The 115,343-nt window shown below is 53.0% G+C and carries 102 protein-coding genes and 2 pseudogenes (1 of these 104 running past the window's edge); 59 read left to right on the top strand and 45 right to left on the bottom strand.

What is annotated here, in order from left to right:
- A protein-coding gene (gene malI, locus AC1DUO_RS00520) for a Mal regulon transcriptional regulator MalI (protein WP_119261629.1) crosses the window boundary here: on the top strand, nt 1-366 show its final stretch. Its footprint begins 666 nt before the window's first position; only the last 366 of its 1,032 coding nucleotides appear in the window; its start codon lies off the left edge, out of view; its stop codon occupies nt 364-366.
- 196 nt (nt 367-562) lie between these two features.
- Here the strand turns inward: malI and AC1DUO_RS00515 are convergent, their stop codons facing one another.
- Nucleotides 563-934 (bottom strand): YebF family protein, encoded by a 372-nt coding sequence (locus AC1DUO_RS00515; protein ID WP_037034006.1) that lies wholly within the window; start codon nt 932-934, stop codon nt 563-565.
- Between the two features lie 221 nt (nt 935-1,155).
- Between AC1DUO_RS00515 and AC1DUO_RS00510 the strand changes: the two genes are divergently transcribed.
- Nucleotides 1,156-2,037, top strand: coding sequence for an NAD(P)-dependent oxidoreductase (locus AC1DUO_RS00510; RefSeq protein WP_119261630.1), 882 nt, complete (start codon nt 1,156-1,158; stop codon nt 2,035-2,037).
- Nucleotides 2,038-2,195: 158 nt separating this feature from the next.
- A complete protein-coding gene (locus tag AC1DUO_RS00505) occupies nt 2,196-3,224 on the top strand; it encodes an isopenicillin N synthase family dioxygenase (RefSeq protein ID WP_477986162.1) in 1,029 nt (342 codons plus the stop codon).
- Here the strand turns inward: AC1DUO_RS00505 and AC1DUO_RS00500 are convergent.
- Together AC1DUO_RS00500 and AC1DUO_RS00495 are read right to left on the bottom strand one after the other, a co-directional pair.
- Nucleotides 3,208-3,384 (bottom strand): annotated as a pseudogene (locus AC1DUO_RS00500) (hypothetical protein); the annotation flags it as partial. The gene AC1DUO_RS00505 and the pseudogene AC1DUO_RS00500 sit on opposite strands and share 17 nt — an antisense overlap.
- 112 nt (nt 3,385-3,496) lie before the next feature.
- On the bottom strand, nt 3,497-3,955 hold the full coding sequence (locus AC1DUO_RS00495; protein WP_119261631.1) for a MarR family winged helix-turn-helix transcriptional regulator: 459 nt from the start codon (nt 3,953-3,955) through the stop codon (nt 3,497-3,499).
- A gap of 201 nt (nt 3,956-4,156) precedes the next feature.
- On the opposite strand from AC1DUO_RS00495, the gene AC1DUO_RS00490 reads away from it, so the two are divergent.
- Nucleotides 4,157-4,570: a VOC family protein gene (locus AC1DUO_RS00490; protein ID WP_112152252.1), complete on the top strand. Its 414-nt coding sequence runs from the start codon at nt 4,157-4,159 to the stop codon at nt 4,568-4,570.
- Between the two features lie 138 nt (nt 4,571-4,708).
- Here the strand turns inward: AC1DUO_RS00490 and gap are convergent, their stop codons facing one another.
- The gene (gap, locus tag AC1DUO_RS00485) at nt 4,709-5,719 is read right to left on the bottom strand and encodes a type I glyceraldehyde-3-phosphate dehydrogenase (RefSeq protein WP_013575505.1); all 1,011 of its coding nucleotides are present in this window, start codon (nt 5,717-5,719) and stop codon (nt 4,709-4,711) included.
- Between the two features lie 78 nt (nt 5,720-5,797).
- Entirely contained in the window at nt 5,798-6,787 is a 990-nt protein-coding gene (locus AC1DUO_RS00480) for a GlxA family transcriptional regulator (protein WP_037034011.1), read from the bottom strand.
- A 218-nt stretch (nt 6,788-7,005) separates the two neighbouring features.
- On the opposite strand from AC1DUO_RS00480, the gene AC1DUO_RS00475 reads away from it, so the two are divergent.
- From AC1DUO_RS00475 to yqfB, 4 genes are all read left to right on the top strand, one after another.
- Nucleotides 7,006-7,611 (top strand): transglycosylase SLT domain-containing protein, encoded by a 606-nt coding sequence (locus tag AC1DUO_RS00475; protein ID WP_013575507.1) that lies wholly within the window; start codon nt 7,006-7,008, stop codon nt 7,609-7,611.
- A 123-nt stretch (nt 7,612-7,734) separates the two neighbouring features.
- Entirely contained in the window at nt 7,735-8,097 is a 363-nt protein-coding gene (locus AC1DUO_RS00470) for a cupin domain-containing protein (RefSeq protein ID WP_119261632.1), read from the top strand.
- 134 nt (nt 8,098-8,231) lie between these two features.
- Nucleotides 8,232-8,969 carry a metallophosphoesterase gene (locus tag AC1DUO_RS00465; RefSeq protein WP_119261633.1) on the top strand — a complete coding sequence of 246 codons (738 nt, stop codon included), beginning with the start codon at nt 8,232-8,234 and terminating at the stop codon, nt 8,967-8,969.
- 69 nt (nt 8,970-9,038) lie between these two features.
- Entirely contained in the window at nt 9,039-9,344 is a 306-nt protein-coding gene (gene yqfB / locus AC1DUO_RS00460; RefSeq protein ID WP_013575510.1) for a N(4)-acetylcytidine aminohydrolase, read from the top strand.
- Nucleotides 9,345-9,393: 49 nt separating this feature from the next.
- On the opposite strand, the gene AC1DUO_RS00455 is transcribed toward yqfB, so the two are convergent.
- On the bottom strand, nt 9,394-10,035 hold the full coding sequence (locus AC1DUO_RS00455) for an HD domain-containing protein (protein ID WP_013575511.1): 642 nt from the start codon (nt 10,033-10,035) through the stop codon (nt 9,394-9,396).
- Between the two features lie 116 nt (nt 10,036-10,151).
- Here AC1DUO_RS00455 and AC1DUO_RS00450 point away from each other — a divergent pair, with 116 nt between their 5' ends.
- Nucleotides 10,152-11,114, top strand: a complete 963-nt coding sequence (locus AC1DUO_RS00450) for a GlxA family transcriptional regulator (RefSeq protein WP_119261634.1) — start codon at nt 10,152-10,154, stop codon at nt 11,112-11,114.
- A 16-nt stretch (nt 11,115-11,130) separates the two neighbouring features.
- Here AC1DUO_RS00450 and AC1DUO_RS00445 read toward each other — a convergent pair whose 3' ends face one another.
- A complete protein-coding gene (locus tag AC1DUO_RS00445) occupies nt 11,131-11,697 on the bottom strand; it encodes a DNA-3-methyladenine glycosylase I (protein ID WP_013575513.1) in 567 nt (188 codons plus the stop codon).
- Nucleotides 11,698-12,159: 462 nt separating this feature from the next.
- On the opposite strand from AC1DUO_RS00445, the gene AC1DUO_RS00440 reads away from it, so the two are divergent.
- Nucleotides 12,160-12,534, top strand: coding sequence for a hypothetical protein (locus AC1DUO_RS00440; RefSeq protein WP_240433044.1), 375 nt, complete (start codon nt 12,160-12,162; stop codon nt 12,532-12,534).
- A 163-nt stretch (nt 12,535-12,697) separates the two neighbouring features.
- Entirely contained in the window at nt 12,698-13,633 is a 936-nt protein-coding gene (tus, locus tag AC1DUO_RS00435) for a DNA replication terminus site-binding protein (protein ID WP_112152259.1), read from the top strand.
- A gap of 64 nt (nt 13,634-13,697) precedes the next feature.
- On the opposite strand, the gene fumC is transcribed toward tus, so the two are convergent.
- Nucleotides 13,698-15,095 (bottom strand): class II fumarate hydratase, encoded by a 1,398-nt coding sequence (fumC, locus tag AC1DUO_RS00430; RefSeq protein WP_112152260.1) that lies wholly within the window; start codon nt 15,093-15,095, stop codon nt 13,698-13,700.
- Between the two features lie 246 nt (nt 15,096-15,341).
- Here fumC and manA point away from each other — a divergent pair, with 246 nt between their 5' ends.
- The 4 genes from manA (at nt 15,342) to fetB (ending at nt 19,780) form a co-directional block, all read left to right on the top strand.
- Nucleotides 15,342-16,523 carry a mannose-6-phosphate isomerase gene (gene manA / locus AC1DUO_RS00425; RefSeq protein WP_112198078.1) on the top strand — a complete coding sequence of 394 codons (1,182 nt, stop codon included), beginning with the start codon at nt 15,342-15,344 and terminating at the stop codon, nt 16,521-16,523.
- A 134-nt stretch (nt 16,524-16,657) separates the two neighbouring features.
- A complete protein-coding gene (locus AC1DUO_RS00420) occupies nt 16,658-18,199 on the top strand; it encodes a YdgA family protein (protein WP_037034018.1) in 1,542 nt (513 codons plus the stop codon).
- A gap of 149 nt (nt 18,200-18,348) precedes the next feature.
- Entirely contained in the window at nt 18,349-19,020 is a 672-nt protein-coding gene (fetA, locus tag AC1DUO_RS00415; RefSeq protein WP_013575519.1) for an iron efflux ABC transporter ATP-binding subunit FetA, read from the top strand.
- Nucleotides 19,007-19,780, top strand: a complete 774-nt coding sequence (gene fetB / locus AC1DUO_RS00410) for an iron efflux ABC transporter permease subunit FetB (RefSeq protein ID WP_477986153.1) — start codon at nt 19,007-19,009, stop codon at nt 19,778-19,780. The genes fetA and fetB overlap by 14 nt, the downstream gene beginning before the upstream one ends.
- A gap of 50 nt (nt 19,781-19,830) precedes the next feature.
- On the opposite strand, the gene AC1DUO_RS00405 is transcribed toward fetB, so the two are convergent.
- Entirely contained in the window at nt 19,831-20,526 is a 696-nt protein-coding gene (locus AC1DUO_RS00405; protein ID WP_119261635.1) for a GntR family transcriptional regulator, read from the bottom strand.
- 265 nt (nt 20,527-20,791) lie between these two features.
- Between AC1DUO_RS00405 and AC1DUO_RS00400 the strand changes: the two genes are divergently transcribed.
- Nucleotides 20,792-21,400, top strand: a complete 609-nt coding sequence (locus AC1DUO_RS00400; RefSeq protein WP_013575522.1) for a hypothetical protein — start codon at nt 20,792-20,794, stop codon at nt 21,398-21,400.
- 38 nt (nt 21,401-21,438) lie between these two features.
- On the opposite strand, the gene AC1DUO_RS00395 is transcribed toward AC1DUO_RS00400, so the two are convergent.
- The 8 genes from AC1DUO_RS00395 to guaD all read right to left on the bottom strand — a co-directional run bounded on the left by AC1DUO_RS00395 (nt 21,439) and on the right by guaD (nt 32,233).
- Nucleotides 21,439-23,169, bottom strand: coding sequence for an ABC transporter permease (locus AC1DUO_RS00395; RefSeq protein WP_119261636.1), 1,731 nt, complete (start codon nt 23,167-23,169; stop codon nt 21,439-21,441).
- A gap of 19 nt (nt 23,170-23,188) precedes the next feature.
- The gene (locus AC1DUO_RS00390) at nt 23,189-24,187 is read right to left on the bottom strand and encodes an ABC transporter substrate-binding protein (RefSeq protein ID WP_119261637.1); all 999 of its coding nucleotides are present in this window, start codon (nt 24,185-24,187) and stop codon (nt 23,189-23,191) included.
- Between the two features lie 24 nt (nt 24,188-24,211).
- Nucleotides 24,212-25,279, bottom strand: coding sequence for an ABC transporter ATP-binding protein (locus tag AC1DUO_RS00385; protein ID WP_119261638.1), 1,068 nt, complete (start codon nt 25,277-25,279; stop codon nt 24,212-24,214).
- Nucleotides 25,280-25,522: 243 nt separating this feature from the next.
- On the bottom strand, nt 25,523-26,293 hold the full coding sequence (gene xdhC, locus AC1DUO_RS00380; RefSeq protein ID WP_013575526.1) for a xanthine dehydrogenase accessory protein XdhC: 771 nt from the start codon (nt 26,291-26,293) through the stop codon (nt 25,523-25,525).
- Between the two features lie 11 nt (nt 26,294-26,304).
- A complete protein-coding gene (gene xdhB, locus AC1DUO_RS00375) occupies nt 26,305-28,704 on the bottom strand; it encodes a xanthine dehydrogenase molybdopterin binding subunit (RefSeq protein WP_119261639.1) in 2,400 nt (799 codons plus the stop codon).
- Complete coding sequence (gene xdhA, locus AC1DUO_RS00370) at nt 28,697-30,100, bottom strand: xanthine dehydrogenase small subunit (RefSeq protein WP_119261640.1); 1,404 nt, start codon at nt 30,098-30,100, stop codon at nt 28,697-28,699. Before xdhA ends, xdhB begins: the two co-directional genes overlap by 8 nt.
- A gap of 115 nt (nt 30,101-30,215) precedes the next feature.
- On the bottom strand, nt 30,216-30,884 hold the full coding sequence (locus tag AC1DUO_RS00365) for a TetR family transcriptional regulator C-terminal domain-containing protein (RefSeq protein ID WP_013575529.1): 669 nt from the start codon (nt 30,882-30,884) through the stop codon (nt 30,216-30,218).
- Nucleotides 30,881-32,233, bottom strand: coding sequence for a guanine deaminase (gene guaD / locus AC1DUO_RS00360; protein ID WP_119261642.1), 1,353 nt, complete (start codon nt 32,231-32,233; stop codon nt 30,881-30,883). The genes AC1DUO_RS00365 and guaD overlap by 4 nt, the downstream gene beginning before the upstream one ends.
- A 224-nt stretch (nt 32,234-32,457) precedes the next feature.
- Between guaD and AC1DUO_RS00355 the strand changes: the two genes are divergently transcribed.
- Nucleotides 32,458-33,048 (top strand): YopT-type cysteine protease domain-containing protein, encoded by a 591-nt coding sequence (locus AC1DUO_RS00355; protein WP_119261643.1) that lies wholly within the window; start codon nt 32,458-32,460, stop codon nt 33,046-33,048.
- Here the strand turns inward: AC1DUO_RS00355 and AC1DUO_RS00350 are convergent.
- A complete protein-coding gene (locus AC1DUO_RS00350) occupies nt 33,017-34,189 on the bottom strand; it encodes an ROK family transcriptional regulator (protein ID WP_173362098.1) in 1,173 nt (390 codons plus the stop codon). The genes AC1DUO_RS00355 and AC1DUO_RS00350 overlap by 32 nt on opposite strands.
- A gap of 542 nt (nt 34,190-34,731) precedes the next feature.
- Between AC1DUO_RS00350 and AC1DUO_RS00345 the strand changes: the two genes are divergently transcribed.
- The 7 genes from AC1DUO_RS00345 (at nt 34,732) to ydfG (ending at nt 41,813) form a co-directional block, all read left to right on the top strand.
- Complete coding sequence (locus AC1DUO_RS00345; RefSeq protein ID WP_119261644.1) at nt 34,732-35,982, top strand: extracellular solute-binding protein; 1,251 nt, start codon at nt 34,732-34,734, stop codon at nt 35,980-35,982.
- Between the two features lie 60 nt (nt 35,983-36,042).
- On the top strand, nt 36,043-36,945 hold the full coding sequence (locus AC1DUO_RS00340; RefSeq protein ID WP_015689932.1) for a carbohydrate ABC transporter permease: 903 nt from the start codon (nt 36,043-36,045) through the stop codon (nt 36,943-36,945).
- Nucleotides 36,942-37,781, top strand: a complete 840-nt coding sequence (locus AC1DUO_RS00335; protein ID WP_015689933.1) for a carbohydrate ABC transporter permease — start codon at nt 36,942-36,944, stop codon at nt 37,779-37,781. Before AC1DUO_RS00340 ends, AC1DUO_RS00335 begins: the two co-directional genes overlap by 4 nt.
- 26 nt (nt 37,782-37,807) lie before the next feature.
- Nucleotides 37,808-38,761, top strand: a complete 954-nt coding sequence (locus AC1DUO_RS00330) for a carbohydrate kinase family protein (protein WP_119261645.1) — start codon at nt 37,808-37,810, stop codon at nt 38,759-38,761.
- The gene (locus tag AC1DUO_RS00325) at nt 38,762-39,856 is read left to right on the top strand and encodes an ABC transporter ATP-binding protein (RefSeq protein ID WP_013575536.1); all 1,095 of its coding nucleotides are present in this window, start codon (nt 38,762-38,764) and stop codon (nt 39,854-39,856) included. It begins immediately after the preceding gene.
- A 25-nt stretch (nt 39,857-39,881) separates the two neighbouring features.
- The gene (locus AC1DUO_RS00320) at nt 39,882-40,937 is read left to right on the top strand and encodes an aldo/keto reductase (protein ID WP_013575537.1); all 1,056 of its coding nucleotides are present in this window, start codon (nt 39,882-39,884) and stop codon (nt 40,935-40,937) included.
- Nucleotides 40,938-41,063: 126 nt separating this feature from the next.
- A complete protein-coding gene (gene ydfG, locus AC1DUO_RS00315) occupies nt 41,064-41,813 on the top strand; it encodes a bifunctional NADP-dependent 3-hydroxy acid dehydrogenase/3-hydroxypropionate dehydrogenase YdfG (protein ID WP_112152274.1) in 750 nt (249 codons plus the stop codon).
- Nucleotides 41,814-41,940: 127 nt separating this feature from the next.
- Here ydfG and AC1DUO_RS00310 read toward each other — a convergent pair whose 3' ends face one another.
- A complete protein-coding gene (locus AC1DUO_RS00310) occupies nt 41,941-43,236 on the bottom strand; it encodes an NCS2 family permease (RefSeq protein ID WP_013575539.1) in 1,296 nt (431 codons plus the stop codon).
- 312 nt (nt 43,237-43,548) lie between these two features.
- Here AC1DUO_RS00310 and AC1DUO_RS00305 point away from each other — a divergent pair, with 312 nt between their 5' ends.
- Nucleotides 43,549-44,454 carry a LysR family transcriptional regulator gene (locus AC1DUO_RS00305; protein ID WP_013575540.1) on the top strand — a complete coding sequence of 302 codons (906 nt, stop codon included), beginning with the start codon at nt 43,549-43,551 and terminating at the stop codon, nt 44,452-44,454.
- Between the two features lie 4 nt (nt 44,455-44,458).
- Here AC1DUO_RS00305 and AC1DUO_RS00300 read toward each other — a convergent pair whose 3' ends face one another.
- Nucleotides 44,459-44,785, bottom strand: a complete 327-nt coding sequence (locus AC1DUO_RS00300) for a YnfA family protein (RefSeq protein ID WP_015689934.1) — start codon at nt 44,783-44,785, stop codon at nt 44,459-44,461.
- Nucleotides 44,786-44,917: 132 nt separating this feature from the next.
- On the opposite strand from AC1DUO_RS00300, the gene AC1DUO_RS00295 reads away from it, so the two are divergent.
- From AC1DUO_RS00295 to AC1DUO_RS00285, 3 genes are all read left to right on the top strand, one after another.
- The gene (locus AC1DUO_RS00295) at nt 44,918-45,286 is read left to right on the top strand and encodes a DUF1283 family protein (RefSeq protein WP_037034037.1); all 369 of its coding nucleotides are present in this window, start codon (nt 44,918-44,920) and stop codon (nt 45,284-45,286) included.
- A gap of 52 nt (nt 45,287-45,338) precedes the next feature.
- A complete protein-coding gene (locus AC1DUO_RS00290) occupies nt 45,339-45,632 on the top strand; it encodes a DUF1161 domain-containing protein (protein WP_013575543.1) in 294 nt (97 codons plus the stop codon).
- Nucleotides 45,633-45,953: 321 nt separating this feature from the next.
- Complete coding sequence (locus tag AC1DUO_RS00285; RefSeq protein ID WP_013575544.1) at nt 45,954-46,220, top strand: YjbD family protein; 267 nt, start codon at nt 45,954-45,956, stop codon at nt 46,218-46,220.
- A 44-nt stretch (nt 46,221-46,264) separates the two neighbouring features.
- Here the strand turns inward: AC1DUO_RS00285 and AC1DUO_RS00280 are convergent, their stop codons facing one another.
- Nucleotides 46,265-47,884, bottom strand: coding sequence for a rhodanese-like domain-containing protein (locus tag AC1DUO_RS00280; RefSeq protein ID WP_477986141.1), 1,620 nt, complete (start codon nt 47,882-47,884; stop codon nt 46,265-46,267).
- Complete coding sequence (locus AC1DUO_RS00275) at nt 47,877-48,482, bottom strand: cysteine dioxygenase family protein (RefSeq protein WP_013575546.1); 606 nt, start codon at nt 48,480-48,482, stop codon at nt 47,877-47,879. The genes AC1DUO_RS00280 and AC1DUO_RS00275 overlap by 8 nt, the downstream gene beginning before the upstream one ends.
- A 187-nt stretch (nt 48,483-48,669) precedes the next feature.
- Between AC1DUO_RS00275 and AC1DUO_RS00270 the strand changes: the two genes are divergently transcribed.
- The 5 genes from AC1DUO_RS00270 to AC1DUO_RS00250 all read left to right on the top strand — a co-directional run bounded on the left by AC1DUO_RS00270 (nt 48,670) and on the right by AC1DUO_RS00250 (nt 53,015).
- Nucleotides 48,670-49,563, top strand: coding sequence for a LysR family transcriptional regulator (locus AC1DUO_RS00270; protein WP_013575547.1), 894 nt, complete (start codon nt 48,670-48,672; stop codon nt 49,561-49,563).
- 200 nt (nt 49,564-49,763) lie between these two features.
- Nucleotides 49,764-50,861: an LLM class flavin-dependent oxidoreductase gene (locus AC1DUO_RS00265; RefSeq protein WP_013575548.1), complete on the top strand. Its 1,098-nt coding sequence runs from the start codon at nt 49,764-49,766 to the stop codon at nt 50,859-50,861.
- Between the two features lie 9 nt (nt 50,862-50,870).
- On the top strand, nt 50,871-51,809 hold the full coding sequence (locus tag AC1DUO_RS00260) for an ABC transporter substrate-binding protein (RefSeq protein WP_013575549.1): 939 nt from the start codon (nt 50,871-50,873) through the stop codon (nt 51,807-51,809).
- A gap of 148 nt (nt 51,810-51,957) precedes the next feature.
- Nucleotides 51,958-52,680 (top strand): DJ-1/PfpI family protein, encoded by a 723-nt coding sequence (locus tag AC1DUO_RS00255; protein ID WP_119261648.1) that lies wholly within the window; start codon nt 51,958-51,960, stop codon nt 52,678-52,680.
- A gap of 107 nt (nt 52,681-52,787) precedes the next feature.
- Nucleotides 52,788-53,015: a hypothetical protein gene (locus tag AC1DUO_RS00250; protein ID WP_013575551.1), complete on the top strand. Its 228-nt coding sequence runs from the start codon at nt 52,788-52,790 to the stop codon at nt 53,013-53,015.
- A 107-nt stretch (nt 53,016-53,122) separates the two neighbouring features.
- On the opposite strand, the gene oxlT is transcribed toward AC1DUO_RS00250, so the two are convergent.
- Complete coding sequence (gene oxlT / locus AC1DUO_RS00245; protein WP_013575552.1) at nt 53,123-54,382, bottom strand: oxalate/formate MFS antiporter; 1,260 nt, start codon at nt 54,380-54,382, stop codon at nt 53,123-53,125.
- Between the two features lie 254 nt (nt 54,383-54,636).
- A complete protein-coding gene (locus AC1DUO_RS00240; RefSeq protein WP_037034044.1) occupies nt 54,637-55,806 on the bottom strand; it encodes a serine hydrolase in 1,170 nt (389 codons plus the stop codon).
- A gap of 458 nt (nt 55,807-56,264) precedes the next feature.
- Between AC1DUO_RS00240 and AC1DUO_RS00235 the strand changes: the two genes are divergently transcribed.
- The gene (locus tag AC1DUO_RS00235; RefSeq protein ID WP_119261649.1) at nt 56,265-58,571 is read left to right on the top strand and encodes an FdhF/YdeP family oxidoreductase; all 2,307 of its coding nucleotides are present in this window, start codon (nt 56,265-56,267) and stop codon (nt 58,569-58,571) included.
- A 149-nt stretch (nt 58,572-58,720) separates the two neighbouring features.
- Complete coding sequence (locus AC1DUO_RS00230) at nt 58,721-60,664, top strand: exoribonuclease II (protein ID WP_013575555.1); 1,944 nt, start codon at nt 58,721-58,723, stop codon at nt 60,662-60,664.
- Nucleotides 60,665-60,791: 127 nt separating this feature from the next.
- On the opposite strand, the gene cbl is transcribed toward AC1DUO_RS00230, so the two are convergent.
- Both cbl and AC1DUO_RS00220 read right to left on the bottom strand, forming a co-directional pair.
- Entirely contained in the window at nt 60,792-61,745 is a 954-nt protein-coding gene (gene cbl / locus AC1DUO_RS00225) for an HTH-type transcriptional regulator Cbl (RefSeq protein ID WP_013575556.1), read from the bottom strand.
- A gap of 192 nt (nt 61,746-61,937) precedes the next feature.
- Entirely contained in the window at nt 61,938-62,882 is a 945-nt protein-coding gene (locus tag AC1DUO_RS00220; protein WP_015689943.1) for a 2-hydroxyacid dehydrogenase, read from the bottom strand.
- 212 nt (nt 62,883-63,094) lie between these two features.
- On the opposite strand from AC1DUO_RS00220, the gene glgX reads away from it, so the two are divergent.
- Entirely contained in the window at nt 63,095-65,377 is a 2,283-nt protein-coding gene (glgX, locus tag AC1DUO_RS00215; protein WP_013575558.1) for a glycogen debranching protein GlgX, read from the top strand.
- A 46-nt stretch (nt 65,378-65,423) separates the two neighbouring features.
- Here the strand turns inward: glgX and apbE are convergent, their stop codons facing one another.
- On the bottom strand, nt 65,424-66,464 hold the full coding sequence (gene apbE / locus AC1DUO_RS00210) for an FAD:protein FMN transferase ApbE (protein ID WP_119261650.1): 1,041 nt from the start codon (nt 66,462-66,464) through the stop codon (nt 65,424-65,426).
- Between the two features lie 114 nt (nt 66,465-66,578).
- Complete coding sequence (gene smrA, locus AC1DUO_RS00205; protein ID WP_015689944.1) at nt 66,579-67,145, bottom strand: DNA endonuclease SmrA; 567 nt, start codon at nt 67,143-67,145, stop codon at nt 66,579-66,581.
- A gap of 214 nt (nt 67,146-67,359) precedes the next feature.
- Here smrA and AC1DUO_RS00200 point away from each other — a divergent pair, with 214 nt between their 5' ends.
- Together AC1DUO_RS00200 and AC1DUO_RS00195 are read left to right on the top strand one after the other, a co-directional pair.
- Complete coding sequence (locus AC1DUO_RS00200) at nt 67,360-68,175, top strand: mannosyl-3-phosphoglycerate phosphatase-related protein (RefSeq protein ID WP_119261651.1); 816 nt, start codon at nt 67,360-67,362, stop codon at nt 68,173-68,175.
- A gap of 119 nt (nt 68,176-68,294) precedes the next feature.
- Nucleotides 68,295-69,515 carry a glycosyltransferase family protein gene (locus AC1DUO_RS00195; RefSeq protein ID WP_013575562.1) on the top strand — a complete coding sequence of 407 codons (1,221 nt, stop codon included), beginning with the start codon at nt 68,295-68,297 and terminating at the stop codon, nt 69,513-69,515.
- 79 nt (nt 69,516-69,594) lie between these two features.
- Here the strand turns inward: AC1DUO_RS00195 and AC1DUO_RS00190 are convergent, their stop codons facing one another.
- On the bottom strand, nt 69,595-70,620 hold the full coding sequence (locus AC1DUO_RS00190; protein WP_119261652.1) for a TerC/Alx family metal homeostasis membrane protein: 1,026 nt from the start codon (nt 70,618-70,620) through the stop codon (nt 69,595-69,597).
- 440 nt (nt 70,621-71,060) lie between these two features.
- Between AC1DUO_RS00190 and AC1DUO_RS00185 the strand changes: the two genes are divergently transcribed.
- Nucleotides 71,061-71,816, top strand: a complete 756-nt coding sequence (locus AC1DUO_RS00185; protein WP_013575564.1) for an FNR family transcription factor — start codon at nt 71,061-71,063, stop codon at nt 71,814-71,816.
- 135 nt (nt 71,817-71,951) lie between these two features.
- The gene (gene uspE / locus AC1DUO_RS00180; RefSeq protein ID WP_477986131.1) at nt 71,952-72,911 is read left to right on the top strand and encodes a universal stress protein UspE; all 960 of its coding nucleotides are present in this window, start codon (nt 71,952-71,954) and stop codon (nt 72,909-72,911) included.
- Between the two features lie 69 nt (nt 72,912-72,980).
- Here the strand turns inward: uspE and pntB are convergent, their stop codons facing one another.
- Both pntB and pntA read right to left on the bottom strand, forming a co-directional pair.
- Entirely contained in the window at nt 72,981-74,372 is a 1,392-nt protein-coding gene (pntB, locus tag AC1DUO_RS00175) for a Re/Si-specific NAD(P)(+) transhydrogenase subunit beta (protein ID WP_013575566.1), read from the bottom strand.
- Between the two features lie 9 nt (nt 74,373-74,381).
- Nucleotides 74,382-75,911, bottom strand: coding sequence for a Re/Si-specific NAD(P)(+) transhydrogenase subunit alpha (gene pntA / locus AC1DUO_RS00170; protein ID WP_119261653.1), 1,530 nt, complete (start codon nt 75,909-75,911; stop codon nt 74,382-74,384).
- A gap of 535 nt (nt 75,912-76,446) precedes the next feature.
- Between pntA and ydgH the strand changes: the two genes are divergently transcribed.
- Entirely contained in the window at nt 76,447-77,400 is a 954-nt protein-coding gene (ydgH, locus tag AC1DUO_RS00165; RefSeq protein WP_013575568.1) for a DUF1471 family protein YdgH, read from the top strand.
- Between the two features lie 229 nt (nt 77,401-77,629).
- On the opposite strand, the gene AC1DUO_RS00160 is transcribed toward ydgH, so the two are convergent.
- Complete coding sequence (locus AC1DUO_RS00160) at nt 77,630-78,742, bottom strand: dipeptidase (RefSeq protein ID WP_119261654.1); 1,113 nt, start codon at nt 78,740-78,742, stop codon at nt 77,630-77,632.
- Between the two features lie 250 nt (nt 78,743-78,992).
- On the opposite strand from AC1DUO_RS00160, the gene AC1DUO_RS00155 reads away from it, so the two are divergent.
- The 13 genes from AC1DUO_RS00155 (at nt 78,993) to dauA (ending at nt 96,117) form a co-directional block, all read left to right on the top strand.
- Nucleotides 78,993-80,588, top strand: a complete 1,596-nt coding sequence (locus AC1DUO_RS00155) for an ABC transporter substrate-binding protein (RefSeq protein WP_477986128.1) — start codon at nt 78,993-78,995, stop codon at nt 80,586-80,588.
- Entirely contained in the window at nt 80,585-81,598 is a 1,014-nt protein-coding gene (locus AC1DUO_RS00150) for an ABC transporter permease (protein WP_013575571.1), read from the top strand. Before AC1DUO_RS00155 ends, AC1DUO_RS00150 begins: the two co-directional genes overlap by 4 nt.
- Nucleotides 81,595-82,521, top strand: a complete 927-nt coding sequence (locus tag AC1DUO_RS00145; RefSeq protein ID WP_013575572.1) for an ABC transporter permease — start codon at nt 81,595-81,597, stop codon at nt 82,519-82,521. Before AC1DUO_RS00150 ends, AC1DUO_RS00145 begins: the two co-directional genes overlap by 4 nt.
- Nucleotides 82,521-83,351 carry an ABC transporter ATP-binding protein gene (locus tag AC1DUO_RS00140; RefSeq protein ID WP_013575573.1) on the top strand — a complete coding sequence of 277 codons (831 nt, stop codon included), beginning with the start codon at nt 82,521-82,523 and terminating at the stop codon, nt 83,349-83,351. The genes AC1DUO_RS00145 and AC1DUO_RS00140 overlap by 1 nt, the downstream gene beginning before the upstream one ends.
- A complete protein-coding gene (locus AC1DUO_RS00135; protein ID WP_013575574.1) occupies nt 83,348-84,121 on the top strand; it encodes an ABC transporter ATP-binding protein in 774 nt (257 codons plus the stop codon). The genes AC1DUO_RS00140 and AC1DUO_RS00135 overlap by 4 nt, the downstream gene beginning before the upstream one ends.
- A gap of 83 nt (nt 84,122-84,204) precedes the next feature.
- Nucleotides 84,205-85,758, top strand: a complete 1,554-nt coding sequence (locus tag AC1DUO_RS00130; protein ID WP_119261655.1) for a serine hydrolase domain-containing protein — start codon at nt 84,205-84,207, stop codon at nt 85,756-85,758.
- 209 nt (nt 85,759-85,967) lie between these two features.
- A complete protein-coding gene (aegA, locus tag AC1DUO_RS00125) occupies nt 85,968-87,947 on the top strand; it encodes a formate-dependent uric acid utilization protein AegA (RefSeq protein ID WP_119261656.1) in 1,980 nt (659 codons plus the stop codon).
- 417 nt (nt 87,948-88,364) lie between these two features.
- The gene (locus AC1DUO_RS00120; RefSeq protein ID WP_119261657.1) at nt 88,365-88,841 is read left to right on the top strand and encodes a GlcG/HbpS family heme-binding protein; all 477 of its coding nucleotides are present in this window, start codon (nt 88,365-88,367) and stop codon (nt 88,839-88,841) included.
- A 78-nt stretch (nt 88,842-88,919) separates the two neighbouring features.
- Nucleotides 88,920-89,489, top strand: a complete 570-nt coding sequence (locus tag AC1DUO_RS00115) for a sugar dehydrogenase complex small subunit (protein ID WP_477986123.1) — start codon at nt 88,920-88,922, stop codon at nt 89,487-89,489.
- Nucleotides 89,482-91,086 carry a GMC family oxidoreductase gene (locus AC1DUO_RS00110; RefSeq protein WP_013575579.1) on the top strand — a complete coding sequence of 535 codons (1,605 nt, stop codon included), beginning with the start codon at nt 89,482-89,484 and terminating at the stop codon, nt 91,084-91,086. Before AC1DUO_RS00115 ends, AC1DUO_RS00110 begins: the two co-directional genes overlap by 8 nt.
- Before the next feature lie 22 nt (nt 91,087-91,108).
- The gene (locus AC1DUO_RS00105; protein WP_119261659.1) at nt 91,109-92,431 is read left to right on the top strand and encodes a cytochrome c; all 1,323 of its coding nucleotides are present in this window, start codon (nt 91,109-91,111) and stop codon (nt 92,429-92,431) included.
- Nucleotides 92,432-93,320: 889 nt separating this feature from the next.
- The gene (locus AC1DUO_RS00100) at nt 93,321-94,028 is read left to right on the top strand and encodes a GNAT family N-acetyltransferase (RefSeq protein ID WP_013575581.1); all 708 of its coding nucleotides are present in this window, start codon (nt 93,321-93,323) and stop codon (nt 94,026-94,028) included.
- 421 nt (nt 94,029-94,449) lie between these two features.
- Nucleotides 94,450-96,117, top strand: a complete 1,668-nt coding sequence (gene dauA / locus AC1DUO_RS00095; protein ID WP_037034063.1) for a C4-dicarboxylic acid transporter DauA — start codon at nt 94,450-94,452, stop codon at nt 96,115-96,117.
- Nucleotides 96,118-96,334: 217 nt separating this feature from the next.
- Here dauA and kdsA read toward each other — a convergent pair whose 3' ends face one another.
- From kdsA to hemA, 6 genes are all read right to left on the bottom strand, one after another.
- Nucleotides 96,335-97,189 carry a 3-deoxy-8-phosphooctulonate synthase gene (gene kdsA / locus AC1DUO_RS00090; RefSeq protein ID WP_015689950.1) on the bottom strand — a complete coding sequence of 285 codons (855 nt, stop codon included), beginning with the start codon at nt 97,187-97,189 and terminating at the stop codon, nt 96,335-96,337.
- A 95-nt stretch (nt 97,190-97,284) separates the two neighbouring features.
- Nucleotides 97,285-98,094, bottom strand: coding sequence for an invasion regulator SirB1 (gene sirB1, locus AC1DUO_RS00085; RefSeq protein WP_013575584.1), 810 nt, complete (start codon nt 98,092-98,094; stop codon nt 97,285-97,287).
- A 2-nt stretch (nt 98,095-98,096) separates the two neighbouring features.
- Entirely contained in the window at nt 98,097-98,486 is a 390-nt protein-coding gene (locus AC1DUO_RS00080) for a SirB2 family protein (RefSeq protein ID WP_037034064.1), read from the bottom strand.
- Between the two features lie 19 nt (nt 98,487-98,505).
- Entirely contained in the window at nt 98,506-99,375 is an 870-nt protein-coding gene (prmC, locus tag AC1DUO_RS00075; RefSeq protein ID WP_477986118.1) for a peptide chain release factor N(5)-glutamine methyltransferase, read from the bottom strand.
- Nucleotides 99,375-100,457, bottom strand: a complete 1,083-nt coding sequence (prfA, locus tag AC1DUO_RS00070) for a peptide chain release factor 1 (protein ID WP_013575587.1) — start codon at nt 100,455-100,457, stop codon at nt 99,375-99,377. The genes prmC and prfA overlap by 1 nt, the downstream gene beginning before the upstream one ends.
- A gap of 32 nt (nt 100,458-100,489) precedes the next feature.
- Entirely contained in the window at nt 100,490-101,752 is a 1,263-nt protein-coding gene (gene hemA, locus AC1DUO_RS00065; RefSeq protein WP_013575588.1) for a glutamyl-tRNA reductase, read from the bottom strand.
- Nucleotides 101,753-102,014: 262 nt separating this feature from the next.
- On the opposite strand from hemA, the gene lolB reads away from it, so the two are divergent.
- The 3 genes from lolB (at nt 102,015) to prs (ending at nt 104,613) form a co-directional block, all read left to right on the top strand.
- Nucleotides 102,015-102,638 carry a lipoprotein insertase outer membrane protein LolB gene (gene lolB, locus AC1DUO_RS00060; RefSeq protein ID WP_013575589.1) on the top strand — a complete coding sequence of 208 codons (624 nt, stop codon included), beginning with the start codon at nt 102,015-102,017 and terminating at the stop codon, nt 102,636-102,638.
- 1 nt (nt 102,639) lies between these two features.
- Nucleotides 102,640-103,503, top strand: coding sequence for a 4-(cytidine 5'-diphospho)-2-C-methyl-D-erythritol kinase (ispE, locus tag AC1DUO_RS00055; RefSeq protein WP_013575590.1), 864 nt, complete (start codon nt 102,640-102,642; stop codon nt 103,501-103,503).
- Between the two features lie 162 nt (nt 103,504-103,665).
- Entirely contained in the window at nt 103,666-104,613 is a 948-nt protein-coding gene (prs, locus tag AC1DUO_RS00050) for a ribose-phosphate diphosphokinase (protein ID WP_013575591.1), read from the top strand.
- A 122-nt stretch (nt 104,614-104,735) separates the two neighbouring features.
- Here prs and ychH read toward each other — a convergent pair whose 3' ends face one another.
- Entirely contained in the window at nt 104,736-105,014 is a 279-nt protein-coding gene (gene ychH, locus AC1DUO_RS00045) for a stress-induced protein YchH (protein WP_013575592.1), read from the bottom strand.
- 292 nt (nt 105,015-105,306) lie between these two features.
- On the opposite strand from ychH, the gene pth reads away from it, so the two are divergent.
- The gene (gene pth / locus AC1DUO_RS00040; RefSeq protein ID WP_037034067.1) at nt 105,307-105,897 is read left to right on the top strand and encodes an aminoacyl-tRNA hydrolase; all 591 of its coding nucleotides are present in this window, start codon (nt 105,307-105,309) and stop codon (nt 105,895-105,897) included.
- Between the two features lie 91 nt (nt 105,898-105,988).
- On the opposite strand, the gene AC1DUO_RS00035 is transcribed toward pth, so the two are convergent.
- From AC1DUO_RS00035 to AC1DUO_RS00015, 5 genes are all read right to left on the bottom strand, one after another.
- Nucleotides 105,989-107,893 (bottom strand): heavy metal translocating P-type ATPase, encoded by a 1,905-nt coding sequence (locus AC1DUO_RS00035; RefSeq protein ID WP_119261660.1) that lies wholly within the window; start codon nt 107,891-107,893, stop codon nt 105,989-105,991.
- Nucleotides 107,894-107,904: 11 nt separating this feature from the next.
- A complete protein-coding gene (hflK, locus tag AC1DUO_RS00030) occupies nt 107,905-108,948 on the bottom strand; it encodes a protease modulator HflK (RefSeq protein WP_119261661.1) in 1,044 nt (347 codons plus the stop codon).
- Complete coding sequence (hflC, locus tag AC1DUO_RS00025) at nt 108,945-109,979, bottom strand: protease modulator HflC (protein ID WP_119261662.1); 1,035 nt, start codon at nt 109,977-109,979, stop codon at nt 108,945-108,947. Before hflC ends, hflK begins: the two co-directional genes overlap by 4 nt.
- Nucleotides 109,976-111,934, bottom strand: coding sequence for an SPFH domain-containing protein (locus AC1DUO_RS00020; RefSeq protein WP_119261663.1), 1,959 nt, complete (start codon nt 111,932-111,934; stop codon nt 109,976-109,978). Before AC1DUO_RS00020 ends, hflC begins: the two co-directional genes overlap by 4 nt.
- Nucleotides 111,935-112,146: 212 nt before the next feature.
- Nucleotides 112,147-113,628, bottom strand: a complete 1,482-nt coding sequence (locus AC1DUO_RS00015) for a SulP family inorganic anion transporter (protein ID WP_119261664.1) — start codon at nt 113,626-113,628, stop codon at nt 112,147-112,149.
- 218 nt (nt 113,629-113,846) lie between these two features.
- Here AC1DUO_RS00015 and ychF point away from each other — a divergent pair, with 218 nt between their 5' ends.
- A complete protein-coding gene (gene ychF / locus AC1DUO_RS00010) occupies nt 113,847-114,938 on the top strand; it encodes a redox-regulated ATPase YchF (RefSeq protein ID WP_477986109.1) in 1,092 nt (363 codons plus the stop codon).
- A 98-nt stretch (nt 114,939-115,036) separates the two neighbouring features.
- Here ychF and AC1DUO_RS00005 read toward each other — a convergent pair.
- Nucleotides 115,037-115,343: pseudogene (locus AC1DUO_RS00005) on the bottom strand (IS4 family transposase); the annotation flags it as partial.

The following is a 115,343-nucleotide window of genomic DNA, read 5'->3' as shown; positions in this document are numbered from 1 at the left end:
GACTATCAGCAAAAATGCGCCGCCGATGCTGCCGAAATCTTATTATCCCGCTATCCGAAAATCAGCGCGATTGTCTGCCATAAAGCTTCCGTCGCGCTGGGTGCCTATTTCGGCGTTCTGCGCACCGGCGCACAAGTCGGCGGCGGGGCAGTAGACAGTTTCTTCCAGCAAAAAATTGCCCTGATAGGCATGGAAGATGCACCGGAATCGGAGCTGACCGAGCCTCCGCTGACCTCCATTGCGAACTCCGCACGGGAAATCGGACACGCAACGGCCAGGCGCTTGTTGCTGAGGATTGGCGGGCAGAATCTGGAAGCGCAGAATATTATTGTGCCACCGGGGCTGGTGGAGAGGGAGTCGGCTTAGCTGATGCCTGAGCGGGCACTCCGGGCGCTTTTAAATTTAAAATCCAGGACAAGGTCGTAGGTTGCTGCCCACAGCGGCCCAAAAAATTGGAAACGAACCCCCTGGAATCCTGCGTTTTTCTCACTGCGCGCTGTTGCCGGCGTTTATGTTCCAGCGAGCGGGGTGACAGACGCAAGCCCAGGGTGTTCGTCTGGATTTATTCCACCGTCGAATATTTCACGTAGTGATTGGAACAGTTAAAGTGCGCGACATAACCCAGGGTGCCGTTCGGGCCTTTCGCGCTGAACGGGATGTTATAGGTCCCTTTGTCTTCTTTAGCGTCATCGCTGATGAAATTCAGAACCGGCACCGACGTGCCCATGTTGTCTTTATCATTGCCCCAGTTAGGGATACGGTTTTCCATGTAATCACGGGTGACCGTATCGATGGCATTGTCCTTGCTGATATCGGCACACGCGCCTTCTGTGGAGCGCTGCATCCACCACGGGTAGATATACACAGAGCCCAACATCAGCACCATCAAAACGAAAATGACTGAAACAATCCCGATCAAAACAACTTTACTCATAATGCTTGCCACTCCTGAAAATTATCAGTCAAATCATAAGCTGCCTGAATAAATCAATATTAAATGCCAGGCGCGAAAGCGCGTATGTTACGCCACTTACTCAGCAGAGGTTAAGTAATATCAGCCTTTCTGTTGCATTCGCTTACAGAAGCCAATGCCCGGACAGCGCGCCGGGGTGTTAGCCTTTTTACAACATACATTGTTTACGTAAGGAGTCAGGCATGAGTCAGCAACAACCCACGGTCGCCGTACTGGGGCTGGGCGCAATGGGGCACGCGTTCGCCGCTAACCTGATCAAAAAAGGGTTCAATACCCGCGTCTGGAACCGGACGGCTTCACGGGGTGATGATTTGGTGAAAGCCGGTGCGACACGCGGCCGGACACCGCGTGAAACCGCTGAAGGGGCGGATGTGGTGATTACAATGCTGTCCGATGGCAAAACGTCCCTTGACGTTTATCAGGGTGACAACGGTTTGCTTGCCGGCCTGAAACAGGGCGGCATTATCGCTCAAATGGGAACGCTCGGCGTAGACGCGACGGAATCGTTGATGGCGCTGATTAAAACACTGCGTCCTGATGTGGTGTTCTTTGATGCACCGGTTTCCGGGACGAAAGCACCGGCCGAACAGGCGCAAATTGTGGTGCTGGCCAGCGGGGATCGCGAAGCGGGCGCGGCTATTGAGCCGGTATTTGCCGCCATTTCCAAAGCGACAAAATGGCTGGGCGAAGCCGGGCGTGCATCCAAAATGAAACTGGTGGTCAATGCCTGGCTGATTGCCATGATGGAAGGTATCGCAGAAACTACGCAACTTGCCGAAGCGCTGGGTTTCACCCCCGACGATCTGTGGAATGTGCTGGAAGGCGGTCCGCTTGCTGCGCCGTATATCAGGGGCAAAATGGAGATGTTCAAAAGCGGTGATTACACCCCGCAGATGCAGCTGACCTGGGCCCTGAAAGATATCAATCTGGCGCTGGAAGCGGGCAGCAATCTTGAACTGCCGGTGATGAAACGTATCAGTCAGACCTGGCAGGGTGCGGTCGATGGCGGTTATGGCGGGAAGGATCTGGCGGTGGTGTATCACTATCTTGGCAATAAGTCTTAAGTCATTAAAAATCAGCGGCCTGTCCACGGAAGGGCTGGCTGTTTTCTGCCTCTCATTCATAACCCTGAAGTATAAACCAGACCATCTGGCTATTGGTCTGTCATCCGGCAACCGTGATAGCGTTGATAATTATTAATAACATCACGGCGGACTACGCGATGAGCCAGACATCCCCCTCTATCCCTCTGATCGATTTCAGTCAGTTTTCTGCAACGCCCGGACAGCGGGAAGCGTTCCTTGCGCAACTGCGTTATGCGGCGCGTGAGATTGGTTTTTTCTACCTGAAAAATCATGGCGTTGATGCGCAGTTACTGAAGGATGTTCAGCGGGTTGCCCGACAATTCTTTGCCCTACCAGAGGAAGACAAACTGGCTGTGGCGATGATCAACTCGCCACACTTTCGCGGTTATAACCGGGCCGCCTCGGAGATTACCCGGGGGCAGCCGGACTGGCGCGAACAGTTTGATCTCGGTGCCGAGCGGCCAAAACTGTCGGTCACAGAGAGTACGCCTGCATGGGCAAGATTGCAGGGGCCGAATCAATGGCCGGAAGCATTGCCGGAATTGCGCCCGCTGTTACTGCGCTGGCAACGGGAGATGACGGCCATGTCGCTGCGTCTGCTGCGGGCTTTTGCCCTGGCGCTGAAACTGCCGGAAGACGCGTTTGATCCGCTGTATGGCGAAAAGCCTAATGAACATATCAAACTGATCCGTTATCCGGGGCGCACGGTGGGCGCCGGAAATCAGGGGGTCGGTGCGCACAAGGATTCAGGATTCCTCAGTTTTCTCTTGCAGGATGAACAGCGCGGTTTACAGGTTGAAGTGGAAGAAAACCAGTGGATCGACGCGTTTCCGGTCCCTGATACGCTGGTGGTTAATATCGGCGAGTTACTGGAACTTGCCACCAACGGTTATCTGCGCGCTACGGTACATCGGGTTGTCTCGCCACCGGAAGGCGGCGAGCGCTTGTCGCTGGCATTTTTCCTTGGCGCTCAGCTTGATGCTGTTGTGCCATTATTCCCGTTGCCCGCAGAACTGGCGCAGGAAGCGCGGGGAGAGGCAAGCGATCCGCTGAATCCGTTATTCCGCGATGTGGGTTTCAATTATCTGAAAGGGCGGCTGCGCTCACATCCTGACGTGGCACAGCGCTATTATTCCGATTTCCCCGGGGCTAATACTGCTGGCTGACCGGGGCCTGTGCAGTATCTACGCTGACCATGGTGGACATGCCCGGACGCAGACGGTTACTTTGCTGCTGTCCCGGTTCCAGTTCAATGCGCACCGCGATACGTTGTGAGATTTTGGTGAAGTTACCCGTCGCGTTATTTAACGTCGGTGATATAGCCTGACACCTGGGGGCTGAGCAGGGTAACGTTGCCACGAATAATAACGAGTAACAAATCAGTAACGGAAGTGACTATTGCAGGCGGGAAAAGCTATAAAACGTGAAAAATCGCCAATTAAAGCGCGGCGATATTGGCAGTAATACTGGCGAGAACATCCCGGGCGATATCCACATCATTTTGCGGAATACCTTCCATGACGCGGATCAGAATGTCATCCGTCATGATGCGTACCTGGTTTGCCAGCTCAGTTCCGGTTTCTGTCAGTCTGATATCTTTCGAACGACGATCGGTTTCTCCGGGGCAGCGTTCCAGCAGGCCCAGCTCGGCGAGGCTGTCAAACAGGCGAATGGCGGTAGGGTGTTCGACTTCCAGCAACGCGGTCAGTTCACCCTGAGGCAGGCGTCCGCTGGCGGCTTCCAGATGTAATAACACTTGCCCGCGAGCCAGTGTCAGGCCAATAGTTTTGAAACGGGCATCACAATAAGTCCGCAACTGACGGCCGATATGAATGGTTTCAGGCAGGAAACGGACGGCAGGAGAGGTGGCTTCCGGGCGGCGGCGTAATATGGTCACAGGAGATCCTCAACGTCGGGGATTAGCAGGTTCTGAGACGTCAGATTAGCACGATAAGCAACATTTATCAGAAAAGGACGGGTGCCATTAACATTTTGAGACAAGTGGAAGGGTTATCTAAGTAAAGTTTCCGGAAACTATTTATGCTATCCGGAAAGCCATTTTACCTGTTTGCTTTATCCCTCTGACGGAGAAAATACAATGCAACCTGTCATCAACATGATCACGCTGGGTGTTAAAGACCTGGCCGCTTCTACCGAATTTTATCAGCACGGACTGGGCTTTCCAAAAGTGGTTATCGATTCTGAAGGTGTCAGTTTTTTTGAACTGGCAGGTGCCTGGCTTTCTCTGTTTCCGTGGGACGAACTGGCAAAAGATGCGCAAGTCAGCCCGGCAGGGAATGGTTTTCGCGGTATGGCGCTGGCGCAAACGGTGGCCAGTGAAGCTAAAGTGGATGCCATTCTGGCTCAGGCAGTCAGTGCGGGAGGTAAAATGATTAAACCGGGACAGAAAGTGTTCTGGGGTGGATATTCGGGTTATTTCGCCGATCCGGACGGACATCTGTGGGAAATCGCCTATAACCCGTTTATGACCATCGGGCCGCAGGAGAAATGACGTTCATTCCTGGAGCAAGAAATAATTAATTAGTTACAACATACAGTGTGTTTTATTAAAAATGGTGATCGTCTTTGACATATAAAAAGACACCGCATAAAGCGGTGTCTGTCATTATTCTGGCAGGAAAAGAGGAGGTTATAAACCGCGTTTTTCCATTAACAGGGCCAGATCGACCAGGCGGTTTGAAAAGCCCCATTCGTTATCATACCAGGCGAGAATTTTCACCAGCTTGCCGCCAATCACCAATGTTGAAAGCCCGTCAATAATGGATGAACGCGGATCACCGCGATAATCGCTCGACACCAGCGGCTCCTCGCTGTAACCCAGAATGCCTTTAAGCGGGCCGGATTCAGCCGCCTTGCGAAACGCGGCGTTAATTTCTTCAACAGTCGCTTCGCGTTTAAGGTTAACGGTTAAATCGACGATGGAAACCACCGGCACCGGAACTCGTAGTGAATAACCGGTCATGCGTCCGTCCAGTTCCGGGATAACTTTCCCGATCGCTTTCGCTGCGCCGCTGGAATACGGAACAATGGAAACCGCGGCCGCACGCGCACCCCGTAAATCTTTTTCAGGTTGATCATGCAACGCCTGGCTGTTGGTGTAGGCGTGTGTGGTGTTCATCAGGCCGTGTTCAATGCCGAAGGTCTGATGCAAAACCTGAGCGGCAGGGGCCAGACCGTTGGTGGTACAACTGCCGTTGCTGACCACTTTGTGTTTTGCCGGGTCGTAATCGCTGTCATTAACGCCCATCACAATAGTGATGTCATCATTTTTGGCCGGTGCGGAAATAATGACGCGTTTTGCTCCGCCCCGGGTGATGTGAACTTCCGCTTTAGCTTTTTCAGTAAAGAAGCCGGTAGCTTCAATAACGATATCAACGCCCACAGAGCTCCACGGAATTGCAGCGGGATCCCTTTCTGAGAAAACGCGTACCGGTTTTCCATCAACCCGTAATTCGCCTTCACCCGCTTCGACGTCAGCTTTTAACGTGCCTGAGAGTGAGTCATATTTCAGAAGATGAGCGAGAGTCTTACTGTCCGTTAGATCATTAATTGCCACCACCTGGAAGTCATCCCGCCCGAGTGCGGCGCGCAAAACATTCCGTCCAATCCTGCCAAAACCATTGATACCTACTTTGACCATGATGAACTCCTTAGTTATTTGCTTTACAGTTAATCTAGTACGCAGGAGGATTGGCGTAAATGACAATAAAAGATCAATTTACGCCAAGTATCTGGAGCAAAAGCGTTCTCTGTATTCTGTCGGTGTAAGTTGTAAATTTCGTTCAAAAACGCGGCGCAGGTTCAGCCCGCCGCCGAAGCCGGTCGTGAGGGCGATACGATCTATGTTTTGTGTTGTTTGTTCCAGAAGCTGTCGCGCGGCACTCAGCCTGACTTCCTCAACATATTTTGCCGGGGTTATGCCGGTTTCGCGTGTGAAAACGCGCGTGAAGTTTCGCGGACTCATCGCGACACGTTCAGCAAGGTTTTCGACAGATAAATCGCTGTTGAGATTCTCAGGTAACCAGGCCTGAAGTTCGCGGATAGAGCCATTGCTGGCCTGATTCAAAAGATAGCGGCTAAATTGCGACTGTCCACCCGGACGCCGGAGAAACATTACTAAATCCTGAGCAACATTTTTAGCGATGCTGAAACCATGATCTTCTTCGACCAATGCAAGAGTGAGGTCAAAGCCGGAGCTGACGCCACCTGACGTCCAGACCGGACCGTCCTGAACATACATCGGGCCGCGTTCCACGGTCACCTGCGGGTATTGTGCCTGCAGGGTGTCGATCAGACGCCAGTGTGTGGTGGCGTGTCGGCCGTTGAGTAATCCCGCCTGGGCGAGCAACACCGCGCCGCCACAAACAGATACCACACGGCGGGCATGCGGCGCAGCCTGTTGCAGCCAGCGGACAACGTTTGAGCCTTCTTCTTCAGATAAGCCTTTACCGGTGACTAAGATAGTGTCGCGGGTCAATGTGGGGTCAAGATCGCATAACCGGTGATCCGCGAGAAGGTTAAGCCCTGAGACACCGTGAATCACACGGTGCGGTTGTGTGGTCGCCACAGTCACCTGATAAGGCGCAATTTTGGAGTCAGACGTGGCGTGGAGAGGCAACAGACGATTTGCCTGCATGAGGATATCAGCAATGCCTGCTGCTTCGAATAACATGCCCCCGTCGGGGACGATAATCAGGAATGTGTTCATGGCATTAAAAATACAATGTGTATTAAATAAGTCAAATCTGCGAATGCTGTTATTGAATCACTCAGCCAGTAAATTAACGTGAAAGCAGGGCGCAGGGACCGGATTTCGCACTTTTGATACCGTTGAATGTCAGAAAATCCCTCATAAATACATGACCCTGAGTGACGATAACGGTATCTTATCAGCCGGAGAAACGTTCATTTAGATCCTGGAAGATTATGATTTCATTATTCAAAAAAACTTCACAATTCAGCATGTTGGTTATGCTGATGATTTTGGCTGGCTGCTCGGGCAAACCTCATTATAAGAAATACGACACGCATGCCTTTGATGATGAGATTGAAGATGCTGCCGATGAATACAAAGTTGACCGTAAACTGGTGAAGGCAATCATTCAGGTCGAATCCGGATTTAATCCCAAAGCAGTCAGTCCATCTAATGCTATTGGTCTGATGCAGCTGAAAGCATCGACCAGCGGTTGCGACGCGTATCGTTATAAAGGTAAACGCGGTTGCCCGGACGACGATGATTTGCTGGATCCGGAAACCAACATTGATCTGGGAACGGCATACATCAGTGCATTGCAACGTCAGCAACTTAACTGGATTAACGATCCGCTGACGCGCCGTTATGCCACAGAAGTCGCGTATGCCAACGGTGCGGGAGCGTTACTTAGAACGTTTTCCAGTAACCGGCAGACGGCAATCCAAATGATTAATCAACTGACGCCGGAAGCTTTTAACTGGCATGTTCGTCAGTATCATCCGGCGCCGCAGGCACCCAGATACATGGCCAAAGTCGAAAAAGCCTATGCCGGTTTATAGTGTTTAGAGCACTGAAAAATGGACGTGCTACGTGAAATCTGCAGTACAACTATGCTGTTCAATTCTCAGAATTCACGTAGCGCGATCAATTTGAAACCCTGAAAGTCCGGACGGAGGTGGTGAATGCCAGATAACATATTCACAGATATTCCTGGAGCTGCACGTAATGGTGAAGGCGAGACCTTTGAAGAGTTGCTGACACGACCCGGTATTCGTATTGAGCGGATTATTTCCACAGGACAAGCCAGCCCGACGGGATTCTGGTATTGCCAGACGCATGACGAATGGATACTGATCTTGCAAGGTTCGGCTGGTTTGAGGTTTGATACCGAAACCGATGTGCGCATTCTGAAAGCAGGCGACTTCGTGAATATCCCGTCGATGTGCAGACACCGCGTCGAATGGACTGAACAGAATGGAACGACCATCTGGCTGGCCATTCATTACGGTGAAAAAACGTTGAACGAAGCAGGTGAGGCAGAATGAGGAAAATGATGGCGTCTGGTGCGTAAGTTGATATCCTATTTAACATAATATACATTATGCGCACTTTGATTATCCGTTCTATATCCTCTACATTGTTCTTATTCTGATAACGGGAAATCCTCCCGGAGGTTTTGGTGATTATCGCTCAGGTGTCTGACATTCATGCCGCAGAAAATAATGATAACCTCGCAGGCTTTGAACGCGCACTGACGTGGATTGATCTCATTACGCCTGACGCCCTTGTGCTGACCGGTGATTTGATTGACGACAACTGGCGTGATGGTTATGCCGCTATCGCCGCTCAGCTGAATAAAAGATCTTACCCGTCATTCATATTGCCCGGTAATTCAGACGACCGTGCAGCAATGAAATCAATTTTGCATTGCCATTACTGGTGCAATTCCGGCGAAAATGACGCGCTGCATTTTGTCGCGGACATCGGTGAACTCCGCCTTATCGGCCTTGATACCACCATCCAGGGAAATCCCGCAGGAGCCATTGGCGAACATCTGCCGTGGCTGGCCGATAATCTGATCAGCGACGGTTCCGCGAATTCCATTCTTTTCATGCATCATCCGGTTATCCGCAGCGGCATTCCGCCTTTAGATCAGATAATGTGTCGCGATGTGGTAAAACTGGCTGAGTTTTTAAGTGAGCATCCGCGAAAACCTATCGCTATCTCAGCAGGTCATGTTCACCGGTCAATGGCCGGGCAACTGGCCGGAATACCGGCTTATATTTGCGGCTCCATCTGCCCGGAAAATCCTTTGTGGCTTGGCACGGCAATTGTTCCTCCCGTGAACAACTTCTTGTCATTTATGATTCACAGATACAATGACGGTGAGATGGTTAGCCACCCTGTCCTTCTTTAATATCTGCCTGATATATGCGCACGCTATACCATCAACCGGACGTTCTCTCTATTTAACGCAGGAAACCTCATGAAAAATATCACTTTTTACAGTCGTTTTGAGGCTGATATMCTTGCTGGCCGTAAAACGATCACCCTGCGTGAAGCCAGCGACGCGGATTTTACAGCAGGCGATCAGGTTCGCGTCAGCCGTTATGAAGATGACGTGTTTTTCTGCAACATTGAAATTATCGCTGTCACTGGTGTACAGTTCGACGATCTCAACGATCAGCACGCGGTGCAGGAAAACATGACACTGGAAGAACTGAAACAGGTCATCAGCGAGATTTATCCGGGGCTGAAATCACTGTTTATGATTGAATTTCGTCTTCTTTAATTGCGTGTGGCGCGCCGGGATCCCTTCTCCACGCGCCCTTTTCTTCTCATCAGCCATTCCAGCGGGAATTGCGGATCACAGAACAGAAATTTCCTTTGATAAAATCGGGTTCTTTATCAGCAATGACGTCGGCTTTGACATTGCCGAATGTGGTCTGCGGCTTGTGTTTAATTCCGTCATAAAATGCCTGAATAATATCTTCCTTGAACGCCGGTGTCCGCGGATGCGCTTCGACAACCGCATTACGTACGCTGTCATCGTAGCCCTGATAATTGATGCCGAGTACGTCCATTTCCACACCTGAAGTCACCAGTGCGATCACCGGATCCATAAATTCAGGGATGCCCGGCGTGGTATGCAGCGCAATGGCGGTCCAGACCTTATCGATGTCCTGCGTGCTGATGCCGTGCTGTTGCATAAACTCGCGTGCGGCATTGGCGCCGTCAACTTCAAAGCGTTTATCGCAACTGCAATTTTCGTGTGTCAGCCCCACATCGTGGAACATACAGCCAATATAAAGCAGCTCATGATCAACCTTTAGCTGACGTTGTTGCCCGGCCAGCGCGGCCCAGTAATATACACGGCTGGAATGATGAAACAGTAAATCGGATTCCATATCACGGACCCGTTCTGTTGCTTCACGGGCCATTTTGCTGTCGGGAATGCGGATACCCTTAATGTTCAGAGTCATAGTATTTGTCCTGTTGGGTTGAATAGAGTCAGCATAAGCGGCAAGATAAATGTCATCAATCATCGTAATATGACGTTATGAGACATAATTGTTCATTTGCGACAGGAAATATTCAAATGCCAAAACACATCATTATTCTCGCCGTGCCGGGCGTGCAACTTCTCGATGTCTCCGGTCCGCTGGATGTTTTCGCTGAAGCCAACCGGCAACGCGGCCGCGACGTTTATACCCTGAGCGTGATGGCGATTGGCGACGATCCCGTTGTGCGCACCTCTTCCGGTGTGCGTCTGTTTGCGGATCTCACTCTTGCAACCCCACTTCCTGCCGCCGTCGATACTTTTCTGGTCGCAGGTGCGCCCGTGCTGGAAACATTCCTGCGGGATGAAAAATTAAAAGACGGGATCCGTACCTGGAGCCACCATGCGAAGCGTTTTGGTTCCGTGTGCAGCGGTGCGTTATTACTTGCCGCCGCCGGGTTGCTTGACGACCGGCGCGTGACCACACACTGGTCCGTCGCCGCAAAGCTAAGCGAAGAGTATCCGCGGGTGAATGTCGAAGCTGACGCTATTTTTATTGCCGAGGGTGAGCTGAGAACGGCAGCAGGTGTCACCTCCGGGCTGGATTTAGCCCTGAATATGGTGGAAGAAGATCTTGGACGGGAAACCGCGCTGGATGTCGCTTCGCAACTGGTGATGTTCTTCAAACGTCCCGGCGGGCAGTTGCAGTTCAGCCGCCATGGTCAGGCGTCGCTGAGTGGCCGGTCGGCATTACAGGACGTACAGCGGTGGGTGATGAATTCGCTCGACCAACCGCATAATGTGCAAAGCCTGGCTGTTCATATGGGGATCAGTGTCCGCCATATGACGCGTTTGTTTAATCAGGCGCTGCGGCAATCACCGGCAGAATGGCTGGAACAGCAACGGATATTTCACGCGCGGCAACTGCTGGAAACGGGGGAAATGGCGGTGAAGCAGGTTGCGGCACAGTGCGGATTTTCCAGCGTTGATATCTTGCGACGTGCGTTCGTCAGGCAATTATCCGTGACACCGTCACAATATCAAAAGCAGTATTCCCGTTGAAAAAACTTTCGAGAAATCAGGCTTCTTTTGCTACCTGAGCACGCCGGAAACAATCCGGATGATGGGTATTAATCAGGCCGGTAGCTTCCAGCCAGGCATAGACTATTGTCGGGCCGACAAACTTGAATCCACGCTTTTTGAGATCTTTTGAAATCTGATCAGACAGCGCATCTTTAGTCGGAACCGGCCCGGTATGCTGAATCGCTTTCCCGCCGATTTGCGCCCAAATCCACTCACCAAAATCTTCACCCGCTTGCTGCATGGACAGATAGGCCCGGGCGTTGCTGACAACCGCCGTGATCTTGCTGCGGGAGCGGATAATATCGGCGTTATTCACCAGCCTTTCGATGTCTTCTTCGGTAAATTCTGCGACTTTCTCGGGTATAAAATCGCAGAAGGCCAGGCGCAAGGCATCCCTTTTTTTCAGCACGATCCGCCAGGATAATCCGGCCTGAAAGCCATCAAGCATCAGCTTTTCCCACAGTGCCCGGCTGTCACGTACCGGCTTGCCCCATTCATCATCATGATAGTCAATCATCATCGGGTCACTCGTGCCCCACGGGCAACGGATCAGATCTGTCATCGCGAACTCCTGAAAGCAGAAAGTTCTTTATTCTAACCTGACCCGTGCATGGAAGGGGTAAACTTCTTCTTCACCCTGCTGAGCGACTATCACACTGAATTTAATGATTTCACAGATGTTTATGTGTGCACATTTATTGGTTATGGGCATCACCGAATGTTGTAACTAATTTATGAGCCATGATTTTGCATAAATGAAATTCTATCCCCCGGTCTTTTCGGTGGCAGAGATTGATTTACGTCATCATCCTTTTTGGGCATAGGAATTATATTACGCTTCTTTATAAACAGGATGGAACCATGTTTAGTCGTTTAGGTCGTATATTTAGCCCCGCAACACCCCCTCACGGTAAAGAAGTTGAGAAGAACCAAACCTTTCCGCAATCCTTTATTTCCAAAGGTAATTCTTGTGCTTATAGATACGATTCGCGCGGGCCAGAAATAATAGAAGCTCAGGGGTTTTTTGGAACAATCAGCCGGGATAACACAGAGTTTCGGGTATTTGGAGATAGCCTCCAGGACGAAAAAAGGGGCAAAGGCTTTCCTCAAAACGAGAACTTTCATGGGGAAACAAAATTTCCAATACCTCTATGAGATCAATATATTAGGAAAGCGTAGCTTTTCATTTGTTGAAAACTACAAACGTGATCAAAATGCATTAATCGAGGCGATGTTAGCTTCCTTACCGGCTGAATTAGTGGCGAGCATGCCAGTTAGTGAGGCTCGTGCCCTGGCGCACAGTGCTCTCATTCGCGACTTTAACAGCGTTGATGAAATTCAAATTGAAGCGCCAATTTCAACCCAGCGAATAAAACATATTGCCACCACCTTAGTGTGATTATCTAAAACTTTCCGGACGGTTGCTCATTGAAATATCCTAAGCATTGAGTTTCTGTCTGGTTAAATTGTTTATAGGGGAAGTTTATGATTTCCCTATTATTCAGGTATGTACATTTTCCCATTTTGCCCTAAACTGTATGTTGTAACTAACTGGAGGGTTTATGGCGGATTATGATTTAATTGCCCGGATGAACGGCTGTTTTAACGAACTGGAAATGGCATTGCAAGATTTGGGGAATTTCCTGGGGCAACTGGAATTATTGCAGGCGCGGGTATTTACCTTGCCTGAAGTAGTGAAAGGCGAAGAGCATAATCCGGCGGACAAAATCACTGTCATGCCTCACACCGGCGAAACCGCACAGCAACTGGCATTACAGCATTTTCAGCGGTTGTTTATTCATCATAATAACGAGAATGTCAGCAGTAAATCCGCCGTCCGTTTACCCGGTGTGTTGTGTTATGCCGTGGACGCAGCGGAGCATCAGTCTGCCCTGCTGTTGATTGAAGAAGTGAATAAGCTGAAAGCTGAACTGGAACATATCGTGACCGTCGAGTCCGGTCTCGCCCGTGAACAGCGTTTTGAGTTTGTACATACCCACCTTCGCGGCCTGATAACGCTGAACGCTTACCGTTCGGTGACGTATCTCAATGACCCGGACTCCGTGCGCTTTGGTTGGGCGAACAAACATATTATTAAGAACGTGACCCGCGATGAAGTTCTGGCACAACTGGAAAAGAGTCTGCATGCCGGACGCGCTGTCTCGCCTTATACCCGTGAGCAATGGATGGAAAACATTAACCGCGAGATGATAGACGTGAAGCGTTTGCCCGAACACGCGGCGCTCAAATTCAAACGCCCGGTGAAAGTTCAGCCCATAGCCCGCGTGTGGTATCGCAACAACCAGAAACAGGTGCAACACCCCTGCCCGCTGCCGCTGATTGCGTTATGTTTGCGTTCGCCCATGATGCAACTTCCTAAGTTAGGGGAACTGCATGATTACGATGTGTCATCCGTGAAGCATAAATATAAACCGCAGTCGCAGCCACTGAGCCTGCTGATCAAACGTCTGCATCTTTATACGGACCATCCGCTGTAAGCCGCTCAGAACGTGAAAAGGTCCGGTTGCCCGGACCTCATTTCACATGTAAATAGCAGGCCGTTTACGCTTTCATGCTACCGACCATGGCTTCAGGCCGCACCCACTCGTCGAACTGTTCTTCGGTCAGATAGCCGAGTTTCAGCGCCGACGCTTTCAGGGTCAGGCCTTCTTTATGCGCTTTCTTGGCGATTTCCGCCGCCTTGTCATAGCCAATATGGGTATTCAGCGCAGTCACCAGCATCAGCGATTCATTCAACAACTGGGTAATACGGTCACGGTTAGGTTCAATACCGACCGCACAATGCTCGTTAAAGCCGCTTATACCATCAGCCAGCAAACGAACGGATTGCAGGAAGTTATGGATGACCAGCGGACGGAACACGTTCAGCTCAAAGTTACCGGATGCACCGCCGATGTTGACTGCAACGTCATTTCCCAGCACCTGTGCGCACAACATAGTCATCGCTTCGCACTGCGTCGGATTGACTTTGCCCGGCATGATCGAGCTACCCGGTTCGTTTTCCGGAATCGAGATTTCACCGATGCCGCAACGCGGGCCGGAAGATAACCAGCGCACGTCGTTGGCGATTTTCATCAGTGAAGCGGCCAGCCCTTTCAGCGCGCCATGGCCATGAACCAGTGCGTCACAGGTCGCCAGCGCTTCAAATTTATTCGGGGATGTCACAAACGGTTGTCCGGTCAGTTCTGCCAGTGCTTTCGCCACACGCACGGCGTATTCCGGGTGCGTATTCAACCCGGTACCGACTGCAGTTCCGCCCAGCGCCAGTTCGGCAATATGCGGGATGCTGTTTTCAATGTGCGTCAGGCTGTGTCCCAACATGGCTACCCAGCCGGAAATTTCCTGCCCCAGTGTCAGCGGTGTGGCATCCTGCAAATGCGTACGCCCTATTTTCACAATGTCACGATATGCCGTGGCTTTATCGGACAGCGTTTTGTGCAACACTTTCAACTGCGGGATCAGGGTTTCGCGCAGTTCAATCACTGCCGCAACGTGCATGGCCGTCGGGAAAACATCGTTGGAGCTTTGGCTCTTGTTCACATCATCGTTCGGGTGAACTTTACGTTCTTCGCCGCGCACGCCACCGAGAATTTCACTTGCCCGGTTAGCCAGCACTTCATTCATATTCATGTTGGTCTGGGTACCGGAACCGGTCTGCCAGATGGACAGCGGAAATTCGGCAGAATGCTTGTCGGCAAGCACTTCATCGGCAGCGGCAATAATGGCGTTTGCCCGCTCAGCAGGCAGTAACCCGAGGTCCATATTGACGCTGGCTGCCGCACGCTTTGTCAGTGCCAGCGCGTGAATCAGCGCCGTTGGCATTTTTTCAGAGGAAATACGAAAATGCTCGAGGGAACGTTGCGTCTGTGCGCCCCAAAGCTTATCTGCCGGAACATCAATTGGCCCCATTGAGTCTTTCTCAACGCGTGTAGATGCCATTACTGTCTCCTTAGATGCTTATTACGATGATAAATCAGTTTTTTTGCAGGTTACTGTTTGCCGCACGCGCTCCCACGCATCCGTTGGCGGCCTGTTGATTATAGTGACATATAAGCCGGGCGTATAATTGGATTCGATCCCCAATCTGAAAATGCATGCCAGCCGCACTTTTTGGGCCTTCGCAGTTGTAAAGCCCCCTTCGTCATTGTTTACTAGTCGGCAATATTTTCTATTCAGGATGAAGCAATGCAAAAGATGCATAACGGTGTACAAAATTACGCCTGGGGCAGCAAAGACGCGCTGACCAAACTCTATGGAATTAAAGATGCAGAAGGCCGTCCGATGGCTGAACTGTGGATGGGGGCTCATCCGAAATGTAGCTCTCAGATTGAGAACTCCCGTGGGGAGAACCTCTCTCTGCGCGACCAAATAAGTGCCGGACTGTCTGCGCAACTGGGCGAAAAAGTGGCTAAGCGCTTTGGCGAATTACCTTTCTTGTTTAAAGTGCTGTGCGCCGATCAGCCGCTGTCGATTCAGGTGCACCCGAGCAAAAGTGCGGCTGAAATCGGTTATGCCAAAGAAAATGCTGCCGGTATTCCACTGGATGCCGCCGAGCGTAACTACAAAGATCCGAACCACAAACCTGAACTGGTTTATGCCCTGACCCCTTTCCAGGCCATGAACGGTTTCCGCGAGTTGCGCGAAATTGTTTCATTATTGCAACCCGTGGCCGGTGCGCATCCGTTAATTGCCAGCTTCCTGACGTCTCCGGATGTTGATCACCTGCGCACGCTGTTTGCGGGCCTGCTGAGTCTGGAAGGTGAAGATAAATCCCGGGCGCTGGACGTGCTGAAATCCGTTCTGGATGAACAACAGGGTGAGCCGTGGGACACCATCCGCAGTATTTCTGAATTTTATCCTGATGACAGCGGCCTGTTCTCCCCGCTGCTGCTCAACGTAATCACCCTGCAACCGGGCGAAGGCATGTTCCTGTATGCCGAAACGCCGCATGCCTACCTGAAAGGCGTCTCGCTGGAAGTGATGGCGAACTCCGATAACGTGCTGCGCGCAGGTCTGACGCCGAAATACATCGATATTCCTGAGTTGCTGGCGAATTTGAAATTCAACGCCAGACCCGCTTCTGAATTGCTGACCACGCCGGTTGTCAAAGGTGCGGAACTCAACTTCCCGATCCCGGTCGAAGATTTTGCTTTTTCAATTCACAGCCTCTCTGCTGAACCGCAAACGCTGGAGCAGGACAGCGCGGCGATTGTCTTCTGTATTGAGGGTCAGAGCGTTCTGGTGAAGAACAATCAAACCCTGGTTCTCAATCCGGGTGAGTCGTGTTTCCTGTCAGCCACTGAGTCACCGGTGACTGCCAGCGGCAACGGCCGCATAGCACGCGTGTTCAATACACTCGCGAAATGAACAGTTGATTAAACAAAATGGGGCTAAACGCCCCATTTTGGTGATTTTTTTGCTGATTCAGCTACACTCTGTAGACTAATAACGCCGGAAGGCGTTTTTTATTTTCGGGACATTTCATAAGGATAAACAGAGATATGAAGAAGTCGTTAGTCGCTGTAAGCGTCATTGTAGTCCTTGGCGCGGCCTGGACAGGCGTCTCGTGGTATACGGGCAAGCTGATCGAACAACATATGGATGAACAGGTTGCGGCGGCTAACAGCCAGTTGCAAAGTGCTTATCCGAAAGCCGGGCTGAAAGTCAGCTATCAGGATTATCAGCGCGGGCTGTTCAGCAGCAAAATGCGCATTGTTCTGCAACCGGAGCCTGCTGCCGCAACGGCGGGCACCAGCGTACTGAAAACGGGTGACGAAATTGCCTTTATCGAAACTATCGATCACGGCCCTTTCCCTGCCGCTCAGCTGAAAAAATTCAATCTGATCCCAAGCATGGCTTCTGTTCATTCAGAGCTGCAAAACACGCCAACGGTGAAAGGTCTGTTTGATGTCACCAAAGGCAAATCTCTGGTCACGATTGACACCCGCGTTTCCTACAGCGGCGCAAGTTCTTCGGCGGCTGACATCATTCCTGTGACGTATCAGAAAGATGAAAGCCAGCTGGCCTTCTCTGGCGGTAAAATCAATGTCGATGTCGACAAAGATCTGACGGCCATGAAGCTGGACGCCAGCACCGACAGCATCGCTCTGACCTCTAAAAATCAGTGGGGTCAGCTTGAAAAAGTGACCCTGGCCGGTTTCAGCATGGACAGCGACACCAAACAAGGTAAGTTTCAGGTCGGCGTGGGTGATCAAAACCTGACTGTGAAGCAAATCCTGGTGAACGTTGACGGCAAAGATGCCGCTTCGCTGGATAACTTCAAACTGGTGAGCAAATTCTCTGAAAATGGCAATAACATCGCCGGTCAGCAGGATTACACCCTCGACGCACTGAAAATTCAGGGTGCAGATTTCGGTTCAGCCAAACTGACACTGAAGCTGGATAAACTCGATGGCGCGGCGATGAAACAGTTCGCAGACAACTATAACCAGCAATCCCGCGCACTTCTGCTGCAACAGGGTCAGATTGATCCGGCTGTTTATCAGCAACAGGCTACCGATTTACTGCTGGCTAACCTGCCACTGCTGCTCAAAGGCAATCCGGGCATCAGCATTGCACCGCTGAGCTGGAAAAATAGCAAAGGCGAAAGTAACTTCACCCTGCAACTGGATCTCAAAGATCCGGCCGCAACGCCGGCACAGACTCAGGATCAAATGCTGTCTCAGTTGGTAAATAAGGTTGATGCCAAACTGACTATTCCTCTGCCGATGGCCACTCAGGTCACCACGCAGGTGGCTCAGCTGGAAGGTTACAGCGCAGACGACGCCGCTAAACTGGCACAGCAGCAGGTTCAGGGTCTGGCAGCGATGGGTCAGATGTTTAAACTGACCACCGTGAAAGACGATACTATTACCAGCAGCTTCCATTACGCTGACAATCAGGTTGACCTGAATGGCCAGAAAATGACATTGCAGGAATTCGCCGGTCTTTTCGGTATTCTGGGTGGGCCGGCAGCGCCAGCAGCAACCCCTGATCAGGAAACGCCAGTGGCTCCGGCACCTGCCCCCGTCCCGGCTCAGTAATCTTCTTTACATCTCCCCCCAGCCAGGGGGGAGGTTGGAAGACGGTTTTACAACCGAACTTTCTGCCAGCGTTAACCCACACCCCATCCCAACCTTCCCCTCATGAGTGGGGAAGGCGTAAAACCTCCGCTACCAAAGGATTCTCAGGCGTGACCACTCCCACTGACCTCCTTCGTCTGCAAGACGTTTCTTTTACACTCAACCATATCCCGCTGCTGGAGCCTGTTTCCCTCACCCTGAATCCGGGGGAATTTACCTTACTGACCGGCCCTTCAGGGAGCGGGAAAAGTACGTTGCTGAAGATTATTGCGTCATTGCAAAATCCGACCGGTGGAAATCTTTATTTCAAAGGCGAAAATATTACGCAGATCAAACCTGAAGCGTACCGCCAGCGCGTATCGTATTGCTTCCAGACACCGTCGTTATTTGGCGAAACGGTTTACGATAACCTCGCCCTGCCTTATCAGATCCGCAATAAAAAACCTGATGACGGGCAGCTTCGCGACTGGCTGAAACAGGTAAATTTATCCGAAGACATGCTGACCAAACGTACGCAGGAGCTTTCCGGCGGGGAAAAACAGCGCATCGCATTGCTGCGCAATCTGCAATTTATGCCGGATATTTTATTACTTGATGAAATCACCAGCGCGCTGGATGAAGAGAATAAAATCAACATCAACGACATCATTGCCGGGTTGGTTGAGAAAGAGCAGATCGCCGTGTTATGGGTGAGCCATGACCTGAACGAAATCCGCCACGCCAAAAACGTCATTACCCTGACCCGTCATTCATCAGGAAGCGCGTCGCATGAATCAGCATAATATTACCAACCAGTCTCTGGCTCTCGCGCTGATCCTGGTCGTCGTCGCCCTGCTCGTCAGCAAGAAAGAAAAGCTCGGACTGGAAAAAGACATCATCTGGAGCGTTGCCCGCGCTATCGTACAACTGGTGATTGTCGGCTACGTTCTCAAATACATTTTTGATATCAATAACAGCCTGTTAACCGTGCTGATGGTGCTGTTTATCTGCGTAAATGCGGCGCTGAATGCCAAAAAGCGCAGCCGTAATATCGATAACGGATTTATCATTTCTTTTATCGCCATTACGGTGGGTACCTCGCTGACATTAATGATTCTGATCCTCAGCGGTTCGATCGAATTTCTGCCCATGCAGGTGATTCCGATTTCGGGGATGATTGCCGGGAATGCGATGGTGGCAGTAGGCCTGTGTTACARCAACCTTAACCAGCGTTTTCTCGATAATCAGCAAAAGATCCTCGAGATGCTGAGCCTCGGCGCACCGGTAAAAATGGCTTCCGACCGGATTATCCGTGACAGCATTCGTGCCGCCATGATCCCGACCGTAGATGCAGCGAAAACCGTCGGGATTGTCAGCCTGCCGGGCATGATGTCCGGGCTGATTTTTGCGGGTATTGATCCGGTGAAAGCCATCAAATATCAGATTATGGTGACCTTTATGCTGCTGGCGACCGCGAGCTTATCGACGATTATTGCCGGTTATCTCGCTTACAAACGTTTCTACAATGACCGTGCGCAGCTGCGCGATTTGAAATCATCGTAATACGTATCCTGCCCGCGGGTCGGAAACCGGCGGGCAGGATTTTTCAGGCTTTATAAATCAGACAACGCCTGACGCAGATTCACCTCTCCGGCGGCCTCGTCATCAAGATCCAACACCCCTTCCAGATCGTCCAGATGTTCCTGCATAATTTCAGCGGCCTGCGTATTATCCCCCGCTTCAAGTGCATCGATAATCGCCTGATGTTCATCACACTGGCACGACGGCACTTCGTTACGCTGGTACAACGACACAATCAGGGAACTGCGCACCATCAGATTCGACAGAATTTCACTCAGAACATCATTGCCCGAAATTTCCCCGAGAATGAGATGAAATTCACTCAGCTCACGCACAATGGCGCGCCGGTCTTCAGATTGCACAGCTTCACGCTCTCCGCGCAGATGGGTACTAATACGGTGACGGTGACGCCGGATCACGTCCGGCCCGATGCATTCAACGATCGCCCGTTCGATAGCACGACGGGCGATGAACACTTCACGCGCTTCTTTGGCGGTGGGCTGCGCCACCATTGCGCCACGGTTAGGTTCGATGGTCACAATTCTCTGCATCGCCAGACGCTGTAACGCCACCTGAACGTGGTTACGGTTAGCACCCAGCGCCTCAACAAGCTGTGATTCCACCAGCCGGGTGCCCGGACGCAGGCGTTGCTGCGCGATGGCTTTAGACAGAACATCGACAATGCGCTGAACTTCCAGCTGCTTGGCGGTTGTAGTTTGATTACTCATGGATTGCTAAATGGCCTCTCTCTGGCAGTTTCCGTGCAACCTATCACCATCTGCTCGCGTTCGTCATTAGTAAATGACGTGGGGTTTCAAATCATGCGAAAAATTCCAATAAATAGCACATAACATTCATAATAATTATCATTCCCGCACGCATTCACAATATCCCTGTTATCACCTTCCGTATCCTTGCAGCACCTCACGCTACGCAGAAAAATGTTCAGAACACGTGAAGTATGCACGCCAACGTATTGAAATCAGGACAATAATGAAACACACATTTTTTAAACACTTACTCAATTTTATCTTATTAGCCCTGGGAGCCATTTGTACCGCGCTGGTCATCTGGCTGGATGTGGCCGTATTTAAAGACGGTATCCAGGAAATTTCCGCCACTGAGTTCCTTCAGGAACTTTCACTGCTGGCCATCAGCGCGTTGTTTTTCTTACAGGCCAAAAAACATCCGGCATTGCGGGGAGGTATGATCCTGATTGGCGGGTTCTTCTTCTGCATGCTTATCCGCGAACTCGATGCCCTGTTTGACCTGATCCACTACGGCTCATGGGTGTATTTCGCCAGCCTGTTCGCGGTCTATTGTATCGCCTGGGCCTGCATCACGCCGAAAACCAGCCTGCGCGGATTGTCAGCTTTTCTGGTTCATCCGGCCTGTCACTATATGGTTTGCGGTCTGGTACTGATCCTGGTGTTCTCACGGGTCTTTGGGATGAATATGATCTGGAAAGTGGTGATGCAAGGCGAATACGTACGGACAGTGAAAAATATTGTCGAAGAAGGCACCGAACTGATGGGTTATCTGTTGTGTCTGGGGTCTGCAGTTGCCTTCTGGCAGCGCAGTGAGCCACTGAAAACCCTGTAAAATCCTGCCTGCTGCGGATTTTTGCAGCAGGCAGGATTTCAGACGCGCCACGGCAATACGCCTTCCGGCAGTCGACGCGCAAACAGCGACGCCAGCAGCATAAAGACCAGCACCACACCAATCATCAGGCACCCCACGGCTGCGGCCAGCGTGGAAGAACCGCCTTCATCAAGAAACACAATCATCGGTCCGAGCGTTTGCGTACCGGATGTGACCAGCAGAATCGACACCTGAATCTCATTCAGTGCGGTCAGGAACACCAGAATCGTGCCCGCCATGGCCGACGGCGCCGCCAGCGGCATCACTATATCGCGCATCCGTTGCAGGAAACTGGCACCGAATATTTGTGCGGCCTCATCCAGCGAACGCTCGATTTGCGCAAAACCGGCCAGCGTCGGACGAAGCACCAGTGCCATAAAACTGGAAAGATAAGCCGCCAGGATAATCCATACCGTGCCGTAAAGGCTGATATGCACCAGTGGCAACGGTTTGAGGAAAAACAGGATCGCCGCAATTCCGGTCACTATCCCCGGCAACGCGTAAGCCAGTTCGGTCGACAGTTGTAAAATACGCACCAGCCGAGTTCGCTGCCAGCTCAGGAAATACGCCAGAAACAACGAGGAAAGTGTCAGGATCAGCGCGGTCATCACGGTCAGCCCGAGGCTGGTCATAAAGGCATGGCGGATTGCCGGATACCCGAACAGCGCATTGGCATAATTGCTCAGCGTCAGACTCTGCAAGGTCAGTGCCTGACCAAAACCCGTGGTCAGGGACGTGGTCATCAGCGCGGAAAGCGGCAATAACAGCGTCAGCGACATCCACAGCCAGGCCGCAATTTCTGCCGGTAAACGCCATCGCTCCAGAGACTGATGCAGCGCCCGCGGCGTCCCCGTGACACGCACATCCTGCCGCCCGCCCAGCCAGCGGCTGAACATCAGTCCGGCAAGCGTAATAGCGGCAATCAGCAGCGAAAGCACCGCCATATCCGTCAGCGCCGACGCCCCCACGCTGTTGAGTTGCTGATACACCAGCGTGATCAGCGTCGGGATACGACCGGGAATGCCGAGCATTGCCTGAATACCAAAATTACCCGCTGCGGTGACAAACGACAGTGCCGCACCGGCAAAAATAGCCGGGCGCACCAGCGGCAAAATCACGGTAAACAATACCCGCCACGGTTGTGCCCCACCGCTGCGCGCGGCCTCCACCAGTTCGGCTGGCAACCTGCGCAACCCGGCCCGCACCATCAGGAAAACCAGCGGCGCATTGTGCAATCCCAGCAGAACAATAATGCCGGTCAGCGAATACAGCGGCGAAGTCGAACCGGCGGGCAGCGTTAACCCCAGCCACTGCAATACCGGACTGGATGGCGAAAGTGCCTGAACCCACGCCAGCGCTGTTACCTGCGGCGGGATCATCAGTGGCAGAATAAAAGTAAATACCCAGGCCTGTTTACCGCGCAAATTAGTCAGCGCGATCAGCAGCGCCGCCACTGTACCCAGCACCATCGCCAGCAAAGTTGAGACGACAGCAATCGTTAGTGTATTCAGCGTGGCGGTCAGGACTTTTCGTGTGCCCAGTAAATGGCTGAGCCGCGAGATGTCCGGCACACCTTCAGGCGCCATTGCCGCCCAAACCAGTCGCATCAGGGGCGCTATCGACAATATCCCGATCAGCAACGTCAGGGCCCAAAGCACGCCCTTCTCACTGCCCGGCCAGAACCGACGCGAGGGGGTGGCGCGGCGCTGAACTTCACTCATCACGCTCATCTGGCTGTCCTTTGGGCTGTCAGCCACCGAAGATTTCAGTGAATTTCGCGCGAACTTCTTTATCATCCGCCACCGCTTTATCTGAATCCAGCGTCAGCAGCTTAATCGAATCCAGCGGTGCAAAGCCTTCAGGTACCGCAATACCGGATTCAATTGGCCGGTTACCTTGTTTCGCAACCAATTGCTGGCCCTGCGATGAGAGCATGAAATCAACAAACGCCTTCGCCGCAGGCACGTTATGTGCCCCGGAAAGAATGGCTACCGGCTCAGTCACAAATGAAGCCCCCTCTTTCGGATACACCAGATCAATCGGCGAGCCCTGCTTTTTAGCGCGGATAATATCGGCATCGGTAATCACGCCATACTTCGCCATGCCACTCGCTACCGCTTTCAGCGCCGGGCCGTTGCCACCTTCCGGGGTAATGCCGTTCTGCGCCAGTTTCTGATAAAACGCCCAGCCGATGTCCGGCGTATTAATGGCCGTATGCAGGTGATACAACGCCGCCCCGGAATACAGCGGGCTTGGCACGGCCACCTGACCTTTGTTTTGCGGTTCGGTCAGCGCCATCCAGCTATCAACCGGTGTGGCGTTTTTAGTGTTGTAGGCAATGACCGTGGCGATAATTTTGGTGCCAAACCAGGTTTTATCTTTGTCGTAAAAATCCGGGCTGATATTTCCCACCGGCGCATCGGTATAGGCCATCAGTTTGCCGTCTTTTTTCAACGCGCCCAGATTGATGGAATCCGCAACCAGCAGCACATCAGCTTTTACGTCCCCGGCCAACATTTCAGTTTGCAAAACATTCATCAGTTGCGTCGTGCCGTTGCGCGTCCACTCCACCTGCACATCCGGATAAGCCGCCTTGAAGGCGTCAATCGTTTGCTGGGCAATTTCCGGTGCCTGAGAGGTATAAACCACCAGCTTTCCGGAGGCGGCTTCGGCAGCATTTGCCTCTCCCTGCGTGGCGCAAATCAGCAATGCGCTCAAGGATAACGTGATGGTTTTTAAAATATGCATAGCCCTGTCCTTAGAATGAGAAAATTATTGGGGAAGGATCCAGCCGTCGGCAATGACGAAAGTGACAATGTCACTCACGTAACTATCGGGCGAAAGAGAGGAATGAAGGGAAAGCTTCAGCGCAGGCGTGTTTACCGGCGCGACGTCAATCTGGTGATAGCCGCCGCGGTAAATCACCCGGGTGATCCGCGCAGCGATGCCCGGTTCGCCGTGCTGAGCAAAACGTAAATCCGCAGCATGGATACACACCTGCGCCTCACTCACCGTTGTCTGATGTGCCGGAGCCCGTAACCGGATACGCATACCGAAAACATCGGCCCAGGCCGTGCCGTTTTCGGCGGGTTGAATATTTTGTGCCGGGATAACGCGACCCTCGTCGATAAAGGTCGCGACCATGGCGTTGGCTGGTTCACGGTACAGCGTTTGCGGCGTAGCAAACTGCATCACCTGGCCCTCGTTCATCACCACGACACGGTCAGCCATCGCCATCGCTTCCTGCTGATCGTGGGTGATATACAAAAGCGTTGCGCCGGTGTGCTGATGAAAACGCCGGAACTCTTCTTCCATCGCCGCACGTAAATGCACATCAAGATTTGCCAGCGGCTCATCCAGCAGCACCACGCCGGGGCGTGTGACCAGGCAACGTGCCAGTGCCACACGTTGTCGCTGACCGCCGGACAAATCGGAAGGACGGCGTATGGCGTAATCGCTCAGCCCCACCAGCGCCAGCGCATCCTGCGTTCGCGTGCGTCGTTCATGGCGATCCATCCCCGCCACTTTCAGGCTGTACGCTACGTTTTCTTCCACCGACATATGCGGCCACAGCGCGTAGTTCTGAAACACAATGCCCAGATCGCGCTTTTCCGCTGGAACATGGACGCCGGTGGATGAAAACAGTCGTTCACCGACGATGATTGTGCCGCTGTTTACCGGCTCGAATCCCGCGATGGTCCGCAGCAACGTGGTTTTGCCACAACCTGAGGGACCGAGCACGGCAACAAACTCACCGTGATGAATATGCAGTGAGACGTCATTGAGCACCGGCTGAGTGGTAAAGGATTTACTCAGGTGGGAAATCTGTATGGCAGACATGCGTCGGATGTTTCCTCAAAGCGGCACTGGCCCGTTCAATGAGGAAACAAATTACTGCGGTTTTGTGACTGTTTTATGAACCGGTGGAGAAGGTTTGGTTCGACACGACATGGCAGGAGAAGACATAAATGCGATATAGCTTCCTGATTAAAATGAATCACTTCCTTTTAATTAAAACACATTATAAATCAATGCAATATCTGAAGAGTTCTGAATAGAAAAAAGATTATCTATAAGAAACAATCATTTTCCATACGCGGCGATAAATTCTCCGGCAATCGCCACGGCAATTTCTGCCGGGAGTTTGCCGCGCACATCGGGCAGCCCCACCGGGCAACGCATTCTCGCCAGTTGCTCAGACGAAATCCCTTTGCCCGATAAACGGTAATCAAAGCGTTTACGCTTGGTATCCGAGCCAATCAGGCCAAAGTAGCGGAAATCGCCGCGCTTCAGGATGCGCTCACTCAGAGCGAAATCCAGCTGGTGATCGTGCGTCAGCACCATGAAATAACTGTCAGCGGGCATCTGCGCCACCGTGCTTTCGGGTTCCTCATCCACAAGGCAGGTGACTTGCGGGTCCACCTGTGCCGGAAACTCACTGGCACGGGCATCTACCCAGGTAATGCGACAGGGTAAGGTGCTGAGAATGTTCACCAGTGCCCGCCCGACATGACCTGCGCCGTAAACCACAACGTGCGGTTGCGGTTGCCCCAGCGGTTCAAGCAACACCGACGCCATGCCTCCGCAACATTGTCCGAGCCGCGCCCCTAATGAAAAGCGTTCGAAGCGGCTGGTTTTCGCACCCTGCTGCAACATCTCGCGGGCAATGGCTGTAACCTGAAACTCAAGATTGCCGCCGCCCAGCGTATAAAATTGCTGGTCAGCGGTGATCACCATTTTGCTGCCTGCATCACGCGGCGTGGAGCCCTGATTCTCCACCAGCGTCGCCACCACGCACGGTTCTCCGCGACGTTGCAGGTCATGTAAACGCGTTACCCAGTCATCAGTACGCATGAGAACCCCCGTCAGCCGGCAATTTTTGCGGTAGCCATAGCGGAATGAGTGACAACGTCACCCTGAAAATGCATCTGATTTATGGCGTTAAGCACTCTTTCCGGCGTGGCAGGTGCATCAAGGTGCGGATGTACACGATAACCGGCCAGGCTGGCAACGGCATCTTTGATGGCACACCAGACGGATATCCCGAGCATAAACGGCGGTTCACCCACGGCTTTGGAATGGAAAACGGTATCTTCCGGATTCTTACGGTTCTCCACCAGTTTCACGCGCAGATCCTGCGGAATATCGCCAATTGCCGGAATTTTATACGCCGCCGGACCACTGGTCATTAAGCGCCCTTTGTCATTCCACACCAGCTCCTCCGTGGTCAGCCAGCCCATGCCCTGCACGAATCCGCCTTCCACCTGACCGATATCAATCGCCGGATTCAGTGAGTCGCCGACGTCATGCAGAATGTCTGCCCGCAACAGCCTGTATTCACCGGTCAGCGTATCGACCAATACTTCCGCGCAAGCCGCGCCGTAGGAGAAATAATAAAACGGATGCCCGGCGGCTTTACTGCGGTCATAGAAAATCTTCGGTGTTTTGTAATAGCCGGTGCTGGACAGCGGCACCTGATTCAGCCAGCACTGGGTCGCCACCTGTTCAAAACTGAAATACTGATTTTTAACGCGCACCTGACCGTTGCTGAAGGTGATGTCAGTTTCCTGTGCATCATGAACACGCATCAGCATCTCAACCATGCGCCCTTTGATGATTTCCGCCGCGTTTTGCGCCGCTTTACCGTTCAGGTCAGCGCCGGATGACGCTGCCGTCGGCGAGGTATTGGGCACTTTGCCGGTATCAGTCGCGGTGATCTGAATCCGGCTGATATCCACCTGAAACACCTCAGCCACCACCTGCGCGACCTTGGTATTCAGCCCCTGTCCCATCTCTGTGCCACCGTGATTGAGCTGAATACTGCCGTCGGTATAGACCAGCACCAGCGCGCCTGCCTGATTGAGGAAACTGGCGGTGAAGGAGATACCAAATTTTACCGGCGTCAGCGCCAGCCCCTTTTTCAGATAAGGGTTGCTGCGGTTAAATTTCATGACAGCGTCACGTCTTGCGGTGTATTCCGCGCTATCCTCCAGTTGCTGCGTCATCTCCTGCAACAGGTTTTGCCCGACGGGCTGGTGATAATGCGTAACGTTGCGGGCTTCCTGACCGTAGTAATTATTTTTGCGTACCGTCAGCGGATCCAGACCCAGTTCGCGGGCAATATGATCAACAATGTGCTCAATCGCCACAATGCCCTGCGGGCCGCCAAATCCGCGGTAAGCGGTGTTCGACGCCAGATGAGTTTTACAGCGATAACCGGTGATCAGCGCATCGCCGAGGTAATAGGCGTTATCGGAATGGAACATGGCGCGATCGACGATAGAACCGGAGAGATCCAGCGAATAACCGCAGTTGGCCGCCAGTTTAATGTCGATACCGTGAATGACGCCGTCATCGGTAAACCCTACGTCATAGCTGACATGAAACGGATGGCGCTTGCCGGTGATCAGCATGTCATCCTGACGCGACAGCCGCATCTTTGCCGGACGTCCGGTCAGATGCGCCGCCAGCGCGGCAAGGCAGGCTGCACCAGCGGCCTGCGTCTCTTTGCCGCCAAAACCACCGCCCATGCGTCGCATATCAACCACGACTTTGTGCATCGGCAAATCCAGCACCGAGGCCACCAGTTTCTGCACTTCTGTCGGATGCTGTGTCGAGCTGTACACCAGCATCGCGCCGTCTTCGCCGGGCATCACTGAGGCAATCTGCGTCTCGAGATAAAAATGCTCCTGGCCGCCAATTTCCAGTTCGCCCTGTAAACGGTGCGGCGCACAGGCCAGCGCCATCTCAGCGTCACCGCGTTTATGCTGATGCGGTTCTTCGACGTAATGTTCCAGCGCCAGCGCCTGTTTTACCGTCAGCACCGCGTCACGCGGCTGATACTCCACTTTCGCCAGCGCCACCGCCGCACGGGCGGCTTCCATTGAGGTTGCCGCCACCACCAGCACAATCTGGCCGACATACTGCACGGTGCCCTGCGCCATCAGCGGATCGCCATGGGTCAGCGGCGCAATGTCCAGATTGCCGGGCACATCCTGTGCAGTCATCACCCGCACCACACCCGGTACGGCGTAACAAGGTTCGGTATCAATATGCAAAATGTCAGCATGCGCATGAGGGCTGAGCAGCGGCACCAGATGCAACTGACGGGGGAATTCCAGCCGGTCATCGATATACACTGCTTCACCGCTGACGTGTTTCTCCGCGCTTTCATGTTTCTGGCTTTTGCCCACGCCGCTCTGCAACCCTGTGCGGAACAACGCTTCCATCTCAGCCTGAGAAAGTGATGGTTTCGATTCAGACATAATGTGTTACCCGCATCAGTGTTTCAGGAGAAGTCATTTCGATATGGCAGCGGCGCAGCAGATTTTTCGCCACCTGCATGCGGTATTCCCGGCTGGCACGAAAATCACTGATTGGCGTGAAATCCAGTTCCAGCGCCTGACAGGCCCGCTCGACAGTTGCCGTCTGCCACGGCTGACCAAGTAATTGCGCCTCACAGCCGCTGGCCCGTTTCGCCACTTCCGCCATGCCGCCAAACGCCACGCGTGCATGCACCACCACGCCATTTAGCACTTCAATATGCAACGCCGCGCAGACCGCAGAAATATCGTCCTCCAGCCGTTTCGACACTTTATAAACCCGTAACTGGCGTGCCGCCGGGGTATTGCGGGGAATGCGGATTTGTTCAATAAATTCGCCCGGCTGCAACGCAGTTTTGCGATAACCGAGGAAGAACTGATCAAGCGGTAACTCCCGTTGTTCAGCGCCACGCCGCAGCAGCAGCGAAGCGCCGAGCGCCAGCAACACCGGCCCGCCGTCACCGATTGGCGAAGCGTTGGCGATATTGCCGCCGAAGGTCCCCTGGTTGCGAATTTGTTGTGATGCAAACCGTTCAAGCAACTCGCCAAACGCCGGGAACTCTTCATGTAAAAACGGCATACAGGCGCTGAGTGGCGCGGCGGCGCCAATATGAATAGCCTGACCGGTCAGCATAATTGCCTTGAGTTCGGGAATATGACTCAGCGAAATCAGCTTCGGCAGGCGCTGATAACGTTGTGTGACTTCCAGCGCCAGATCGGTACCGCCTGCCACCAGACGGGAATCCGGGCAGGCAAGATAACGTCCGGCCAGTTCATCAATAGTCACCGGCTGTTCAGTCGCGGATATCGCGGCGAGTTTTTCCAGCGTTTGCCGGGCATCAGCATCAAACTGATCGGCCTGCGGGGCTTCACAAATGGCTTTCGCCGCATCCATGATTGGCCGGTAACCCGTGCAACGGCAAAGATTGCCGGAAAGGGTTTCCTGCACGCCTTCAACCGTAAAAACAGGTTTATTTTTTTCCATCGCAAACAGTGACATCACAAAACCCGGCGTGCAGAAACCGCATTGCGAAGCGTGATTATCCACCATCGCCTGCTGTACATGATGAAGCTCGCCGCGATGTTTCAGATCTTCAACCGTAATAAGCTGTTTGCCATGCACCGCAGGCATAAAGGTCAGGCAGGCGTTGACCGTGCGGTATTGCAGTTGCTCACCCTGCTTTTCTGCCAGCACCACCGTACAGGCGCCGCAGTCACCGGAGGCACAGCCTTCTTTGGTACCACAGCGCCCTGCATCGCGGCGCAGATATTGCAAAACGGTGGTGTCAGCGGGCAGATTTTCCGTGTGGATCCTGCCGTTCATCAGAAATTGGATCATGATCATATCCTTCAAAAATCACTGGTTTGCTCCCTCCCCTGCGAAGGGGAGGGTTGGGGTGGGGTTTTAAAGCAAAATCAAAAAGTTGATGTATGCTTTGACTGGGAGTTTGCCCTTAATACCCCCTCCCGGCCTCCCCCTTCGCAGGGGGAGGAGCAAAGGCTTTACAGCCATTCAGAATCAGTGTCGTCACTTCACCAATAATGTGTTCACGCGCCTGTTCATCGCCTTCGAAATTGCCGTACATATGCTTCACCTGCACCGCAAAATCGGCGTAATACTGCGTCACCGCCCAGATATGCATGATGAAAAGACGGGCATCCAGCGCACGGATTTTCCCCTGCTCAATCCACTGATGGATCAGGTTCTCTTTGCCGGTGATATTCTGCGTGGCCAGCGGCCAGTACTTATGCAGATAGTGACCGCCGCCGAGTACCTCACTGGTGAAAATGCGCGACAGTTGCGGCTGATCGAACGAGAAATTCAGCTTATTGCGGATATAACGGCTGAGCACCGCCTCGGGTTCGCTGAGTGACGGGTCAAACTGAATGATATCGCCCCAGACTTTCAGCACTTTCTGCAAGAGCTCTTCGTACAACTCTTCTTTGCCCGCGATGTAGTAATGCAACTGGGCTTTTTTGATCCCGGCGCGCTGAGCAATGGCCTGAGTGGTTGCCCCCTGAAAACCTTTTTCACTGAATTCTGCAATGGCCGCCGCGTGGATATTTTCCAGGGTGCGTTCACGCGCAAGGCGGACTTTGCCGCCGGTATCACTGTTCATCATGCTGAGAGTTCCTCCTGCTGAGCATCCCGTACATACGCCGGTTCGCCGTCAACGTAGGTGCAATACACATTACGGTCATCACCCAGCGTCATCAGCACAAACAGCTTTTCAGCCAGCGTTTTACTGTTGGTGGCACGTAATTTTTGCAGCGCACTGACACCCGGTTCGAGCACCACAAAATCCGCCTCTTTACCGGTATTAAAGTTGCCAATTTTATCGTCGAGGTGCAGCGCCCGTGCGCCGCCGAGTGTGGCGTGATAGAAGGCTTCGAATGCGGATAAACGGTAACGCTGCAGTTGTCCGACTTTGTAGGCTTCTGACAGCGTTTCCAGCATGTTGAAGGTGGTGCCCGCACCGACGTCCGTGCCCATGCCGACGCGAATTTGTTTCTGCCAGGATTTCTGCAAATTAAACAGACCGCTGCCCAGAAACAGATTAGACGTCGGGCAAAAAGCGATAGTCGAATCGGTGTCGTGCAGGCAATCCCATTCACTGTCATCCAGATGCAGACAGTGTGCAAACACGCAACGTTCGCCGGTCAGTCCGTACTGATGATAAACGTCGAGATAATGCTGATGTTCAGGGTGCATTTCTTTCACCCACGAGAGTTCAGCGACGTTTTCGCTCAGATGGGTATGCATGTACACGTCGGGGAATTCCTGCTTAAGCAACCGCACTTTTTGCAGCAGTTCAGGCGAAGATGTTGGCGCAAAACGCGGCGTCAGCGCATAGCTCAGACGCTGGCGGTTATGCCAGCGCGCAATCAGCCCGCGCGTGTTGCGTTCACTTTCTTCAGGGGTTTCCAGCAGGGCGTCGGGGGCGTTTTTGTCCATCATCACTTTGCCCGCCACCAGCCGCATATTGATGTCGGAGGCTTCTTTAAACAGGGCATCGACGGACTGCGGATGAACGGTGCCAAACACCAGCGCCGTGGTGGTCCCGTTAAGCAGCAACTGACTGATGAAGAATTTCGACATGCGCCTGGCGTAATCCGCGCAGTGATATTGTTGTTCGGTCGGGAAGGTATAGCGCGTCAGCCATTCGAGCAACTGCTCGCCGTACGCGCCGATCATTTCGGTCTGCGGATAGTGAATATGCGTATCGACAAAGCCCGGGACGATCAGCTTGTCGCGATAATCATCAATTTCCAGAACAGCGGTTTTACGTGCCTGCGCCAGCTTGCCCTCACCTTCCTGCCAGCTTCCCAGCCAGATGATTGTGCCGCCGCTGAGCAACATCAGGCCGTCTTCGATATAACGCACCTGCGCTTCTAAATCTTCCGGCCGTAATACCGGCTCGCGGATATCGAAGAAATTTCCGCGGACGGCGCGGGTGATGATCTGACTCATGGCATTGTCCTTCTCTGCAACATTCTCGTTCACGATTGATAACAGAACATTTGCAAAGCTTATGCCAAATCTGACCAACCGGTCAGATCAAAGAGTCAGACCGGTTGGTTCGAAATTTCAATACCGGATCGAAAATAATTCATTTAGCTATGCCAGACATCTTCTGATGCGTGCGTGTGATAACATTTAGCCCCATCAGAAATCATTAATTAATCTCTATCTTTATGACTACAAAACACATGGCATGTAATTTTCATCTTGACCAGATGGCTTTTTTAAAAACACAAACCAGGGATATATCAGTTTCAGGTTATGGCGTATGTGCCGGCATGGTAAGTTCATGGATTCAGCATGAACTTTCTGAGAAACCTCAATCCTTTTTATTCTATAAAAACACTTATAACTTTATTTCCCGCCAACGTGCATTAACCTGTAAGTACCTGATATCTGGAAAAATAAACCTGGCTTTCAACAGCGACTTATTTTACCCGATAAGACAAGTTGATTTAAAAACAAATGATTTTCAGTCATTTGCAAGATCCACCATCAGGGGTGTTTTCAGTATCGTTGTTTATTCAAAAAATGGTTACTCACACTGCATTGGCATGAGCATACATAAAGGGACTTATAAAATATTTGACCCCAATCTGGGTGAGTTTGAGATAACAAAAAGCAGAAGTTTTTCTTCTTTTATTTGTCAGTACTGGATATCAAAAAAATATCCCCCTTCACGCACACCCTATTTGCAGATAACACAATATAAATCAAAGCACTTAAACATCACTACTTCAACAGCACTTCATATTGCGGATTGAATTCATCAAATATTGGCAACGCGGCAGCACCGAGCGCGGGTGTGTCGCTGCCGGACATCCCGAGGCGAATGCGTGCACTCTGCGCGTACCGGCTGCGCACCGAATTATACAGGGGCGTCAGGCGCTTAATCAGCTTTTCCACCAATGGTTTAGGCATGGTGCCGCCGATAATCACGCTCTGCGCATCGAACACGCATTCCATAATATTGATGGCCTGGAGTGCCGGTTCGACGGCAGTATCAAGCCATTTATCGAACACTTTTTCATCGACTTTCAGCAGATCTTCGGGCATGGCCGACATCGGATCCAGTCCGCAGGCTTCATACGCCGCCTGCAAAGAAACATAACGTTCGAGGCAGCCTTTGTTGCCGCAATAACATTCCCGCCCGCCCGGTTGCACCACAATGTGGCCGACTTCGCCCGCATTGTGTGCATGACCGGTGTAAATCCGTCCGTCGGTGAAGATGCCGGCACCCAGCCCGGTGCCGATATACAGATACACAAACGACGATAATTGCTTGGCCACACCGTGAAAACGCTCACCGATTGCGGCTACCGTCGCATCGTTTTCCAGCGTCACCGGCCAGCCGGTCGCGGCGCTTAAACGCGCTTCAATATCAATATTATCCCAGCCGTGCAACGTGGTCGGCCCTTGTGAGGAAATGCCTTCTACGCCAAACGGCCCCGGCATCACCACACCCACGCCTAATATTTTTCGCCAGTCAATTTTCACCTGTTGGCGCATTTCTTGCAGAACCTGATCGATAAGAGCCAGCGTGGGCTCTGGCTGCGGTTTCTGTACATGGATCAGTTTGCGAAAGCGAACAGTTCCGGTCAGATCCACCAGCACAGTCAGCAGCGACTGATGATCAAGATGGATGCCTATTGAATAGGCGCTGTCAGGATTGAGTGTCAGTGGCGTTGCTGGCTGACCACGCCCTCCCGCACGGCGCGGCAGGTGGGAAGACAGGATACCCGCCTGCTCGAGTTCGGTGGCAATGTTGGAGACCGTTTGGGGGGTGAGCGACGTCAGCCGGGCGATTTCAGCGCGGGTCAGTTCACCGTTAAGGCGAATGGCTTCGATCACCACCCGACGATTGTGAGCACGGGCGTGCTCAAGATTGGTACCAGACGTTGTTATCACATCCCTCTCCACGGTGAAGACCTTGCGGGCAGTATGTGGCCAGTGATTACAGCAATCAAATTGATTTTATTAACCCGTCATACTTCGTATTGCAGATGCGTTGGTTGCGCGCACTCACCCCGGTCACATAGGTATCTATGCTCCTGGGATTCGTGCCTTACCGCCTTCCTGCAACCCGAATTATTTAGGGTTAACCTGGGATGATATGAATATGACGGTGGCATCACAGCTTTGAATGTTATTGCCATGTTAATAATAATCGCCAGTCATTATTTAGATTTGAATCATCCGTGTAGCACACGTTTTATACCCAAGATAATTCGGGTTGCAGAAAGGCGGCAAGCGAGTGAATCCCGATGAGCTGACATAAGTCAGTGATTCGGGTGATGGAGCGTAGCCAACGCATCAGCAGCCCGAAGTATGAAGGGTAAATCCGGCAGGGACGCAGGGACTGGCAGAGTTATGCCTTCCCATTTTTTTTAGCCGATTAAAGCAATCAAATTGATTTAATAAACCTAACCCTGTTTCGGAGAATGACGATGAGCCTACGATTTACCCCTGCGGCCACCCTGTGCGCCCTCTCTGCCCTCACCCTGGGATATTCCGCCAGCGCGCTGGCCGATACGACGCTCAGTGCCTTATTTATGACTCAGGCGGCGTACAGCGAAGCGGATATCCGCGCAATGACCGCCGAGTTCACCAAACAGCATCCGGATATCAAAGTGAACCTGGAGTTTGTGCCATATGAAGCCCTGCACGACAAAATCGCCGCCGCACGCGGTGCCGGTGACAAAGGTTATGACGTGGTGCTGTTCGATGCGATCTGGCCTGCTGAATTTAACAAATACGGCCTGTTGCAGGATGTCACGGCGCGTATCCCGGCTGAAGAAAGCAATAAGATTTTTGACGGCGCGATTTCTACCGTGACCTACAAAGATAAACGCTGGGGGATGCCGTGGATCCTCGACACCAAATATCTGTATTACAACAAAGCCATGCTGGCCAAAGCCGGGATCACTACCCCGCCCGCCACCTGGGCTGATGTTGAAAAGCAATCTGAGATCCTGAAAGAAAAAGGCATCGTGAAATATCCGCTGGTCTGGAGCTGGTCACAATCCGAAGCGCTGTTGTGCGACTACACCACGCTGGTGTCGGCGTTCAAAGGGGATTTCTACAAAGACGGCAAACTGAATTTCACCAATTCCGGCGCGATGAAAGCCATCAGCTACATGAAAGAGACGCTGGATAAAGGGCTGACTAACCCGAATTCGCGTGAATATCTGGAAGAAGATGTGCGTAAGTCGTTCTCCAACGGTGATGCGGCTTTCGCACTGAACTGGACCTACATGTACAACATGGCGAACGACCCGAAACAGAGCAAAGTCGCGGGTGACGTGGGGGTCATTCCGGCACCGGGTGAAACCGCCGGTAGCGCATCCGGCGTTAACGGGTCGATGGGATTGGGCATCGCCAAAGCCAGCGCACATCCGGACCAGGCATGGGAATACATCAGCTACATGACGTCGCAGCCAGTGCAGAACAAATACGCCAAACTGAGTCTGCCAATCTGGAAATCGTCTTATGAAGATCCGGCGGTGCAGAAAGATCAGGAGCAGTTGATCGCGGCGGCGAAAACCTCGCTGAATGTGATGTTGTCGCGCCCGGTTACAGCAGATTACTCCCGTCTGTCGAACATATTGCAGCAAAACATTCAGGCGGTATTGCAGGGTAAAACCCCGGCTCAGGATGGTATGGAAGCCGCAACCAAAGCCGCTGATCGTTTACGTTAAGTTTTAAAGCCAACACTATAATAGCCCGCCCGGTTCCGGCCGGACGGGCTGGGAAAAGATATGCTGACATTACCCCAACGCGAGAAACGTCAGGCCTGGTTGCTGCTTGCGCCCATGCTTCTGATGATGTTCTTACTGACCGCCTGGCCGCTCGCCCGCACGTTGTGGCTCAGCTTTACGGATGCCGGGTTAATCGGCGACGGTTCTGCGCCCAACTGGGTGGGGAGCGAGAATTTCATCTATGCGCTGACGGATCCGGATTTTCGCGCCGCACTCTGGCGGACGCTCTATTTCACTGTCGTCTCAGTGGTTATTGAAGGCATCATCGGCGTGCTGGTCGCGCTGTTGCTGAACCAGCCGTTTTGGGGACGCAGCGCTCTGCGCGTGCTGGTGATTCTGCCATGGGCATTGCCGACTATCGTCAACGCCACCCTGTGGCGGCTGAACTTTAATCCCGATTACGGCAGCATTAACGCCCTGCTTTCTCAGCTCGGGCTGATTGACGCCTACCGTAGCTGGCTCGGCGATCCGTCTTCGGCGATCAATGCCGTGATGTTCGCAGATATCTGGAAAAACTATCCGCTGATCACCCTGCTGGTGCTGGCGGCGCTGCAAACCATTCCGGAAGATTTATTCGAAGCCGCACGGCTCGACGGCGCATCGGCTTTCCGCCGTTTTCGTAAAATCACCTTACCGGCGATTGCCGCACCGCTGGCCGTCGCGCTTGTCCTGCGCACCATCGACGCCTTCAAAATCTTCGACATCATTTATGTCATGACCCGTGGCGGGCCGCTCGACAGCACCAAAACCGTCAGTTTCTTTGTCTATCAGGAATCGTTCAGTTATCTGCGCGCTGGCAGCGGTGCTGCGTACGCGATACTCATGACGCTGATCTGCGCACTGCTGATCATGATTTACATGGTGATGTTACTGCGTCAGCGCCGTTCAGGGAGCAACGAATGAAACAAAAAATCCGGCTCGTTTTACGTTACTTTGCGGCGCTGATGGTGGCCATTTCGATTCTTGCCCCGCTGCTGTGGATGTTCCTGATGAGCGTCAGCTCGGCGGAAGATCTGACCCGCATTCCGCTGGAATGGCTGCCGCGCCACTGGGATTTCAACCGTTATACCCGCCTGCTGACCTTACAGGCCGGAACGCCCGGTGCGCTGTTCCTGCATGCGCTCGGCAACAGTGTGCTGGTCGCCTGTGGTGCCACACTGGTGTCGTTGATGCTGGCGATACCGGCGGCCTATAGCTTCTCGCGCTATCCCGGTCGCGACGGCTGGCTGTTTGGCAGCCTGGCGATTTACATGGTTCCGCCGGTGGCGTTTGTGCTGCCTTTGTATTTCATCCTGCAACAGCTCGCGCTGCTCAATACCCATCTCGGGCTGATTCTGGTGTATTGCTCGATGATCCTGCCGTTCCTCACCTGGATGCTGAAAAACCAATTTGACGCGCTGCCGGTGGATATCGAACAGGCATCGCGTCTCGACGGGCTGCGTTACTGGCAAGTATTGCTGCGCATCACCCTGCCGCTGGCAAAACCGGCGCTGGGTGCATCGGCGATGTTTGGCTGGTTGCTGGCCTGGGATGAATTTTTCTACGCCCTGCTGTTTACCAACAATATCGACGCCCAGACGCTGCCGGTCACCATCGCCGGATTCACCGCCGGGCGCGCCACTGACGACGGTCTGATTGCCGCTGTCGGGATCCTTGCGGCCATTCCACCGCTCTTTATTGCGCTCTGGCTGCAAAAAACCATGGTCAGCGGGTTGACCGCCGGTGGCAGCAAGGGCTGAAAATGAACATCAGGGAAACCTCATCAATGACAACAAAACCTCTGACCCGCGCCACGCTGTATGTGACGGGCAATATCAACGTGGATTTGATCATGAGCACGTTGCACGAATGGCCGAAAAAAGGCACGGAAGCGATGCTCGAAAGCAGTTCACTGCGCCCCGGCGGGTCGGCGGGAAACTGCGCGCTGGCACTCTCTGCGCTCGGTTCCCCTTTTCGTCTGGTGGCAAATCAGGGCAATGACCAGTTCAGCGGCTGGCTGGCAGGTATGTTCCCGGAAAGCGCCTCACGCTGGCCGACCTGCGATTGCGAAACCTCGCTGACCTTTGGCGTGACACATCCTGATCACGAAAGAACATTTTTCAGCAATCAGGGACATATAGTTCGTTTATCCATGCAGGACGTTCTGGGGCAAATCCCTGAAACGGCACAGGCCGGAGACTGGGTATTGCTGTGCGGCACCTGGCTGTGTACCGCGCTTTACACTGACTATCCGCAACTCCTGGCAGCGCTGAAACAGCGTGGTTATCAGGTGGCTGTCGACAGTGGCTGGCCGCCGGAAGACTGGAGCGATGCGTTACGTGAACAGGCGGCAAAATGGCTGCCATTCTGCGATGCGCTGCTGCTCAATGAAGTCGAAACACTCGGGCTGGCCGACGCCACCACACTGGACGCCGCCGCGCTGACGTTGCTGGAGCAGATGGCGGATAACGCCTTTTGCGTGGCGAAATGCGGGCCGGAGGGTGCGCGTCTGTGGGCCAAAAATCTGACGCTGCATCAGCACGCCGAACCGGTCGGGGTGGTCGATACCATCGGTGCCGGAGACAGTTTTAATGCCGGGTTTTTATCCGCGCTGATTTATGGCCTGCCGCCTGCCACGGCGCTGCAATGGGGAGTTCGCGTTGCCGGTTGTGCCATCAGCAGTTCCCCGCGCCGTTACCCTGACTGGCAATCACTTTTTGGCCTTGTGGAGAAAATCTAAATGGCTCTGGTAGAACTGGTAAAAGTCGCCAAACATTATGGCAAAGTGCAGGTGCTGAAACCGCTGGATCTGACCATCCCTGACGGCAGTTTCACCGTGCTGGTCGGCCCCTCGGGCTGTGGAAAATCCACCTTACTTCGCCTGCTGGCCGGGCTGGAATCCCTGTCTGACGGCGATATTCTGCTCGATAAACAGCAGATCAATAATTTTGACCCCGCCGATCGTGATATTGCGATGGTATTCCAGAGTTACGCACTGTATCCGCATCTTACCGTGGCCGAAAACATGGCATTCCACATGCAGGTGAAGAAGGTGCCGAAAGCCGAACAACAGGCCAAAGTGCTACAGGCCGCAAAAGTGCTGGGTATCGATCACTTACTGAAACGCCTGCCGAAAGATTTGTCCGGCGGTCAGCGCCAGCGTGTGGCGATGGGTCGTGCGCTGGTGCGTAATCCGAAAGTGTTTCTGTTCGATGAGCCCCTTTCCAACCTCGATGCCCAGTTACGTATGGAACTGCGCGCAGAAATCAAATCGCTTCATCAGCAGTTCCGTACCACCACGGTATATGTGACCCATGATCAAATCGAAGCCATGACGCTGGCCGATAATATCGTGGTGATGAAAGACGGTTTTATCGTACAACAGGGCGATCCGTTGTCGATTTACGATAAGCCGGTAAATACCTTTGTGGCGCGTTTTATCGGTTCACCGCCCATGAATCTGCTCAGCGGTGTCTTCCGCAATATTGACGGTCAGCCAGGTGTGAACTGTAATCAGTTGTGGTTCGCACTGCCGGAGAAGTGGGCGTTGCAGGCACGGCACGCTGAGGGAGAACCCGTCACGCTCGGCCTGCGTCCGCACGATTTAAAACCGGCAGAGCACAGTACCCAACCTGCCGCCACATTACGGTTGCTGGAAGTGACCGGAGAAAGCAGCCTGTTGCACATCGACTGGTGCGGTTTCCCGCTGCACGTTCAGTTCGCCGGACGCGCCCGTATCAGCGCCAGTCAGCCGCTGTATCTCGATGCCAACCGCGAGGCGATCCATCTGTTTGATGCCCAGACCGGTGAACGGCTGGCAGAGGATCTGCGGTAAAAATGACTCTCAATGGAGATAAACTATGGAATACCGTCTGTTAGGCCGGTCTGGCCTGAAAGTTTCAGTTCTCAGCCTGGGTACCATGACGTTTGGTGGTCAGGGGAAATTTGCCAAAACCGGGCAAACTGACGTTGAGGCCGCACAACGCCAGACAGGATTATGTCTTGATGCCGGGATTAACCTGTTCGATACCGCCGATGTCTATTCTGGCGGTGAATCGGAAGTGATCCTCGGTAAAGCACTGGGCAACAAACGTCACGACGTGCTGGTGGCCAGTAAAGCCCGCTTTCCAATGGGTGAAGGCCCGAATGACCGTGGTTCGTCCCGTCATCATATTCTGCGCGCTTGTGAAGCCAGCCTGAAACGTCTGAACACGGATTATCTGGATTTATATCAGTTGCATGAATGGGACGGCCTGACGCCACTGGAAGAAACGCTGCGGGCGCTCGACGATCTGGTCAGCAGTGGCAAAGTGCGTTACGTCGGTATCTCTAACTTCTCCGCCTGGCACGTGATGAAAACGCTGGGCGTGGCCGACGCTAACCACTACATCCGCCCGGTCAGTCAGCAAATCCATTACACCCTGCAGGCGCGTGAAGCTGAATATGAGTTGCTGCCTGCCGCGCAGGATCAGGGGCTGGGCGTGCTGGTCTGGAGCCCGCTGGCAGGCGGCCTGCTTTCCGGTAAATATCGCCGCAATCAGGCGGCACCGGAAGGCACCCGTCATCTGGCCGACTGGGGCGAACCGCCGGTGCGTGATGAAAGTGCGCTGTACGACGTGGTCGATGTGCTGGTGGACATCGCCGAAGCCCGTGGCGTTTCTGCGGCGCAGATTGCGCTGGCCTGGCTGATTGCCCGTCCGCAGGTGACCTCGGTGATTGTCGGGGCGCGCAACGACACGCAGTTGCAGGATAACCTGCTCGCCGCTGATTTAACCCTCAATAACGAAGAAATTGAACGACTTAATCAGGTCAGCCAGTTACCTTTGTTGTATCCTTACTGGCATCAGGCGCAGACCGCACCGGATCGCTTGTCTGTAGCGGATTTATCGCTGATCGCGCCCTATCTGAAAAAGTAACTGCAACAAAATGATACGCACTGAGACCGGTTGACTATGCCGGTCTCGTTATTTTTGTGTTAATACTTAAAGAGTTTCTTTAGTGGGCCTCGTGCACACCTTGCTTAAAAACTGAGGAATACCGGGATGATTATTTTTGTTACCGGCGCAACTGCCGGATTTGGTGCTGAAATCGCACGTAAATTTGTTAAAGAAGGCCATAAAGTGATTGCTACCGGTCGCCGTAAAGAGCGTCTGGATGACCTGAAAGCCGAACTGGGAGACGCGCTGTACGCTGTTGAACTGGACGTGACTAACCGGGCTTCTATTGAAGAAGCTATTGCCAGCCTGCCTGCTGACTGGCGTAACATTGATGTTCTGGTTAACAACGCCGGTCTGGCACTCGGTCTGGAAAAAGCGGATAAAGCCTCGCTGGAAGACTGGGACAAAATGATCGACACCAACACCAAAGGGCTGGTGTACATGACACGCGCCGTGTTGCCGGGCATGGTTGAACGCAACACCGGGCATGTGATAAACATCGGTTCCACCGCAGGCAACTGGCCATACGCAGGCGGCAACGTGTATGGCGCGACCAAAGCGTTTGTGCGTCAGTTCAGTCTGAACCTGCGCACCGACCTGCATGGCACCCACGTTCGCGTCACCAATATCGAGCCGGGCCTGTGCGGTGGTACTGAATTCTCCAGCGTGCGCTTTAAAGGCGACGACGAGAAAGTCAGTAAAACCTACGATAACACTAATCCGCTCACCGCAGCCGATGTAGCCGAATCCGTATTCTGGGTATCCACCCTGCCGGCACACGTCAACATCAACAGCATCGAAATGATGCCGGTCAGCCAGTCTCTCGCCGGTTTGCAGGTACATCGCGAAGGGTAATATTGCGCCCTGACTGACACGAAAAGCAGCTCCGGCTGCTTTTTTATTATCTGCCTTTTATCAGTGCGCACAAAAAAGGCGCGGCAACCTGCCCGCGCCTTTCCGACATCCGGCAACCGAAAACGTATTACGCGCTCAGCCAGCCCAGTTTAATCACAAACAGAATCGACAAGACGATAAGCGCAGAATTCAGCTCACGCCAGCGACCGGTCAGCAGTTTTGCCAGCGTCCAGGTGATGAAACCAAATGCGATACCGTTGGCGATGGAATACGTAAACGGCATGGTCAGCGCAGTCACGGTGACAGGCGCTGCCACGGTGATGTCTTTCCAGTCGATTTCAGCCAGGCCAGACGTCATCAGAACCGCGATGAACAACAGAGCCGGAGCCGTTGCGAAGGCCGGAACGCTGCCTGCCAGCGGAGCGAAGAACAGGCTCAGCAGGAACAGAATAGCCACCACAATCGCCGTCAGACCGGTACGCCCGCCAGCGCTCACGCCTGCTGCGGATTCGATGTAGCTGGTGGTGGTTGAGGTGCCGAGCAGTGAACCGAACAACGCCGCCGCACTGTCAGCGACCAGCGCACGGCCCATTTTCGGGATATTGCCGTCTTCATCCGCCAGCCCTGCGCGTTTGGTCACGCCAATCAGGGTGCCGGAGTTGTCGAACACATCCACGAACAGGAACGCGAACACCACGCTAATCAGCGAAACGTTAAACGCGCCTTTGATGTCCAGTTGCATGAAGGTTGGCGCAATGGAAGGTGGCATCGACATTACGCCGCCAAACGGCGAATAACCCAGCGCAATCGCCAGAACGGTCACGGCCAGCACACCGATCAGCACCGCGCCGGTGATTTTACGCGCTTCCAGCACCACAATCAGAATGAAACCGAGCATCGCAAACAGCGGCCCCGGCTTGGTCAGATCGCCCAGACCGACCAGCGTCGCCGGGTTAGCGATCACAATACCGGCATTTTCCAGCGCAATCAGCGCCAGGAATAAACCGATACCCGCCGCAATGGCCGAACGTAATGGCAGCGGAATACTGCGGATAATCCATTCGCGGATTTTAAAAATCGATAACGCGAAGAAAATACAGGCTGAAAGGAAAACGGCCCCCAGCGCGATCTGCCAGGTGTAACCCATATGCAGCACCACGGTGTAGGTGAAGAAGGCGTTTAACCCCATGCCCGGAGCCAGTGCGATCGGGTAGTTGGCGATAAAGCCCATCAGTGCGGAACCGATTGCGGCAGCAAGACAAGTAGCCACGAAAACCGAACCTTTATCCATCCCCGTCGCGCCCAAAATAGACGGGTTAACAAACAGAATGTAGGCCATTGCTAAAAATGTAGTGAGCCCAGCCACAATCTCAGTCCGCACGTTAGTACGGTGAGCTTTTAACTTAAATAGTTTTTCTAACATGAGAAGGAATCTCTTGGTCGCGTGATCACTTTCAGTCTGGTGATCAAAAATGCACGCTTGTTATTAGTGTTGTTTTTCAAAACACACGCACGCGCACCAGCAGAACGAACGCCACAATTCGTCCCACCATTATCCCGTGGAATACGGCACGCGAGCTTAAACGTGTTTTGACGAACCCTGTCATTGCCCGTTTTGCCTGTAAAACAACCTGAGGTGATTGTTTTACAAAGGGGCATCGCACAATCTAGGAAAAATGAGTGATGCAGTCCATAATAGTTATCTCACTTATTCACTGCATAAATTAGTACACCCATGTCGCCATTCTCCCGTTTTTCGCAATATTTTACCGAAGTCGCCCGAACAGGAAGTTTGCGCAAAGCGGCAGAAGTGCTGCACGTCTCGGCTTCAGCCATAAACCGGCAGATCCTGCAGGCTGAACAAACGCTGGAAACCCCGCTGTTTGAACGCTTGCCGACAGGCCTGAAACTGACCTCAGCAGGCGAAATTTTATTCGATGACATCCGCCGCTGGCGGAAAGAATTTTCCCGCACCCGCGAACGTTTCGATGAAATTCAGGGACTGCGACGCGGGCATGTCACCATCTCTATGATTGCCGCTCTCAGCGAAGGCATGGTGGCGGAACTGATTGCCGACGTGGGCGCAGAACACCCTTACCTGACGTTTGATATCCGCATCGAAGACAGCCGGAACATCAGCGAACAGGTCAGTTCAGCGGAAGTGGATTTTGGATTGTTGCTCGATCCCGTCGAACATACCGGGCTGGAAGTACGCGCTTTTGCGGAATTGCCCATCGGAATTGCGATGCCGGTGGGTCATAAACTGTCGCAGAAGGAATCGTTGTCGTTCAGCGACATCGCCTCCTACCGGCAGATCATTCCCTCCGAACCGCTGATGGTCAATGCCCGCGCCAGACTGCTGTATAACCGCTATCAGTTACTGGAAACGCCGTCGATCGTTTGTAATGACGTGCGCATGATGCGCGAACTTATCCGCAAAGGGGCCGGTGTCGGCGTGCTGAGTTTGCTAGATGTATTGCCAGATTTACAGGAAAAGCGACTGGCGTTTGTGCCGCTTCAGGGCCGCAGTGCCAAACCGCTGACGCTGGCGTTGTGCGTTGCCCCGCGCCGCCAGTTATCCCGCGCGGCGCAAATTGTGATTCAGAAAGTGATTGTGCTGATGGAAAGATTATCGCAATAGCCGTTCACGCCGTTTTCCAGCCAGAAATGATGATCAGCATCCCCGCCAGAGCCACACATGCGCCCAGCCAGTCGGTGGCGCTGAGCTTCACGCCATCGACAAACCGCAGCCACAGCATGGCAGTCATGACATAAACCCCGCCGTAAGCCGCATACACCCTGCCGCTTGCCGCCGGATGCAATGTCAGCAGCCAGACAAACGCCGCCAGGCTGAGCGCCCCAGGCAATAACAGCAGCACATTTGCCCCTTTGCGCAGCCAGAGATAAGGTAAAAAGCAGCCAATGATTTCTGCCAGTGCGGTCGCAAAGAACAGTAAAGACGTTTTGAGCATAATTGGGCCAGGTTTACAGTCCGAAGTTCAATAAGATATCAACCAGTTTACCGGCAGAGGGTGACGTCATTCGGCCGGATGTTATAATGCAATTATTCGCCTGAGCGATGTGTAAATTAAAAGGATGAGCTGATGAATACAACGTTTAAATCCCGACTGACCCGCAGCATTCTGCCTGTGGCTTTGCTGGCTATAACCGCCAGCTGGCAGGCGCCTGCACTCGCGGCCACCAATTGTGCGGGCGGAACCTGTGTCTTTGGCGGTACCGGCAATGATGCCATGACCAACGAAGAAGCACGTCAGAGCAAAGAGCAATGGAATGAAACCCAACGCCTGCGCGCCATGAAAAACCAGCGTAACGAGAAAGACTTCTCCAAATACGACAATTCGATTGATCTGCGCGACAAGTGTCAGGCCAGCCAAAACATCAATGCGTACTGGGAACCGAACACTGAGCGCTGCCTTGACCGTCGTAATGGCCGTCAGTTACTGGCTCCGTAAATCCTATCTGCTAGACTCATAAGTACACTGGTTTTCATAAAAGGAATGAATGATGAAAAAGACACTTTTAGCGGGTCTTGCTGTCGTTATGTTCGCACCGCTGATGGCACAGGCTTCCTGTGAAAGCGTAAAAGCTGACATTACCCAGAAAATCGTGGCAAACGGCTTGCCTGAATCAGGGTTTAAACTCGATATCGTGCCAAATGATCAGGCCGATCAGGCTGGCGGGCAGGTCGTGGGCCACTGCGGCAATGACAGTCAGAAGATTGTGTATACCAAAACCGCCGATGCGGGTGACAGTTCAGCGGCAAGTCCTAAGACCGGGACCAGCCAGGATTCACAGTAATATTCGCGGTGATGTCGGAGCGGATATCACCGGCGGTTTATCACTTGCAGTGAAAGCCCGATGACCTGATCGGGAACCTTTCGGTTTCTTAATAACAGTTATCATACGATCTTCGCACCGAAACCACCGGGAGAGAAAAGTGCTTTTTCCCTCCCGGATCTCCCTTCACGTTTTCAACACACGCTGCCGCTCCGTTCAGCAAGCTTTCTGAAACAACCTTGCCTTTTAAAAAAACAAAACAAGTAAGGTGATGAGTTGCAGCGACTCCTGCCACCATTTCGACTACAATGGTAGCCACTTTCCTCACAGGATGCGGTAAAAATGAAAAGACTGACCCAACAAGATATGACGGAAAGCGAACAGCGTGAGTTAAAAACACTGCTGGACAGAGCCCGTAAAGCACAGGGCCGTGAGCTGACGAATTCGGAAAATAACCGGATTAAAGATGACTACATCGATACGTTGATGGCAGAAAAAGAAAAAGTCGCTGCGAAAGCGCGGGCCGAAAAGCGCCGTAATAAAGCCGTTCCAAGCACTTCTGCAACATACGACTGGACAGCCCGCACTCATCCGCGTGGTCGTCGTTAAACGTTAACTGAACCTCTGCGTTCCTCACGCAGAGGCCTCAGCCCTCAGGCTTCCAGTAATCTGAAACCGTGCGTTCCGTCTTTTTCCAACTGCCCGACCAGCCCGTATTCCCAGTCCAGATAATCCTGCATCGCCTGCGGGCTGACATCCGTGCCTTCGTACGGACGACGATATCTGTCTTGCGCGTCGTCCAGATAAACAGAATCCCCCCGCTCAAGCAGCAACCCGTGGTCGATCCAGCCCACCGTGCCTTTCTCCAGCAAATAAACGGGTTTGCCGGTTAGTCCGGCCACTTCCGTGACAGCGTAACGTGYCAGCAAACCGCTGGTGCAGGTGACAACCCAACGCGCTTTCTGCGGTTGTAAGGCAATAATTTGCGGGATATTGCCCCGTGTTGTCCAGACCGCACCCGGAATGCGCCGGTTACGGAAATTCGCGCTGGTGGTGAGATCGAGAATGCCGGTATTACCCTCACTCAGCCAGTTCAGCAGTTGTTCCGGTTTGACAGATTCCACAGCCGGTGCGGGCGCAACCCGGGCTTTCCAGTCGCCTTGTTCAGTCAGATCTTCAGCCCTCACTTCGGCGATATACACTTCCCAGTTCATCTGTGCCAGCCATGAGGCCGCCATGCGCGCACGCACACCATCATTATCCACCAGCACTATTCGCGCGCCACGAACGCTGGCATAGTGATCGGTTTCCTGAACCAACTGGCCACCGGGAACGTGTCGCGTGCCTGCCAGATGCCCGGCACGAAACTCTTCTGCCGTGCGCACGTCAAACACGTATAACGTGCGGGAATCATCCTGTTGCCAGTTACGTAATTGTGACAACGTCACTGAGCGCACGCCCGCGCGTAAAGCCAGAGTTTGCGCGCCTTTCAGCGCAACCCTGCGTGAGGCTTCACTCAGTGCCGGAAACTGTTTATGTTGCAGGTGCGACAGTGCCTGCCCCGCCAGCGTCCAGCCAATCGTACCGTTACGCAATGCAGACACCGGCTGCGTAAATCCGGCATTAATCAGAGATTGCGTGCCGATAATGCTGCGGGTACGCCCCGCACAATTGATGATCACCTGCGTGTTGTCATCAGGCACCACATCTTTCAGGCGCAGCACAAGTTCGCCTCCTGGTACGCTCACGCCGCCCGGAATACTCATCACCTGGTATTCATCAAAACGGCGCACATCCAGCACAGCAATGTTTGCCCCCTGCTGTTGCAATGCCAGCACCTGTTCCGCACTCAGGGACGGTGTCTCGTAATGATGTTCAACCCATTCCCCGAAGGCTTTACTGGGCGCGTTCACATCAATAAATATCTCACCGCCCGCTTCTTTCCAGCCAGCCAGATCACCGGCCAGCAACGCGATATTCTGATACCCCAGCGATTTCAGCAATTGAGCCGCCCGCATGGTTTTACGCTCGCCGCGCTGCACGTCATAAAATTCACCATTGTCATACAACGTAATAGCCGTCAGACGGTTTGGTATGCGATCCAGCACTTCCAGTTCGAGTTTAGACAAAGCCAGATTGGCAGCAAATAAGGGATGTCCGGTGGCAAAGGCCGCTTCTTCACGCAGGTCAACCAGCGCCACATCCTGTCCTTCGAGCAACGCCTCGCGGAGTTCAGAAAAATGGCGCAAAGGCAGTGAATATGAATCAGTCATGATTTCTCTCTTTTGACAGGTCCCAGATATTGGGAAGGTGCGGGCTGGAGTAGCCGGAAATAAAGGTTTTCCCGGTGCCGTCTGGCAGATAAACCGCCCGTGAAACCGCACCGATATTGCCGCCGTAAACGTGAATGCTGACCGATACCTGATCCTTGAAAAAATTGCTGACCTGGTGGATATCCAGGTGATCGGGGGAGATTTTCCCGACGTCGCCAACGTGCAGCGTAATGGGATTTCCTTCCGGTTGCAGCGTTCCGTCGGGGTGGCGGGTATAATTCTGGCTGACTTCTGCACCGCGCAGCATACCTATCAGCCCCCAGACACGATGGTCATGCACTGGTGTTTTCTGCCCCGGCCCCCAGACAAAACTCACCACAGAAAAACGCGACAGCGGATCGGCGTACAAGAGATATTGCTGATAATGTTCAGGATGAGGCTGCGCAAACTCCTCCGGCAGCCAGTTATCTTCGCCGATAAGACGGGTCAGCAGTTCGCTTCCCTGCGCCAGTATTTGCGTCTGACCGTGCGGTTCCTGCACCAGCCGGGTGAAGTCCGCCAGAAATTGTCTCAGCGGCGCGAGCTGTAAAGTCGTCATCACTTTCCTCATACTTCATCACTGTTTCCGACAGGTTAGCATCGCCATGATCCAAGCAAAATTCATTTTATGGATAAGCTAATATGCAAATCACACATAAAAATGTGCATCAGGATCCAGCGTCCGCGTGAAAATTGTTTTATCCTGCCGGCAGCCGTTTTTACGTTAATCCTGACGCTGAGTGCCTATGAAAATTGAAGACCTGACTGCTTTTGTCGCCGTTATCCGCCTGCAATCTACCCGGCTTGCTGCCGATGAGCTGGGGCTGACACAGCCGGCAATTACCCGTCGGGTACAAAATTTTGAAGAATCGCTGGGCATTCCGCTGCTGAACCGCCAGACCAAACCCCTGAAACCCACGCTGATGGGCAACCGTGTTTATCAGCAATGCCGTCATATCTTGCGTGAGGTGGATGCGCTCAGTGATTTGGTTGCCGCTGACAGTCCACCTTCCGGCCTTCTGCGCCTTGCCGTGCCACAAAGCCTGAGCGAAAGCAGTCTGTTGCCTGCCCTGAAAACCCTGTCTGCGCAATTTCCGCAAATCCAGCCGCGACTTTCCAGCGGCTGGGGCGACGAGTTGTTGTTACGGATACAGCAGCAGGAACTGGAAGCGGCGGTCGTGCTGTTCCCTGCCAGTAAGCAATTCCCGGAGGGTGTCGAAAACCAGCCGCTGGGTACGGTCGATTTAGTGGTTGTCGGCCCGAAAGCACCGCAGGCTTTGCCACAACGTCTGGAAGATTGTTATCAGCACGGGTGGATCCTCAATCCGCATGGCTGTGGTTTCCGCGCCGCCCTGCAGCGCGCGCTGACTGAACAGGGTTTACCTTTGCTCATCAATCTTGAGGCGTTTGGCACGACCTTACAATTATCCCTGATTGCTGAAGGGCGCGGCCTGGGGCTGATGCCGCGCGCGCTGGTAGAAAAACATGCACTGCGCCCTGAACTGGCGCTGTATGACCTGAAAGATTTCGCCCCCCGCAGCCAGTTGTGGCTGATTTATCCCAACGTTCCTGCGAGTCAGGTACCGGCGATTGATGCGTTTGCCGCCGCGATTGCTAACGGGTTGGATTGTGGCAGGTAGTGATTATGGGATTGCCATCCGGACTGGCATTAAGGTCAACCCCCTGGGCGCGGTGCCCAAAGCAACACCTGTTCATGCACATTTTTTATATTAGCTTATGAAGATAATGAATTTCTCACATAGTAAGTTGCCGTTTATGGTGATAACTCCTGCCAGCGCAGACCTTCATCCGCTGGCCTCATCCCGAGGAGTGACAGCCTATGAGCGTGCAATTTATTGGTATGATCGGACACCGTCTGGCTTCTGAAATCATCCCACCGACCGGCCCGATTTTCGATAAAAAATACATTTCCGATTTTGCCAAAGCCCATGAAGATGCTGGCTTTGACCGCATTCTGGTGGCCTATGCCTCCGACCAGCCCGATGCTTTTCTGGTCACCGCGCACGCCGGGGCCAGCACTTCCCGCATTCATTTTCTTCTGGCTCACCGGCCGGGATTCGTCGCGCCGACCCTCGCCGCCCGTAAGCTGGCGACCCTCGACCACCTGCTTGATGGTCGCGTGGCAGTGCATATCATCAGCGGTGGCAGCGATGCGGAACAACGCCGTGACGGTGATTATGTGGCGAAATCCGGCCGCTATCAGCGCACGGATGAATACATCGATGTACTGAAACAGAGCTGGTATTCAGAAACCGGTTTTGACCATCAGGGTGAATTTTATCAGGCGGAAAATGCTTTCTCTGCCATTAAGCCCTGTCAGAAAAAACTGCCGGTATTTTTCGGCGGATCTTCCGATGATGCCATCCGTGTTGCGGGTAAACAGGCGGATGTATTTGCGTTATGGGGCGAGCCGCTGGCCAGTGCAGCAGAAACGGTGGAAGCGGTAAAAGCCTCTGCGGCAAAACACAACCGGGATATTAACTTCAGTATTTCCTTCCGCCCTATCCTCGGCAAAACAGAAGAAGAAGCCTGGGCGAAAGCGGATGAAATTCTCACTAAAGCCACCGCCCTGCAAGCTGAGAAAGGTCAGGTGCTGGCAGCCAAACCCCAAAGCGTGGGAGCTCAGCGTTTACTGAAAGCCGTCGCGCAAGGCGATCGTCTCGATTCCTGCCTGTGGACCGGCATCGCCGGGCTGATTGGCGGCGGTTCCAACTCTACGGCCCTGGTCGGTACGCCGGAACAGGTCTCCGATGCACTGCTGAAATATTACGATCTGGGCATCACCACTTTCCTGATCCGCGGCTTTGATCCGCTGAATGACGCCGTCGAATACGGTAAGAGTCTGATCCCGCTGACGAAGCAGAAAATCGCTGCGCGGGAAGCCCGAAAACACACCGCCGTTACTGCCCTGATTTAAGGAAACCCGATGCGACTGAATGTGAGAAATCTTCTGCTGCTGGTCACGCTGACCGGCGCTGTGTTCGCCACAAATGCCGAACAAATTACCCTGCGGGTCGCCGATCAGAAAGGCAACATGCGGGCACAGCTGGAAGCGGCAAATAAGCTGGATAAGCTGCCCTATAAAATTGAATGGTCAGAGTTTCCGGCTGCTGCGCCGCTGGCAGAAGCGCTGAATGCACAGGCGGTAGATGTGGGCATTATCGGTGATGCGCCGCTGTTATTTGCACAGGCCGCAGGTGCGCAGGTAAAAGCCATCGCCGTGGATAAGTCAGACGCCTACGGCACCGCGCTGCTGGTGAAACCGGACAGCCCGGTCAAAAGCGCCGCGGATCTGAAAGGCAAAAGTATCGCGACCAACCGCGGTTCCATCGGACATTTTGTCGCGCTGAAAGCCCTTGCCTCTGCCGGACTGAGCGCCAAAGACGTCACGTTCCGCTTCCTGCCGCCAAGCGATGCGAAGCTGGCACTGACGCAAGGTTCAGTGGATGTCTGGGCAACGTGGGAACCCTACACCGCCTTCGCTGAGACTCAGGATCATCTGCGTGTGGTCGTAAATGGCCGCGGCTTGTGGTCGGGTAACAGCTTCCTTGCCGCGACGGATACGGCGCTGAAAGATAAAGCTAAACGCGAGGCCATCGCTGACTATCTGCAGCGCCTGAGCGATGCACAGATATGGGCGTACAAAAATCTGGATGCGTACAGCGAAAAACTGGCGAAAATCATCGGCTTCCCGCTGGACGCCGCAAAGCTGGGGTTCGAGCGGCGTAAATCCTACTGGCAGCCGATAGATGCCGCAACCGAGACGCAGCAACAGCAAACAGCAGATTTCTATCACGCGCAGGGATTATTGCCCGTCGCGCTGAATGTCAGCGGCACCTTTGATCATTCGTTCCTGCTGAAATAATCGCGAAGAAGCGTAACACCCCCCTGTTACATCACTTCCCGAAAAATCGGGGAGTGATGGGTAGTCATACGCAGGTTAATTGACTACTCTGCTTAATCACTTCCTTTATCAATCTGACCTCTGATGTCTGGCAACCGGGGACCATTAAATGAGCGACTTTCCGGCTTTATCAATCGGCATGCTTTTGTTTCCGGAACTGACCCAATTAGATCTGACGGGGCCGTTTGAGGTCTTCGCCAGAGCCCCGGGGGCCAAAGTCCATCTTATCTGGAAAACACCGGAACCCGTGACGTCTGACCGGGGCCTGCGTATTTTACCCACTCATACATTTGAAAATTGCCCTGAACTGGATGTCATCTGCATCCCCGGCGGGCCAGGCCAGATAAAACTGATGTCCGATGATGAGACGCTCACTTTTATCCGCCAGAAAAGTGAAAATGCCCGGCTGGTGACGTCAGTATGCACCGGTTCTCTTGTGCTGGGCGCAGCAGGCCTGTTGCAGGGGTACAAAGCCACTTCCCACTGGGTTTCGCTTGACCAGCTTGAATTATTGGGGGCCGAACCGGTTAATGAACGCGTCGTCAGGGATCGCAACCGGATCACCGGTGCGGGGGTAACGTCAGGCATAGACTTTGCCCTGAATGTCATTGCCGATATCTATGGCAACGACATAGCGCAAGGTATTCAGTTGCAAATGGAGTACGACCCTGAACCGCCCTTTTCGTCAGGTTCTCCCCGTGTGGCATCCGCGAAACACGTTGAACAGGCACAAAAACAGATGGCTTCCTTTATTGAGACAAGGCGCCTCGCGACAGCCGCAGCAGGGCTTAAACTACGCAAAGGCGAGTTTATTAATACACAGATAAGCTAAGTTTTCAGCGAGTTGAAGAAACTGTGAACTATCGCCCTGCAAGAAAATTCCGGACGTGGTTAATAGAAGATGTCGCCCGAAATCAGGCTTAGCTAACAGGATGCAGCATGGAAAATTACGCCAACAAAAGCGGTGATTCACAGGTTGTCAGCTTCCAGATTGATGCCAACTCGATCAAAATCCGCTTCAAGAACAATCACGTTTATCTCTACGATATCCGCCATCCTGGCCCCGAACATCTCGAAAAAATGAAGGAACTGGCGCGCGCCGGTTGGGGTTTAAATACCTACATTGAAAGCGAAGTGAAAACGGATTTTTCTTCGAAAGTGTTTTAGGCCGTTCGGGGCGTCCGTGAGCCGGTCGCCCCGCTGCTTTACCTGAATTACAGCTTGTTAACATTCCTCTGTGACAACGTCTCCAGACCCCGCTAGTTTAGGATTATTCAGTCACGGGCTGCCTGCATAAAACGGGCACGCCAGGGTTTCAGTACCCAGAGCGCCAGAATGGCGGTGACAAAATCCAGCGTGATGGCGCAGGTGAATACAATGTTCCATCCGCCCGTGTGCTGATAAATCAGTGCCGCAAGCGGGCCGCCAAAAATGGATCCTATGCCCTGCGACATATACAACCAGCCATAATTGGCAGTGGCATTCTGACTGCCAAAGGTGTCGGTCAGCGTTGACGGGAACAAGGAAAAAATTTCTCCCCAGCCAAAAAACACCACGCCGGACAGCAGAACAAACAACACAGCATTGTCGCGGCACATCAGCCACAAAATCATCGCACAGCCTTCCAGCGCAAATGCGATAAACATCGTCTGCTCACGACCAAATTTATCCGAAATAAAACCGAACAGCGGGCGTGTCAGCCCGTTGGTAAAACGGTCAATGGTCAGTGCCAGCGGCAACGCGGCCATGCCAAACACCACCGCTTCCGTGATACCAAAATCATGGGCAAACACCGCCATTTGCGAGGTGACCATCAGCCCTGAAGTCGACATCATCGCCATCATGAAAAACATCAGCCAGAACAAAGGCTGCCTGAGCATTTGTTTCGGACGGTACTGTTTGCCCTCCGTCACCATGACCGGCACATCCTGACGCTCGCTGAGCGACGGCGGCAGCCGTAATCCCTGGCTGGCCAGAAAACCAATGACGGCGAAAATAACGCCAAAGATAATCAACGTACTTTCCAGCCCGCGACTGGTCAGTGACGTCGAAACAGGGAACGTGGTCAGAATCGCCCCCATTCCGTATCCGGCAGCCACCATTCCCGCCGCAAAGCCACGTTTATGCGGGAACCAGCGCACCATCAACCCGACGACACCGACATAAACAATGCCGGTACCTAGTCCGCCGATGCAGCCATAGACCAGATAAAGGCCGGTAATACTGCTGACTTGTGACGCCAGTACCCAACTGAACCCTGATAACAGCGTGCCGATTGAAATCAGTTTCCGCGGGCCAAAACGTTCAATCAGGCTGCCCTGAAAAGGAGAAAAGAAGGTTTGCAGAATTATCAGTAGCGAGAACGTAACCTGTAACTCTGCCAGCGGAACCCCCAGTTTAAGCGCGAGCGGTTTAGTCAGCAGAGTCCAGACATATTGCGGACTGGAAATCGCCGCCATGCAAATCAGCCCCAGAACTAACTGCCGCCACCGTGCGCTGGCCGCGATTGTCATGGGCATATTCAATGTTGTCATTCGTCGTCTCCCTTATTTCCTGTCAACGCCAGCCAAAGATTTTTAACATTGCTAGCAAGAAATAAGTTCTCAGCAACAAACATGCCACATTGATTCGATGGGATTTTCAGGTAATTACACCTGCCCTGTCCGACGGGGAGGAATAAAGATGTCGCCCCGGTGCCGCAGAATGTTCAACTGTGGTGCAGCAGGTGCAAAAAAAGAGCCTGCTTTTCGGGCAGGCTCTTTTTGCGTTTTGACCAGCGGAACAGACGTTAAATTTTCAGCTTCACATAATCAATCGCACGGCTGATGATCCCGCCTTCTGCGACATCTTCCAGTGCGACCAGCGGCACGGTTTTGATGACTTTGCCGTTATCTACGATATTAATACTGCCGAGCTCCTGACCTTTCTTCAGCGGCGCGTCAATCTGCGGACGGGTCAGCACGTACTGGGCTTTCAGTTTATCGGCATCGGCCTGCGGCACGCTGATAAAGACATCACTCAGTGAACCGACCTTCACCTGTGCATTAGCACCAAACCAGACATGTTCGCTGGAAACGGTCTGATCAGCTTTGAAAATCTGTTTACTGGTATATTCGCGGAAACCCCAGGTCAGCAGTTTGCGCGCCTGTTCTTCGCGGCCTTTTGAGCTTTTACCGCCCATCACGACGGCGATCAGACGACGGTCACCCTGCGTCGCAGAGGCAATAATGTTGAAACCGGCGCTTTCGGTATGACCTGTTTTCAGGCCATCAACCTGCAGGTTTTTATCCCACAACAGGCCGTTACGGTTTTGCTGAGTGATGTTGTCATACGTCAGCGATTTTTCAGCATACATATGATATTCCTCAGGTTCCCCGCCGATAATGGCGCGGGAAAGTTTCGCCAGATCATAAGAGGTGGTGTATTGCCCCGGCGCGTCCAGGCCATGCACAGTCTCGAAATGGGTGTTGGTCAGCCCCATGCTCACCACGTACTGATTCATCATTCCTACGAATGAATCCTGGCTGCCCGCCACATAATCGGCCATGGCCACGCAGGCGTCATTACCGGAAGTAATGATGATGCCGCGGATCAGGTCACGCACGGTGACATGGTCACCTGGCTTTAGAAACATCAGTGAAGAACCGGCCAGACTTTTATTGCCAGCGACCCAGGCTTCCTGCGGTACCGTCACCACATCATCCATGGTGATTTTTTTATGATCTAACGCGCGGTCAATGACATAACCTGTCATCAGTTTGGTCAGGCTGGCCGGGTTACGGCGTTCATCCGGGTTGCCGGCGGCCAGCACATCACCGCTGGCATAATCCATCAGCACAAAAGAAGCGGCGTCAATGCTTGGCGGCACGACAGGGAAATCCAGTGGCGCGATAGCTTTCGCACTGCCTGCGGAGAACATCAATACACAAGATAAAACACTCATTACACTACGTTTCACTGAATCTTCCTTAAACACGCCATATTGCCGGGCTATTATTAAACTCGGCAATATATCAAAAACCTATAGGATAAAATCTGCGGCATAGGTTGCACTAAAACCCCCTGCAGAAAAACCCTTAGTCTTTTGCTAACCATTTCATAGTGAAACGGTTCTGTTACAACTTGCGTTAATTTCCACCAACACCTGCCACTGAGCCTGCAATCAGGTTTTATTATCACAACCCGCTGTTTTCAACAGGGATGAAATACGGTGATGCGCCCCTTTCCTTGCGGGGAATTTCCGTTATTCCCCGATATTTCCCTGCGATAGAGGATTCCTATCGCTCCATCACAGCATTCGATTAGACGTTCTTGTCACCCGCTCCTAAACTTGTGACATAAAATTAACAATCCGGTTAACAACTCATCATCCGGTTTGTTCACAGACAAGACAAAAACCACCTGCGAAGCATAACTATGAAATTCAAAACTGAGATCAAACCCTACCACGGCGCGGCCGGCGGCTGGGGAGCACTGGAATCCACCACCCGTTTCGTCTTCGACAGTAAGAAGGTCCTTTCTAACCTGCGTAACCTGATGCGTGTTAACAAAGGTCGCGGTTTTGACTGTCCGGGCTGTGCCTGGGGAGACGATAATCACAGCACATTCAGCTTCTGTGAAAACGGTGCGAAAGCCGTCAGCTGGGAAGCCACCCGCAAAGCCGTCGAACCTGAGTTCTTTGCTCAACACAGTGTGAGTAAGCTGCGTGCACAGAGCGATTATTTCCTGGAATATCAGGGGCGTCTTACCCATCCGATGCGTTACAACCGCACCACCGACCATTACGAGCCTATCAGCTGGGATGCCGCATTCTCACTGATCGCCAGCCATCTTAACGGGCTGGAAAGTCCCGATCAGGCAGATTTCTACACCTCCGGGCGTGCCAGTAACGAAGCCTCTTATCTGTATCAGGTGTTCGGCCGTATGTTCGGTACCAACAACTTCCCTGACTGTTCGAACATGTGTCACGAAGCCAGCGGTGTGGGCCTCAAACAAAGCATCGGCGTCGGTAAAGGCACTATCCGTCTGGATGACTTTGAAAAAGCCGATGCCATTTTTGTCTTCGGCCAGAATCCCGGCACCAACCATCCGCGTATGCTGCACAGTCTGCGTCATGCGTCTGACCGGGGGGCAAAAGTGGTCAGCTTTAATACCCTGCGTGAACGGGGTCTGGAACGTTTTGCCGATCCGCAAAAACCGCTGGAAGTGGTGACACCGAAAGCCGGTCGTATCAGCGCCGCCTATTACCAGCCAAACCTTGGCGGCGACATGGCTGCCGTGCGCGGTATCGTTAAAGCGTTATTGCAGACACACCGCGAACGTATTGCTTCCGGTCAGCCTTCCCTGTTCGATGAAGAATTTATCGCGGCAAACTGTGCCGGTGTCGATGAGTATCTGGCCGTGGTCGATGCCACCAGCTGGGAAAAAATTACTGAACAGTCAGGTCTGAGTGAACAGGACTTGCGCGAAGCGGCAAGCATTTATATGAACGCCGAACGGGTGATTTGTACCTGGGCGATGGGCGTGACGCAGCATAAACACTCTGTGCCGACCGTGCGTGAAATCACCAACCTGCAACTGTTGTTTGGTCAGCTTGGCAAACCTGGCGCCGGGTTGTGTCCGGTGCGCGGTCACAGCAACGTGCAGGGTAACCGCACCATGGGTATCGATGAGAAAGCGCCAAAAGCGTTGCTCGATGCGATGGAAAGCCACTTCAAATTCACACCACCGCGTGTCCCGGGCCATAACACCGTTGAAGCGCTGGAAGCCATGCTGCGTAAAGAAGCCAAAGTCCTGATCTGCCTTGGCGGTAATCTGGCGGCGGCGGCACCGGATACTCCGCGTACAGAACAGGCGCTAAGCAATCTGGATTTGTCCGTTCAGATCAGCACCAAACTGAACCGTACACACCTGACGCCAGGTGCAGAAGCGCTGATCCTGCCAACGCTGGGCCGTACCGAACTGGATATGCAGGCGACCGGTTCGCAGTTCATCACCGTTGAAGACTCATTCAGCATGGTACATGCCTCCGAAGGCGTAGGCATTCCGTTATCCAAAGAACAGCGTTCTGAAACCGCGATTGTCTGCGGTATCGCTAATGCCGTTCTGGGTGATAAATACCTCGACTGGATGGCGCTGGCTGACGATTACAATCTTATCCGCGAGCATATTGAAGCCACCATTCCGGGCTTCCGGGATTTCAATGCGCGCTGCGATATCAAAGGCGGTTTCTATCTCGGTAATGCGGCAGCAGAGCTGAAATTCAACACCCTGAGTGGCAAGGCCAATTTCAGTGCATCACCGTTGCCTGAAGTGCTGATCCCGATGGGCGACCAGAATGCGCCGTTCACCCTGCAAACGTTACGCTCTCACGACCAGTACAACACCACCATTTATGGCCTCGATGACCGTTACCGTGGTGTTTACGGCCAGCGTGAAGTGTTGTTCATTCACCCGCAGGATCTGGTGGACTTGGGCCTGAAAGACGGTGAACTGGTGGAAATCGAAACGCTGTGGAACGACGGCATTGAGCGCAAAGTGACCGGTTTTAAACTGGTCAGCTACGATATTCCACGCGGTAACCTGGCGGCTTATTATCCGGAAACCAACCCGCTGGTGCCGATGTCCAGTTTTGGTGACCAGACCCACACCCCGACCTCCAAAGCCGTACCGGTGACTATCCGTCGCTGCGAACAAAAAGTGGACCTGCAACGTATCGCATAAGTCGTACTTGCGCGACATCGCGCAAATCTCCCCTTTCGCTTCAGGGTTATGAGGCGAAAGGGGCAGATGCCGCTTGCCCGAAGGGGTCAGATCGCGTAAAACTGTCTGCCGCTAATCGAGCCACATTAACCCCCAATTCTCTGGACGATATGTTTCAAGATAACCCGCTGCTCGCGCAGCTAAAACAGCAACTTCACTCTCAGACTCCGCGTGTCGAAGGCATCGTAAAAGGCACTGAGAAAGGCTTTGGCTTTCTTGAAGTAGACGGTCAAAAAAGCTATTTCATTCCGCCTCCGTACATGAAAAAAGTCATGCACGGGGATCGCGTTATCGCTTCCCTGCAAACCGAAAAAGAGCGTGAAGTCGTCCAGCCGGAAACATTGGTTGAACCTTTTCTCAGCCGTTTTGTTGGCCGCGTAACGAAGAAAGACGACCGTCTTTCTATCATTCCGGATCATCCTTTATTACGTGATGCTATTCAGTGCCGCGTTGCCCGCAGCATCAATCATGAAGTGAATGACGGCGACTGGTGTGTGGCTGAAATGCGCCGTCACCCGCTGAAAGAAGGCGACCACAGCTTCCAGGCTGAAATCACCGAATGGATCACCACCGGCGCCGACGATCTTGCGCCGTGGTGGGTCACGCTGGCACGTCATAACCTTGAACGTGAAGCGCCGAAATCTGACATTGCCGAGCTACGCGATGAAGGCCTGACCCGCGAAGACCTGACCGCCCTGCCATTTGTCACTATCGACAGCGGCAGTACGCAGGACATGGATGACGCGCTGTATGTGAAAGACAACAGCGACGGCACCCTGCAAATGACTGTCGCAATTGCTGACCCGACGGCTTACGTCAGCGAAGGCAGCGAGCTGGACAACATTGCGAAAAAACGCGCATTCACCAACTATCTGCCGGGCTTCAACATCCCGATGCTACCGCGTGAATTGTCCGATGATATCTGTTCCCTGTGGCCGGACGTCAGCCGTCCGGTTCTGGCGTGTTCTGTCACGGTAGGCGCAGATGGCACACTGGGCAGCGACATTCGTTTCTTCGCGGCGACTATCGAGTCGAAAGCCAAACTGGCTTATGACGACGTGTCTGACTGGCTGGAAGCGGATGAGAAAAGCGAATGGCAACCGGCCAGTGAGGTGATCGCCTCACAGATCCGCCTGCTCAAACGCGTCTGCGACGTGCGCAGCGCATGGCGTACCGAACATGCACTGGTATTTAAAGACCGTCCTGATTACCGCTTCGTGCTGGGTGAGAAAGGTAACGTGCTGGAAATCATCGCCGAGCATCGCCGCATTGCTAACCGCATCGTTGAAGAATCGATGATTGCCGCCAACGTCTGTGCCGCTATCGCCCTGCGCGACAGCCTCGGTTTCGGCGTTTATAACGTGCATACCGGTTTTGATCCTCTGCTGGTGGAAAACGCGGTCACCGTGCTGCAGGCGAATGACGTTGAAGCCAACGCTGAAGAACTGCTGACCCTGCCGGGCTTCTGCGCTCTGCGCCGTAAGCTTGATGCATTGCCAACCCAGTTCCTCGACAGTCGCATCCGTCGTTTCCAGACCTTTGCAGAAATCAGCACCACTCCGGGGCCGCACTTCGGCCTGGGGCTGGAAGCTTATGCGACCTGGACATCACCTATCCGTAAATACGGCGACATGGTGAACCACCGTTTGCTGAAAGCGATGATCCTGCAACAGTCTGCTGAAAAACCTCAGGACGACATGACCATTCAACTGGCAGAACGCCGTCGTGCCAACCGCATGGCCGAGCGCGATGTCGGTGACTGGTTGTATGCCCGTTACCTGGAAGATAAAGTCGGCACTGACGTTAAATTCAGTGCTGAAATTATCGATGTCACCCGCGGCGGCCTGCGCATACGTCTGCAAGATATCGGTGCCGTGGCGTTCATCCCTGCTCCGTTCCTGCACAGCGTGCGCGACGAACTGGTGTGCAGCGCCGATACCGGTACTGTCCTGATTAAAGGCGAAGTGGCCTACCGCCAGAGCGACATCATTGAGGTGAACATTGCTGAAGTTCGCATGGAAAACCGCAATGTGATCGCCAAACCGGCAGTCTAGGTTTCGCTTTTAGCGAAGGGAAAAAACCGGTCTCATGACCGGTTTTTTTATATGTAAAATTTACCTAGCTCCGTTAGCTCCCTCCCAGCCTCCTCCTTCGCAGGGGGAGGAGCGAAAAGCTTGCCCCTCAGATCTGATAGTCAATCACCGGCTCCCCGCCCGTCGCAAATACCTTCTCTTTGATCTCATTCACAGAAAGACCCGGATTACACAACTCAATAAACCGCCATACGTAGTTTCTCTGCAATTGCGCTTTCTTCAGTCCCAGCCAGACCGTATTGGCTTCAAATAAATGCTCGGCATTGATCAACTGCAGGCCGGTATCACGGGCGGCTTCAAATGCCTTATCTGCCAGGATGCCCACGCCCAATCCCAGCTCGACGTAGGTTTTAATCACATCAGAATCCTGCGCACTCAGCACGATATCGGCGGTCAGCGCGGCACGGCTGAAAGCTTCATCGAGACGGGAACGGCCAGTGATACCCTGACGATAGGTGATCAGCGGTTGTTCGCTCAGATGTTGTAACGTCAGCGGGTGTTGCAACGTCAGCGGATGCCCTTGCGGTACGACAATTGCGTGATGCCAGCGGTAATAAGGAAACGCGGCGACTGACGGATCATTCATCAGCTTTTCGCTGGCGATGGCGACATCCGCCTGCCCGCTCAGCAGCATTGTCAGCACTTCCTGTGGCGAGCCCTGATGCAACTCGAGGCGTACACCCGGATAAATTGCACGGAAGGCTTTGATGACTTTAGGCAAACTGTAACGCGCCTGAGTGTGAGTGGTGGCGATGGTCAGCACGCCCGCATCTTCTTTAGAGAAAACATCCGCAAGACGGCGGATATTCTGCGCCTCATTGAGAATTCTCTCGGCCACTGCCAGCAACTCTTTACCCGGCTCAGTCAGCCCCAGTAAGCGCTTTCCACGACGGATAAATATCTCAACGCCCAGCTCATCTTCCAGCTCGCGGATATGACGGCTGACACCTGACTGCGACGTGAACAGCATGTTCGATACTTCGGTCAGGTTGTAATTGCATCGCGCTGATTCCCGTATAATTTTGAGTTGTTGAAAGTTCACCGCTGTCTGCCTCTTTGCTTGCCGAAAACCCTATTGTTACGATCTGTTGCTATGCCAGACAAATAAGAAAAAGCGGTTACTTATGCTTTTTACGACTATAGAAATCAGGTGTCTGTTTTTTGGCTGCCATAAAAAAACGCCGGCAAGCAGCGTTTTTAAAGCATTCTCAGCAAAACGGTAACAATCAGCGGCTTACTCTGGCACCGGCGTCAAGACCGGTTTGCCGCCAAAATGCGCCTCAAGATTTGATAACACCAGGGTCAGCATATTTTCTACTGATTCCGGCGAACGCCCCGCGACGTGCGGCGTGATCACCAGATTATCCAGCGTGAGCATTTCCGCCGGCACCTGCGGCTCGCCGTCCACCACATCCAGTGCGGCACCGGCGATTTCGTTATTGTGCAGGCTGGCAATCAGCGCGGCACTGTCCACCACACTTCCCCGCGCAATATTAATCAAAAACCCTTCCGGCCCCAGCGCGCGCAGAATATTGCCATCCACCAGCCTGGCGGTATTTTTGCCGCCCGGCGTCGCCACCACGAGATAATCAGCCCACTCAGCCAGCTCAGTGATGGTGAGGAAATAACGGTACGGGCTGTCTTCCAGCGAACGCCGGTTGTGATACCCGATCGCCATATCAAATCCGCCCGCCGCGCGGCGGGCAATCAATGCACCGATATTTCCCAGCCCGATAATTCCCAGACGTTTACCCGCCATTCCCGGCGTATTCCAGCGCGTTTTTTTCCATTCTCCCGTACGTACAGCAGCATCAAACTGCGGGATTTTCCGCGTGACCGCCAGCATCAGCGCCAGTGTATGGTCAGCGACAGAAGCGTTATTGGTGCCGGGGCCATTCGTGACGTGAATACCGCGCTGTTTTGCAGCCGCGACATCAATATGTTCAAACCCCACACCCTGTGCACAAATGATTTCCAGCGCCGGTAACGCGTCCATTTCAGTTGCACTTAGTCCGATGCTGCCAATGGTTAATACCGCACGGATTTGCTGAGCAATCTGCGGCTCAAGGTTCGCACGTTGTTCAGGCGTCGTCGCAAAAAAGAGAGTAAAACCGGCCGCTTCGAACCGGTCAGGATAGCCAGCATCAAGTTCAACATGGCTGAGCAACGCGATGGTCATGGAGATTCCTCTGGATAAAGTCAGACAATAACTAGCAGGCTAGCTTTTTCGCTTTCACTATCGACGAAGCCCTTCCTCTTGTACAGCTTTTCGGCGGTTTACGGGAGAAGTTACGAAGTCCGGTCTACACTCGTTGTTATCGTCTGCGTGAACGCAGACGGCCCTTTTCGGCAATTTTTGTCAGATTTCCCTGAAACGGAGTGACGTCAAGTATGGCAAAGGCCCGATCCAGCAAGATAAGTAAACCTGCCGTAACAACGGAAGCAATCCGCACCCTTCCGGCGCATTTACAGGTTGATATTGCAGTAGATGAGTTTGGCGTACGTATTATCGAGCCTTACAGCGACGGTGAAATTGTGCGCAGTTTCGATTCCGGACACACCACACGGGTACGCGAAGGACTGCCGGTGCCTCTGGGGGCGACCTGGGACGGGCTGGGCGTAAATTTCGCACTGTTTTCAGCCAACGCCACCAAGGTGGAACTGTGTCTTTTTAACGAAAACGGCGAGCAATATGATGTGATCGAACTGCCGGAATATACCGATGAAGTCTGGCATGGTTATCTGCCGGATGCCCGTCCTGGCCTGCTGTATGCCTATCGCGTGCATGGTCCCTATGCGCCGCACGATGGTCACCGGTTTAATCCCGCCAAGTTACTGCTCGACCCTTACGCCAAGCAGATTGTCGGCGAACTGAAATGGGACGATGCTCTGTTTGCCTATGACCTGCAAAGCCCAAAGAAAGATTTGCACATCGATAACAGTGACAGCGCACCGTTTTTGCCTAAATGCCGGGTGATTGATCCGGCATTCTCGTGGGCCCGTTCACGTAAAAGACATATCCCCTGGGAAAAAACCCTGATTTATGAGACGCATGTACGCGGCTATACCATGCGCCATCCGGCAGTACCTGAGCATTTGCGCGGCACGTTTTCCGGCATGAGCACGCCGCATATCGTGGACTATATCCGTTCTCTCGGGGTCACGTCTGTCGAGCTGATGCCGGTCCACGCCTTCACCGATGACCGGCACTTGCAGGATAAAGGTCTGCATAATTTCTGGGGCTACAACACGCTGAGTTTCTTTGCGCCGCATCCGCAATATATGGCAACGCATACCGTCAACGAATTCAAACAAATGATCGCCACCCTGCACGCTGCGGGTATTGAGGTCATTCTGGATGTCGTTTACAACCATACCGCTGAAGGTAACGAGCTGGGTCCGACGCTGTCTTTTAAAGGTATCGATAACGCCAGCTATTACCGGCTGATGCCGGACAATAAGCGTTATTACATTAACGATACCGGTACCGGTAATACGCTCAATCTCAGTCATCCGCGCGTATTACAGATGGTCACAGACTCGCTGCGATACTGGGCAACCGAGATGCAGGTCGATGGTTTCCGCTTTGATCTGGCGACGATCCTCGGACGTGAAAGCTATGGCTTTGATGAGGGCTGCGGTTTTCTCGACACCTGCCGTCAGGATCCGATCCTCAGTCAGTGCAAACTGATCGCCGAACCCTGGGATTGCGGTCCCGGCGGCTATCAGGTGGGCGGCTTCCCGCCGGGCTGGATGGAATGGAACGACCGGTTCCGCGACACGGTGCGCAAATTCTGGCGTGGCGACGAGGGCCAACTGGCGCAGTTTGTCACACGGCTTTCCGGTTCAGCAGATCTGTTTAATCACCGGGGCCGCAAGCCTTATGCTTCCGTGAATTTTATTACTGCCCATGATGGTTTCACGCTCAATGACTGGGTGTCGTATGCCAGTAAACACAACGAAGCGAACGGCGAAGACGGCAAGGATGGCAGCGATAACAATATTTCGGCCAACTATGGTGTGGAAGGCCCGACTGACGATCCGGCCATCAATGAACTGCGGTTGCGGCAAATGCGTAATATGCTGGCGACGTTACTGCTTTCTCAGGGAACGCCGATGCTGCTTGCGGGTGATGAATTTGGCCGCTCGCAAAACGGCAATAATAACGCCTATTGTCAGGACACAGAGATTGCCTGGGTGAACTGGGATATTGGAGACAAAGGTCAGTCGTTGTTGCTATTCACCTACCGGCTCATTGCCCTGCGTAAGCGCTTCCCGATATTGCATCGCGGACGTTTCCTGACGGGCGCATTGCATGAAAAACTGGGAGTGAAAGATGTCAGTTGGTTCCAGCCACAGGGGCCGGAAATGACGGATGCGGCATGGAAAGATCCGCATGCCAAATGCATTGCGATGCTGCTTGACGGGCGCGCCCAGCCCACCGGTCTGGTTCGCCAGGGCTCACTAAGCACCGTGTTGCTGCTGTTCAACGCGTCACACGAAGACGTGGTGTTCACCTTGCCTTCGGTGGCGCACGGTGAAAGCTGGCGACATATTTTCGATACCTTCCAGCCGGACGACATCAACGAGCACAACTTTGAGTTTGGCCGCGAGTACGTCTGCACCTCCCGCACTGTCGTGTTGTTCGAGCTGATCAGCACCGCGAAACACTAAGACTTTGGCGCTGCTTCAGACAAGGAGGATCTGAAGCAGCGAAAACCTACTCCGGATCTTTCAGATAGGCTTTGAATTGTGGAGACATGTAGCTTTTAAACGTGTCGCCTTCTCTGGTGATGAGATACACCGCCAGATGCTGTTGCTCAGCCAGCGCCAGCGCTTTCTTCGTGCCAAGTACCATCAGGCCGGTATCCCAGCCATCCGCTTCCAGTGCGGTCGGTGCAATCACCGTGGCTGACACCAGCTTGTGCGTGATCGGCGAACCGGTCGCCGGATCAATGATGTGTGAAAGGCGTTTGCCGTTCAGTTCGTAATAATTACGATAACTGCCGGAAGTGCTGATCCCCATGCCCTGCAAATCAACAATCGCCTGCACCGCAGTTTCTTTGTCCGTCGGTTTCTGAACTGCCACCTGCCAGGGTTTATCCTGCGCGTTATGCCCGCGGGAAACCACCGCTCCGCCGACAGACACCAGATAATTGCTGATGCCGTTGCCTTCTATTAAACGTGCCAGATGATCGGTAGCGTAGCCTTCGCCCACGGTCGAGAGATCGACATACATCCCGGGTAAATCTTTTTGCAGGTACTGCCCGTCATTTTGCTGGATCACTTTAAGATGCTGTAAACCCGTGCGGGCGCGGGCGGCATCGATTTGCTCCGTTGTCGGGATTTTTACCGGCTGTTTGTCCGGCCCGAATCCCCACAGATTCACCAGCGGGCCGACAGTAATATCCATCGCGCCACCGGTCAGCCTGCCAATCCGGATGGAGGTAACAATCGCATCGGCCATTCCTTCACTGATCGGCTGCGGCACGTTGCCCTGATACTGATTAAAACGTGACAGTACGGAGTCATCTTTGTAAGTCGACAGCTGATGATCGTCTTCTTTAAGCTGTGCTTCAATTTGTTCGCGCAGCGCCGGTTCCCGGTTTTTATCCACTCCTGCCAGACTGACACGATAAAACGTGCCCATAGTTTTGCCCTCAATCACCAGCGGCTCAGGAATATGACGATCACAGGCAGATAAAAGGCTGACGCCGCACAACACAAGTGTACAGCGCAGATAAACCGGTATTGAGAACATGGAAATAACTCGATTAAGTGCCCGTCGCCGGGCATGAAAAGTATCAGGACAGTAAGGGGTGATGCTTAAACCACGCTGCAACGGACGCACCGTTGAACCATAGCGCAATAAAAATTACCGGCTGCGCTTGGCGTGGCGCTCCCAGTTTTCCTGTTTTGCCTGCGCGGTTTTCTTTAGTGCGACATAACAGGCTCCTGCACCGCCATCTTTCTGAACAGCGACGCAAAACGCTTGCACGTCATCCAGTTGCTGCAGCCATTTGGCAATATAACTGCGCACAATATTCGCATGACTTTCGTCTTCGCGGCCACGCCCATGAATAATCAGCAAGGTGCGTAAATTTTCAGCCTGTGCCTGACAGAAAAAGGCAAACAGTTCCTGACGGCACTGCTCAACAGGTTTGCGCAACAGGTTCAGGCTGGCTTCCAGCGGGTATTTCCCCTGCCGGAGTTTATCCAGCACTCCCTGCTGTACGCCATCGTGTTTGTATTCGAGAGGGTCATCGCATGGCTGAATATTCAGAAAGCCGGTAGTCAGCGGATTCTCACGTATTTCCGACTCAGGGTCTGCACTCACCTTGTGCCCCGCAACTGAGTTTTTGAGGTAGACCACCCGTTTATCCGACGCCAGTGGCTGTACACCTGCCATCTCCTGACTGAATAAATCATCATCTTCGCTCATCTGCTTACCTCTTTTTCAGCGGGGGGACTGCACCAAATTATCGCCATAAACCCGCTGCGGGTAAAGTCACACGCCTGCGGAACTGCGTCGGTAAAAATTCCGGAAATGCCCTGCCCGCCGTTAAAACTCATTTTTATATCTATACTTAGCTGCTGGGGAAGAAGTAAACCAGTGAGCTTGTGCTTGCGTTCCCCGGCACAATTGAGGAGAAAAAATGCCTTACCTTGATGATCCCTTGATTATTTTCACTGACCTTGATGGCTCACTGCTCGACCATCATGATTACAGTTGGCAACCCGCGCAGCCCTGGCTGGATAAACTCTCGGTGGCACAGGTTCCGTTAATTTTAACCACCAGTAAAACCTCAGCCGAAGTGGCGGAACTGCAGGCTGATCTGAATCTGACACAGCAGCCTTTTATTGCAGAAAATGGCGCAATCATTCATCTGCCACCTGACTGGCGGGATGAGGACGCCGCGCCGTTTCACCTTTCCGGCGCGAGTTATCGCGAGATCCGCCAGGTTTTAGTGGAACTACGCCAGCGTTATGATTTTGAGTTTCGCGGCTTTGGTGATGTTACGGCGAAACAGGTCGCAGTCTGGACCGGACTGGCGGTCAAGGACGCGGCACTGGCGATGCAACGTGACGCTTCTGAACCGCTGATCTGGTTCGGTAATGATCTGGATTTCGCGCACCTGAAAAAATGTCTCACGCGCGAAGGCCTGTCACTGACACGCGGCGGGCGTTTCTGGCACGTAATGGGGGCTGGTGCCGGTAAAGGTCAGGCGGTGCAATGGTTAACGGCGCGCTATCAGCAAAAACGCGGTCATCCGGTGTTAAGCATAGGTCTGGGAGATGGCCCTAATGATTTATCTATGCTGGAAGCGGTGAATTACGCCGTGGTGATCAAAGGCCATCATGAGCATGAAATGCCGCTACAGCGAGACGATGTGACACAGGTTTTTCGCACCGATGAATTTGGCCCGCGCGGCTGGAGTCAGGGGCTGAATCATTTTATTACCCTTCTCTGAAGGAAAAATGGAAAAGGTAAAATACTTTATTAACAGTTGGTTTCCACATTGTTTATCGTTCTGTGTTTGCAGAGAAGACTTCCAATAATTTTATCTATTCTAAAATTGGAGAATACCGTATGAGCGATTTTTATCAGGATGGTGTCATTACTAATTTTCATAATCTGACGAACCGCAAAGTCGAAGAACTGGAATACGATCTGCAGGTGTTCTCCGGCCGCCGTTCAATGGGATTAATATTACCGTCGTTATTTTCAGAACTGGAAGGTCCGGCGCTGACGCGCATTGTCGACGAGCTGACGAAAGTCCCGTATCTGGAAGAAATCGTTATTGGTTTAGATCGCGCTGACCGTGATCAATTTTTATTTGCCCGCGAATTTTTCTCCCGCCTGCCGCAGCGTCACCGCATTTTATGGAATGACGGTCCGCGCCTGACTGCACTGGATGAGGAGCTTAAGAAAGAAAACCTTTCCCCGAATGAACCGGGCAAAGGCCGCAATGTGTGGTTTTGTGTCGGCTATACGCTGGCCTCGCGCCGCACCTCAGTGGTCGGGCTGCATGATTGTGACATTGTCACGTACAGTCGCGAGATGCTGGCTCGCCTGATGTATCCGGTGGCCAATCCCAACTTCCATTACGATTTCTGCAAAGGTTATTACGCCCGTGTAGCAGACGGGAAATTCAATGGCCGCGTCGGTCGCCTGCTGGTTTTCCCGTTGCTGAAATCCCTGCAAATCGTTTACGGCCACTCTGATTTTCTTGAGTATCTGCGCACCTTCCGTTACCCGCTTTCAGGTGAATTTGCGATGCGCACGCATGTTCTGAACGATTTGCGCATTCCGAGTGACTGGGGGCTGGAAATTGGTGTGCTGTCAGAACTGCACCGTAATACGGCGACCAAGCGTATTTGTCAGGTGGATATTGCCGACAATTACGACCATAAACACCAGCCGATGTCAGAAGAGGATGCGTCTAATGGTTTACAGCGCATGAGTATTGATATCACCAAAGCGCTGTATCGTAAGATGGCTATTCTCGGCGTGAATATTACCAGTGAGTCTTTCCGTATTCTGAAAGCGACCTATTATCGTAATGCGCTGGACATGATCGACGGATTTGAAAATGACGCCAAAATGAACGGGTTAACTTTTGACCGTCACAGCGAGGAATCGGCGGTAGAATTATTCTCAGGCGCGATCATGGAAGCCGGTCAGGCTTTTGTGGATACGCCGAGCGAAAAGCCGTTCATTCCAAGCTGGAGCCGTGTGCAGTCCGCCTTCCCGGACATGCTGGACCGCATTCATGAAGCAGTCGAAAAAGATAATGAAGGCGATGTGTAACGCCTTTTAAAAGAATTACCGCAGAAAGTAAAAACGCTGCAATCGCAGCGTTTTTTTATGCATAAATTTCAGACTGGCGTTACGCGGCTTCTTTTTTCCCTGGGAAAAGTAAGCTGGCAATGATGCCTAACGCCAGAACACCCAGCACCACGTAAAGGCTGGCTAATGCGCTGATTTCAATCCCGTGATGCCACAGATGGTTACTGGAATTCAGTGCCAGTTTTGCCGCCACGAAGAACAGCAGGAAGATCACTGATTTCTCCAGATGCACCAGATATTTACGCAGAGCCTCGAGCACGAAATACATCGTACGTAAACCAAGCACGGCAAACATCATGGCGGAATAGACGATCAGAGGTTCACGGCTGACAGCGATGACGGCAGGTACGCTGTCAAACGCAAACATCAGGTCTGAAATTTCAACCACAGCAATGCACAGCAATAACGGCGTTGCATAACGTACGCCCTTCTTCACCGTAAAGCTGAAGCCCTGATTTTCCGGCTTCGCCAGTTCAGCTTCTACCTGCTCACTGCTGACCAGAAAATGTGGCCCCACCAGTTTCGGGAACACCGGGAAGAAACGACGTACCATACGGTTAGCAATATGATCGGAGTAATCATCATTTTCTTCATCATCGCTGGAGGCGCGCATCATCAGAATAGCGGTCCAGAGAATGACAACGGCAAACACCATTTCCACCCATGGCCCCAGCGCCAGCAGGCTGGTACCAATCACCACGAAAATCCCCCTGAAGACAATTGCGCCAATCACGCCCCAGTAAAGAATGCGGTGACGATAGCCATCCGGCACTTTAAACCAGGTAAAAATGGCCATAATCACAAACAGGTTATCAATGGAAAGCACCTGTTCCAGCGCATAACCGGTAAGGAAAAGACTGGCGACTTCTTTGCCGTGATGGATATATAAGAATCCGGCAAAACCAAGAGAAACAGCGATCCAGAATAGGGTCCAAAGGGAGGCACTTTTCAGGCCGATAGGCTTATGACTGCGGTGGGCAAAGATGTCAGTCAGCAGCGCCGCAACAGCTACAACGATAAAAACAAGCGTGGTTTCAAACGGAAAACCCAGAGAATCAGACTGCATTACACCTTTCCTAAAGTAAACGAAAGCTAAACGAATTCAGCCATTGTAAGCGGTTGTGAGGTGAATGGGTATCAAAGTCGATCCGGTACGGCGTTTTATGCCATAATCCGATGCGTCTTTTACGGCAAGAATTGCAAAAAACCTTGGTCAATAACGAACCAAAACGGATAATGAAATAGACGTTTTCTCTCCTAAATTGATTCAATCTACTTATTCTCTAAAATTTAAATATTCTTTTTACTGATAATTTGATCCAGCTTTGAATCTCATTGATTCTCAATTGGGCTTAATTCTCAGTGCAGATCAAAATAATGAGAAAAAAAACCCGTTAAAAAACGGGGTTTTTTAACATTTCGCCCTTTTAGCTACTTATAGCTACTTATCACTCGCTGCAAAAGATGTTAAAATTGACCCATATCAATATTGCCAGAGTGACTCTTATGATCCCGGAAAAGCGTATTATTCGACGTATCCAATCTGGTGGCTGTGCAATCCATTGTCAGGACTGTAGCATCAGCCAGCTTTGTATTCCTTTCACGCTGAACGAACATGAACTCGATCAGTTAGACAACATTATTGAAAGGAAAAAGCCGATCCAAAAAGGTCAGGCATTGTTTAAAGCCGGTGATGAACTGAAGTCTTTATATGCGATTCGCTCAGGCACCATCAAAAGTTACACCATCACTGAGCAAGGCGACGAGCAAATCACAGGCTTCCATCTTGCGGGCGATTTAGTGGGTTTTGATGCCATTGGAGGCTTACAGCATCCAAGTTTTGCGCAAGCTTTGGAAACGTCTATGGTTTGTGAAATTCCGTTTGAGACCCTCGACGATCTCTCCGGAAAAATGCCGAATCTGCGCCAGCAAATGATGCGCCTGATGAGCGGTGAGATAAAAGGCGACCAGGATATGATCCTGCTGTTGTCGAAGAAAAATGCTGAAGAACGACTGGCTGCATTTATCTACAACCTCTCCCGCCGCTTTGCGCAACGTGGTTTCTCTCAGCGCGAATTCCGCCTGACCATGACCCGTGGCGACATCGGTAATTACCTCGGCCTGACCGTGGAAACTATCAGCCGTTTACTCGGTCGTTTCCAGAAATCAGAAATGCTGAGCGTAAAAGGTAAATACATCACCATTGAGAATCATGAAATGCTTTCTCAATTAGCCGGTCAGTCTGCTCCGGTTTCTGCCTGATAAATATTGAGTCGGATCTGCAAAGAATAATTTGTTGATCCGACTCAATTTCTCCTCTGTCCGATTGCTTAATCTTGGTTTACTCTGTACTTAATACACTGACCGCCGTTCTTCTACAGGTGTTAAGGAGTCCCCATGGCTAAGTATCAGAATTTACTGGTTGCTATAGACCCCAATCAGGATGACCAACCCGCGCTACGTCGTGCCGTTTATCTGGTGCAACGTAATGGCGGCCGCATCAAAGCCTTCCTGTCGATTTATGACTTCTCCTATGAGATGACCACCATGCTGTCGCCCGACGAACGGACCAGTATGCGACAAAGTGTGATCAGCGAACGGGAAGAATGGATTAAAGAACAGTGCCGGTATTATGTCGAAGCGGGCATTCCCATTGATGTCAAAGTTGTCTGGCATAACAAACCTTTCGAAGCCATTATTCAGGAAGTCGTTTCCAATAATCACGACTTGTTGTTGAAAATGGCTCATCAGCATGACCGCCTTGAGTCTGTTATTTTCACTCCGACTGACTGGAACTTACTGCGTAAATGTCCGTGTCCGGTATGGATGGTAAAAGACCAGCCGTGGCCGGAAGGCGGCAAAGCGGTGGTTGCTGTCAACCTTTCCAGCGAAGAACCTTATCACRACCCGCTCAACATTAAACTGGTGAAAGAGACCATTGAGCTGGCGTCTCACGTTAATCAGACGGAAGTCCATCTGGTCGGCGCCTATCCGGTTACGCCAATCAATATTGCTATTGAACTGCCGGACTTCGACCCAAGCGTATATAACGACGCCATCCGCGGTCAGCATCTGATTGCGATGAAAGCGTTGCGACAGAAATTCCAGCTTGATGAAAAATATACGCACGTGGAAAAAGGCCTGCCGGAAGAAGTCATTCCTGACCTTGCAGAGCATTTGCAGGCAGGTGTGGTTGTTCTTGGTGCGATTGGCCGCACCGGCCTTTCTGCCGCATTTTTGGGGAATACTACCGAACAGGTGATCGACCATCTGAAATGCGATTTGCTGGCAATCAAACCCGATGATTTCGAATGCCCTATTACGTCAGATGACGACGAAGAAGATGAAGACGAGTAAAGTCTGATTCATACAAAAAATAAAGGCCAGTCAACTGACTGGCCTTTTTGCATTACGGATTTCGATTGATTACAGCGCGCGCAGGATTTTCTCTACGCTTTCTTTAGCATCGCCAAACAGCATTTGGGTATTTTCTTTGAAGAACAGCGGGTTCTGCACACCGGCATAACCGGTATTCATTGAACGTTTAAACACAATCACGTTCTGCGCTTTCCACACTTCCAACACTGGCATACCGGCGATTGGGCTGCGCGGATCTTCCTGCGCGGCCGGGTTCACGGTGTCATTGGCACCAATAACCAGCACCACGTCGGTATCGCTGAAATCATCATTGATTTCATCCATTTCCAGCACGATGTCATACGGCACTTTTGCTTCGGCCAGCAAGACGTTCATGTGGCCCGGCAGACGCCCCGCAACAGGGTGAATACCGAAACGCACCTTGATGCCTTTCGCGCGCAATTTCGCCGTGATGTCATGCACCGGATACTGTGCCTGAGCAACTGCCATGCCATAGCCAGGAGTGATGATTACCGAGCTGGCATTTTTGAGCATGTCAGCCACATCTTCCGCGCTGGCTTCGTGATATTCACCCATCTCTTCAGCATCACCGGTAGAAGAACCGTCAGTACCGAAACCGCCTGCAATCACACTAATGAACGAACGGTTCATGGCTTTACACATGATATAGGACAGAATTGCACCGGAAGACCCCACCAGCGCACCGGTGACGATCAGCAGGTCGTTGCTGAGCATGAAACCTGCCGCAGCCGCAGCCCAACCGGAATAGGAGTTCAGCATGGAAACCACAACCGGCATATCCGCGCCGCCGATGGAGGACACCAGGTGCCAGCCAAACGCCAGTGCGATCAGGGTCATGATCAGTAATGCGAGAACCTGCAGCCCTACGCTTTCAGTGCGAACAAACATCACCATCAGCAGGAAGGAAATGACCAGTGCAGCCAGATTCAGTTTATGCCGGTGTGGCAATGCCAGCGGTTTGGAAGAGATGATCCCACGCAGTTTGCCGAACGCCACAATCGAACCGGTAAAGGTCACTGCGCCGATGAAGATACCGAGGAATACTTCGGTCAGATGGATATTTTCCATCACACCTTCCATCGGCACAACACCGTGATCCAGATAGCTGTTAAAGCCCACCAGAACCGCCGCCAGACCCACGAAGCTGTGCAGAATCGCCACCAGTTCAGGCATTTCGGTCATTTCGACTTTACGCGCCAGATAAACACCGATCGCACCGCCAATCACCATAGCAACGATGATCCAGCCAACATTGCCGGAGTCAGGTCCAAGGATGGTCGCGATTAACGCGATCGCCATCCCGGTGACACCGAAAATGTTACCCTGCTTGGATGTTTCATGTTTTGACAACCCAGCCAGGCTGCAAATAAACAGAATTGCGGCAACAATATATGCTGCTGTTACTAAACCCCCAGACATATATTCCCCTTAGTTCTTACGAAACATCTTCAGCATGCGCTGAGTGACGGTGAATCCGCCGAAAATATTGATACTGGCAATCAGAACAGCGACGAAGGACAGGAAACTCACCCAGCCGCCGTGACCGATTTGCAGTACGGCACCGACCACGATAATCCCGGAGATGGCGTTAGTCACCGACATCAGCGGGGTATGCAGCGCATGACTGACATTCCACACCACGTAATACCCGACCACGCACGAAAGCGCGAATACGGTAAAGTGGGAAAGGAATTCTTTCGGGGCAACGTTCGCCAGCCAGCCAAACAGCACAATAGCCACAGCCATAATGATGAATTTGGTCCACGGCGACGCCGGTTTGGCTTCAACTTTGGCAACAGGCTCTGCGGCTTTCGCAGCCTGAGGCTGAGCAGAGACCTGAATCGGCGGCGCAGGCCAGGTGACTTCGCCGGATTTCACGACTGTTACACCGCGCACAACGGTATCTTCGAAATCAATCTCGATTTCACCGTTCTTCTCTTTGCACAGCAATTTCAGCAGGTTAACCAGGTTGGTGCCGTAAAGCTGGGAAGACTGCGTGGGCAGACGACTTGGCAAATCGGTATAGCCGATAATCTTCACGCCGTTTTCAGTGGTCGTGATTTTGTCTGCTACTGTCAGCTCACAGTTACCGCCTGTCTGAGCCGCCAGATCGACGATCACACTGCCCGGCTTCATAGAGGCAACCATCTCTTTGGTGATGAGCTTCGGTGCAGGACGGCCAGGGATCAACGCGGTCGTGACGATAATGTCCACTTCTTCGGCCTGCGCCGCAAACAACGCCATTTCCGCTTTAATGAACGCTTCGGACATCACTTTGGCATAACCGTCGCCGCTGCCTGCTTCTTCCTCGAAATCCAGCTCGAGGAATTCAGCGCCCATACTTTTGACCTGCTCTTTCACTTCCGGGCGGGTATCAAACGCACGGACGATAGCACCGAGGCTGCCAGCTGCACCGATAGCAGCCAGCCCAGCCACACCGGCACCGATAATCATCACTTTTGCCGGTGGCACTTTACCCGCAGCAGTAATCTGCCCGGTAAAGAAACGACCGAACTCATGCGCCGCTTCAACGATCGCACGATAACCGGCAATGTTAGCCATTGAGCTCAGGGCATCAAGGGATTGCGCACGGGAAATACGCGGCACAGAATCCATAGCCATTGCCGTCACCTGACGGTCGGCCAGTTTTTGGATCAGATCAGGGTTTTGCGCAGGCCAGATAAAGCTGACTAACGTGGTTCCCGCCTGTAATTTATCGATTTCATCGTTTTCTGGCGCATTAACCTTCAAAACGATATCTGAGTGCCATACATCATCACCGCTGACGACTGATGCCCCCGCTTGCTCATAAGCCGAGTCTTCAAAGCTGGCTAACTTACCGGCCCCCTGTTCGATAGCGACCGTAAAGCCGAGTTTCAACAACTGCTCCACCGTTTTCGGCGTGGCTGCAACCCTGGCTTCATTGGTCAACCGCTCTCTTGGTACACCAATACGCATAGTATTCCCTTCACCCTTTTCATTGATGATTTTTGTCATCGACATAACAATTCAAGTACAAGCCCGTCGGTTCATAAGCCACCGAATTTTATTTTTTCAGGCTGACTATAACCTACTGAATATCTAATCAATAATCTACGTATCACAGCGATAGACAGGTWATTATTATTAAAAAAGTCGATATGGTCCGCAAACCTGCTGCAAACCCTGAGAAACAAGCCTTTAATCCACCTCATAACAACCGTAACACCGGATCAATCACTCAGGATCCTTCTACCATAACCCGCTCGGACTGGGCATAAAAGTTAGAAAATAGTGAATAATTAACATTTATTTCACTACTTGGATTATTCAACAAACTTATATAAGTTATGCGCAGTAATAAAAGTGATGTGATATACCGGTAGCACACGCATTATTGCCATAAATTGCTGAGACACTTGGCATTGTTACATGCAATAATCGTCCGCTAACCTGTTACACATCAAGAATTCAGCACGTTTCAACATTACTGCGCAAGGTGGAAGGATTTTTTATGAAGCTGACAAAAACGATCATCGCATCGGCCCTGTTTTCTGTTTCTGCGCTGTCTGCTGCACATGCCGCGCAGGAAATTAGCCCGCAGAAAGCCGCAGCCATCAAGCCTTTTGATCGCATTGTTATTACCGGGCGGTTCAACACGCTGGGCGACGCCGCTGACGCCGTTTCCCGCCGTGCCGATACGCTGGGTGCAGATTATTTTTATATTCAAGATACCAACAGCACTAACAATAGCGGGAACTGGCGCGTAGTTGCAGACATCTATAAAAAAGATGCGCCAGAAATCAGCAATGATCCTCACTACCGTGTTATCAACGGTGTGGTTGAGCTGCCTAAAGATGTTGCTTACGGCCTCGAACCTTTCGATACCGTCACCGTGAACGGTTTCTACCGCAGCCAGCCAGACGTCAACGATGCCATTACGAAAGCAGCGAAAGAAAAAGGGGCGTATTCCTTCTTCATCGTTCGCCAGATTGATGCCAACAGCGGCGGCAACCAGTACATCACTGCATTCATTTATAAGAAAGATGCACAAAAACGTGTTGTTCAGTCTCCGGATGCTATCCCTGCTGATTCTGAAGCCGGTAAAGCAGCACTGGCAGCGGGCGGAGCAGCAGCAGCCAAGGTCGAAATTCCGGGTGTGGCATCCTCTGGTAGCCCAAGCCGTGATGTTGGCCGTTTCTTTGAAACGCAGTCATCAACTGGTAAGCGTTACACTGTCACTGCCACTAACGGTGCAAAGATTCAGGAAGTGAATGACGTAACTGCCGCACAGATGGTTCCGTTTGATTCCACCACTTTTACCGGCCACTTCAACAGCACCACGGATGTTTCGCAGGAAGTCGCGAACCGTGCGGCTGCCAAGGGTGCCAAGTTCTACCACATTACCCGCCAGTGGCAGAACAAGAGCGGTGGCAACCTGACTGTAAGCGCAGACTTCTTCAAATAAGTCTGAATGACAGACAGCAAAAAGGCAGCCCAGGTGGCTAATGCTGGTCACTTAAGGAAATGAGGTCCGTGAATTTGGGCCTTCGATGAAGAAAAATAGCGCTATAAGCCTGATTCCTTCATTATCCTTTGAAGCACAAAAATGAATTTGTATTCATAAAAATGCTTAACTGATCGGCATTAGCCCTGGTGGCTGCCTTTTTTTTGCCGCGAACGCCCTTGCGGCCCGCTTAGTTTCCCCAGGTACGTTCCAGCACATTCACCCAGTTTTTGTAGCAGATTTTTTCCAGCAGCGCATTGCCGTAGCCCGCTTTGCGCAGGGCTTCAACCAGCACCGGTAACCCGCGCACATCCTTCAAAAACGGTGCCATCGATGCGCCATCAAAGTCTGATCCCAATCCGACCCCCTCCTCACCCAGATGCTCAACCAGATAATCCATGTGACGTACCATAATATCGGTGCCGGTATCATCACTGCGTTTACCGTCTTCACGCAGGAATGGCACCGCAAAGTTCAGCCCGACGAAGCCCTGGCTTTCTTTGATGGCGTGCAGCTGCTTATCGGTCAGGTTACGTGACTGCGGGCAGATACTGAATGCGTTGGAATGGCTGGCCACCAGCGGCGCATCACTTAATTCAGCCACCTGCCAGAAGCCTTTTTCATTCAGATGAGAGAGGTCAATCATGATGCGTTTCTGGTTACAGGCTTTCACCAGACGCACACCCGCCTCTGTCAGCCCCGGTCCGGTATCCGGTGAGGTCTGATATTTAAACGGCACACCCTCACCGAAGATGTTCGGACGACTCCATACCGGCCCCAGGGAACGCAGCCCCATGCTGTAAAGCACATCAAGATTATACAAATCCTCATCAATTGCCTCGGCGCCCTCAATATGCATAACCACAGCTAATGCATGGTTATGCATTGACTGCCTGATCTCCTGCGCGGTACGACAAATTTTCACCTTGCCCTGCGATTGCGCTTCGATTCTCAGCAGGAACGCCATCATGCCAAATGTGACATCACGTGCAAAATCGAAAGAAGGTGTAGGGGAAAAATCAGGATGTTTTTGAGTACCTTCGGGCAGAAAACGGGGGTCCACTGAACGATCCGGCACGCTAATTGCTAGATCAATATCCGGAGTCGGCACCCAGGCGGCGAAAAGCCCGCCAGCAAAGCCTGCTTCACGACAGCGCGGCAGGTCCAGTTGTCCGCTGGCGGGCCCCTGAAGGAATGCGCGTTCAGGATCCTGATGATGTTCTGTCCAAAGTTGCAGCAAAACATCGTTATGTCCATCAAAAACCGGCATTAATTCTTCAGTTCCGTGCGCTACGTTATTCATAAAAAAGGTCTACCTTTGATTAAGCATGACTAAGACAACGGAGATTTGTTCATGCGGGGTGCAGTAATGGAGTCATGCTGCACCAGCTTTGAACAAACACAGTACGCTTCACATTAGTTTTTTCGATATGAAACGTCGACGAGTGCAAAGCAACCGTTTTTCATTTAAGCCAGTTGCCTGGAGTTAAGTCAAGGGTTTGCCACCGTAATTTTTAATTTTACTTTTATATATCAACACGATGGGAGTAGTTATGGTTACCAGGCGTCAATTTGTTACCGGTTTTTCCGCAATACCTGTGCTGTCCTACCTGAAATTTGATGCCGTGTTTGCTGCCACGCCGGCATCAATACTGGTCATGGCTATTCAACTCGACATCATTACCAGCCTTGATCCGCATGAAAGCTTTGAGTCCGTGGGCAGTGAAATTACCGGTAATATGTATCAGCAACTGGTGAAACCTAAACTGGCCTCCCCTGATGAAATTGAAGGCGATCTGGCAGTGTCCTGGACGGCTTCTGACGACAAAAAAACCTTTACCTTCAAGCTGGATCCGAAAGCCAAATGGGCCGATGGCAAACCGGTTACTGCCGAAGACGCCGCTTTCTCCCTGCAACGCGTTGTGAAACTCGATAAGAGCCCGGCCTACATTATTAATCAGTTTGGTTACACCAAAGATAACGTCGAGAGCCTGATTACCGCGCCTGACGCCAAAACGCTGGTGATCAAAACCGCTGAACCGGCATCTGAATCCTTCCTGTTGTATTGCCTGACCGCCAACGTCGGCAGTATCGTGCAAAAATCCGCCTGTCTGGCGAATCAGACCGGTGACGATTTGGGTAATGCCTGGCTGAAGAAAAACAGTGCCGGTTCCGGTGCGTTCAAGTTGCGCGACTGGAAAGTCAGTGAATCCGTGATTCTGGAAAGCAACAAGAACAACCCGCACGCAGGCAAAATTCAGCGCATCATCATGCGCCATATTATCGACCCTTCCGCTCAGTTGCTGATGCTGCAAAAAGGCGATGTGGATATCGCCCGTAACCTGACCACCGAGCAGTTGCGTCCGCTGATCAACGACAAAAACTTCACGCTGGTACAAAAAGGTATCGCCGGCACCTTTATGTTGTCTGCCAATACCGCGCATCCGAATCTGGCTAAACCGCAGGTCTGGCAGGCGATCAAATGGGCTATCGATTACGAGAATATCCAGCAGCATATCGTGCCGCTGACCCACAAAATCCATCAGAGCTTCCTGCCTGAAGGGTTCCCGGCGGCAGTGAACACCATCATGTACAAACGTGATGTGGCAAAAGCCAAAGCCTTGCTGGCCGAAGCGGGTTTCCCGAATGGTTTTGAAATCACCTTAGATCACTACTCCGCTTCACCTTCTTCTGACATCGTGCAGGCATTGCAATCTAACCTCGCCGAAGTGGGGATTAAAGTGACGCTGCTGGCCGCGGAAAGCCGTCAGGTACTGACCAAAATGCGTGCTCGTCAGCAACAACTGGCAATGACCCAATGGGGCGCGGATTACTTTGACCCGAACTCTAACGCCGAAGCCTTCTGCAGCAATCCGGATAACACCGACGCCGCCAAGAGCCGTACGCTGGCATGGCGTTGTAGCTGGCAGGATAAGGAAATCTCAGATCTGAGCACCCAGGCGCTGAAAGAATCGGATCCGGCCACCCGTATCAAACTCTATGAAGAATTGCAGACCAAACATATGGAAAACAGCCCGTTTGCCATCATGCTGCAACCAACCATGACCGCCGCCTGCCGCAAAGTGATTTCCGGTGTGGTACTGACTGTAATGAGCACCAGCCCCTACGAGAAGGTTGTTAAAGCGTGAGCAAGAGACTCAAAGGATTTCTGAGTACCTGCATCAGCGTTTGTCTTACTTTGTTTGGTCTGTCGGTAGTGACTTTCTTTATCGGTCGCGTAATGCCGACGGACCCGGTTCTGGCTGCGGTTGGCGATAATGCCCCGCAGGCAGTGGTCGAACGGGTTCGTCATGAAATGGGGCTGGATCAGCCCCTCTGGTTGCAGTTTTTCCATTATCTCAGTCAGGTATTCCACGGTGATTTAGGGCGCTCTGCCCTGACCTCCAATCTGGTCACCACGGATATCGCCCGGTTTTTCCCCGCCACGCTGGAACTGGCCACGGCGGCGATCATTATCGCCGCCATTGTCGGTATTCCGCTGGGTGTCTGGGCCGCCACCCGTCAGGGCAGCTGGATTGATCAGACTATCCGCGTGGTATGTCTGGCCGGTCACTCGCTGCCGGTGTTTGTGCTGGCGCTGCTCAGCCTGCTGATTTTCTACTCTGCGCTGGGTATCGCGCCGGGGCCGGGACGTCAGGACATCATTTATCAGGACATGATCCCGCAGGTCACCGGCTTGCTTACCGTGGATTCTCTGCTGGCCGGTGACATGGGCGCATTTTGGGATGCCCTCGCCCATATGGTGCAGCCGGTGCTGATCCTTGCGTATTTCAGCATGGCTTATATCACCCGCATGACGCGTACTTTCATGCTCAACGCACTGGGCGGGGAATACGTGATCACCGCCCGTGCCAAGGGGCTCTCGGCGCAACGGGTTATCTGGAAACATGCCTTCCCCACCGTCGGCGTACAACTGATCACCGTGCTGGCATTGACGTACGCGGGCCTTCTCGAAGGCGCCGTGGTCACAGAAAACGTCTTCTCCTGGCCGGGTCTCGGACAATATCTCACCGTGTCGCTGATGAATGCGGATATGAATCCGGTGATCGGCTCAACATTGCTGATTGGCGCGATTTATGTGCTGCTCAACCTGCTGGCTGACCTTCTCTACCGACTATTGGATCCCCGCGTAAAATGAGCACTTTACCTGTCATACCTCAACCCCGCGCGGGCAGCCGCGCCTGGCTGCTGGCCGACACGCCGCACACCCGCACGCAAGCCGTCTGGGGCCGTCGTTACCGCATCTGGCTCGGTCTGCGTAAAAACCCGCTGGCAGTAACCGGCCTGTTTACCGTGCTGATTGTGTTGCTGATTTCCCTTTGCGCGCCGTGGCTGACCAGCTACGACCCGGGCGCACAGGATCTGGCGCATCGTCTGGCAAAACCGTCTTCCCTGCACTGGCTGGGAACAGATGAACTGGGCCGCGATACCCTGAGCCGTATTCTTTATGGCGGACGTATCACGCTCGGAATGGTGATTATAGTGGTGGCAATTGTCGCCCCGCTCGGCCTGCTGATTGGCTGCGTGGCCGGTTATGCGGGCGGATTACTTGACCGTATTCTGATGCGCATCACCGACATTTTTCTGGCCTTCCCGCGTCTGATTCTGGCACTGGCCTTTGTGGCTGCACTGAAACCCGGCATCGAGAGCGCTATTCTGGCGATCGCCCTCACCGCCTGGCCGCCGTATGCCCGCCTTGCACGTGCAGAAACCATGCAGGTACGCGGCACGGATTATATTGCCGCCTGCCGTCTGACTGGCGCAACACCTGCCCGCATCGTGCTGCGCCATATCATGCCGCTGTGTGTGCCGAGCCTGGTGGTGCGTATCACGCTGGACATGAGTTCGATCATTATCACCGCTGCGAGTCTGGGCTTTTTAGGTATGGGCGCTCAACCGCCATCGCCGGAATGGGGGGCGATGATTGCCACTGCCCGCCGCTTCCTGTTCAGTGAATGGTGGGTACCGTTAATTCCGGCCATTGCCATTTTTGTGACCTCTCTGGCGTTTAACTTCCTCGGCGACGGGCTGCGTGACGTCCTCGATCCTAAGGAGCAATAATGCTGGTTGATATCAAAGATCTGCATATTACGTTTCAGACCAACAGCGGCAGTTTCGATGCCGTTCGCGGCGTATCGCTGTCATTGGGTAAGGAGAAATTTGGCATCGTAGGCGAAAGTGGTTCGGGTAAATCCCTGACAGCACGTTGCCTGATGAACCTTCTGCCTTCCAGCGCCAGGTGCCGCGCCGAAACGCTGTCTTTCGACGGCATCGATTTGCGCAATGCCAGCGAGAAGCAAATGCGTCAGATCCGTGGCAAGCGGGTAGGTTTCATTTTGCAGGATCCGAAATACTCGCTCAATCCGGTGATGCCGATCGGTAAACAGGTGGCCGAAGCCTGGCAAACGCATAAAGGCGGCTCGAAAAAACAGGCCATGAATGCAGCAATTGAACTGCTGGATCAGGTGCGTATCCGTGAGCCGCATAAAGTGGCCGAGCGTTATGCCCATGAGGTATCCGGCGGCATGGGGCAGCGCGTAATGATTGCCATGATGCTGGCTCCTGATCCGGAACTGATGATTGCCGATGAACCGACCAGCGCCCTTGATGCCACTGTGCAGGCTGAGATTTTGCGTCTGCTCGATGACCTTGTATCCAGCCGCGGCATGGGGCTGATTCTGATCAGCCATGATTTGCCACTGGTATCGAAATTCTGTGACCGCGTGGCCGTCATGTACGCCGGGCGTATCGTCGAAACGTTACAAGCCGGTAATTTACTGAAAGCTCAACATCCTTACACCCGCGGGCTGCTGGAATGTCTGCCGTCGCTGAAACATCCTCGGGACAGACTGCCAGTGCTGGTGCGTGACGAAGCATGGAAAACCTCATGACAGCAGAACTCCCTCCTCTGGATAACAGCAAAATAATCCTCAATAACCTGCGCATCGCGTTCGGCGATACCGAAGTGGTGAAAGGCGTGAGTTTCAGTGTCGCGCCCGGTGAATGTTTCGGCATCGTGGGAGAAAGCGGCTCGGGCAAGTCCACCATTTTACGCGCACTGGCCGGGCTGAATCAGTCCTGGTCCGGCGGGATGGTGATTGGCGGCGAAGATCAAGTGCCGGTGCGCCAGAAACGCTTTTTCCGCCGCGTGCAGATGGTATTTCAGGATCCGTACGGCTCGCTGCATCCGCGCCAGACCATTGACCGCATTCTCAGCGAACCGCTGATTGTGCACGGTTTTCTGAATATCGAAAAACGTATCACTGATGCGCTGGCCGAAGTCGGCCTGCCGCAGACGGTGCGTTTTCGCTTCCCGCACCAGCTTTCCGGCGGTCAGCGTCAGCGGGTCGCAATCGCGCGGGCGATGATTTCAGAACCGGAAATTTTACTGCTCGATGAGCCGACCTCGGCGCTGGATGTCTCGGTGCAGGCGGAGATCCTCAACCTGCTAAGCGACCTGCGTGAACGCCGGAAACTGACTTATATTCTGGTCAGTCACAATCTGGCCGTTGTTACGCATCTTTGCACCAGCATTGGCGTAATGATTGGTGGTGAAATGGTCGAACTTCTGAGCGCAGACGATTTACGGATGGGCAACGTCAGCCATCCGCACACAGCCGAGTTACGATCGTTAAGTCTCAGTTTAGAGGAGCCCGGATAATCGTTCCTGCCGTGAACGTATTTGGGTTTCGCGGGCAGCCCGGGCTGCCCACTTTTTCACTGAAAGACAGTCAGGAGACGTTAATGACATCCACCGAACAGTCTGCATTACAGTGGCAGGCGGCTGAAGAAACAGCAAAACGCATAACTAAAAACTGGGATAAACCCGGAGAACCGGGCGGCGCGATCACCCTTTTTGACAGTAAAACTCTCCGCAGTTTCGCGACCGGAGGGCTGGCAAACCTCAGCACATCGACACCTTTCAGCATCGATTCTGTTGTCCGCTATGCCTCTGTCACAAAACATATTTTCGCCACACTGGCCTTGCTGAAAAGCGATGCCAGTCTTTCGGTGAGTGATACCCTTGGTCAGCATTTACCGCAACTGAAAGCGCCGATGTCACAAGTGACCCTCGGGCAGGCGCTGGACATGACCGCAGGCCTGCCGGACGTGCGGGAAACCCTTTCGCTGCTGGGGATTTCTGTTTACAACGTCAGCGAAGCCAGTGCCATTATGGAATTTCTGGCGCAGGACGGCGCTCTGAACTTCACAGCAGGGACTGAGATTTCCTACAGCAACACCGGTTACCGGCTGGTGGAAGAAATCCTCAAACAAAAAGGCATTTTGTTTGAGGATCTGCTGCAAAAGTATATCGCGCAGCCGCTGGATATCGCTTTCCATGCGCCGGAAACCTGGTTCGATATCGTCCCGGACCTGGTGCCCGGTTACTGGCAGGACACCACCGGCTGGAAAACAGCCGTCGCAGGTTTGCATCTGTCTGCATCCGGTAGCCTGACCGGCAGCGTACGTTCGCTTTCAGTATGGCTGCAAAGCCTGCTTTCACAAAACGGACCGGCCGCGGGCGTACTGCAAACGCTGACAGAACAACGTTATCTGCAAGGCGACATTCCTTCCGCTTACGGGCTGGGCATCACCTCGACGAAAATCGGTGAACATACGGTTTACGGCCACGGCGGTTCCCATGCCGGTTATAAAACCTATTTCCTGCTTCATCCTGAGCTTGATGCAGGCATTGCGCTGGTCTCCAATCGCGAAGACACCACAGCGTTTACCCATGTGCTGGAAGTCATGTCGTCACTGTTAGCTGCGCCGCTCCCGGCGCGTAGCCATGCATTGCCGGATGGTGTATACGCCAGCGTTGCCGAGCCGTACTGGCTAAAAGTCAGCAACGGCACGGCCAGTTATCTCGGCGCTGCCGATAACCTCTATCAGGGCGCGGACGCCGACGAAGCCATCACCCTATCCGCACACATGCCGATGCGTTTGCGCTGGGACGGCACCGCCATTCAGGGTGAAATCGGACACGCGCCGCGTTACTTTACCCCGGTGGAAACCAATGATTGCCTGAAAATGGTTCAGGGGCGCTGGCATCATCCCCAATCGAAAGCCGCCTTTGATATTGAGGGCGATCAGTTGCTGATGGGCGTCGGCACGCTGCGTGCCAGCGGCCAGTTAACATCGCTGGGTGCGGGGCGTTTGCTGGTGGAACTCCCTGACGGACCGTGGAAGAAAAACTTCTGTCTTTATTTCCAGGGCTACAACGTCCGGCTGATTTCCAACCGCAGCCGCGTGCTGAGTTTCCGTCGTGATGAATGCCGCAGCAGCTGGCATCCGTAAAAATAACCTGCGAAGCGTTGTCCTGCAAAACGCCGCCCCGGCCCACGTCTGGCGGCGTTTTTTTAAACTCCCTCACTGTAACAACACGTCAAACTGTGACGCACCTCAAATAAACCCTGTGTTTGTATCCATTAGGATGACAAACAAACCCATAGTATTTGTGCGGTCTATGAGAGACCACAGCAAACTAAAATGCCGACAGGGTAAAAATGAACCAATTTATTATTGCTGATTCTCAGGCTTGCATAGGTTGTCGCGCCTGTGAGGTCGCTTGCGTCTTGTCTCACAATGAACAATGTTATTCGTCGAAAGAACAGTTTACCCCGCGCATTCATGTCATCCGGCAAAACGATCGGCATAGCGCCGTGCTATGCCGTCAGTGCGAAGATGCCCCGTGTTTGCAGGTTTGCCCGACAAACGCATTCGTTCGTCGTAACGACAGCATTCAGTTGCTGGAAGAACGCTGTATCGGCTGTAAAACCTGCGCCGTGGCCTGTCCGTTTGGCGCCATTGATATCGTACAGCATGAGAGCTATCCGCTGACCGGCTTACCCGCCGCGGCAGCCGTGGCGCATAAATGTGATCTGTGCAATGACAGCCCGGACGGACAGGCATGCGTCAATGCCTGCCCGATACAGGCACTGCATCTCATCACCGATCAGGTCATTGCTCAGAACCGCGCTGATAAACAATACCGCGCCGCCATGGGCCGGAATCCTCAGGTTTCACTGACCAGCAAATCAGCAGCCGTATTCGCCGCCGCCATGGCACCACCGCGCCTCGATGCGGCAAAAGCCCCGCTCACCGAACGTAAAAGCACGTTTAATGAGATCTATGCGCGCTTTACACCGATGCAGGTTGAAGAACAGGCTGGCCGCTGTCTGCATTGCAGTGATCACCCTTTCTGCGCCTGGACCTGCCCGCTGCATAACGATATCCCACAATTACTGGCGCTGGCGAAACAGGGACACATTCTGGAAGCCGTAGAGCTTTCGCACCGCACCAGCAGCCTGCCGGAGATCTGTGGCCGCGTCTGCCCGCAGGACAGGCTTTGCGAAGGCGCCTGCACTTTTGATAAACAAGGCTCAGTGAGCATCGGCAATATTGAGCGCTATATTACCGATACCGCGCTGGCACAAGGCTGGAAACCCGATCTTTCAGAGGTTATTCCGCGTAATTATCGCGTAGCCGTGGTGGGTGCAGGCCCGGCCGGATTGGGCTGCGCTGACGTGCTGGCGCGGCATGGCGTAAAAGCCGTGGTCTTTGATCGTCACCCTGAGATCGGCGGCCTGCTGACCTTTGGTATTCCGGCGTTCAAGCTGGATAAAAACGTGCTGGTCAGGCGCCGGGAAATCTTCACTGAAATGGGCATTGAGTTCCGGCTCAATACCGAAATCGGCGTCGACATTCAGGCGGAACAACTGCTGGAAGAGTTCGATGCAATATTCTTAGGTGTGGGTACGTATAAAGCGATGAAAGCCGGACTGGAAAATGAAAACGCGCCGGGCGTTTACAGCGCCCTGCCGTTCCTGATTGCGAACGCCAAACATCTGATGAATTTGCCCGAACTGAAACATGAGCCTTATGTCAGCATGGCGGGAAAACGCGTGGTCGTGCTCGGCGGCGGCGATACGGCGATGGATTGTCTGCGCACGTCGCTGCGCCAGAATGCCAAAAGCGTGATTTGTGCGTATCGCCGCGATGAAATAAGCATGCCGGGCTCGAAGAAAGAAGTGAAAAACTCACGCGAGGAAGGGGCTGAGTTTATGTTTAACGTTCAGCCGGTGAGCATTGAGCTGAATAACCGGGGCGAAGTCTGCGGTATCCGCTTAGTCCGTACCGCCCCGGGAGAACCGGATGCCAGCGGCAGACGCAGACCCACACCGATTGCCGGTTCTGAATTCCTGCTCGAAGCGGAAGCGGTCATTATGGCATTTGGCTTTCTGCCGCATGCTATGCCGTGGCTGGATGAACTGTCGGTGAGGCACGACGAACAGGGATTGTTACAGGCCCCGCATCACAGCCGCTTCCCGTATCAGACCAGTCACCCGCAGATATTTGCAGGCGGCGATGCGGTGCGGGGCGCCGACCTGGTGGTGACAGCTATGTCGGACGGACGACAGGCAGCAAACAGCATTATTGCATCGCTGGATTTCCGTACACCGGCTCTCAGACCGGCGGCCCATTAGCCCTCCCGTTTCTTTGCGCTGTCGGCAAAATACAAACCTCCCTTTTCGGGAGGTTTTTTGTTAACAGGATCACATTTAATTAATATAAACGGATCATCTGGTTCGTAACAGCACAAAATGTTCAGTCCTTATCCAACAAGGCCTGCAGGCCCGCTTTGCTCATAATATCCGCACAAAATCTCCCGGGAATTAATTTCCCAGCGCAACCGTCACTTTTGCTGTTTTGTTAATTGAATTAACATCCGCGAAACAAAAACCAATAACGCCTTTGTTCGTGTGGCATTAAGAAACACACCAGAGTGTTCCGCCCGTTAACGTTATTGTTTTTAATTCTATTGATTTAAAACACTTATTTAAAAAATCTTATTCGAAAAATACGTCAAGTCATGTTTTGCTACTGCTACAAGGGATGAGTCTATGTCTGTTAAAAAAACCACCACACAGGCTTTACTGTGTGCCACCACGCTTTTCTTCTCCGCCACTTCCGCTTTCGCCGCCGGACATCCTCCGCTGGATAACGCGCAGGCAGCCAAAGTCATCGACAGTGTGAAATCCACTCTTGCAGAACAACACAGCACCGGTTGCGTCGCGGTAGTTGATGCATCTGGTTCATTACTGGCCTTCCAGCGCCTTGACGGTTCTCCGGCCGGTTGTGTTGATGCGTCCATCGGCAAAGCGCGCACTTCCGCGCTCTACCACGCTCCTTCGCTGAAATTCATGCAACGCCTGCAGGGTGGCGAAACCACCGTATTGGCGATCCCAAATGCCGTGCCGCTGGGTGGTGGATTCCCGCTGACGATTAACGGTGAAGTGGTGGGCGCAGTCGGTGTCAGCACACCGAAGCAGGACATCGACAACCAGTCCTCTGAGAAAGCGGCCAGCGTCCTGAAATAACAGGCACTTTCAATTACTCCTTCTTGTTGACGGCCACGCCCATGGCCGTTTTATACGGAACATTTACGGACTTTCAGCATGATCAATCTCTCTCGTCGCCGGTGGATACTCGGCACTGCGGGCGTCATGGTTGCGGGTATCGGTAGCCAGATGCTGGGCGGTGGCGTATTTGCTACCCTCGCCCATGCCGCGCCACCGCTGGCTTCAGCTGTGACAATGCCAGACAGTTTTATGGCACTTTCTAAACAGCTGACCGGCATGGACAGGCTCGAACCGCACCTCGCTCAGGCACTTTACAGCTGGCTGCATCAGTCGCAGAACAACGCGCAGCTCGACTCACAACTCGATACCCTTTCAGCACTGATCACCGCACACCGCGGCGTGGTGGGTGATGATTTACATCAGCTTCTTGCACAGCAACCGGCAGAGCTGGCGCAGTTGTATCAGCAACTGGTCAGTGGCTGGTATCTCGGTGTGGTCGGTCAACCCGGCAGTCTGAAATGTATCGGATTTGAAAATATCGTCAGCTATCAGTTGCTGAAAAATAACCTGCTGCCGCCGAGTTATGCGCCGGGTGAACCGAATTTCTGGGTCAACAAGCCTGCTGCACTGCAACAAAATTCCACGGAGGTGATTGCTCATGGCTGATGCACTGAATGCAGATGTCGTTGTTATTGGTGCCGGTATCGCCGGTTCGCTGGCTGCGCTGAAAATGGTCAAAGCCGGCGTTTCCGTGCTGATGCTCGATTCCGGGCCGGTGATCAAACGAGACGAAGCGGTAGAACTGTTCCGTCAGTCACCGCTCAAAGGCGACTTTACCGAACCCTATCCGCCGAAACCCTGGGCACCGCAACCGAAATTCCAGCCGAAAGATAACAATTATCTGATCCAGAAAGGCCCGGACCTCTACGCTGCTCAGTATCTGCGCGGTGTCGGTGGCACAACCTGGCACTGGGCGGGACAGGCGTTTCGCCTGCTGCCAAATGATATGAAAATCAAAACGCTGTATGGCGTGGGTCGTGACTGGCCAATCAGTTATGAAGATCTGGAGCCGTATTACACCGAAGCCGAAATTCAGATGGGCGTTTCCGGTGACGACGCGCTGGATTCACCGCGTTCACAACCCTATCCGCTGCCGGGTATTCCGCTGCCCTACGGTTTTGACCGCATCAGCAAACGCATTGCCAAACTCGGTTACGTATTAGGTATCGGCCCGCAGGCGCGTAACAGTATTCCTTATGACGGTCGTCCTGCCTGCTGCGGCAACAATAACTGTATGCCTGTTTGCCCGATTGATGCGCAGTATCACGGCGGTATTTCGGCGCGCAAAGCCATCGAAGCCGGTGTGCGCGTGATTGCCAACGCCGTGGTGTACAACATCGAAGCCAGTGACAGCGGCGAGATCGTGGCTGTGCACTATCTGGATGCTGACAAAGTGGCCCATAAAGTCACCGGTAAACGCTTCGTGCTGACCGCCAACGGCATCGAAAGCCCGAAACTGTTGCTGATGTCCACCAGCGATAAATACCCGAATGGTATCGCCAACAGCTCCGGCATGGTGGGTCGAAATCTGATGGATCACCCCGGCACCTCTGTTGAGTTTTACGCCGACGAGCCAGTGTATTTCGGCCGCGGCCCGATGCGCCCGGGCAGTATCAATAATCTGCGTGATGGTGATTTCCGTCGCGATCGCTCTGCGTTACGTATCGACGTCGCCAATACCTCGCCGGTGCGCTATCTGACTGAACGTCTGGTGCGTCAGGGTTATTACGGTAAAGCGCTGAACGACAAACTGACCTATCAGTCCGAGCGTTTTATTCAGCTGAAATGCCTGCTGGAAATGCTGCCGGAACCGGAAAACCGTGTGGTGTTGAGCAAAACCGAGAAAGACGAATGGGGTATTCCGCGCCTCGAAGTGCATTACAAATTCCCGGACTACGTTCACCGCGGTTATGACCAGTCGATGCTTGATTTTCAGAAAATCGTCAAAGAAATGGGCGGCACCGAAGTGGTGTACAGCAAGCGTGGGGTGTACGACAACAACCAGCATATTACCGGCACCATGATCATGGGCAGCGACCCGAAAGATTCCGTGGTGGATGGTGATTGCCGTACGCATGACCACCCGAACCTGTTCATCGCCGGTACCGGCATTATGCCCTCTGCTTCAACGGTGAATTCCACGCTGTCGGGAACTGCGCTGGCATTGCGTATGGCTGATACGGTGCTGAAAAGCCTGGCCTGATTGATTTTCTGAGGACTGAGTAATGAAAATGAAATTCATGCTGGCGTTGCTGCCGTTAATGGTCGCGGCTAACGCCGCCCGGGCTGATGACGCAGCGGGCAACGCAGATTTAATTAAGCGCGGTGAATATCTGGCGACAGCCGGTGACTGTACCGCCTGCCATACTGCGCCGGGGGCGGATAAAACGGCAAAATTCGGCGGCGGTTATCCGCTGGCGTCGCCTTTCGGGGTGATTTACGGCACCAATATTTCTTCTGACAAACAGTTTGGTATTGGCAACTGGACGGACGATGAATTCGTGCGCGCGGTACGTGACGGTGTCGGCAAAGACGGACAACAGTTGTATCCCGCTATGCCTTACGACTCCTTCACCAAAATGAAACGTGAAGATGTTTTAGCGATCAAAGCTTATCTGATGTCGCTGCCAGCGGTACATTCCGCTGGCCCGCAGACGGATTTGTCCTTCCCTTTCAACCAGCGCTGGGGCATGCGCGTGTGGAAGCTGTTTAACTTCGACAAAGGTGAGCTGAAAAACGATCCGTCCAAATCAGCGGACTGGAACCGTGGGGCTTATCTGGTGGAAGCGCTGGAACACTGCGGCACCTGCCATACGCCGCGCACGCTGACCATGGGCATGGACACCGACAAAGCGTTTTCCGGTGGCGATTTAGGCTCATGGGTAGCTTTCAACATCACGCCGGATAAAAATGCCGGGATCGGCAACTGGTCGCAGCAGGATCTGGTGACTTACCTGAAAACAGGTTTTGTTGCCGGTAAGGCGTCAGCGTCAGGGGCGATGTCAGAAGCCATTGAGCACAGTCTGCAGCATCTTTCAGACAGTGACCTGAACGCGATTGCCACCTATATCCGTTCCGTCCCGGCAATCGGAGATGACAAGCAAACCAAACCGCGAGATGCATGGGGTGAGCAGAATCAGGATATTTACCCACTGCGCGCCGAAGGCCAGACAATCGACCAGTCAGCCGCCGCCCTGTTTAATGCCAGCTGCGCAGCCTGTCACGGCAAAGGCGGTGAAGGCAGCGGCGAGGGATTCCATGCCTATCCGTCACTGTTCAGCCATACCAACACCGGTTCTTACGACAGCCGCAATCAGGTTTCGGTCATCCTCAACGGCGTCCAGCGCCACATGGATAAAGGCGAAATCATGATGCCGTCGTTTGCCAGTCAGCTCGATGATGACCAGATTGCGACGCTGAGTCATTACGTCAGCACACAGTTTGGCAATCCGGCGGGAGCCACGGTCACCGCGAAAGATGTGGCGAAGATGCGTAAAGCCGCTGACCTGCCCTATCCGCCGAAAATTGAAGATGGCACGCAAAAATAATTCACGACGGTGAAAGCTAAACAAAAGGAGCCGCACAAGGCTCCTTTTAATTGTGAGAAGGTTAAAGATTTTGATATACCAATAATATTACCACTGTCCAAATATTCGACTGAATGAGACTTATTCGTACGGCAGAGCAATAAATAAAAATATGATAGAAAATAAAAAAAAGCGCTGATACATCAGGCTATCAGCGCCAAAAACTTCATTATTTATACTACTGCATCCAGACGTTCCTGAACTTAATAAGCATAGTCTACATTTTAATAATTTGTATGCCTCATTTTCATTATCCTGATCAATTTAATTATTTAGCCCTGTCAACATGTCATTACGCGGAAAACTCAAAAAACGAATACAAATAATTTACGCAAATCATAAAAACCTAAAAATAATATGATAAAACCAGAATAAAGCAGAGGGCAATTATAATAAAACGAGGAATAACAACGTCATTTAACATTAGCCTGCTAGTCACAACATCAATACATCCCTGTGATCTGGCGCACTATTTTGAATAGTACCCGATAACGCCGTGAAAATTAAAGTACATATAAATCAAACTATTGAGTTTGATTTGTGATAATTAATGAATTTCGACCTAAGGTAAATTATTTTTTTACCGATAAATATTTCAGCTACAATGCACCCACACCAGGGAATGCTAAAATAATATAAGAAAACATATGGATATGTTAAATAAGGATTTTATTATGTTAACCAAACTGACTTTCAGAAATCTTTCAAAAAGAATGTATGGCGTTCCAGATTTATCGTATTGATTATTATCATCACTGGTGTGTCACTTTGCTGTATTCAGGTTGAGTTCATTTTGTCTACTGTCACCCGGCGACACTTTTATAAATTTAACCACGCATGAAGGTTTATAATGACGGAAGTAAATGTTTACGGACAAGAATTGGGTCAATCACTCCCCGACTGGCAGCCACGCTCGCTCCCGCAAAAAGTTATACTTAGGGGGAAATATTGTCTGCTTGAGCCGATTGATCTCAAACATAGCCGGGATTTATTTGACGCCTGGCACAGTATCGATGACGAACGTGACTGGACATACTTTCATATTAAACGCCCCATCACGATCAGACAGTGCGATCACTATATCGCCTCACTTTCCGCAAGCAAAGATCCGCTTTTTTACGCGGTGATTAATTTGTCCACGGGTAAGGCCACGGGCTTTCTCGCGTTGCAACGAATGGACCCTGATAACGGATCTGTAGAAATTGGCTGGGTTAACTGGTCACCACTTATGAAACGGACCTTGTGCAGCACAGAAGCCATATTTCTTTTACTCTCTTACACCCTGGAAACACTCCAGTATCGCCGGTGCGGTTGGAAATGTGACAGCCTGCATCAGGCCGCCATCAGTGCGGCTGAAAGACTTGGATTTACCTATGAAGGTACGCTCAGACGGACACAAGTCTCGAAGGGGCATAGCCGTGACATCCGCTGGTACTCCATTATTGACGAGGAGTGGGATGGGATCCGTCGGGCCATGGAAAGTTGGTTAAGCCCTTCCAACCTTGATGACCGAGGAAAGCAAAAGTATCCGCTGGCAGAGTTTATGCCTCACCCGTAGCAGGTAAATGGGGAGAGACCAAAACCAATCCTGATGCAGACTATAGCCTTCGTCTGCATCGGGCGTTTTTCGTGTAGATCCGCTGATTCATCAACAGCCTATCCGGTTGCCGGGATTATTTTTAACTACATCATTACCGTATGTCCGGCACAGATAAATGCATCCTCCCGGGCTTTTTCAGGCTGATTTCGGGTATTAAGTTAAATACAGATGATGAATGCCATAATTATATTCACGCATGAAATATCTGGCGGCACATCACATGGCGAACAATTACACTATAAGGGCGGCAACACGCCTTTGTGTAAGCAAGGCTTGATTTATGTCTACGCGTAGTGGCCCTGAAAGGCGTAGGCTACCGTTTTTCCGGTGAAGGAATACCGGGTTAATATCCATTCTTCTGTCAGGTGATTTACATCCTATGAATACTTCAGGAAGACGCCATATCAGGCCTTTCAGCGCACTGATAGACGCCTGTTTTCGTGAAAAATATACGCTTCAACGCTTACTCAAAGATGCCATTGCTGGCGTCACCGTGGGGATCATCGCCATCCCGCTGGCCATGGCGCTGGCCATTGGCAGCGGTGTACCGCCGCAATACGGGCTGTATACGTCGGCCATTGCCGGGATTGTCATCGCTGTTTTCGGAGGATCACGTTTCAGTGTTTCCGGCCCGACGGCGGCGTTTGTTGTCATTCTCTATCCAGTCTCACAACAGTTCGGTTTGTCCGGTTTATTGCTGGCTACGCTGATGTCTGGTTTTATGCTCCTCTTCATGGGGCTGGCGCGATTTGGCCGGTTGATCGAATACATACCGCTGCCTGTCACGCTCGGCTTTACGTCCGGTATTGCGATCACCATCGGCACCATGCAATTTAAAGATTTCTTTGGCCTGACGATGGCAACGGTGCCGGAACATTATCTGAGTAAAGTTGCGGCGCTGGTCATGGCGCTGCCAACGCTGGATATCGGCGATGCCGCGATAGGGATCGTGACGCTCGGTATATTAATCCTCTGGCCAAAACTGGGATTGCGCGTGCCCGGCCATCTTCCGGCTCTGCTGGCGGGTTGCGCGGTGATGGCCATTTTCATGCAGGCAGGACACCCTGTCGCCACCATAGGTTCACGCTTTCACTTCCTGCTGCCTGACGGTTCGCAGGGCAACGGCATTCCGCCTATTTTGCCGCAATTCGCCCTGCCGTGGACTCAATCCGATGGCAGCGGACTGAGCTGGTCTCTGGTGCAGGCGCTGCTGCCTGCTGCGTTTTCCATGGCAATGCTGGGCGCGATTGAATCCCTGCTCTGCGCCGTGGTGCTCGATGGCATGACCGGCAAAAAACACCATTCGGATAACGAACTGATCGGTCAGGGTATCGGCAACATGGTCAGCCCTTTCTTTGGCGGCATCACCGCTACAGCGGCGATTGCGCGCTCTGCGGCTAACGTTCGCGCCGGTGCAACATCTCCGGTCTCGGCCATTATTCACTCGCTGCTGGTGATCCTCGCCCTGCTCATTCTCGCGCCGTTGCTTTCATGGTTGCCGCTGGCGGCGATGGCGGCGTTATTGCTGATGGTGGCGTGGAATATGAGCGAAGCGCATAAAGTGGTGGATTTACTGCGCCGTGCACCGAAAGACGACATTCTGGTGATGCTGACCTGCATGAGCCTGACGGTACTGTTCGACATGGTGATTGCGATTACCGCAGGTATCGTGATGGCGTCGCTGCTGTTTATGCGCCGTATCGCCAAACTCACCCGCCTGACGGAAGTGATGGCCGACATACCGGAAGATACGCTGGTGCTGCGTATCAATGGCCCGCTGTTCTTTGCTGCGGCGGAACGTATCTTCAGTGAATTGCAGGTGCGCAGCGAAGGCAAGAAAGTGATCATTCTGGTATGGGATCGCGTTGCCGTACTCGATGCCGGTGGCGTCAGTGCATTACGCAACTTCATCAATACCTTGCCGGAAGGCACAGAACTGCGAATCGCTGAGATCCCTTTCCAGCCGCTGAAAACCCTGGCCCGCGCCAGAATGCAGCCGGTGGAAGGCAAACTGAGTTTCCACAGTTCTTTGCACGACGCGTTATAAACCTGCGCGGTAAACGGAAAAGGCGACCCGGAGGTTAATGCCGGTCACTTAAGGAAATGAGGCCCGTGAATTTGGGCCTTCGATGAAGAAAAATAGCGCTATAAGCCTGATTCCTTCATTATCCTTTGAAGCACAAAAATGAATTTGTATTCATAAAAATGCTTAAGTGACCGGCATTAACCCGGAGGTCGCCTTTGTTTTATCTGAATAGGTCAGATTACTTGCTGGTATCGAGCGCCGGGAAGCTTTTCACCAGATCGTCGATGGCTTTCATCTGAACCAGGAACGGTTCCAGTTTATCAAGCGGCAAGGCTGACGGACCGTCGCATTTCGCGTGAGCAGGATCTTCGTGCGCTTCGATAAACAGACCGGCGATACCTACCGCCATACCGGCACGAGCCAGTTCAGCAACCTGAGCACGACGACCGCCAGAAGCAGCGCCGAAAGGATCACGGGTTTGCAGTGCGTGAGTCACGTCGAAAATCACCGGATGACCGCCCGTAGCATTGATCATCACATTCATGCCCAGCATGTCGACAACCAGATTGTCATAACCGAAGTTACTGCCGCGATCGCACAGAATCACCTGATCGTTGCCGCCTTCTTTAAATTTGTCGACGATGTTGCCCATCTGACCGGGGCTGACGAACTGTGGTTTTTTCACGTTAATTACTGCGCCGGTTTTCGCCATGGCTTCAACCAGATCGGTCTGACGCGCCAGGAATGCAGGTAACTGGATCACATCAACCACTTCAGATACAGGCTGCGCCTGCCAGGATTCATGCACATCGGTGATGATTTTCACGCCGAATGCTTTTTTCAGCTCCTGGAAAATTTTCATACCTTCATCCAGACCCGGACCACGGTAGGAATGAATAGATGAGCGGTTGGCTTTATCGAAAGACGCCTTGAACACGTAAGGAATGCCGAGTTTCTGCGTCACAGTGACGTAATGCTCGCACACACGCATCGCCATATCGCGCGATTCCAGTACATTCATCCCGCCGAACAATACAAACGGCAGATCGTTGGCGACTTTGATGTCCTGAATGCTAACCACTTTATGTTTCATGCTTTGGCCTTTTTAGTGATAAATCTTTCACCCGAAAATAACATAACTCATTGTTCTGTCATAACTTTGCGGATGTGACGTAAGGTAAGTATAAATTAGTGCAACGTAACTTGTTTGTGCTCAATCGAATGGATCTGCACTTTAATCACTTCTGAAATCGGGTCTTCCGGACACTGCTCAACAAAATAATTGAGATCAGAAATCGCCACATGGTCGCATTCCAGCTGAGCATAAATCAGCCCGCGATCGCGGATTTCATAGGGGTCTTCCGGGTCAAACTGCAATACCGTTTCACTGGCGCGCAGAGCCAGTTCGAACTGTTTTTCTTCCATCAGCGCGGCTTTCAGCGTATCAAGCATTTTGCGGACGATCAGCGTGTTTTCCGCTTCTTCCAGATCGTCATCTTCTATTTCCGCCATTACGCCCAGATTGCCTTTCAGCCATACGCTGAGCATATGCTCATTAAGCGTATCGCCGTTGATCGGATTAAGCAGCCACATTTCTTCGTCGAGCCAGTCAGCACGCAAGATAAGTTGAGTGGGGAAAATCACCGGCATCAGCGGCAAACTCAGTTCATGGGCAATGTGCAGAAAAATCACCCCCAGTGAAACCGGTGTGCCCTGACGCGAAGACAGCACTTTGTCGATCCAGATAGCATCAGACAGACGATAAACGCCGCCAGCKCCCCCAAAACCCCAGGTGCGGTAAAACAGTTCAATCAACACTTCGAGCTGCTGATCCTGATCAAGCTCTTCAGGAACGACGCGGCGGGCTTCATCGACCAGTGACTGTAACTGGTGGCGAACGTCGTCCGCATTGAAATCGAAACGCACGGCTTCCGTTACTTTGATCACCCCGGTACTGAGCCGGGCGGTGTTAAATTCAAAATCAGCAAGGGTACTCATAGTTATCCCATTAGCAGCGGTATTTTCGTCAGCGCCAGTTTAAGAATCAGATACAGGCAAGCGAGCGCCAGAATAAAAGCCAGCCAGCGGATGTTCTGACTGACTGGTCGCTTGCTCAGAGCCACAAAACCCAGCGCGATATAGATAATAACGCCAAAAATCTTTTCGGTCAGCCAGGTTCCCTGAGGGCTGAACGGATAAAAGTGTGTGATGAAGATAAGCGAAATACCACTTAATAACAGCACTGTATCCACAATATGGGGAACAGTCTTCACCCAGCGTTTCTGCATCATAGCAGAACCTGCCCATTTCCAAAAAAATCGTAAAACAAACAATGCAATACTCAGGGTTATAGTGAGCAGATGCAGATTCTTGATCCAGACATATGCCATTGTCCGTTTCCTTTGAAATTTAAATTCTAACCAATTGATTTTCTTCTGATCCGTGTAGCGGCTCCCACTGCCCGAGGCTGACACGATCGTTATCGCCATAATCTTTTACCGTCGCGATATGCTGATAACCGGCATCGCGCAATAACGCCTGCACGTCAGTCGCCTGCTGCCAGCCATGTTCGAGCAGTAACCAGCCGCCTTTGTGAAGATACGCGGGTGCCGCCTGAATAATATGCGCCAGATCAGCCAGACCGGCATTTTCTGCCACCAGCGCGCTGGCGGGCTCAAAACGTACATCACCCTTCGCCAGGTGCGGATCGGCGGCATCGATATACGGCGGATTACTGGCTATCAGCGCGAAACGTTCACCGGCTACCGRTGAAAACCAACTGCCCGGCAAAAATCGCGCATTCAGGATATTCAGCTTTTGCGCGTTGTGTTGGGCGAGGCGTACAGCATCCGGTTGCAGATCGACACCGGTAACCTTGCAATCCGGGCGTTCACTGGCCAGCGCCAGTGCAATCGCACCGGTTCCTGTGCCGAGATCCAGTATGCTGACGGGTTGAGAAGGCAGACGGATCAACGCCTGTTCCACCAGGCATTCGGTATCAGGACGGGGAATTAATGTCGCGGGAGAAACAGACAGTGGCAGCGACCAGAATTCTCGCTCGCCGGTCAGATAGGCAACGGGTTCGCCCTGCTCACGTCGCGCAAGCAGAATTTCCAGTTGTTGAAGTTGTCCGGCTGTCAGCAGCGTTTCGCCAAAAGCCATAATAAAAGTTCTTGCCCGGCCGGTCACAAAACCAAGCAAGATTTCAGCATCCCGCTTCGGGCTTTCACCCGCAGCAAGACGGCGGGTGGCATCACGCAGCCAGGACTGAAAATCCATCAGTCCTGCTCAGATAGCGCGGCGAGTTGATCGGCCTGATATTCCTGCACGATCGGCTGGATCAGACTGTCCAGTTTACCTTCCATCACTTCATCCAGACGGTAAATCGTCAGGTTGATGCGGTGATCGGTAACACGCCCCTGCGGGAAGTTGTAGGTACGGTTGCGATCAGAACGGTCGCCACTGCCGAGCAGGTTACGGCGCGTCGAGGCTTCTTCTGCCTGACGTTTTGCCACTTCCGCAGCACGGATACGCGCGCCCAGCACGGACATCGCTTTGGCTTTGTTTTTGTGCTGTGAACGTTCATCCTGACATTCCACCACGATACCGGTTGGAATGTGGGTAATTCGAATCGCGGAATCCGTGGTGTTAACGTGCTGTCCGCCAGCGCCGGATGAGCGGAAAGTATCAATGCGCAAATCGCCGGCGTTGATTTCCGGCAGCTCGGCTTCCGGAATTTCCGGCATCACGGCAACGGTACAGGCGGAGGTATGAATACGCCCCTGAGATTCGGTTTCCGGTACACGCTGAACGCGGTGGCCGCCTGACTCAAATTTGAACTGGCCGTAAGCGCCCTCGCCACTGATTTTGGCGATCACTTCTTTATAACCGCCGTGTTCGCCTTCGCTGGCGCTCACGATCTCTACACGCCAGCGACGCATTTCGGCGTAGCGGCTGTACATACGGAATAAGTCACCGGCGAAAATAGCCGCCTCGTCACCGCCGGTTCCTGCACGAATTTCCAGGAAACAACCGCGTTCATCGTCCGGATCTTTTGGCAGTAACAGAACCTGTAATTTTTCTTCGAGTTCTTCGATATTGGCTTTGCACTCTTTGATCTCATCCTGCGCCATTTCGCGCATCTCAGGATCGTCGAGCATCATCTCAGCGGTTTCTAAATCTTCCTGTGCCTGACGCCAGGCCAGAAAACATTCAGAAACAGCCGTTAACTGTGAATATTCGCGGGAAAGACTGCGGAATTTATCCTGATCGGCAATGACGCCGGCATCGCCAAGCATCGCCTGCACTTCTTCGTGGCGCTCTTGTAACGCTTCCAGTTTGGCAACAATAGAAGGCTTCATGCGTGGTGTTTAACCCTGTGAGAAAAGGAGAACTATTGCTGACCCAGCCCGAGGCTGTCGCGTAAAATTTGCAAACGCTCCACATCACCGTCGCTGGCTGCCTGTTGCAGAGAACGGGTTGGTGCGTGAATAAGGCGGTTTGTCAATTTGTGGGCTAATTCATGGATCACCGCTTCGACGTCAGCGCCCTGCGCAATGGCGGCAAGAGCTTTTGCTTGTGCGTCGGCGCGAATAATATCAGCACGCGAGCGATAATCACGAATAATTTCAACGGCTCCCTGCGAACGCAGCCAGGCCATGAAGTTTGAACTCTCCTGCTCAACGATAGTTTCAGCCTGAATGGCCGCCGCTTTGCGTTGTGCAAGATTGTTTTGAATGATGCTGTGCAGGTCATCGACGCTGTACAGATAGGCGTTCGCCAGTTTGCCGACTTCCGGTTCAATATCACGCGGAACGGCAATATCCACCATCAGCATCGGCTGGTTACGGCGGGCTTTTAACGCGCGCTCGACCATGCCTTTACCAATAATCGGCAGCGGGCTGGCGGTAGAACTGATAATAATGTCCGCTTCAGCGAGGCGGGAATCGATATCCTGCAGACTGATCACTTCTGCGTTCACTTCCGTCGCCAGCACCTGCGCACGTTCACGCGTACGGTTGGCAATCATCATGTGGCGGACATTATGCTGATGCAGATGACGCGCCACCAGTTCGATGGTTTCACCCGCACCGACCAGCAAGACGGTTAGCTCAGAAAGGGATTCGAAAATCTGGCGTGCCAGAGTACAGGCCGCAAACGCAACAGAAACGGCGCTGGCGCCAATATCAGTTTCAGTACGCACACGCTTGGCCACGGAGAAAGATTTCTGGAACAGACGCTCCAGTTCACCGGAAACCGCCCGTCCGTTTTGCGATTCGGCGAAGGCTTTTTTAACCTGCCCCAAAATCTGCGGCTCGCCTAACACCAGTGAATCCAGTCCACTTGCCACGCGCATCAGATGGCTGACGGCTTCATTATCATGATGCCAGTACAGGCTTTTGCGCACTTCATCTTCACTCAGATGATGGTAATCGCATAACCACTTAACCAGTTGCTCCTGCAGGTTTTCCTGTTGCTCAACGCTCAGATACAGCTCAGTGCGGTTGCAGGTAGACAACACGACACCGCCCTGCACCAGCGGTTGCTGGAGCAGACTGGAGAGCGCCTGATCGAGGGTCTCGGGTGAAAATGTTACCCGTTCACGCAGAGACACCGGGGCGGTTTTGTGGTTGATACCTAATGCAAGCAGGGTCATAGGGAGAGCGATTATCGGCTTATACTTTATAATAGTATGGGTTTACGTCTGTTGGGCATTCTACAAGATGCGCGAGATCAATAAAAGGCGAACAGCATCTTCGGTTAAATCCTTTTACACATCAGCATTGTCCCAAAACCTTTCAATCGCCGATCATCTGCACAGGGTTGAGATCACCCCTCGCGCGGGCTGTGCTAAACTGACGCACGCCACATTTGCCCTGGCATCCCATTTCGCCAAAGCACAAAGGATTTTATCTGTTATGCCAATGCGTAAAGCACACTTTGTTCGCCTTCTTCCTCTTGCAAGCTTAGTCCTTGCCGCCTGTTCGATTAACGCGCCGAAAGGCCCGGCGACCAGCCCGACTTCACCGCAGTGGCGTGAACACGAAGCTCAGGTTAAACAACTCGAGCATTATCAGACCCGCGGTTCTTTCGCTTATCTTTCCGATAAACAGAAAGTCTATGCCCGCTTCTTCTGGCAACAATATTCCCCTGACAGCTACCGTTTATTGCTGACCAATCCGCTGGGCAGCACGGAAATGGAATTAAAAGTGCAAAGCGGTATTGCGCAGTTGACCAACAATGAAGGCAAGCATTACACCAGTGATAATCCGGATGACATGATCCAGAAACTGACCGGCATGTCGATTCCGCTGGCTAATCTGCGTTTGTGGATGCTCGGTTTGCCGGGTGACGGCACCGATTTCACCCTCGACAGTCAGTACCGCCTGTCACAAGTTAAGTTCACGCAGAACGGAAAACCAGGCACCGTGGTGTATCAGAGCTATGACGAGGATGCCAAACCGTCCCTGCCGCAGCGTCTGGAAATGACCCAGGGAGAACAGCGTATCAAGCTGAAAATGGATAACTGGACGCTAAACTGAGATGACGCAGCAATGGTGGCCTTCTCCGGCTAAACTCAATTTGTTCCTTTATATCACCGGCCAGCGCCCGAATGGCTACCATGATCTGCAAACACTGTTTCAGTTTGTGGATTACGGTGACAGCCTGAGTTTTAAAGTCCGCGACGACGGCGATATCGTGCTGACCACGCCAGTTGAAGGCGTTGCAGATGACGAGAATCTGGTGGTACGCGCCGCCCGTCTTCTGCAACAGCACGCGGGCACGTCTCAGGGGGCAGACATTACCTTGCAAAAACGAATTCCAATGGGCGGCGGTCTGGGCGGCGGTTCTTCCAACGCCGCCACTGTGCTGGTGGCACTGAATGCGATATGGAATTGCGGCCTTTCTGATACCGAACTGGCTCAGATGGGTGTGACGCTGGGCGCGGATGTGCCGGTCTTTGTGATGGGCCATGCTGCTTTTGCTGAAGGGATTGGCGAGATTTTGCAGCCGGTCGAACCGGCGGAAAAATGGTATCTGATCGCCCATCCGGGTGTCAGCATTGCGACGCCGGTGATTTTCAGCGATCCGCAACTGACCAGAAATACACCAAAACGCACTGTAAATGTGCTTTTAGACACGCCTTACGCAAATGATTGCGAACCGATTGCGAGAAAACGTTTTTACGAGGTTGAACAGCTACTTTCTTGGCTGTTAGAATACGCGCCGTCGCGACTGACCGGAACGGGTGCCTGTGTGTTTGCGGAATTCGACACCGAGTCTGCCGCCCGTCAGGTTTTAGACAAAACACCATCGTGGAGTCGGAGTTTTGTCGCACAAGGTGTTAATATCTCGCCGTTGCACCGTTTTCGTGACGTCTGGTTGAGAACTGCGGGCAAAGCGTAGAGAGTCACGGTAGTTTTGTGTCTGTTCTTTGCCAGCCAATTATTCAACAGATTTAAGTAGTAAGATTTAGAAGTATCGTGAGCATAATGCTTTGGTACCGCTCACCGCCCGGTGGTGCCAAAAGCCAATGTCTTCCCTGGACGCAAGCCTGAGGTTCTTCTCGTGCCTGATATGAAGCTTTTTGCTGGTAACGCCACCCCGGAACTAGCACAACGTATTGCCAACCGTTTATACACCAGCCTTGGTGACGCCGCCGTCAGTCGTTTCAGCGACGGTGAAGTAAGCGTGCAAATTAACGAAAATGTACGTGGCGGAGATATTTTCATTATCCAGTCCACCTGCGCGCCTACTAACGATAACCTGATGGAACTGGTCGTAATGGTTGATGCCTTACGCCGCGCCTCCGCTGGTCGTATCACAGCCGTTATTCCTTACTTCGGCTATGCACGTCAGGATCGCCGGGTGCGTTCTGCCCGTGTGCCTATCACCGCTAAAGTTGTTGCTGACTTCCTGTCCAGCGTCGGTGTTGACCGTGTTCTGACTGTAGACCTGCATGCAGAGCAGATTCAGGGCTTCTTCGATGTCCCGGTAGACAACGTGTTCGGCAGCCCTATTCTGCTTGAAGACATGTTGCAACAGAACCTGGAAAACCCGATTGTGGTTTCTCCGGATATCGGCGGTGTTGTTCGTGCCCGTGCTGTGGCAAAACTGCTGAACGATACCGATATGGCTATCATTGATAAACGTCGTCCACGCGCAAACGTTTCTCAGGTGATGCATATCATCGGTGACGTCGCTGGTCGTGACTGCGTACTGGTTGATGACATGATCGATACCGGCGGCACGCTGTGTAAAGCTGCCGAAGCACTGAAAGAACGCGGTGCTAAACGCGTATTCGCGTATGCCACCCACCCGATTTTCTCCGGCAATGCAGTGGAAAACATCAAAAACTCCGTCATCGACGAAGTGATTGTCTGTGACACCATCCCGCTCTCCGCTGAAATCCGTGCACTGAAAAAAGTGCGTACCCTGACCCTGTCAGGCATGCTGGCTGAGGCTATCCGCCGCATCAGCAATGAAGAATCCATTTCTGCGATGTTCGAGCATTAATCATTATGCCCCTGTTTTCAGGGGCATTTTGTTTTGACAGAACCTGAAATGCAAAAACCGTTATCGTGTGAGCGACAACGGTTTTTTTATTACCAAAGAAGCCAGATTACAGCCTGATAAACTCAGGAATGACGGTGTGACTTACCGTTCGTGCAGCGGGAATCAAAGTGACGAACCCACCAGTACCTGTCTGCAACACGCTCCTGTCCACCGACTCTGGCTCCCGCCAGCCATAAAATGGCGCCGACGAAGATGCTACCAATTGCGCCATGCGCTAAAAATTGTGGTAACCCCAGTTCAGGCATCTGATTCAGGATGGAATAACCAACACCACCGACCATTGTGAGCAAACCGAGTCCCATCAGGCCATTGCCGATTATTCTTGCGGTTTTACGTTTCATAAGTCACCTCCAGTTGTCGATAGTCTTAGCATCACTGCTGTCTTGTCTTTTCCTGCCTTTAACTATAGACGTCCCATCCGGTTCACTTTGCGGTCACGATCACAGACAGAGAACATTGAATGACAAATCTTTACGTTTTCCAGTCAGATACGTTCGGAAAGTGAATAGTCAGACACGTAAACTATTCAAAATCTGGCACATCAGGCGGGTTTGCCCTGTCTGATATTTGGCACAGCCCAAAGTGACAGGTAAACTAGCGCGCTAAACCTCACCGGATAAAGAAGCGAACATCGTGAGCAGCATTAAATTGATCGTTGGACTGGCCAATCCCGGCGCAGAATACGCCCAGACCCGCCATAATGCCGGCGCCTGGTACGTCGACCTTCTCGCACGCCAGCACAACCAGCAACTGAAAGAAGAAAGTAAGTTTTTTGGTTATACCGCCCGCCTTTCTCTGGCCGGTCAGGACGTCCGTCTGCTGGTGCCGACCACCTTTATGAACCTGAGTGGCAAAGCGGTTCTGGCGATGGCGCAGTTCTATCGCATTGAGCCAGATGAAATTCTGGTCGCGCATGACGAGCTGGATATCCCGCCGGGCATGGCGAAAATCAAGCTGGGTGGGGGTAACGGCGGCCACAACGGCCTGAAAGATATTCAGAGTAAATTCGGTAACAACCCGAACTTCTACCGTCTGCGTATCGGTATCGGGCATCCTGGCGATAAAAGCAAAGTGGTGGGATTTGTGCTCGGCAAGCCGCCAGCCAGTGAACAAAAGCTGATTGACGACGCGATTGATGAGTCGCTGCGCTGTACTGAGTTGCTGATGAAAGAAGGTTTGGAAAAAACCATGCGTCGCCTGCATACCTTCAAAGCTGAGCTTTAACCGCCGCTTTTGACAAGAGTGTTAGCCGGGTGCAAAAGAATCGAGCCTGGCTAACACCTGAAATTTTAGAAATATAACTAACCGACTTTATTTAAAGCGGCTCATCAAAACGCAGCAAACGCCCCGCATTCCCCAGCACCAGCAAAGTGCTGAGATTATGCAGCAACGCGGCAATCAGTACGCCCCCCACGCCTAACCACCCCATCGCGGCCGCCGCCATCACCACCAGCGTCCAGCCCAGCCCAATGAACACATTGATTTTCAGCGTCCTGCGGCAGGCACGGCTCAGTCGGACACAGGTGCCGAGACGGCGTAAGTCGCTGCCGATCAGCACCACGTCGGCGGAGGCGAGCGCGATATCACTGCCGCCCGCCCCCATCGCAATCCCCACCACCCCAGCCTTTAGCGCCAGCGAATCATTAATGCCGTCACCGACCACCATCGGGCGGTAACCCTGCACAATTTCAGCGGAGACCTGATGCAGTTTATCTTCCGGTAAAGCCTGCGACACCACATCACTGATGCCCAGTTCTCCGGCAATACGCTCAGCCACGCTGGCGCGATCGCCGGTCAGCAGCAGTTGTCGCTGCAGGCCAAGCTGACGCAGTTCAGCTAACGCCGTGTGCGCCTCAGGCCGCAATGAATCTGCCAGCAACAGCCAGCCGAGAAAATGCCCGTTCAGCGCCAGACCAACCAGCGGCCCGTCATGTTCAGGTACGACGGTCATCGCGATAGTGTTCTGGCTGAAGAATGCCGGGCGCCCTAACAGCGCCTCGCCTTGCGCAGTTTGCGCCCGCACGCCCATGCCCTGCTGTTCCGACACGTCTTCCAGCGGTAAGTATTGTTCACGCGGCAGTAACTTAGACAGCGCACGGCTGACCGGATGGCTGCTCGCCGCGCCCAGACTGGCCGCCAGACGGAGCACGGCGTCAGAGGATTGATGCTCTGCCAGCACCGTGCGTTGCAGATGCAGTTCACCGTGGGTCAGCGTGCCGGTTTTATCCACTACAATGGCATTCAGATCCGCCAGTTCCTCAAGAAAAGCGGAGCTGCGGATCAGAATGCCGTGACGCGCGGCCACGGCAATACCGGCGATTGCCGTGGCCGGTGCGGAAAGCACCAGCGCGCACGGACAGGCCGCTACCAGTACCGCCAGCATGGCGTGAGCATCACGGGTGATAAACCAGGTCGCCGCCGCAATCAGCAAAATCAGCACCAGATATTGCCCGGCGTAACGCTCGAGCAAACGGGTGATCGGCGGTTTGGCATGCTCCGCTTTTTGCATCAACGCAATCACTTTTCCGAGCGTAGCATCCGCACCGGTGCGCGTGACTTCAACGCAAAGCAATCCGTCGAGGTTGATGGCACCGCCGAACACATCGTCACCCGCGCAGGCTTCCTGTGGCACCGATTCGCCGGTGATCGGTGCGGTATCGAGACTGGCGCGACCTGATAACACACGGCCATCGGCGGGCAACCGGTCACCGGCGCGCACTTCAATCCGGTCACCGGTTCGCAACCGGTGGTTATCGATTTCCTCAATCTCACCATCGGGCAAAATCCGCCGGGCGCGGCTGCGGGTCAGATGGCTGAGCGCATCGATGGCTTCCTGCGAACCGATAACGCTGCGCTCTTCCAGAATATGACCAAAAATCATAATGCCCGGCAGCAACGCGGCGGTCATCAGGTCTCCTGTGGCCCACGCGCCAAGCATAGCCAGCGCAATCAACTGATCGGTGACGCCGTGCAGGCTCGGGCTGCGCAAACTATAAATTGCCGAGCGCAGCACAGGAACTGCCACCAGCAATGACGCCACACCAAACAGAATTTGCCCGACATCACTTTGCTGTGGAAACAACCATTGCCAGATCCAGCCGCACAGCAGCAGACCAAACGCCGCCATCGCCAGAAGCAGCTGTACAGCCATGCTTCGCTGTTCATGGCGCGTTAACAGCACGCTTTTCGCTGCCGGTTCTTCAGAAGTAAAAGAAGTCACAGGGCAATACCTCAGGGTTGAGAGGATGGACGGTCTGGCCCCGGCAGGATCAGATGTGCATCGTCATGGGGATCAACGGCAGTGACGCCGCCCGCATGGGCAAGGATTGCCGGCATCCGTTCACGCCACAGACGCCACAGTAATTCAGGTGAATGATCATTCGCCAGTTGCACCACAGTTGCAGTCTCCGTGGAAGCCCGGGCTATCTGTTCGCTGGCTTTGGCATGGGAGACCTGTAAGGTGCGATCTGCCGCCTGAACCGCCTCCTGATGCACACTGGCAGCCTCATTACTCGCGCTGGCGATGTTCTGATCCGCCTGCTGACTGGCTGTCAGTACGGCATTAAACGCCTCAACCGCCGACGGTGGCAGAGAAGACTGCACGTCAACGCGACGGACTTCGATACCGGGGTTGCTGCCTGCAGCTCTCAGGGCGGCGAGTTGCTGATTAATGCCCTGACGTAAATCGCCACGCAGCCGTTCCCGTCGTTCGGCGATATGGCTGTCGTTACCCACCATTTCCGGCCGCGCGACCAGAATGGTATCCAGATCGCGTGAGGCACAAATCGCCACCGCCGCGTGCTCGGTTAAACGATCCAGGGCCGGTAACAAGTGTTCACCCTGCAACACAAACGCCACCGGATCGGTAATCACGTAATACACCTGCACATCCAGCTGAACCACGCCGGAATCACCGGTCAGCAAATACCCCGCGCCCGCGACGGCATCACTTTTCTCGCCGCCGGTATTGGTCCACGCAGGCACAATGTTTTCTCTGAGCAACGCGGTCACGTGATGCTCGATTACCCGGTCAGCGGCAGGTAAAATTTCTACCTGCTCCAGCGGTTCCGGCCACGCAAGCAACAACCCGGCTCCCGCCGTGCGGGAAACCGCACCAAAGCGCATCACCACCGCGCGCTTATCCGGCTCTATCTGCCGCACATTGGAGAACAGCCAGTTCGCGGCGGCAATCAGCGTCATGGCAAACAGCGCCAGACAGGCTATGCGTCCTGCCTGAAACCACGCATTCCCCTGAAAGCGGGACAACGGATTCATGGCCGCGGCCCGTTGCTGGCGGCGGGCAAAGCGGGCGGACCTTCAACCAGTTGCCGGAACGGTGCGGCATCAGTGCGCAGCACCAGCCGGGTGCCCGGCGTGATCACGCTGTTGAGCGTGTCAAGCGAGCGCAACAAATCGTACAATTCGGGGTTACTGGTCCGGGCTTTAGCGTATATCGCCGCGCTCTGAACCTGCGCCTGCGCTTCAATATTGGCTGCGCTGACCGACGCATCGGCCTTAATCACACGGGCATCGCGTTCGGCGGAAGACCGGATTTCAGCCGCCTGACGCTTACCTTCGGCGGACCGCTCGGTGGCAATGGTTTCCCGTTCTGCCCGCATGCGATCCACGGTGGCATCTAACGTCACCGACGGTAATGTCAGCCGTTCAACGCCGACCTGCACCAGTTCAATGCCATAGCTGTCGAGCAACTGGCGGGCTATCTGATCATGCAAATGCTGTTCAAAACCGGAAAGGCGGATTTTACTGGCATCAGTGTTAACCAGATCAGCCAGTGCAAAACCGCTGGTGGTGGTTTCCAGCGCCGAACCAATAAACGTTCGTATCTGCGCGGCGGCCATATCCGGCTGATTTTGTACCGCGCGGATAAAACGCTGCACATGCTGAGGATCGTTTTTCACCTGCCAGACAGTATAAGCCTGAACAATGATCCGCAGACCGTCACGGGTGCCGACATCCTGCAACCCACTGGACGTGGTGCGGATACGTAAATCCACCGGGATCGCGGTCTCCAGCGGCACCGGCAGATGCCATGCCAGCCCCGGTTGCAACAGCACACGCACCGGATTACCAAAGCGCGTGATCACCATCGCTTCGCCGGAACGCACCTGCACCAGACAGGCGGTGGCGGCAATCAGGGCCACCAGTACGATAGCAATCGTAACCCGTCGCCAGAGTCCAGGGGCCGCCGGGCCGGAATGATGATGGTGATGTCCGGCACCGTGATGATGTCCGCCATGTGCATCGTGATCGTGTCCATGGGCTTCAGGTTGTTGGGAATCATTCACCGGGTAGTCTCCGCGTTGACAGAATGCGCCGCTTTATCCGCTTCGGGCGTAAATGGCAGGGTAAAATTTCTCAGATCCAGCACCGGCGAAGTCCCGCCGCCAATACGGTGATCAACAATCAGAACTTCCGGATGCTGCTGCATCGCCAGAATCAGCTGACTAAAATAACGGTCGGTCAGGAACGACTGTCCGCCAGCCTGATACGCCTGATTTTCTGCGTTAAAGCGCAACGCCATGACCTGCGCCTGATCGAGATTTTCGTGGCTTTGTGCACTGGCGGTATCCTGCGCCAGACGGGCAAATTGCTGTGCCGCATTCAGTTGCTGCGCGGCCTGCCCTTTCTCTCCGGCGATGGCGCTTTGGGCCAGAATTTGTGCCGCCTGTACGCTGTGATAAGCATCCGCCGCACCCGCAGGTGGATGGATTGATTCAATCACCGTAGCCAGCAGTTCCACGCCGCTGTTGAGATGATCAAGCTGGCTCTGTACTTTCCGGCCAATATCTGCGGCAAGGCGTGTCTGATCACTTCCCAGCAGGCTGTCGAGCGTACGCGAGGAAAAATCATGCACCAGCACCTGGTTGGCAATACTGCGGATCAGCACCGGCATATTGTCGGTGTGATAGAGGCTCGCCATCGCCGCGCCGTCATTCATGGCGATGCGGTACACAAAGCGGACATCCATATTCATGATTTGAAAACTTTGCCTGTCACGGGTGGCACTGGCGATGATTTGTGATTTATCGCTGCTGTGGCCGGAGTCCCACAGACGGTTTGCGCTTTCAGGCGCCGGGCCTTCGGCGGTATCAGCCACCGTGACCGGTGTGGTGGTGACCGGTTCTTCGGAACCGGTGGTGAGTTCATGTACTTCGCCGTTATCAACCATCCGCGTACGGCCAAATGGCCACGGCAGACCCGCATGTAAACCGGGTTGTCGGACCGCCACCGGTTTGCCGAAGGATTCATAAATTCCGCGCTGGGTCAGCGGCACCTCGCTGATGCCCGTCAGCAGCCAACCGGTCAGCAACAAGATTGCGGCCAGCGGTAACAGTGCACGGCGCATAAAATGAAACGCCCAGATCTGACGAAGATCGATACCAAAATGCTGATGCAGTTCGTTTTGCACAAACTGTAACGGACGCGGCGGCCAGCAAATCTGCGCGGCCAGCAGGCTGCCCGCAATAAACTCCGGCTCTTTATCCTCACGCGGCGGCGAAAACATCGCCATCAGCGCCCGCAGGAAAAGCTCCAGCGCCACCATCCCCGGTAATAATCCGGTGAGCATCAGCAGGTGAGCTGGCCACACCGAAGCCTCACGGGCAAACATCAGGGCTAATGCACTCAGCAAAAACACGCCAATCATCATGCGCATCATCGGTGCGAGCTTTGCTGCTTCCGGCCATTCCAGCGGGTTTTTTAGCGTCCAGTGACGCTCCAGAACCAGTACAGCAAAGGCGCAGAGAATGAATACCGAACCGGCAAAATACCCCGCCTCACCGGCGTCATTGGCCGGTATTGGCAACTGCCATAACACACTGATGAGCACAATTGCGGCAAACGCAGGAAGCGCCTGGAAGAACACATGCGCGTCAACATAACGTAAAACAGGACGCATCCAGGGGCGGGAAATCAGACGTTGGGAAAATCCGGAAGACGCTTCCGGCATGGCGGTTTCAACAGCAGGCGCAAATTGTTGCGTCCGCCAGCGGGAGATACGCCGGGCACATTGCAGGGAGGCAGCGCAAACCCACATCGCCGCCATGATGTTGCCGGTCACCCAGGGCCACACCGATGCCGGAGAGACCAGATACAGCATCAGCAAGATCAGATACATCACGCTGCTGATCACCATAATGGGGTTGATCAGCCCGCTCAGCCAACGCGTGTGGGTGGCGGCAGACTGAAAGCGCAGCTGTTTACTGGCGTTATCCGTCCCGGATACTTTGTCTGTACTCATGTCCGCTCCGGCAGTGGAAAAAATACCCCGCAGCGCAGGCCTGAAGCCAGTTAGTGCGAAGTTGACCGGGCGTAACGGTATAACATTACAGAATTTTCAGCGATATGAATTTGGCCGCTTTTTTGCCCCGAATTGTAAGCATTTATCTTTAAAGGGCCACAAGCGGGTGAATAACGAAAAAGGTGCCGTTTTTAAGCGACACCTTTGAGGTTTCAGAGATTATCTTCAGCCACGTAATATTGCGGGTCGTCGAGTTCGTGAGAACAGAATGGCCCGGCTTTTTTGAGCAAACTCACGCAATCATTGCTCAGATGACGCAGGCGAATGGTTTTACCGGCATCGAGATAGCGCGTGGTCAGTTTATCAATCGCCTCCACTCCGCTCGAATCCATGACCCGCGTACCGGCAAAATCCAGCACTACATTTTGCGGATCGTTTTCAGGATTAAACAGCTCGGCAAAGGTCGCGGCAGATCCGAAGAACAGCGGCCCGTCCAGCTTATACACTGCCAGGTCGCCTTTAGTTTTATGCTCTCGCACACGGATACGCGCCTGCTGCCAGGCAAAAACCAGCGCAGAGATAATCACGCCACTGATCACCGCCACGGCAAGATCGGTGAAAATCGTGATGACGGTGACAATCAGCATCACCAGTACATCAGCTTTAGGCATGCGGCGAAGACGGCGCAGCGAACTCCACTCAAAGGTGTTGTAGCAGACCACCAGCATAATGCCCGCCAGCGCTGCGACCGGCAGCAAGCCAATATAACCGGACAAACTGACCACAAACAGGATCAGTAAAATGGCGCCGACTGTACCGGAAATTCGCCCCCGACCGCCGGAGGTGAAATTAATGATCGATTGCCCAATCATCGCGCAACCGGCGAAGCAACCGAACAGACCGCAAATCGTATTCCCCGCGCCCTGCGCAATACTTTCACGGTTGCCGTTGCCCTTCTGATGACCCATTTCATCAAGCACGGTCATCGTCAGCAGCGATTCAATCAGGCCAACCAGCGCTATCACTACCGCATAGGGCAGCACGACTTTCAGCATCTCAACATTGAAAGGCGCAACCGGCAGGCTGAAGTGCGGCAACGCCCCTGAAATATCTGCCAGGTCACCCACGCGCAAGGTGTGCAGGTTAAAACCGATCGCTACGGCCGAAACGACGATCAGCGCTGCCAGCGAAGAAGGAATAATTTTGGTCAGTTTCGGGAACAGCACCACCACCAGAATCGCCAGCAACACCAGTCCGTACATCAGCAGTCCCTGCCCGGCAATCATGTGCAACTGCGCCAGCATAATGACAATTGCCAGCCCGTTCACAAAGCCGTGAACCGCAGGTAACGGCACCAGCCGGATAAATTTCCCGAGGCGGAAAACACCAATCAGAATCTGAATCACCCCGGCAAAAATGGTCGCCCAAAGCACGTATCCCATACCGTGTTGTGCCGCCAGACTCATCAGCACCACCACAATGGATCCCGCTGCACCGGACACCATGCCCGGTTTACCGCCGAACAGTGCCGTCACCAGCCCGATAATAAACGCCGTGTGCAAACCGACAATCGGCGACAATCCGGCAACCAGTGAAAACCCGACCGCTTCGGGGACCATTGATACCGCCACCACAAATCCGGCCAGCGTTTCGTTCTTCATTTCAGACAACTTCAGACCACGCGGATTAAACATAAAACATCCGGTACATTTCCCGATCAGTTAAAAAATTGTGACAAGTATCTAAAAATGAACCAGGCGAGGCAAGGTTTATCCTGTGTACTGACAACAGTGGCGGCCACAAGCGGATCGAGATAAATGCGGTTCTCGTGTATAATGCGGGGAATTGTGGTCATTACATCGTGCGGTTATATTTAATCGTTTGATAATTAAGATATTAAGGTGAGAAAAACATGGGATTCAAATGCGGTATCGTCGGCCTGCCGAACGTCGGTAAATCTACTCTGTTCAATGCGCTGACCAAAGCGGGTATCGAAGCAGCAAACTTCCCGTTCTGCACCATCGAACCGAATACCGGTGTGGTACCAATGCCCGATCCGCGTCTCGACCAGTTGGCCGAGATTGTAAAACCGCAGCGTATCCTGCCAACCACCATGGAATTCGTGGACATCGCGGGTCTGGTCAAAGGCGCATCTAAAGGTGAAGGTCTGGGTAACCAGTTCCTGACTAACATCCGTGAAACTGAAGCCATCGGCCACGTTGTGCGTTGTTTCGAAAACGACAACATCATCCACGTTAACAACAAAGTGGATCCGGCTGATGACATCGAGGTTATCAATACCGAACTGGCATTATCTGACCTCGACACCTGCGAACGCGCGATTCACCGTGTGCAGAAACGTGCCAAAGGCGGTGACAAAGATGCGAAGGCAGAACTGGCCGCACTGGAAAAATGCCTGCCACAGCTGGAAAACGCTGGCATGCTGCGTGCACTGGATCTGACAGAGGAAGACAAAGCGGCCATCCGCTACCTGAGCTTCCTGACGCTGAAACCCACCATGTACATCGCCAACGTTAACGAAGACGGTTTCGAGAACAACCCTTACCTCGACGTCGTACRCAAAATCGCAGAGGCCGAAGGCTCCGTGGTCGTTGCTGTTTGTGCAGCGGTTGAATCTGACATCGCCGAACTCGACGACGCTGACCGTGAAGAATTCATGGCTGAACTGGGCATTGAAGAGCCGGGCCTGAACCGCGTGATCCGCGCCGGTTACGAACTGCTGAACCTGCAAACCTACTTCACCGCTGGCGTGAAAGAAGTTCGTGCATGGACCATCCCTGTCGGCGCAACGGCTCCGCAAGCCGCAGGTAAAATCCACACTGACTTCGAGAAAGGCTTCATCCGCGCACAAACCATCGCGTTCGAAGACTTCATCACCTACAAAGGTGAGCAAGGCGCGAAAGAAGCCGGCAAAATGCGTTCAGAAGGCAAAGACTACATCGTTAAAGATGGCGATGTGATGAACTTCCTGTTCAACGTCTGAACCGAACTTCAGTTTCCGCTCCACACAGAATCCACGCCCTTGCGTGGATTTTTCTTTTTTATCCCCCCCCTAAAATCGCCCTCAGCTCCTAATGCCGGTCACTTAAGGTGACCGGCATTGTTTTTTAAGGGATATTTTGACCTTTTTTCTCTCACTTCCCTCGCATATTCACGCTCACGCCTCGAGGGCAGCTTTAGCATCGCTGCGTTGCTGTAAAAATGCTTCAGATGACCCGGGATGGCTCCCGCTGATGCCCACGGCAGCCCGATTAACAACCGTAATATCTCCGACACTGCACCGCTAAAACTCAGCTGATAAGGCAGATAATCTCCCTTCAGGCTGAACGCCATCTTGATCATCTGGTAACGAATAAGGTTATAACTCAGCAGGATACCCCACAGTTCC

It is taken from the genome of Rahnella sp. P4_A8, assembly GCF_056402435.1.
This window is presented reverse-complemented; position numbering and strand designations above follow the sequence as displayed.

Coding starts and splice junctions, on each gene's coding strand:
- AC1DUO_RS00290 (WP_013575543.1), top strand. CDS start 45,339: ATGAAAAAGACACTTTTAGCGGGTCTTGCTGTCGTTATGTTCGCACCG.
- AC1DUO_RS00330 (WP_119261645.1), top strand. CDS start 37,808: ATGACAACAAAACCTCTGACCCGCGCCACGCTGTATGTGACGGGCAAT.
- AC1DUO_RS00340 (WP_015689932.1), top strand. CDS start 36,043: ATGCTGACATTACCCCAACGCGAGAAACGTCAGGCCTGGTTGCTGCTT.
- AC1DUO_RS00255 (WP_119261648.1), top strand. CDS start 51,958: ATGAGCGACTTTCCGGCTTTATCAATCGGCATGCTTTTGTTTCCGGAA.
- AC1DUO_RS00140 (WP_013575573.1), top strand. CDS start 82,521: ATGCTGGTTGATATCAAAGATCTGCATATTACGTTTCAGACCAACAGC.
- AC1DUO_RS00020 (WP_119261663.1), bottom strand. CDS start 111,934: ATGAGTACAGACAAAGTATCCGGGACGGATAACGCCAGTAAACAGCTG.
- AC1DUO_RS00285 (WP_013575544.1), top strand. CDS start 45,954: ATGAAAAGACTGACCCAACAAGATATGACGGAAAGCGAACAGCGTGAG.
- apbE (WP_119261650.1), bottom strand. CDS start 66,464: ATGTTCTCAATACCGGTTTATCTGCGCTGTACACTTGTGTTGTGCGGC.
- AC1DUO_RS00505 (WP_477986162.1), top strand. CDS start 2,196: ATGAGCCAGACATCCCCCTCTATCCCTCTGATCGATTTCAGTCAGTTT.
- AC1DUO_RS00400 (WP_013575522.1), top strand. CDS start 20,792: ATGAAACACACATTTTTTAAACACTTACTCAATTTTATCTTATTAGCC.
- AC1DUO_RS00475 (WP_013575507.1), top strand. CDS start 7,006: ATGATTTCATTATTCAAAAAAACTTCACAATTCAGCATGTTGGTTATG.
- AC1DUO_RS00365 (WP_013575529.1), bottom strand. CDS start 30,884: ATGATGAACAGTGATACCGGCGGCAAAGTCCGCCTTGCGCGTGAACGC.
- hemA (WP_013575588.1), bottom strand. CDS start 101,752: ATGACCCTGCTTGCATTAGGTATCAACCACAAAACCGCCCCGGTGTCT.
- AC1DUO_RS00135 (WP_013575574.1), top strand. CDS start 83,348: ATGACAGCAGAACTCCCTCCTCTGGATAACAGCAAAATAATCCTCAAT.
- AC1DUO_RS00335 (WP_015689933.1), top strand. CDS start 36,942: ATGAAACAAAAAATCCGGCTCGTTTTACGTTACTTTGCGGCGCTGATG.
- xdhB (WP_119261639.1), bottom strand. CDS start 28,704: ATGTCTGAATCGAAACCATCACTTTCTCAGGCTGAGATGGAAGCGTTG.
- prfA (WP_013575587.1), bottom strand. CDS start 100,457: ATGAAGCCTTCTATTGTTGCCAAACTGGAAGCGTTACAAGAGCGCCAC.
- gap (WP_013575505.1), bottom strand. CDS start 5,719: ATGGTCAAAGTAGGTATCAATGGTTTTGGCAGGATTGGACGGAATGTT.
- ychH (WP_013575592.1), bottom strand. CDS start 105,014: ATGAAACGTAAAACCGCAAGAATAATCGGCAATGGCCTGATGGGACTC.
- AC1DUO_RS00120 (WP_119261657.1), top strand. CDS start 88,365: ATGTCTGTTAAAAAAACCACCACACAGGCTTTACTGTGTGCCACCACG.
- smrA (WP_015689944.1), bottom strand. CDS start 67,145: ATGAGCGAAGATGATGATTTATTCAGTCAGGAGATGGCAGGTGTACAG.
- AC1DUO_RS00275 (WP_013575546.1), bottom strand. CDS start 48,482: ATGACGACTTTACAGCTCGCGCCGCTGAGACAATTTCTGGCGGACTTC.
- pntB (WP_013575566.1), bottom strand. CDS start 74,372: ATGTCTGGGGGTTTAGTAACAGCAGCATATATTGTTGCCGCAATTCTG.
- glgX (WP_013575558.1), top strand. CDS start 63,095: ATGGCAAAGGCCCGATCCAGCAAGATAAGTAAACCTGCCGTAACAACG.
- AC1DUO_RS00300 (WP_015689934.1), bottom strand. CDS start 44,785: ATGCTCAAAACGTCTTTACTGTTCTTTGCGACCGCACTGGCAGAAATC.
- AC1DUO_RS00160 (WP_119261654.1), bottom strand. CDS start 78,742: ATGAATAACGTAGCGCACGGAACTGAAGAATTAATGCCGGTTTTTGAT.
- AC1DUO_RS00145 (WP_013575572.1), top strand. CDS start 81,595: ATGAGCACTTTACCTGTCATACCTCAACCCCGCGCGGGCAGCCGCGCC.
- AC1DUO_RS00250 (WP_013575551.1), top strand. CDS start 52,788: ATGGAAAATTACGCCAACAAAAGCGGTGATTCACAGGTTGTCAGCTTC.
- AC1DUO_RS00450 (WP_119261634.1), top strand. CDS start 10,152: ATGCCAAAACACATCATTATTCTCGCCGTGCCGGGCGTGCAACTTCTC.
- hflK (WP_119261661.1), bottom strand. CDS start 108,948: ATGAATCCGTTGTCCCGCTTTCAGGGGAATGCGTGGTTTCAGGCAGGA.
- AC1DUO_RS00080 (WP_037034064.1), bottom strand. CDS start 98,486: ATGGCATATGTCTGGATCAAGAATCTGCATCTGCTCACTATAACCCTG.
- AC1DUO_RS00295 (WP_037034037.1), top strand. CDS start 44,918: ATGAATACAACGTTTAAATCCCGACTGACCCGCAGCATTCTGCCTGTG.
- AC1DUO_RS00130 (WP_119261655.1), top strand. CDS start 84,205: ATGACATCCACCGAACAGTCTGCATTACAGTGGCAGGCGGCTGAAGAA.
- AC1DUO_RS00100 (WP_013575581.1), top strand. CDS start 93,321: ATGACGGAAGTAAATGTTTACGGACAAGAATTGGGTCAATCACTCCCC.
- AC1DUO_RS00115 (WP_477986123.1), top strand. CDS start 88,920: ATGATCAATCTCTCTCGTCGCCGGTGGATACTCGGCACTGCGGGCGTC.
- fumC (WP_112152260.1), bottom strand. CDS start 15,095: ATGGCATCTACACGCGTTGAGAAAGACTCAATGGGGCCAATTGATGTT.
- AC1DUO_RS00390 (WP_119261637.1), bottom strand. CDS start 24,187: ATGCATATTTTAAAAACCATCACGTTATCCTTGAGCGCATTGCTGATT.
- AC1DUO_RS00470 (WP_119261632.1), top strand. CDS start 7,735: ATGCCAGATAACATATTCACAGATATTCCTGGAGCTGCACGTAATGGT.
- AC1DUO_RS00235 (WP_119261649.1), top strand. CDS start 56,265: ATGAAATTCAAAACTGAGATCAAACCCTACCACGGCGCGGCCGGCGGC.
- AC1DUO_RS00320 (WP_013575537.1), top strand. CDS start 39,882: ATGGAATACCGTCTGTTAGGCCGGTCTGGCCTGAAAGTTTCAGTTCTC.
- ydfG (WP_112152274.1), top strand. CDS start 41,064: ATGATTATTTTTGTTACCGGCGCAACTGCCGGATTTGGTGCTGAAATC.
- AC1DUO_RS00265 (WP_013575548.1), top strand. CDS start 49,764: ATGAGCGTGCAATTTATTGGTATGATCGGACACCGTCTGGCTTCTGAA.
- guaD (WP_119261642.1), bottom strand. CDS start 32,233: ATGAGTCAGATCATCACCCGCGCCGTCCGCGGAAATTTCTTCGATATC.
- tus (WP_112152259.1), top strand. CDS start 12,698: ATGGCGGATTATGATTTAATTGCCCGGATGAACGGCTGTTTTAACGAA.
- AC1DUO_RS00395 (WP_119261636.1), bottom strand. CDS start 23,169: ATGAGCGTGATGAGTGAAGTTCAGCGCCGCGCCACCCCCTCGCGTCGG.
- ispE (WP_013575590.1), top strand. CDS start 102,640: ATGACGCAGCAATGGTGGCCTTCTCCGGCTAAACTCAATTTGTTCCTT.
- AC1DUO_RS00420 (WP_037034018.1), top strand. CDS start 16,658: ATGAAGAAGTCGTTAGTCGCTGTAAGCGTCATTGTAGTCCTTGGCGCG.
- xdhA (WP_119261640.1), bottom strand. CDS start 30,100: ATGATCCAATTTCTGATGAACGGCAGGATCCACACGGAAAATCTGCCC.
- AC1DUO_RS00305 (WP_013575540.1), top strand. CDS start 43,549: ATGTCGCCATTCTCCCGTTTTTCGCAATATTTTACCGAAGTCGCCCGA.
- AC1DUO_RS00515 (WP_037034006.1), bottom strand. CDS start 934: ATGAGTAAAGTTGTTTTGATCGGGATTGTTTCAGTCATTTTCGTTTTG.
- AC1DUO_RS00405 (WP_119261635.1), bottom strand. CDS start 20,526: ATGAGTAATCAAACTACAACCGCCAAGCAGCTGGAAGTTCAGCGCATT.
- AC1DUO_RS00220 (WP_015689943.1), bottom strand. CDS start 62,882: ATGACCATCGCGTTGCTCAGCCATGTTGAACTTGATGCTGGCTATCCT.
- AC1DUO_RS00185 (WP_013575564.1), top strand. CDS start 71,061: ATGATCCCGGAAAAGCGTATTATTCGACGTATCCAATCTGGTGGCTGT.
- pntA (WP_119261653.1), bottom strand. CDS start 75,911: ATGCGTATTGGTGTACCAAGAGAGCGGTTGACCAATGAAGCCAGGGTT.
- AC1DUO_RS00015 (WP_119261664.1), bottom strand. CDS start 113,628: ATGTTTAATCCGCGTGGTCTGAAGTTGTCTGAAATGAAGAACGAAACG.
- manA (WP_112198078.1), top strand. CDS start 15,342: ATGCAAAAGATGCATAACGGTGTACAAAATTACGCCTGGGGCAGCAAA.
- dauA (WP_037034063.1), top strand. CDS start 94,450: ATGAATACTTCAGGAAGACGCCATATCAGGCCTTTCAGCGCACTGATA.
- AC1DUO_RS00310 (WP_013575539.1), bottom strand. CDS start 43,236: ATGTTAGAAAAACTATTTAAGTTAAAAGCTCACCGTACTAACGTGCGG.
- AC1DUO_RS00155 (WP_477986128.1), top strand. CDS start 78,993: ATGGTTACCAGGCGTCAATTTGTTACCGGTTTTTCCGCAATACCTGTG.
- AC1DUO_RS00490 (WP_112152252.1), top strand. CDS start 4,157: ATGCAACCTGTCATCAACATGATCACGCTGGGTGTTAAAGACCTGGCC.
- AC1DUO_RS00270 (WP_013575547.1), top strand. CDS start 48,670: ATGAAAATTGAAGACCTGACTGCTTTTGTCGCCGTTATCCGCCTGCAA.
- AC1DUO_RS00345 (WP_119261644.1), top strand. CDS start 34,732: ATGAGCCTACGATTTACCCCTGCGGCCACCCTGTGCGCCCTCTCTGCC.
- AC1DUO_RS00480 (WP_037034011.1), bottom strand. CDS start 6,787: ATGAACACATTCCTGATTATCGTCCCCGACGGGGGCATGTTATTCGAA.
- AC1DUO_RS00110 (WP_013575579.1), top strand. CDS start 89,482: ATGGCTGATGCACTGAATGCAGATGTCGTTGTTATTGGTGCCGGTATC.
- AC1DUO_RS00455 (WP_013575511.1), bottom strand. CDS start 10,035: ATGACTCTGAACATTAAGGGTATCCGCATTCCCGACAGCAAAATGGCC.
- aegA (WP_119261656.1), top strand. CDS start 85,968: ATGAACCAATTTATTATTGCTGATTCTCAGGCTTGCATAGGTTGTCGC.
- AC1DUO_RS00385 (WP_119261638.1), bottom strand. CDS start 25,279: ATGTCTGCCATACAGATTTCCCACCTGAGTAAATCCTTTACCACTCAG.
- AC1DUO_RS00190 (WP_119261652.1), bottom strand. CDS start 70,620: ATGCAGTCTGATTCTCTGGGTTTTCCGTTTGAAACCACGCTTGTTTTT.
- kdsA (WP_015689950.1), bottom strand. CDS start 97,189: ATGAAACATAAAGTGGTTAGCATTCAGGACATCAAAGTCGCCAACGAT.
- AC1DUO_RS00200 (WP_119261651.1), top strand. CDS start 67,360: ATGCCTTACCTTGATGATCCCTTGATTATTTTCACTGACCTTGATGGC.
- AC1DUO_RS00195 (WP_013575562.1), top strand. CDS start 68,295: ATGAGCGATTTTTATCAGGATGGTGTCATTACTAATTTTCATAATCTG.
- AC1DUO_RS00105 (WP_119261659.1), top strand. CDS start 91,109: ATGAAAATGAAATTCATGCTGGCGTTGCTGCCGTTAATGGTCGCGGCT.
- AC1DUO_RS00355 (WP_119261643.1), top strand. CDS start 32,458: ATGACTACAAAACACATGGCATGTAATTTTCATCTTGACCAGATGGCT.
- xdhC (WP_013575526.1), bottom strand. CDS start 26,293: ATGCGTACTGATGACTGGGTAACGCGTTTACATGACCTGCAACGTCGC.
- AC1DUO_RS00260 (WP_013575549.1), top strand. CDS start 50,871: ATGCGACTGAATGTGAGAAATCTTCTGCTGCTGGTCACGCTGACCGGC.
- lolB (WP_013575589.1), top strand. CDS start 102,015: ATGCCAATGCGTAAAGCACACTTTGTTCGCCTTCTTCCTCTTGCAAGC.
- AC1DUO_RS00230 (WP_013575555.1), top strand. CDS start 58,721: ATGTTTCAAGATAACCCGCTGCTCGCGCAGCTAAAACAGCAACTTCAC.
- AC1DUO_RS00510 (WP_119261630.1), top strand. CDS start 1,156: ATGAGTCAGCAACAACCCACGGTCGCCGTACTGGGGCTGGGCGCAATG.
- AC1DUO_RS00445 (WP_013575513.1), bottom strand. CDS start 11,697: ATGACAGATCTGATCCGTTGCCCGTGGGGCACGAGTGACCCGATGATG.
- AC1DUO_RS00325 (WP_013575536.1), top strand. CDS start 38,762: ATGGCTCTGGTAGAACTGGTAAAAGTCGCCAAACATTATGGCAAAGTG.
- oxlT (WP_013575552.1), bottom strand. CDS start 54,382: ATGACAACATTGAATATGCCCATGACAATCGCGGCCAGCGCACGGTGG.
- ydgH (WP_013575568.1), top strand. CDS start 76,447: ATGAAGCTGACAAAAACGATCATCGCATCGGCCCTGTTTTCTGTTTCT.